103 protein-coding genes, 4 tRNA genes and 1 riboswitch (1 of these 108 running past the window's edge) are annotated in these 115,343 nt (G+C 55.1%); of the genes, 28 read left to right on the top strand and 79 right to left on the bottom strand.

Features of this window, described 5'->3' with window-relative positions; translation table 11 throughout:
• Nucleotides 1-444 precede the first annotated feature (444 nt).
• From OCV58_RS02030 to OCV58_RS02040, 3 genes are read left to right on the top strand one after another with little or no spacing between them, the layout of a single operon-like run.
• The gene (locus OCV58_RS02030) at nt 445-1,230 is read left to right on the top strand and encodes a basic amino acid ABC transporter substrate-binding protein (protein ID WP_095629874.1); all 786 of its coding nucleotides are present in this window, start codon (nt 445-447) and stop codon (nt 1,228-1,230) included.
• A gap of 5 nt (nt 1,231-1,235) precedes the next feature.
• Nucleotides 1,236-1,871 carry an HAD family hydrolase gene (locus OCV58_RS02035; RefSeq protein ID WP_087478247.1) on the top strand — a complete coding sequence of 212 codons (636 nt, stop codon included), beginning with the start codon at nt 1,236-1,238 and terminating at the stop codon, nt 1,869-1,871.
• 25 nt (nt 1,872-1,896) lie between these two features.
• Nucleotides 1,897-2,676 carry a basic amino acid ABC transporter substrate-binding protein gene (locus tag OCV58_RS02040; RefSeq protein WP_087478246.1) on the top strand — a complete coding sequence of 260 codons (780 nt, stop codon included), beginning with the start codon at nt 1,897-1,899 and terminating at the stop codon, nt 2,674-2,676.
• A 67-nt stretch (nt 2,677-2,743) separates the two neighbouring features.
• Here the strand turns inward: OCV58_RS02040 and OCV58_RS02045 are convergent, their stop codons facing one another.
• The 28 genes from OCV58_RS02045 to OCV58_RS02180 all read right to left on the bottom strand — a co-directional run bounded on the left by OCV58_RS02045 (nt 2,744) and on the right by OCV58_RS02180 (nt 29,331).
• On the bottom strand, nt 2,744-3,877 hold the full coding sequence (locus tag OCV58_RS02045; protein WP_095629875.1) for a hypothetical protein: 1,134 nt from the start codon (nt 3,875-3,877) through the stop codon (nt 2,744-2,746).
• Nucleotides 3,878-3,885: 8 nt separating this feature from the next.
• Nucleotides 3,886-4,803, bottom strand: a complete 918-nt coding sequence (gene whiA, locus OCV58_RS02050; protein ID WP_087478244.1) for a DNA-binding protein WhiA — start codon at nt 4,801-4,803, stop codon at nt 3,886-3,888.
• A gap of 14 nt (nt 4,804-4,817) precedes the next feature.
• Entirely contained in the window at nt 4,818-6,176 is a 1,359-nt protein-coding gene (locus tag OCV58_RS02055; protein WP_154876774.1) for a gluconeogenesis morphogenetic factor MgfK, read from the bottom strand.
• A gap of 15 nt (nt 6,177-6,191) precedes the next feature.
• A complete protein-coding gene (rapZ, locus tag OCV58_RS02060) occupies nt 6,192-7,094 on the bottom strand; it encodes an RNase adapter RapZ (RefSeq protein WP_087478242.1) in 903 nt (300 codons plus the stop codon).
• A 14-nt stretch (nt 7,095-7,108) separates the two neighbouring features.
• Nucleotides 7,109-7,921, bottom strand: a complete 813-nt coding sequence (locus tag OCV58_RS02065; protein WP_154876776.1) for a Cof-type HAD-IIB family hydrolase — start codon at nt 7,919-7,921, stop codon at nt 7,109-7,111.
• Nucleotides 7,918-8,310, bottom strand: coding sequence for a hypothetical protein (locus tag OCV58_RS02070; protein ID WP_087478240.1), 393 nt, complete (start codon nt 8,308-8,310; stop codon nt 7,918-7,920). Before OCV58_RS02070 ends, OCV58_RS02065 begins: the two co-directional genes overlap by 4 nt.
• An 84-nt stretch (nt 8,311-8,394) precedes the next feature.
• Complete coding sequence (locus tag OCV58_RS02075; RefSeq protein ID WP_198947432.1) at nt 8,395-8,913, bottom strand: DivIVA domain-containing protein; 519 nt, start codon at nt 8,911-8,913, stop codon at nt 8,395-8,397.
• A 45-nt stretch (nt 8,914-8,958) separates the two neighbouring features.
• On the bottom strand, nt 8,959-9,744 hold the full coding sequence (locus tag OCV58_RS02080) for a YlmH family RNA-binding protein (RefSeq protein WP_154876778.1): 786 nt from the start codon (nt 9,742-9,744) through the stop codon (nt 8,959-8,961).
• A 19-nt stretch (nt 9,745-9,763) separates the two neighbouring features.
• The gene (locus OCV58_RS02085) at nt 9,764-10,249 is read right to left on the bottom strand and encodes a cell division protein SepF (protein ID WP_095629879.1); all 486 of its coding nucleotides are present in this window, start codon (nt 10,247-10,249) and stop codon (nt 9,764-9,766) included.
• Nucleotides 10,250-10,261: 12 nt separating this feature from the next.
• A complete protein-coding gene (locus OCV58_RS02090) occupies nt 10,262-10,945 on the bottom strand; it encodes a YggS family pyridoxal phosphate-dependent enzyme (RefSeq protein ID WP_154876780.1) in 684 nt (227 codons plus the stop codon).
• Between the two features lie 163 nt (nt 10,946-11,108).
• A complete protein-coding gene (locus OCV58_RS02095; protein ID WP_154876782.1) occupies nt 11,109-11,912 on the bottom strand; it encodes a purine nucleoside phosphorylase YfiH/LACC1 family protein in 804 nt (267 codons plus the stop codon).
• Nucleotides 11,893-13,641: a radical SAM protein gene (locus OCV58_RS02100; RefSeq protein ID WP_154876784.1), complete on the bottom strand. Its 1,749-nt coding sequence runs from the start codon at nt 13,639-13,641 to the stop codon at nt 11,893-11,895. Before OCV58_RS02100 ends, OCV58_RS02095 begins: the two co-directional genes overlap by 20 nt.
• Nucleotides 13,642-13,666: 25 nt before the next feature.
• Nucleotides 13,667-15,277, bottom strand: a complete 1,611-nt coding sequence (locus OCV58_RS02105) for an FAD-binding protein (protein WP_095629882.1) — start codon at nt 15,275-15,277, stop codon at nt 13,667-13,669.
• Nucleotides 15,278-15,285: 8 nt separating this feature from the next.
• On the bottom strand, nt 15,286-15,969 hold the full coding sequence (locus OCV58_RS02110; protein ID WP_239477981.1) for a 4Fe-4S dicluster domain-containing protein: 684 nt from the start codon (nt 15,967-15,969) through the stop codon (nt 15,286-15,288).
• 221 nt (nt 15,970-16,190) lie between these two features.
• Entirely contained in the window at nt 16,191-19,625 is a 3,435-nt protein-coding gene (locus OCV58_RS02115; RefSeq protein ID WP_087478232.1) for a pyruvate carboxylase, read from the bottom strand.
• A 237-nt stretch (nt 19,626-19,862) separates the two neighbouring features.
• A complete protein-coding gene (gene phnX / locus OCV58_RS02120) occupies nt 19,863-20,645 on the bottom strand; it encodes a phosphonoacetaldehyde hydrolase (protein ID WP_087478231.1) in 783 nt (260 codons plus the stop codon).
• Between the two features lie 4 nt (nt 20,646-20,649).
• On the bottom strand, nt 20,650-21,750 hold the full coding sequence (gene phnW / locus OCV58_RS02125) for a 2-aminoethylphosphonate--pyruvate transaminase (protein WP_087478230.1): 1,101 nt from the start codon (nt 21,748-21,750) through the stop codon (nt 20,650-20,652).
• Between the two features lie 25 nt (nt 21,751-21,775).
• Nucleotides 21,776-22,771, bottom strand: a complete 996-nt coding sequence (locus OCV58_RS02130; RefSeq protein WP_267312752.1) for an extracellular solute-binding protein — start codon at nt 22,769-22,771, stop codon at nt 21,776-21,778.
• Nucleotides 22,772-22,813: 42 nt separating this feature from the next.
• Nucleotides 22,814-24,526 (bottom strand): ABC transporter permease subunit, encoded by a 1,713-nt coding sequence (locus OCV58_RS02135; protein ID WP_267312753.1) that lies wholly within the window; start codon nt 24,524-24,526, stop codon nt 22,814-22,816.
• An 11-nt stretch (nt 24,527-24,537) separates the two neighbouring features.
• Complete coding sequence (locus tag OCV58_RS02140) at nt 24,538-25,311, bottom strand: ABC transporter ATP-binding protein (RefSeq protein WP_154876786.1); 774 nt, start codon at nt 25,309-25,311, stop codon at nt 24,538-24,540.
• 243 nt (nt 25,312-25,554) lie between these two features.
• On the bottom strand, nt 25,555-26,346 hold the full coding sequence (tatC, locus tag OCV58_RS02145) for a twin-arginine translocase subunit TatC (protein WP_095629887.1): 792 nt from the start codon (nt 26,344-26,346) through the stop codon (nt 25,555-25,557).
• Nucleotides 26,327-26,572: a twin-arginine translocase TatA/TatE family subunit gene (gene tatA / locus OCV58_RS02150; RefSeq protein ID WP_154876788.1), complete on the bottom strand. Its 246-nt coding sequence runs from the start codon at nt 26,570-26,572 to the stop codon at nt 26,327-26,329. Before tatA ends, tatC begins: the two co-directional genes overlap by 20 nt.
• 74 nt (nt 26,573-26,646) lie before the next feature.
• On the bottom strand, nt 26,647-27,150 hold the full coding sequence (locus OCV58_RS02155; RefSeq protein ID WP_087478224.1) for a nitroreductase family protein: 504 nt from the start codon (nt 27,148-27,150) through the stop codon (nt 26,647-26,649).
• 511 nt (nt 27,151-27,661) lie between these two features.
• Nucleotides 27,662-28,576, bottom strand: a complete 915-nt coding sequence (locus tag OCV58_RS02160) for a DNA/RNA non-specific endonuclease (protein ID WP_154876790.1) — start codon at nt 28,574-28,576, stop codon at nt 27,662-27,664.
• On the bottom strand, nt 28,573-28,983 hold the full coding sequence (locus OCV58_RS02165) for a dihydrofolate reductase family protein (RefSeq protein ID WP_154876791.1): 411 nt from the start codon (nt 28,981-28,983) through the stop codon (nt 28,573-28,575). Before OCV58_RS02165 ends, OCV58_RS02160 begins: the two co-directional genes overlap by 4 nt.
• A gap of 89 nt (nt 28,984-29,072) precedes the next feature.
• Nucleotides 29,073-29,158 (bottom strand) — tRNA-Leu (locus OCV58_RS02170).
• A 12-nt stretch (nt 29,159-29,170) separates the two neighbouring features.
• A tRNA-Phe gene (locus OCV58_RS02175) sits at nt 29,171-29,246 on the bottom strand.
• An 8-nt stretch (nt 29,247-29,254) separates the two neighbouring features.
• Nucleotides 29,255-29,331, bottom strand: a tRNA-Asp gene (locus tag OCV58_RS02180).
• A gap of 354 nt (nt 29,332-29,685) precedes the next feature.
• Here OCV58_RS02180 and OCV58_RS02185 point away from each other — a divergent pair.
• Nucleotides 29,686-31,545: a phosphoethanolamine transferase gene (locus OCV58_RS02185; RefSeq protein WP_154876793.1), complete on the top strand. Its 1,860-nt coding sequence runs from the start codon at nt 29,686-29,688 to the stop codon at nt 31,543-31,545.
• A gap of 73 nt (nt 31,546-31,618) precedes the next feature.
• Here the strand turns inward: OCV58_RS02185 and OCV58_RS02190 are convergent, their stop codons facing one another.
• The 5 genes from OCV58_RS02190 to OCV58_RS02210 form a co-directional block, all read right to left on the bottom strand.
• Entirely contained in the window at nt 31,619-32,317 is a 699-nt protein-coding gene (locus tag OCV58_RS02190; RefSeq protein WP_154876795.1) for a response regulator transcription factor, read from the bottom strand.
• Between the two features lie 36 nt (nt 32,318-32,353).
• Nucleotides 32,354-33,202, bottom strand: coding sequence for a D-alanyl-D-alanine carboxypeptidase family protein (locus OCV58_RS02195; RefSeq protein ID WP_154876797.1), 849 nt, complete (start codon nt 33,200-33,202; stop codon nt 32,354-32,356).
• Between the two features lie 177 nt (nt 33,203-33,379).
• Complete coding sequence (locus OCV58_RS02200) at nt 33,380-34,192, bottom strand: CpXC domain-containing protein (protein WP_087478219.1); 813 nt, start codon at nt 34,190-34,192, stop codon at nt 33,380-33,382.
• A gap of 39 nt (nt 34,193-34,231) precedes the next feature.
• Nucleotides 34,232-35,020, bottom strand: a complete 789-nt coding sequence (locus OCV58_RS02205) for a macro domain-containing protein (protein WP_107196485.1) — start codon at nt 35,018-35,020, stop codon at nt 34,232-34,234.
• 82 nt (nt 35,021-35,102) lie between these two features.
• A complete protein-coding gene (locus OCV58_RS02210; RefSeq protein ID WP_154876799.1) occupies nt 35,103-36,017 on the bottom strand; it encodes a metal-sensing transcriptional repressor in 915 nt (304 codons plus the stop codon).
• Nucleotides 36,018-36,183: 166 nt separating this feature from the next.
• On the opposite strand from OCV58_RS02210, the gene OCV58_RS02215 reads away from it, so the two are divergent.
• The 3 genes from OCV58_RS02215 (at nt 36,184) to OCV58_RS02225 (ending at nt 39,484) form a co-directional block, all read left to right on the top strand.
• Complete coding sequence (locus tag OCV58_RS02215; RefSeq protein ID WP_154876801.1) at nt 36,184-37,521, top strand: MFS transporter; 1,338 nt, start codon at nt 36,184-36,186, stop codon at nt 37,519-37,521.
• A 75-nt stretch (nt 37,522-37,596) separates the two neighbouring features.
• The gene (locus tag OCV58_RS02220) at nt 37,597-38,025 is read left to right on the top strand and encodes a hypothetical protein (RefSeq protein WP_154876803.1); all 429 of its coding nucleotides are present in this window, start codon (nt 37,597-37,599) and stop codon (nt 38,023-38,025) included.
• Between the two features lie 58 nt (nt 38,026-38,083).
• Complete coding sequence (locus OCV58_RS02225; RefSeq protein WP_154876805.1) at nt 38,084-39,484, top strand: FAD-binding oxidoreductase; 1,401 nt, start codon at nt 38,084-38,086, stop codon at nt 39,482-39,484.
• 117 nt (nt 39,485-39,601) lie between these two features.
• On the opposite strand, the gene OCV58_RS02230 is transcribed toward OCV58_RS02225, so the two are convergent.
• Nucleotides 39,602-40,555, bottom strand: a complete 954-nt coding sequence (locus OCV58_RS02230; protein ID WP_154876807.1) for a lactate/malate family dehydrogenase — start codon at nt 40,553-40,555, stop codon at nt 39,602-39,604.
• A gap of 124 nt (nt 40,556-40,679) precedes the next feature.
• Entirely contained in the window at nt 40,680-41,279 is a 600-nt protein-coding gene (locus OCV58_RS02235) for a 5-formyltetrahydrofolate cyclo-ligase (protein ID WP_154876809.1), read from the bottom strand.
• A 206-nt stretch (nt 41,280-41,485) separates the two neighbouring features.
• On the opposite strand from OCV58_RS02235, the gene OCV58_RS02240 reads away from it, so the two are divergent.
• Nucleotides 41,486-41,812 carry a cupin domain-containing protein gene (locus OCV58_RS02240; RefSeq protein WP_087478211.1) on the top strand — a complete coding sequence of 109 codons (327 nt, stop codon included), beginning with the start codon at nt 41,486-41,488 and terminating at the stop codon, nt 41,810-41,812.
• A 284-nt stretch (nt 41,813-42,096) separates the two neighbouring features.
• Here OCV58_RS02240 and trpA read toward each other — a convergent pair whose 3' ends face one another.
• The 8 genes from trpA to OCV58_RS02280 form a co-directional block, all read right to left on the bottom strand.
• Nucleotides 42,097-42,876: a tryptophan synthase subunit alpha gene (gene trpA / locus OCV58_RS02245; protein WP_154876811.1), complete on the bottom strand. Its 780-nt coding sequence runs from the start codon at nt 42,874-42,876 to the stop codon at nt 42,097-42,099.
• Entirely contained in the window at nt 42,869-44,053 is a 1,185-nt protein-coding gene (gene trpB, locus OCV58_RS02250; RefSeq protein ID WP_154876812.1) for a tryptophan synthase subunit beta, read from the bottom strand. Before trpB ends, trpA begins: the two co-directional genes overlap by 8 nt.
• 10 nt (nt 44,054-44,063) lie before the next feature.
• On the bottom strand, nt 44,064-44,663 hold the full coding sequence (locus OCV58_RS02255; RefSeq protein WP_154876813.1) for a phosphoribosylanthranilate isomerase: 600 nt from the start codon (nt 44,661-44,663) through the stop codon (nt 44,064-44,066).
• Nucleotides 44,656-45,444, bottom strand: coding sequence for an indole-3-glycerol phosphate synthase TrpC (gene trpC, locus OCV58_RS02260; protein ID WP_154876814.1), 789 nt, complete (start codon nt 45,442-45,444; stop codon nt 44,656-44,658). The genes OCV58_RS02255 and trpC overlap by 8 nt, the downstream gene beginning before the upstream one ends.
• A gap of 9 nt (nt 45,445-45,453) precedes the next feature.
• Nucleotides 45,454-46,464: an anthranilate phosphoribosyltransferase gene (trpD, locus tag OCV58_RS02265; RefSeq protein WP_154876815.1), complete on the bottom strand. Its 1,011-nt coding sequence runs from the start codon at nt 46,462-46,464 to the stop codon at nt 45,454-45,456.
• A gap of 27 nt (nt 46,465-46,491) precedes the next feature.
• Nucleotides 46,492-47,064, bottom strand: a complete 573-nt coding sequence (locus OCV58_RS02270) for an anthranilate synthase component II (protein WP_154876816.1) — start codon at nt 47,062-47,064, stop codon at nt 46,492-46,494.
• Nucleotides 47,048-48,523 carry an anthranilate synthase component I gene (gene trpE, locus OCV58_RS02275; protein ID WP_154876817.1) on the bottom strand — a complete coding sequence of 492 codons (1,476 nt, stop codon included), beginning with the start codon at nt 48,521-48,523 and terminating at the stop codon, nt 47,048-47,050. The genes OCV58_RS02270 and trpE overlap by 17 nt, the downstream gene beginning before the upstream one ends.
• A gap of 488 nt (nt 48,524-49,011) precedes the next feature.
• Entirely contained in the window at nt 49,012-50,307 is a 1,296-nt protein-coding gene (locus OCV58_RS02280) for an SLC5/6 family protein (protein ID WP_233127935.1), read from the bottom strand.
• 731 nt (nt 50,308-51,038) lie between these two features.
• On the opposite strand from OCV58_RS02280, the gene OCV58_RS02285 reads away from it, so the two are divergent.
• Complete coding sequence (locus tag OCV58_RS02285) at nt 51,039-51,962, top strand: LysR family transcriptional regulator (RefSeq protein WP_154876818.1); 924 nt, start codon at nt 51,039-51,041, stop codon at nt 51,960-51,962.
• Between the two features lie 81 nt (nt 51,963-52,043).
• Here OCV58_RS02285 and OCV58_RS02290 read toward each other — a convergent pair whose 3' ends face one another.
• The gene (locus tag OCV58_RS02290; RefSeq protein ID WP_154876893.1) at nt 52,044-53,411 is read right to left on the bottom strand and encodes a DUF389 domain-containing protein; all 1,368 of its coding nucleotides are present in this window, start codon (nt 53,409-53,411) and stop codon (nt 52,044-52,046) included.
• Nucleotides 53,412-53,643: 232 nt separating this feature from the next.
• Between OCV58_RS02290 and OCV58_RS02295 the strand changes: the two genes are divergently transcribed.
• The 4 genes from OCV58_RS02295 (at nt 53,644) to OCV58_RS02310 (ending at nt 57,622) form a co-directional block, all read left to right on the top strand.
• Nucleotides 53,644-55,230, top strand: coding sequence for a BCCT family transporter (locus tag OCV58_RS02295; protein WP_154876819.1), 1,587 nt, complete (start codon nt 53,644-53,646; stop codon nt 55,228-55,230).
• Between the two features lie 139 nt (nt 55,231-55,369).
• Nucleotides 55,370-55,876, top strand: a complete 507-nt coding sequence (locus OCV58_RS02300; protein ID WP_267312754.1) for a TetR/AcrR family transcriptional regulator — start codon at nt 55,370-55,372, stop codon at nt 55,874-55,876.
• A 73-nt stretch (nt 55,877-55,949) separates the two neighbouring features.
• Entirely contained in the window at nt 55,950-56,918 is a 969-nt protein-coding gene (locus OCV58_RS02305) for an epoxyqueuosine reductase (protein WP_154876821.1), read from the top strand.
• The gene (locus OCV58_RS02310; RefSeq protein WP_154876822.1) at nt 56,915-57,622 is read left to right on the top strand and encodes a flavodoxin family protein; all 708 of its coding nucleotides are present in this window, start codon (nt 56,915-56,917) and stop codon (nt 57,620-57,622) included. The genes OCV58_RS02305 and OCV58_RS02310 overlap by 4 nt, the downstream gene beginning before the upstream one ends.
• Before the next feature lie 75 nt (nt 57,623-57,697).
• Here the strand turns inward: OCV58_RS02310 and OCV58_RS02315 are convergent, their stop codons facing one another.
• The 5 genes from OCV58_RS02315 to OCV58_RS02335 all read right to left on the bottom strand — a co-directional run bounded on the left by OCV58_RS02315 (nt 57,698) and on the right by OCV58_RS02335 (nt 62,491).
• Nucleotides 57,698-58,879: a UxaA family hydrolase gene (locus OCV58_RS02315; RefSeq protein WP_087478197.1), complete on the bottom strand. Its 1,182-nt coding sequence runs from the start codon at nt 58,877-58,879 to the stop codon at nt 57,698-57,700.
• Between the two features lie 5 nt (nt 58,880-58,884).
• Entirely contained in the window at nt 58,885-59,190 is a 306-nt protein-coding gene (locus OCV58_RS02320) for a UxaA family hydrolase (RefSeq protein ID WP_107196465.1), read from the bottom strand.
• An 876-nt stretch (nt 59,191-60,066) separates the two neighbouring features.
• Entirely contained in the window at nt 60,067-60,189 is a 123-nt protein-coding gene (locus tag OCV58_RS02325; protein WP_267312755.1) for a hypothetical protein, read from the bottom strand.
• A gap of 512 nt (nt 60,190-60,701) precedes the next feature.
• Nucleotides 60,702-60,777: transfer RNA gene (locus OCV58_RS02330), tRNA-Ala, on the bottom strand.
• 148 nt (nt 60,778-60,925) lie between these two features.
• Entirely contained in the window at nt 60,926-62,491 is a 1,566-nt protein-coding gene (locus OCV58_RS02335; RefSeq protein WP_267312756.1) for an autotransporter outer membrane beta-barrel domain-containing protein, read from the bottom strand.
• Nucleotides 62,492-62,760: 269 nt separating this feature from the next.
• Here OCV58_RS02335 and OCV58_RS02340 point away from each other — a divergent pair, with 269 nt between their 5' ends.
• The 3 genes from OCV58_RS02340 (at nt 62,761) to OCV58_RS12205 (ending at nt 64,664) form a co-directional block, all read left to right on the top strand.
• Entirely contained in the window at nt 62,761-63,837 is a 1,077-nt protein-coding gene (locus OCV58_RS02340) for an IS30 family transposase (RefSeq protein ID WP_154876824.1), read from the top strand.
• Between the two features lie 40 nt (nt 63,838-63,877).
• Nucleotides 63,878-64,537, top strand: coding sequence for a helix-turn-helix domain-containing protein (locus OCV58_RS02345; RefSeq protein ID WP_267312757.1), 660 nt, complete (start codon nt 63,878-63,880; stop codon nt 64,535-64,537).
• Nucleotides 64,428-64,664 (top strand): hypothetical protein, encoded by a 237-nt coding sequence (locus OCV58_RS12205; RefSeq protein ID WP_353866907.1) that lies wholly within the window; start codon nt 64,428-64,430, stop codon nt 64,662-64,664. Before OCV58_RS02345 ends, OCV58_RS12205 begins: the two co-directional genes overlap by 110 nt.
• 432 nt (nt 64,665-65,096) lie before the next feature.
• Here the strand turns inward: OCV58_RS12205 and OCV58_RS02350 are convergent, their stop codons facing one another.
• Nucleotides 65,097-68,840, bottom strand: a complete 3,744-nt coding sequence (locus tag OCV58_RS02350; RefSeq protein WP_154876825.1) for a phosphoribosylformylglycinamidine synthase — start codon at nt 68,838-68,840, stop codon at nt 65,097-65,099.
• 183 nt (nt 68,841-69,023) lie between these two features.
• Here OCV58_RS02350 and OCV58_RS02355 point away from each other — a divergent pair, with 183 nt between their 5' ends.
• The 3 genes from OCV58_RS02355 to OCV58_RS02365 are packed head-to-tail and all read left to right on the top strand — an operon-like array spanning nt 69,024 to nt 71,515.
• Nucleotides 69,024-69,599, top strand: coding sequence for a xanthine phosphoribosyltransferase (locus OCV58_RS02355; RefSeq protein WP_087478642.1), 576 nt, complete (start codon nt 69,024-69,026; stop codon nt 69,597-69,599).
• 50 nt (nt 69,600-69,649) lie between these two features.
• On the top strand, nt 69,650-70,261 hold the full coding sequence (locus OCV58_RS02360; RefSeq protein ID WP_095629562.1) for a hypothetical protein: 612 nt from the start codon (nt 69,650-69,652) through the stop codon (nt 70,259-70,261).
• A gap of 45 nt (nt 70,262-70,306) precedes the next feature.
• A complete protein-coding gene (locus tag OCV58_RS02365) occupies nt 70,307-71,515 on the top strand; it encodes an MFS transporter (protein WP_154876826.1) in 1,209 nt (402 codons plus the stop codon).
• Nucleotides 71,516-71,632: 117 nt separating this feature from the next.
• On the opposite strand, the gene OCV58_RS02370 is transcribed toward OCV58_RS02365, so the two are convergent.
• Nucleotides 71,633-72,820, bottom strand: coding sequence for a PdaC/RsiV family protein (locus tag OCV58_RS02370; protein ID WP_204967131.1), 1,188 nt, complete (start codon nt 72,818-72,820; stop codon nt 71,633-71,635).
• A 162-nt stretch (nt 72,821-72,982) separates the two neighbouring features.
• A complete protein-coding gene (gene pepD / locus OCV58_RS02375; RefSeq protein ID WP_154876828.1) occupies nt 72,983-74,434 on the bottom strand; it encodes a beta-Ala-His dipeptidase in 1,452 nt (483 codons plus the stop codon).
• A gap of 264 nt (nt 74,435-74,698) precedes the next feature.
• Here pepD and OCV58_RS02380 point away from each other — a divergent pair, with 264 nt between their 5' ends.
• The gene (locus tag OCV58_RS02380) at nt 74,699-76,786 is read left to right on the top strand and encodes an OPT family oligopeptide transporter (protein WP_154876829.1); all 2,088 of its coding nucleotides are present in this window, start codon (nt 74,699-74,701) and stop codon (nt 76,784-76,786) included.
• 147 nt (nt 76,787-76,933) lie between these two features.
• Here OCV58_RS02380 and OCV58_RS02385 read toward each other — a convergent pair whose 3' ends face one another.
• Nucleotides 76,934-77,524 carry a phosphatase PAP2 family protein gene (locus tag OCV58_RS02385; RefSeq protein ID WP_154876830.1) on the bottom strand — a complete coding sequence of 197 codons (591 nt, stop codon included), beginning with the start codon at nt 77,522-77,524 and terminating at the stop codon, nt 76,934-76,936.
• A gap of 162 nt (nt 77,525-77,686) precedes the next feature.
• On the opposite strand from OCV58_RS02385, the gene OCV58_RS02390 reads away from it, so the two are divergent.
• Nucleotides 77,687-78,973 (top strand): Na+/H+ antiporter NhaC family protein, encoded by a 1,287-nt coding sequence (locus OCV58_RS02390; protein WP_154876831.1) that lies wholly within the window; start codon nt 77,687-77,689, stop codon nt 78,971-78,973.
• Nucleotides 78,974-79,077: 104 nt separating this feature from the next.
• Complete coding sequence (locus tag OCV58_RS02395; protein ID WP_154876832.1) at nt 79,078-79,476, top strand: YbaN family protein; 399 nt, start codon at nt 79,078-79,080, stop codon at nt 79,474-79,476.
• Nucleotides 79,477-79,478: 2 nt separating this feature from the next.
• Here OCV58_RS02395 and OCV58_RS02400 read toward each other — a convergent pair whose 3' ends face one another.
• The 6 genes from OCV58_RS02400 to OCV58_RS02425 all read right to left on the bottom strand — a co-directional run bounded on the left by OCV58_RS02400 (nt 79,479) and on the right by OCV58_RS02425 (nt 86,026).
• Nucleotides 79,479-80,252: an SDR family NAD(P)-dependent oxidoreductase gene (locus OCV58_RS02400; RefSeq protein ID WP_154876833.1), complete on the bottom strand. Its 774-nt coding sequence runs from the start codon at nt 80,250-80,252 to the stop codon at nt 79,479-79,481.
• 123 nt (nt 80,253-80,375) lie between these two features.
• On the bottom strand, nt 80,376-81,212 hold the full coding sequence (locus OCV58_RS02405; RefSeq protein ID WP_154876834.1) for a Cof-type HAD-IIB family hydrolase: 837 nt from the start codon (nt 81,210-81,212) through the stop codon (nt 80,376-80,378).
• Nucleotide 81,213: 1 nt separating this feature from the next.
• Entirely contained in the window at nt 81,214-82,533 is a 1,320-nt protein-coding gene (locus OCV58_RS02410; RefSeq protein ID WP_087478654.1) for a D-serine ammonia-lyase, read from the bottom strand.
• Between the two features lie 5 nt (nt 82,534-82,538).
• Nucleotides 82,539-83,900: an alanine/glycine:cation symporter family protein gene (locus OCV58_RS02415; protein WP_154876835.1), complete on the bottom strand. Its 1,362-nt coding sequence runs from the start codon at nt 83,898-83,900 to the stop codon at nt 82,539-82,541.
• An 11-nt stretch (nt 83,901-83,911) separates the two neighbouring features.
• Nucleotides 83,912-85,234: an alkaline phosphatase family protein gene (locus OCV58_RS02420; RefSeq protein ID WP_154876894.1), complete on the bottom strand. Its 1,323-nt coding sequence runs from the start codon at nt 85,232-85,234 to the stop codon at nt 83,912-83,914.
• A gap of 3 nt (nt 85,235-85,237) precedes the next feature.
• The gene (locus OCV58_RS02425) at nt 85,238-86,026 is read right to left on the bottom strand and encodes a DeoR/GlpR family DNA-binding transcription regulator (RefSeq protein WP_095629572.1); all 789 of its coding nucleotides are present in this window, start codon (nt 86,024-86,026) and stop codon (nt 85,238-85,240) included.
• A 226-nt stretch (nt 86,027-86,252) separates the two neighbouring features.
• On the opposite strand from OCV58_RS02425, the gene OCV58_RS02430 reads away from it, so the two are divergent.
• Complete coding sequence (locus tag OCV58_RS02430; RefSeq protein WP_267312758.1) at nt 86,253-87,536, top strand: MFS transporter; 1,284 nt, start codon at nt 86,253-86,255, stop codon at nt 87,534-87,536.
• 77 nt (nt 87,537-87,613) lie between these two features.
• On the opposite strand, the gene rpoN is transcribed toward OCV58_RS02430, so the two are convergent.
• The 14 genes from rpoN to OCV58_RS02500 form a co-directional block, all read right to left on the bottom strand.
• Nucleotides 87,614-88,897 carry an RNA polymerase factor sigma-54 gene (gene rpoN, locus OCV58_RS02435; protein ID WP_154876836.1) on the bottom strand — a complete coding sequence of 428 codons (1,284 nt, stop codon included), beginning with the start codon at nt 88,895-88,897 and terminating at the stop codon, nt 87,614-87,616.
• 50 nt (nt 88,898-88,947) lie between these two features.
• Nucleotides 88,948-90,537: a bifunctional metallophosphatase/5'-nucleotidase gene (locus OCV58_RS02440; RefSeq protein WP_154876837.1), complete on the bottom strand. Its 1,590-nt coding sequence runs from the start codon at nt 90,535-90,537 to the stop codon at nt 88,948-88,950.
• Between the two features lie 134 nt (nt 90,538-90,671).
• The gene (gene hydF, locus OCV58_RS02445; protein WP_154876838.1) at nt 90,672-91,871 is read right to left on the bottom strand and encodes a [FeFe] hydrogenase H-cluster maturation GTPase HydF; all 1,200 of its coding nucleotides are present in this window, start codon (nt 91,869-91,871) and stop codon (nt 90,672-90,674) included.
• A 14-nt stretch (nt 91,872-91,885) separates the two neighbouring features.
• Nucleotides 91,886-93,139 (bottom strand): nitrogenase component 1, encoded by a 1,254-nt coding sequence (locus OCV58_RS02450; RefSeq protein WP_154876839.1) that lies wholly within the window; start codon nt 93,137-93,139, stop codon nt 91,886-91,888.
• Nucleotides 93,130-94,461 (bottom strand): nitrogenase component 1, encoded by a 1,332-nt coding sequence (locus OCV58_RS02455; RefSeq protein ID WP_154876840.1) that lies wholly within the window; start codon nt 94,459-94,461, stop codon nt 93,130-93,132. Before OCV58_RS02455 ends, OCV58_RS02450 begins: the two co-directional genes overlap by 10 nt.
• Nucleotides 94,462-94,465: 4 nt before the next feature.
• Nucleotides 94,466-95,221 (bottom strand): nucleotide-binding protein, encoded by a 756-nt coding sequence (locus OCV58_RS02460; protein WP_154876841.1) that lies wholly within the window; start codon nt 95,219-95,221, stop codon nt 94,466-94,468.
• 20 nt (nt 95,222-95,241) lie between these two features.
• The gene (gene hypE / locus OCV58_RS02465; RefSeq protein ID WP_154876842.1) at nt 95,242-96,246 is read right to left on the bottom strand and encodes a hydrogenase expression/formation protein HypE; all 1,005 of its coding nucleotides are present in this window, start codon (nt 96,244-96,246) and stop codon (nt 95,242-95,244) included.
• The gene (gene hypD, locus OCV58_RS02470; RefSeq protein WP_154876843.1) at nt 96,239-97,297 is read right to left on the bottom strand and encodes a hydrogenase formation protein HypD; all 1,059 of its coding nucleotides are present in this window, start codon (nt 97,295-97,297) and stop codon (nt 96,239-96,241) included. Before hypD ends, hypE begins: the two co-directional genes overlap by 8 nt.
• Entirely contained in the window at nt 97,297-97,503 is a 207-nt protein-coding gene (locus tag OCV58_RS02475; protein WP_087478799.1) for a HypC/HybG/HupF family hydrogenase formation chaperone, read from the bottom strand. Before OCV58_RS02475 ends, hypD begins: the two co-directional genes overlap by 1 nt.
• Nucleotides 97,504-97,521: 18 nt before the next feature.
• Nucleotides 97,522-99,813 carry a carbamoyltransferase HypF gene (gene hypF / locus OCV58_RS02480; protein ID WP_154876844.1) on the bottom strand — a complete coding sequence of 764 codons (2,292 nt, stop codon included), beginning with the start codon at nt 99,811-99,813 and terminating at the stop codon, nt 97,522-97,524.
• A gap of 3 nt (nt 99,814-99,816) precedes the next feature.
• The gene (locus OCV58_RS02485; RefSeq protein WP_154876845.1) at nt 99,817-100,848 is read right to left on the bottom strand and encodes a nitrogenase component 1; all 1,032 of its coding nucleotides are present in this window, start codon (nt 100,846-100,848) and stop codon (nt 99,817-99,819) included.
• Nucleotides 100,845-102,149, bottom strand: a complete 1,305-nt coding sequence (locus OCV58_RS02490) for a nitrogenase component 1 (RefSeq protein WP_154876846.1) — start codon at nt 102,147-102,149, stop codon at nt 100,845-100,847. Before OCV58_RS02490 ends, OCV58_RS02485 begins: the two co-directional genes overlap by 4 nt.
• Nucleotides 102,146-102,910 carry a nucleotide-binding protein gene (locus OCV58_RS02495; RefSeq protein ID WP_154876847.1) on the bottom strand — a complete coding sequence of 255 codons (765 nt, stop codon included), beginning with the start codon at nt 102,908-102,910 and terminating at the stop codon, nt 102,146-102,148. The genes OCV58_RS02490 and OCV58_RS02495 overlap by 4 nt, the downstream gene beginning before the upstream one ends.
• Nucleotides 102,911-102,920: 10 nt before the next feature.
• Nucleotides 102,921-103,172 carry a TM1266 family iron-only hydrogenase system putative regulator gene (locus OCV58_RS02500; protein WP_087478794.1) on the bottom strand — a complete coding sequence of 84 codons (252 nt, stop codon included), beginning with the start codon at nt 103,170-103,172 and terminating at the stop codon, nt 102,921-102,923.
• 302 nt (nt 103,173-103,474) lie between these two features.
• Here OCV58_RS02500 and OCV58_RS02505 point away from each other — a divergent pair, with 302 nt between their 5' ends.
• Nucleotides 103,475-103,678: a zinc-ribbon domain-containing protein gene (locus tag OCV58_RS02505; RefSeq protein ID WP_087478793.1), complete on the top strand. Its 204-nt coding sequence runs from the start codon at nt 103,475-103,477 to the stop codon at nt 103,676-103,678.
• A gap of 140 nt (nt 103,679-103,818) precedes the next feature.
• Here the strand turns inward: OCV58_RS02505 and OCV58_RS02510 are convergent, their stop codons facing one another.
• Both OCV58_RS02510 and OCV58_RS02515 read right to left on the bottom strand, forming a co-directional pair.
• A complete protein-coding gene (locus tag OCV58_RS02510; protein ID WP_095629585.1) occupies nt 103,819-104,964 on the bottom strand; it encodes an acyl-CoA dehydrogenase in 1,146 nt (381 codons plus the stop codon).
• A 110-nt stretch (nt 104,965-105,074) separates the two neighbouring features.
• Nucleotides 105,075-105,857: a short-chain-enoyl-CoA hydratase gene (locus OCV58_RS02515; RefSeq protein WP_087478730.1), complete on the bottom strand. Its 783-nt coding sequence runs from the start codon at nt 105,855-105,857 to the stop codon at nt 105,075-105,077.
• 301 nt (nt 105,858-106,158) lie between these two features.
• Here OCV58_RS02515 and OCV58_RS02520 point away from each other — a divergent pair, with 301 nt between their 5' ends.
• Nucleotides 106,159-107,622 (top strand): hypothetical protein, encoded by a 1,464-nt coding sequence (locus OCV58_RS02520; protein WP_154876848.1) that lies wholly within the window; start codon nt 106,159-106,161, stop codon nt 107,620-107,622.
• A gap of 69 nt (nt 107,623-107,691) precedes the next feature.
• Here OCV58_RS02520 and OCV58_RS02525 read toward each other — a convergent pair whose 3' ends face one another.
• Nucleotides 107,692-108,702 carry a sirohydrochlorin cobaltochelatase gene (locus tag OCV58_RS02525; protein WP_154876849.1) on the bottom strand — a complete coding sequence of 337 codons (1,011 nt, stop codon included), beginning with the start codon at nt 108,700-108,702 and terminating at the stop codon, nt 107,692-107,694.
• Between the two features lie 146 nt (nt 108,703-108,848).
• A riboswitch (cobalamin riboswitch) is annotated at nt 108,849-109,028 on the bottom strand.
• A 43-nt stretch (nt 109,029-109,071) separates the two neighbouring features.
• Nucleotides 109,072-109,971, bottom strand: coding sequence for a PPK2 family polyphosphate kinase (locus OCV58_RS02530; RefSeq protein WP_087478727.1), 900 nt, complete (start codon nt 109,969-109,971; stop codon nt 109,072-109,074).
• A gap of 287 nt (nt 109,972-110,258) precedes the next feature.
• Here OCV58_RS02530 and OCV58_RS02535 point away from each other — a divergent pair, with 287 nt between their 5' ends.
• From OCV58_RS02535 to OCV58_RS02545, 3 genes are all read left to right on the top strand, one after another.
• A complete protein-coding gene (locus OCV58_RS02535; RefSeq protein WP_154876850.1) occupies nt 110,259-110,966 on the top strand; it encodes a GntR family transcriptional regulator in 708 nt (235 codons plus the stop codon).
• Between the two features lie 285 nt (nt 110,967-111,251).
• Nucleotides 111,252-112,184, top strand: coding sequence for a bile acid:sodium symporter family protein (locus OCV58_RS02540; protein ID WP_154876851.1), 933 nt, complete (start codon nt 111,252-111,254; stop codon nt 112,182-112,184).
• 58 nt (nt 112,185-112,242) lie between these two features.
• Entirely contained in the window at nt 112,243-113,655 is a 1,413-nt protein-coding gene (locus OCV58_RS02545) for an FAD-binding oxidoreductase (RefSeq protein WP_095629590.1), read from the top strand.
• 105 nt (nt 113,656-113,760) lie between these two features.
• Here the strand turns inward: OCV58_RS02545 and OCV58_RS02550 are convergent, their stop codons facing one another.
• Together OCV58_RS02550 and OCV58_RS02555 are read right to left on the bottom strand one after the other, a co-directional pair.
• Nucleotides 113,761-114,693, bottom strand: coding sequence for an AEC family transporter (locus tag OCV58_RS02550; RefSeq protein ID WP_154876852.1), 933 nt, complete (start codon nt 114,691-114,693; stop codon nt 113,761-113,763).
• Between the two features lie 344 nt (nt 114,694-115,037).
• Nucleotides 115,038-115,343: the final stretch of an amidohydrolase gene (locus OCV58_RS02555; protein ID WP_154876853.1), read on the bottom strand. 1,002 nt of this gene lie beyond the right edge of the window; only the last 306 of its 1,308 coding nucleotides appear in the window; the start codon falls outside the window, past its right edge; its stop codon occupies nt 115,038-115,040.

Here is a 115,343-nt window from a genome sequence, read left to right on the forward strand (position 1 = left end):
CCTGTTTTGAAATCTTATTGCTAAGACCTCGCACTCTGGCGTATTGTTTCGTATCACACTGTTCAGTTTTCAAAGGCCATGCCGTCTCGCGACGACTTGTATATCTTACCAGACTCATCCGGGCTTGTCAAGCACTTTTTTGAAGTTCTTTTGACAAATCCCAACCGATTACTTTCCGTAATTCCTGGCTTGCCTCAACGGCTTTTATATTATAAGCTTTATCTCTTTACTTTGTCAAGAGAATTTTACAAAGAGATACGCATCTCTTGCCTCATTTCCATGGAGCCGTGTATTAACTTTCGTCCATATAAAGAATATTATGCAGCGCGCTATTTAATTTTACAACTTCTCTTCTTCATTCTGGTAAATTCATGCATTATATAGTATAATTTATAAAAGCAACAGATGAATAGACATACAGTCGCATCAATAGGAGATGGTAACATGATGAAGAAACAACTTATGTTGGCTGCCGCGGCTTTGACGGCGACGGCATGTATCGCCGGCTGCGGTTCGTCGGATAACGCCGGCGCCGCAAAGGAAAACGCCACGTTTATTGTCGGCATGGAACCGACGTTCCCGCCTTTTGAATTTACGGAAAACGACAAATACGTCGGCTTCGATTTGGATTTAGCCCAGGCCCTCTGCGATAAGATGGGCGTAAAGATGGAAGTCAAGAGCATGGGCTTCGACGCCTTGATCCCGGCCCTGAAGAGCGGCCAAATCGACATGATCGCTTCCGGCATGGATGCGACGCCTGAACGGGCCAAGCAGGTCGCCTTCACTACGCCTTATTTCTTTGACGGCTATTCCGTCGTCGTCCGCAAAGACAACACGACGATCAACGGCTTCGACGACTTGAAAGGCAAGGTCGTCGGTGCTCAGGTCGGCACGAAGCCCGTCGATATTGCCCAGGAACACGGCGCGGCAACGGTTAAGCAGTACGACGCCAACAGCCAGGGCTGGATGGAATTGAACAGCGGCACCTGCGACGCCGTCGTCATCAATACCTCCGTCGCGTTGTTCTACCTAAAACAAGGCGGCGACAAGGACTTGAAAGTCGTCGGCGAATCGGAAGTTCTCAACGACGGCCTGGCGATGGCCATCAGCAAAGAAAAGCCGGAACAGCTTGAAAAGGTCAACAAGGCCCTTGCCGATATCAAGGCCGACGGCACCTATGCTCAAATTTATAAAAAATGGTTTGGCGTAGAACCGCCTGCAGATAAATAATTTCTATGTACACGACGTATATTTTTGATTTTGATTATACGCTGGCAAATTCGGAGCAGGGCATCGTCATGTGCTTTGAGATGCTGTTTGCCGACGAGGGGTACGGCCCCGTTCCGCGCGAAGACATTTGCCGGACTATCGGCATGACGATGTACGACGCCATGGCCCGGCTGACGGGCGAAACGAATCCGGAGCGAATCGAAGAGCTCATCTACCTGTATAAAGTCCGCTATTCCGACTATTACATGGTAGATAATACGCATTTGTACCCGCAGACAGTGCCTATGCTGCGCCGCTTGAAGGCCAAGGGGGCGCGCTGCTGCATCGTGTCGTCCAAGACCCGGTCGCGCATCAATCAGACCATTGAAAAGGAACATCTGGAATCGCTCGTCGACTGCGTCATCGGCATGGAAGATGTCAGCGAGGCCAAGCCGTCTCCCGAAGGAATTCAGCAGATTCAGCGGCGCTTCAATCTCGCGCCGTCCGACATCTTATACGTTGGTGACAGCCTTATCGACGCCGAAACGGCCCTTCGCGCCGGCGTCGATTTCGCCGCCGTGACGACGGGCACGACCGGCGCTTCCGCCTTTGCCAGTCTGCCTCACGTTCAAATCATGCAGGATTTAAGCGAACTTGCGTAATTTTACTTTGTAAGGGGTGTTCAACATGAACAAAAAATATCTTTCCATACTCGCCGCCTCTGTCGCCGCGGTGTCTCTCTTCACCGGCTGCGGCAGCGATTCTGCGGACAATAAAGGCGCCGCCAGCCAAGAAAAAGTGCTCATCGTCGGCACGGAACCGACCTTCCCGCCTTTTGAATTTACCGAAGACGGCAAGGACGTAGGCTTCGACATCGACCTCCTCCAGGCTATCAGCGATAAAATCGGCTACAAGATGGAAGTCAAAAATCTCGGCTTCGACGCCTTGATCCCGGCCTTGAAGAGCGGCCAGATCGACCTCATCGCCGCCGGCATGGATGCGACGGAAGAACGGAAGAAGCAAGTCGATTTTACCGACGTATACTTCAGCGGCGGCTATACCGTCGTCGTCCGCAAGGACAACACGGATATTACGGGCTACGAAAGCTTGGCCGGCAAGACCGTCGGCGCCCAGGTCGGCTCTCGGGCGGCCTTCTACGCCAAGGAACACGGCGCAACGGTCAAAGAATTCGACACGAACAGCCAGGGCTGGATGGAACTGGAAGCCGGCACGTGCGACGCCGTATCGATCGACAGCGCTGTCGCCATGTATTACTTAAAACAGGGCGGCGACAAGAGCCTGAAGCTCGTCGGCGATTTGATCAAGGACCGCAACGTCGCCATGGCCGTCAGCAAAGAAAAACCCGAATTGCGTGAAAAGGTAAACAACGCATTGAAGGAATTGAAAGCCGACGGCACGTACGCCAAATTATACAAAAAATGGTTCGGCACAGAACCTGCGCTTTAATAGAAACGGCCGCAAGGCAACAAAAAAACTCCCTTTCGGGAGTTTTTTTGTTATCTGCACCGCATTGCTATGCATCTGTTTTTGCTTCTCCGGCAATAGACCGCAAATCCTCATCAGGAACTATGATGAAGCGCACCGGCAAGTTTGCCGCCCCCGGCGGCATAAACCGAATGTTCATATCCGTTCCGGCCTTAAAGGTATCGACGTACTGCATGCTGTACACGTCCTCCTTGCCAATGCTGAGGGCATGGGGAGGAAGCTCGACGATTTTCCGTACCTCGTCCTTTTTTCCCTGATTATACGTGACTTCCATTACGCCGGCATATTCACCGCCCTGGGGATTAAAGTACAAATGCAGGTCTCCCTTCCCCTTCGTGCGCAGTCCGATACGATATTCAACGCCGTAATTTCCCACGTTGACAGACAGGCGGTTGTCCATGACGTCCCGCCCCACTAAATACCGGTCGTCTTCGCCGCCGACCTTGATATAGGCCGGACCGTCTTTCGGGGCGTAGGAAAACAAGGCATCCCACTCCCGATCCTTGCCAGTAAACGTACCGCGCAGCTTAACGGAATCGCTGGGCAGGTATATCTGCTTCTGCACGAACGCAATGGGGTCTTCTTCCGACGGCACCATGATTGTCGACACATACATGGGCGACGGAAGCTCTACGTCGACAATGCCGGAAAAGAGCTGACCCCGCCAAATGACGACGTGGTCCAGCCGTTCGCCCAGCAGCGCATACCCATGGGCCGGGACGCTCACCGTATGGATCGTCTCGTCGCCTTCATAATACATCATCGACAATGTCTTCCCGACGCTGTAAATAGACGAGCTGGGCCGGGCGTACTGGCATCCTTTGACGACGGCGTCGACAGGCTCGTCCGCCGGATTATAGGCCATGACGACGACATTGCACGTCTCCCAGCTCTGGTTCATGTGATAAAAATAGACCCGGCAATCGCCGCTTACCTTGTCGCCGTATAAAATCCCCGGCCGCTCCGGATATTCCGGGCTGTCGGAAAAAATCAGCGTCCCCGTGTCGACGGGGTCTTTCATTGCAATATGCTTCATGGGAAAGCGCACGACTTTCCCCATCACCGCCGGATCGGCCGGGTCGGCCGCGCCTGCAGAACCCCACAAGGCACCGGCCATCAGCAGTCCCGCCGCAACGGCTCGATATAGTTTCTTTACGTTCATCCTATCTCTCATTCCTCAATTTGCTTTGCCATATCGGAAATCTTTCGAAACCGATGGGCAAGGCCTGATTTCGTCAATCCCGACAACGTCGCCAGCTCACTCATGGACGCTTCGGGATGACTCATGCGCAGCTCCGCCGCTTCCTGCAGCTTAGGCGTCAGGCGCAGGTACAAGCCCGAAGCCTGAAGCTTTTCGATATCTCTGCGCTGGCGTATGGCCGCATCGACGGTTTTCTGCAAATTTGCCGTTTCGCAGTTGACGACGCGGTTGACGTTGTTGCGCATTTCCTTGACGATACGGACGCTTTCAAATTTCATATAGGCCTGGTCAGCCCCAATGAGCTGCAAAAAGGCTGACACGCCGTTTCCCTCTTTTATATACACGAGATAATCGCCCTTGCGGTCCGTCATCTTGGCCGGCAGGTGAAACCGGCACATAATTTTAAGCAGCTTCTGGGCAAAGGATTCGTTTCCTGTCAAAAGCTCCAGATGGTAATCTCCCTTAGGCTGGTTGACGGAGCCTCCTCCCATGAAAGCTCCCCGCAGAAAGGCCCGCTGACAGGCTGGATTTTTCAAATCAATAGCCGAAAATTCCTTGTCTTTCGGGAACAGCGACAGCTGCTGCAGCGTTTTCGTGCTGGCAAAGGACGGCGGAACGCGCAGTATATAATAATTTTTCTTGCGCAGCCGCAGGCCCTGGCGCACGCGCACTTCCGGACGAACGGCAAAGGATTCCATCCACATCTTCAGGGCTTTGCGGGCTACGGCGTTGTTCGATGTGCTGAATTCGATGCCCACGTGCCCGCGGGAGCCAAGCATCAGGGACCCGCCCATGCACAGCAGGGCCGCCAATTCGGCATAGCGGCAGGCGGCGTTTTCCGGCTTGCAGTGGGCAATCTCATTTTTAACCTGTTCAGCAAAGGACATAGGGTATGCCTCCTCTAGCGGCGTCTTAAATTGCGCTTCAACTCATACCGCTTCAAATAATAGTGGAGCAGCTCCGGCGACAGGTCGGTCCGCAGGGCGTTGATCAAATCGAAGAGAACGTTCGCCAGTTTTTTCGGATCGTGGGTCCCGCCTTTTTCAGCGTTTACCAAATCGGCAGACAACAGGGTCGCCCCCAATTCACCGACGCGCCGCTTGTCGATGACGACGGGCTGGGAACCAGCGTCGGCATACCGCTGCAGCACGGCCGTGTCGATATCGCCGCTGTTAGCGATGACGAAATCGACGATTCCCTGGCCGGCATGCTGGTTGATGGCCTTGACGTGGTCTGACACGGTGTAGCCGTCCGTTTCCCCAGGCTGGGTCATGACGTTGCAGATATAAATCTTCTTGGCCTTGCTGGCCCGCACGGCCGCCGCTATATCGGGGACGCACAAATTCGGCATGATGCTGGTGTACAAGCTTCCCGGTCCCAGCACGATGACGTCGGCGTCCTGAATCGCTTCGACAGCCGACTGAATCGCTTTAGGCTGTTCAGGCGTCGTAAACACCCGCTTGATTTTGCCGTGGGCGTGGGGAATCTGCGATTCGCCGCAAATGATCCGGCCGTCAGTCATTTCCGCGTTCAGCTGTATCTTTTCCGCCGACGCCGGAATGACCTTGCCGCGGACCTTCAAGACCTTGCTCGTCGCATCCATGGCTTCTTCTACGTCGCCGAGGACTTCGATCAAGGCGGCGATAAATAAGTTGCCGAAGCTGTGGCCCGTCAAATTGCCGGAACCGCCGAAGCGATGGGCAAAGAGCTTTTCCATCAGCCCTTCCTTATCGGCCAGGGCGACCAGGCAGTTCCGCAAATCGCCGGGAGCGATGATATCCAGATCCTGCCGTATGCGGCCCGTCGAGCCGCCGTCGTCAGCTACAGTAACGACGGCCGTCAGATTATACGTTTTGGTCTTCAACCCACGCAGCATGACCGACAGCCCCGTGCCGCCGCCGATGACGACGACCTTCGGCCCTTTAGCCAGCTGCAGATTGGACAAGATCAAATCGCTGATGTTTTCCGACTCGTTGGGCATGACGACGCCCAGCATCGTCCGGATGAGCCGGCGCGTCGCCCATCCCATGAGGAACAGGCCCGACGCGATGACGAGGATGCCGATCGTCGCCAGCACCGTATAGTTATAATGGCCGGTCATTTCATACAGCAGGCGGAACATCCACTCTTCAACCTGCCCCAGCCATTGGTAGTTAAAGGTCAGGACCAGGCCGAAGCTGGTCGCCATCATTCCCAAGCCGAAAAGAAACAGCCATCGCTTGATATGCAGTCCCGGATGCAGCCATTTAAAAAAGCGCATACTCCGACACCTCCATTACATTCCTTCGTAGCCCGGCGCGTCTTCTTCTACGTCGTTTTTATACAGATCCCGATGCTCGATGGATACGTCTACGCCCGTTTCTTTCAAGTGCTTGTACAAGGCCTCGGCCATGCAGACGCTGCGGTGCATGCCGCCGGTGCAGCCGACGGCGATGACCAGCTGGCTCTTTCCTTCCCGTTCGTAGTTGGGCAGCAGGAAATCGATCATGTCAAACCATTTTTCCTTGAAGGTCGCCGATATGGGAAAGCTTTCTACGTACTCGCGGACGGCGGGGACGCGGCCCGACTTATTCCGATATTCTTCGATGTAAAAGGGATTAGGCAAAAAACGGACGTCTTCGACAATGTCGGCGTCGATGGGCATGCCGTGTTTAAACCCGAAGGACACGACCGTAACATTCATGCCCTTCCGCCCTTCGCTGATGGCGTATTTTTTCACCAGCAGCTCTTTCAGCTGCTTCGGCTTCAAATTCGTCGTATCGATGATGAAATCAGCGTGCTTCCGCAGCGATTCCAGACGCTTCCGTTCTTCTGCAATCCCCTGGCTCAGCCGGCTGTGCGGCGCCAGCGGGTGCAGGCGGCGCGTTTCCTTGTAGCGGCGTACGAGGGTCTGGTCCGATGCTTCGATAAATACGATTTCATACGAAACGCCCTGAGCTTTCAATTCTTTCAGCGACTGGCTCATGGCGTCGAAAAACTCTCCGCCCCGTATATCGGCGATGAGGGCCACGTGACGGACTCGTTCGCCGCCCTTCATGCATAGTTCGGCAAACTTGGGAATGAGGACGGGAGGAATATTATCAATGCAGAAATAGCCCATATCTTCCAATGCCTGTACGGCCTGGCTTTTTCCGGCGCCAGACATGCCGGTTACGATGATCAGATGGAATTGGTCCATAAGAGCCTCCTTGTCTATAAAACGAACTTCTCAATCACCTTGGCGACGCCGTCATCGTCGTTGCCGGCCGTGACGTAGTCCACGACGTCCTTTACGGCCGGCGAGGCGTTGTCCATGGCGACGGCAAAGCCCGCCTCTTTCAGCATATCGACGTCGTTCGGCGAATCGCCGACGGCCATAATCTGTTCGACAGGCACCTGGAACAGCTCGCCCAGGCGATGCAGGCCGATGCCCTTATTCACGCCCTTCGGCATGATTTCCAAAAACGTCGGGTCGGAAAACAAGATAGTAAACCGCCCCGGCATGGCCTCTTCGATGATATCCCTGCGCCGTACCAGCTCATCGTGCTCGCCGCGGCTCAGCAGCTTATTGGGCGCTCCCTGGGGCGTATAAAAATCGTCGCCGCAGACGACGGCCCGGCAATGGGTAATGCGTTCGTAGTCCTGAATCCATTCGTCGTATTCGGCCACACGCAGCACGTCGTCGATGTAGGTCTGCATCTGCCAGCCCATTCGTTTCGTCAGGGCCAGCAATTCCGCCGCGTCCTGCACGTCAATGGCCTGTTCAAACAGCTTCCGTTTCGATTCGACCGTCTGGATCAGCCCGCCGGCATAGAGCACCATCGGAATATCTCCCAGGCCCAGCAGCTTGCCGTAGGGACTGGCCGTCGCATACATGCGGCCCGTGGCGATAGCCACGACGACGCCGCGCGAGCAGGCTTCCTGAATCGCGCCGAGAGTCCGCGGCGATACGGCAGAGTCGCTGCGCAGCAGCGTGCCGTCCAAATCGAGGGCAATCATTCGTATCTCTGATTTCGGCGTATTCATTGTACGTCTCCTTTCTTCCACTCGAAGGGCTGACCGCCCGTTGACGGCGCCAGCTGGGACGGATATACGCCGGCCAGAGCCAAATCGTCGGCAAAGGCCTCGGCCAGCCGGTCTATTTTCTTCTGCTGTTCTTCCGTCGCCTGATTCCGATTGCGCAGGGCCGCTTCTACCATGGGCACCATTTCAAACCGGGTCAGGGGATAGGACGGCGAAAATTTCGACAGGTCGGCGTCGGTCAGGCCGTCCTTCGTCAACTCGTATACGTACTGATATTCCCAAGAGTTTCGTTCCATCGCGTCAAAGGGATTGGGCGCGTAGGGATTATAGGCTCCCGCGCCGCCGGTCAGCAGCACGGCCGCGGCTATGAACAGCAAGGCAATTCGCTTCATTCTTCCATACCTCCATAAAATAAATATACTCCCTGCCGGGTCTAACTGCGTCGTCATACCTGAAAGAGAGCATATTCGTTCCTATTATTCTTCTGCTTTTGCGTCTTCCGCAGGCGGTTCTTCCACCGGCTTAACCGCTGCGTCGTCATCTTTTTTGCTGTCTAAGGCCATATCGTCCAGCAGCCGCAGCTGGCTGGTCAAAATAGCCCGGCACTTTTCACGGAACGCCCGGGTCTGGGCGACAACCTTGTCTAATTCCTGCTGCGAGGACTGCAGGCTCATCGTCGTTTCGTTCAGCATCTGCTTTTTCTTATTCGACGCTTCCTGCAGGATGAGTTCTGCTTCCTTGCGGGCCGTAACTTTGACGTTTTCCGCCGTCTGCTGGGCGAGCATCAGGGTGCTGTTCATCGTCGATTCCATCTTTTCATACTGCGTCAGCTTATCCTGCAGCTTGTCACACCGTTCTTTCAGCTCGCAATATTCGCGATAGACCTTTTCATAGTCGGCGGCAATGCTTTCCATAAAAGCGTCTACGTCTTCTTCACTATATCCGCGGAATCCCCGTTTGAATTCTTTATTATGAATATCCATTGGTGTCAGCATGACGAAATTCCTCCTTGAACCAGATCTACTACAACCCAATACGCCTTACATATAGCGCTTCAGCAGCACGCCGATGCGCCCCTTGCGGGACGTCCCCGTAATCTGCGCCAGTTCCATACGGCCCTTGCCGCGCAGGGAGATGACGTCGCCTTCCTGCACGTCCTGAGACGGCCCCTTTGCCGGCTGCCAATTTACCTGCACGCGGTCGCCCTTAATCGCTTCAGCCGCCTTCGTACGGGAAATGCCGAATCCCGACGACGCGACGGCATCCAGCCGCAGGGACGCTACAGTCGTCTTGATTTCCTTTACCTTTTCCTGCCGCGGCGCAATATCGCTCAGCGGCATTTCTTCGACCGTTACGGACACCATGGCCACCTTGGTGAAGTTCTGCTTCAGATACTGCAGCAGCGCCGTATCGGCCAGAATGACCGCGCCGTCGTCCTGCATGATGATATCGCCGAAGCGTTCGCGGCCAATGCCCAGTCCCATGAGGGAGCCCAGCACGTCGCGATGGCTGAGAAGGCGGTAGCGGGAATCCCATTTGACGCGGCAGGCCGTCAGGTTAAAATCCACCGGGCCGTCGTAATCGGCGCTGACAAAGGCCAGCTTTACCCGTTCCGCCCCTTGATAGCCGCCGAAGGTACGCAGTACCAGCGCCGGCGTATGAGCCTGAATCGTTTCGCCGATCTGCACCGCGCCGGGCGAAACGAATTCGCTGACGGCATAGGGACGGCCCTTGGCGGCGCTGTCGGCCAAATCGATCAGCCGGGCCGCCAGTTCCCCGTTATCCGTGCCTTGGTAATACCGAATAATTCTATCTCTGTTTTTCACAAAAATCCCTCGTTATGTCTTACTTCTGCGGCGTGTCATCGCCGTTATTCCAGGCCAGCTGCGCCGCGCTGAAATCGCCGTAGTCGTGCTTGCTTCTGTCGACGGTCACATTGCTCGGGACGCACAGGAAAATATCCTTGCCGACCTTCTGGATGTTGCCGTCGAGAGCGTACGTCGCGCCGCTGATGAAGTCTACGACGCGCTTCGACACGTCGGGAGCCGTCGATTCGAAGTTGATGACCACGGGCTTGCGTTCCCGCAGGAAATCGGCGATGCTCTGCGAATCGTCAAAGGTTTCCGGTTCGACGATCATCATTTTCAGGGGCTGCGCCGGCTGTGCGCCGTATCCTAAGGCAGGACGATGGGGCGCAGCGACAGAGCGGCGGTTCTGCCGTTCTTCCACAACGTCTTCTTCGTCTTCGAATTCATCCGTTTCGAAATCGTCTTCGTCGTTTACTCCGCTAATAGAATTCGTAACCTTATTCCAAACATCTTTCAATCCCATGTCATATCCTCCTTAGTAATTACGCGCGCCGAAGATAGCCGTGCCTACGCGGACTACGTTCGCGCCTTCTTCAATTGCTATTTCAAAATCATGGGTCATGCCCATAGACAGATACTGAACCTGGCCTTCAGGGAATTTGAGCTTCATGTCGTCGTACAGCGCGCGAGCAATGCGGAAGATGGGACGAACGTCCTCTACCTGCTCAAAATTCGGCGCGATGCACATCAGCCCCCGCACGCGGACGTTAGGGAGCTCGCCGGCCAATCGGCACAGGGCGGGAAACTCTTCCACTTCCATGCCGAACTTCGTTTCTTCTCGGGCCACGTTGACCTGCAGCAAAATATCCTGAACCTTGCCGATCTTTCCGGCTTCCTTGTCGACGGCCCGCAGCAAATGCTCCGAGTCGACGGAATGAATCAAATCAAAGTGTTCGACGGCGTGCTTGGCCTTATTGGTCTGCAAGTGACCGATCAGATGCCACGTCAATCCATTATCGGGAAATTCCTTCTGTTTCTGCAGAGCTTCCTGCACACGGTTTTCACCTACGTCGGTAATACCGGCTACGGCCGCTTCTTTCATGAATTCGACCGGGTGGTTCTTCGTCACGGCAACCAGCGTAATCGCATCGGTTCTCCCGACGCGGGCGGCTGCTGCGGAAATCCGCTGCCGTACGGCCTCAATATTATCCTTAATCAAGCGTAATCCCTCCGTAGCGCCCATAGTTTCAGTAGGGTACATGACTTACTTCATAAAACATTACACTGTTTCTATTATATATATTTAACGCTGCAAATGCTAGTAATTTTTATAAAAAATTCTCACTCCGTCCCTTCGCCTTCGTCAACCGCCTCCGAGTCCCTTAAAGAACGGCAAAAGCCGCCATGCGGCCCGTGCGGCCGAAGTCCCGCCGGTAGGAAAAAAATCGGTCGTCCTCCTCGTATACGCACGAAGGAGAGACGTCTATGTGATCGGTCAGAAGTCCCGCGTCTGTCAGCAGCTGCCGCGCGGCCTGCTTCAAATCGATCGTCCGCCGGGCTCCGCGGCCGATGCAGCAGGCATAGGCAGGCCCCATGCGTTCTACGGCCTGGGCGAAGCCTTCGCTGATTTCGACATGGTCCGCGCCGGCGCAGGGGCCGACGTAGGCGTACAGGTCGGCGGAAATAGAACCGTATACCAGTTCCATGGCCAGGACCATTTTCGCAGGCAGCCTCGTCGTCGTTTCCCGCAGGCCGGCCCGTCCGACAGCGCAGGCATGATGGGCCGGATCGAACAGGATGACAGGAGCGCTGTCTGCAGTAAAAACGGCCAGGGGCAGGCCGGCGCAGTTTGTCATCAAGGCGTCTGTATGAGCCAGCTCCGTATGGACGCTGCCGGCGCCGCAGCCGGCTTCGGCAGGGCCGACAGCGACGATGTGGCCTTCGCCGGTCTGGCGGCACGTCGTCAGCTTCGTCAAATCCATGCCGACGGCCTGACACAAGCGGCGGCGGTTTTCCAGCACATGCAGCGCGGCGTCCCCAGTCTGAAACGACAGGTTCAGCGATTCATAGGCCCCCTGGCTCACGCCGCCGCAGCGGCCCGTCGCGCCGTGACGCAGGCCGGCCTGCCGCAGCAGACGGCTCTGTTCCCAACCGAGGCCATCGCGGCTAATCCATTCCGTCGCCATCGCCGCCTCCGCATACGTGACACCGCCGGCAGCCGTCGAAACACGGTATGGTAAACGCGCCCTTGCGAGCCAGCTCCAGCTCTCTCACCAGGTAGTTCGCATCTAAACCCATATCCAGCACGCTCCACGGCAATACGGCGTCTACAGGCCGCTCCGTATACAGGAAATCCTGTACATCGAAGCGGAGCTCTTTCACGGCCCGCTTCCAGCCCTTTACGCCGCCGTATTGGTGGGCCAGGGCCAGCAATTGGCCGACTCTCCGGTCGCCGCGGGCCAGCACGCCCTGAATATAGCATTGCCGCAGCGGCTCGGCCAATATTTCGATTTGCTTATCCTTGTCCAAGGCCTTCTTTATATAAGCCAGCCGTTTTTCGACGGTCTTCTGGTCAGTCATGGCCATCCACTGGAAGGGCGTACATGGCTTAGGAATAAAGGGATTGATGCTCAGAGTAATCTTTCCCTTATTGCCGATAGAAGCCATATGAGCCTGCACGCGCCTGGTCATCGTCACGATGCCTTCGATATCCTCGTCTGTTTCCATTGGAAGGCCGATCATGATGTACATGCGGACGTGGCGGATGCCGGCAGCCGTCGCCAAGTCGATGGAATGGAGCAGGTGCTCTTCCGTAATCCCTTTATTGATGATGTCGCGCATGTGGGTGCTGCCCGCTTCCGGCGCCAGGGTAATCGTCTTTTGGCCGCTTTCGGCCAGCCCCTTAACGATGGCCGGCGTAATCGAATCGGCCCGCAGGGAGGCGCAGGAAAACGCCAGCCCCTGGCTGCGGATAAATTCGACGAGCTCGTCGATATAGGGATAGTCCGATATGGCTGCGCCCATGAGGCCGATTTTCTTGCCCAGGCGTTTGCCCCTCAGCACGGCTTCCTTCACGTATTCCAACGGCCGCACGCGGGGCCGCCGGTAGCAGTAGCCGGCCATGCAGAACCGGCAGTGCCGGCCGCAGCCGCGGGCGATTTCAATGAGGTACATCGCTCCGAATTCCGTATGGGGCGTCGCCACGACCGTTTCTCCCGGCCCGGTAAGCTCCCGCCACTGCCGCCGTACCGACGCCGGCGCGCCGTCTTCCGGGACGATGGCCCGCAAACGGCCGTCCCCGTCGTATTCGTGACGATACAGGGACGGCACGTATACGCCGGGCACCTTCGCCAGCCGCCGCAGCAGCGCCTGCCGGCTTTCCCCAGCCTCGCGGCCCGCCGTGTAGGCGTCTAAAAAAGAATGGATCAGCCCTTCGCCTTCTCCGATCAGACAGACGTCGACAAAAGGAGACAAGGGTTCGGGATTAAAAAACGCTACGGGGCCGCCCATGACGACGAGAGGGTCCATTTCCTCCCGATCCGCAGCCAGCACGGGCACGCGGCCCTGCTCCAGCATAGCTGGAATATTAAAATAATCCATTTCAAAGCTAACGGATAAGCCGATGATTTCAAAATCACAGAGAGGCCGGCCGTTTTCCAGGGTCAGCAAAGGAGAGCGCTCTTTAGCGTACAAGGCAGCCAATTCTTTATCGGGAAGGAAGGCCCGTTCGCACAGCCAGTCGGCCCGTTCGTTCACTTCGCGATAAATGATCTGCATTCCCAGGTTGCTCATGGCGACTTCATACGTGTTGGGGTAGCAAAGGGCCATAGCCCGCCGCGTGCCGAAGGGATACTTGTAATATCCCGTCTCGTCAGCCAGGCGCTCGGCTAATTTCCGTTCAATCTGCCAGCTCATGACATGCTCCTTTCTCTCATCGCCGTCATCCTCTCGTACCGCGGTTATGGGTATAGTTCGGCAGCAGCTTCGGCGACGGCGTCCCGTTTTTCACGTGGGCCGCCTCCCGCTCTTCTTCAAAGCGCTGCACGTGCGCTACCGTCAGCGCCCCCAGAGACGCCGTCCGGCTGTAGGCCGCCGCTTCCCTGCCGGCAATGCGCCCGAAGACGATGATGTCGAGGAGGCTGTTGCCCATCAGCCGGTTCGTCCCGTGAATGCCGCCGACGTCTTCCCCTGCCGCATACAGGCCGGGAATCTTCGTCGCGCTGCGCTCGTCGATGCAGATGCCGCCGTTTTGATAATGAAGGGTAGGATATACTAAAATAGGCTGCTTGCGGATATCGATACCGAACCGCTCGTACATATGAATCATCGCCGGCAGCCGCCGCTCCATCGTCCCTTCGCCGTGAATCATATCTACCATTGGCGTATCGAGCCACAGCGCAGGCCCGTGAAGGGCATGGACGCCTTTATGGCGGGCCAGGCATTCGCGGATAATCGACGCCGCTACGACGTCGCGCGTCTCCAGCGGATGCAGGAAGGCTTCGCCGTCCTTGTTGACCAGCATCGCGCCGAGGGAACGGACCTTTTCCGTCACCAGGGCGCCGTAAATCTGCGGCGGATAAGCGGCTCCCGTCGGATGATACTGTATCGCGTCGGCGTATACCAGAGGCACGCCGGCCCGATAGGCCAGCACCAGCCCGTCTGCCGTCGAGCCGTAGTGATTGGACGTAGGAAATCCCTGATAGTGCAGCCGCCCGGCGCCGCCCGTGGCGATGATGACGCTTTTCGCCCGGACGACATGGTATTCCTGCGTATCGAAATCATACAATACGGCTCCGGCCGCTTTGCCTTCTTCATCTAAGATGAGCTCTACAGCCGGCGAATATTCCAGAACTTCTACGCCTTCGTCGCGCACCTCGTCGCGGAGGACCCGCATGATTTCGGCTCCCGTATAGTCGCCGCAGGCATGCATCCGCTTGCGCGACGTGCCGCCGCCGTGAGTCGTGACCATCGTGCCGTCGTCGTATTTATCAAACATGACGCCCAGGCCGCCTAGCCATTGGATCGCCGCAGGCCCCTGCATGACGAGGCATTTCAGCAGTTCCGGCACATTTTTGAAATGCCCGCCGCCCAGAGCGTCTAAATAGTGGATAGCCGGCGAATCGTTTTCCTTATCGGCCGCCTGAATGCCGCCTTCAGCCATGCCCGTGTTGGCGTCGCCGAGACGCAGCTTCGTCGCCAGCAGGACGGACGCGCCGTGCTGGCGCGCTTCAATAGCCGCCGCGGCCCCGGCGCCCCCGCCTCCGATGATGAGGACGTCCGTATCGTGCTCGATATGGCTCAAGTCAAAGTCCGCGCCGAGAAGGCGGCTCTTTCCCTCCAGAACCGCCGCCAGCTCGCTGGGCACCTTATCGCCTGTATTGGGGCCGACCATCAAAATAGAAAAATCCTTATGGCTGTAATCGGGATGATAATTCCGCAGCAGCTCCTGCTTTTCCTGAGCCGTATACCGGCGCAGCTCCGCATACAGGCGCTCGTTCCGCGTAGCGTCTACGCAGGCCTGCGACGCCAGCATTTCTTCTGTATATTTCATGGTGCCGCCTACCTTTCCATGTCCCGCGCTTCATACAGCCGGTGAATTTCTTTATCGGACAAATGCATAAAACGTTCCAGTTCCTCATCGTACAGCCCAGCCTCAATATCCTGAACCCGCTTATCCAGGTGGGCGCTTTTTTTCGCGATATACCGGCCCGTCAGGCGGCGAACCATGAGGCTGACTGCGCTGTGGCTGATCTTTACCGGGCAGCGGGAGGCGCAGATATCGCAGGCGACGCAGCGGAAGGATTCTTCGGCGCAGCCTTCGTAATCGCCGCGCTGGGCCAGGGCGATGTACTTCATGACGTTGATGCCCTGGGGGCAGCTCTTCGTACAGGCGTTGCAATGAATGCAGTTGTAGATTTCCGGGTAAAACTGCCCTACGACGTTGCCAGCCAGGGGCAGATTGTTGATATCGTAATCCTTTTTATTGATGGGAAAGGATTCCAGGCGTCCAACGCACATCCCCTCTTCTACCTTCGTCTGACAGGCCAGGGCGGAATACAGCTTCGTCTCGCCCTGAATGCGGTACACGACGGCGCAGGCTCCGCAGAACCCGCTGCGGCATCCGCAGCCCCGCACGAGGCGGAAGCCGGCGTACTCCATGGCCCGCATGATCGTTAAATCATCAGGCACAGTGCATCGTTTTCCCAATATATACAGGGTAACCATATGATGTTTCGTAGTCATATATGCTCCTTTTCTTTTAATGCAACCAGCTCTGCCGCTTCCTGCGGCATGAGGTGTGTTTCATTATACCATACTTCGGCCGCCTGCAACAAAATCGATTTTCCCCTGCCTGCCGCAGCTTTCACGCCGCAACCATAGAGGCACTCCGTCTAAAGGAAACGCCAAGCACGGAATGCATGCTTGGCGTTTTTTTCCTGCCTGTTCAGCAGGTACATATTCTATTAGGCTAATACTTCCAGGAGGCAGTCGCCGCTGATGATGGCCTGGCCCTTGGTGACGTAGATTTCGCCGATAGTGCCGTCGATAGGAGACGTAATGGTCGTTTCCATCTTCATGGCTTCCGTTACGACGAGGTCGTCGCCTTTCTTGACCTTCTGGCCCGGCGATACGAGGACGTTGACGACGGAGCCGGACAAGGTCGCGCCGATATCGCCTACCTTAGACGGGTCGGCTTTGCGTCTCGTCACGGTCTTCATGTCGACGCTCTTATCCTGTACCTGGATTTCACGTTCGACGCCGTTGAACATGAACGTAATGGTACGCATGCCGCTTTCGTCGGGGTCGCTGATGTTGATCATCGTGATGACCAAATCCTTGCCCTTTTCGATTTCAACGTGGATTTCTTCGTTTTTCTTCATGCCGAAGAAGAAGGTCGGCGTATCCAATACGCTTACGTCGCCGTACAGCTTGACGTTTTCATTGTAATCCTTGAATACTTTTTCGTATTGGCAGTATGCGTTGATATCTTCGTCTTCATGCTTGTAGCCTGCGCCAGCCAGCTTCTTGCGGACGGCTTCAAAGTCTACGGGAGCCAGGCTCTTGCCCGGACGTTCCGTCAACGGCTTGCGGCCCTTGAGGATAATCTTCTGCAATTTTTCCGGGAAGCCCTGATAGGGAATGCCCAAGCGGCCTTCAAAGAATTCTACAACGGACTGCGGGAAGTTGAGGATATCGCCCTTTTCGTAGACATCTTTTTCCGTCAGGCCGTTCTGCACCATGAACAGCGTCATGTCGCCGACGACCTTAGACGACGGCGTTACCTTGACGATATCGCCGAACATCATGTTGACGTCGTGGTACATCTTCTTGATGTCGTTCCATTTTTCGCCGAGGCCAACGGCTTTCGCCTGCTGACGGAGGTTGGAGAACTGTCCGCCAGGCATTTCATGCTGGTATACTTCCGTGTTGGGGAACGGTTCGGCCTTGTCTACGCCCTTGTAGTACGGACGAACTGTCGCCCAGTAGCGGGACATTTCTTCCATGGCGTCGATGTCCAGATCGGGCTGGCGGTCGGTGCCGCTCAACGCATAGTACAGCGTGTTCATGCTCGGCTGGCTCGTGCCGCCGGCAAAGGACGAGTAAGCTGCGTCTACGATATCGACGTTGGCAGCCACGGCGCGGCTCAATGTCGCGACGCCGTTGCCCGAGCCGTCGTGCGTATGGAGATGGATCGGCAGGTCGACCGTTTCTTTCAGAGCCGAAACGAGGCGGTATGCCGCTTCCGGCTTGAGCAGGCCGGCCATATCCTTGATGGCGATGATGTTTGCGCCGGCGTTCTGCAGTTCCTTCGCCATGTTGACGTAGTACGCCAAATCGTATTTCGTGCGGGAGCTGTCGAGGATATCGCCGGTGTAGCACAAGGCGACTTCGGCGATCTTGCCCGTTTCGCGGACGGCCTGAATCGTGCCGTACATGTTGTCCAGGCTGTTGAGGCTGTCGAAAATACGGAATACGTCGATGCCGTTTTTCGCCGACAGTTCGACGAAGTTCTTGACGACGTTGTCCGGATAGCTCGTGTAGCCTACGGCGTTTGCGCCGCGGATGAGCATCTGGAGCAAAATGTTCGGCGCTTTTTCGCGCATCTGGCGGAGACGTTCCCACGGATCTTCATAGAGGAAGCGGTAAGCGACGTCGAAGGTCGCGCCGCCCCAGCATTCATAGGAGAAGAACTGCGGCAGCTTCTTGGACGCCGTTTCGAGAACGCGGAGCATATCGATGGTGCGGACGCGGGTAGCCATCAGGGACTGATGGGCGTCACGCATCGTCGTATCCGTAACCAAAACTTTTTTCTGGTCGAGAATCCATTTAGAGAACTTTTCCGGCCCCATGGAATCGAAAATCTGCTTCGTGCCGGCCGGATACTCACCTGCTACAGCTGTCGGCATTTCCAATCGTTCGAATTCCGGTTTTTCCTGATGGCCAGTGCCAGCATAGCCGTTAATCGTCGTGTCGCCGATGTATTTCAGCAGCTTCGTGCCGCGGTCCTGTACGACGGGCAGGTTAAACAGTTCCGGATGGTTGTCAATGAAGTTGACATTGTACGAACCGTCTACGAATTCCGGCGATTTCAGCACGTTGATGAGGAAGCCGATGTTCGTCTTAACGCCGCGGATACGGAATTCTTTCAGCGTACGCAGCATTTTCTGCACAGCCCCTTCATGGGTCAGCGCATATGTCGTAGCCTTAACGAGAAGGGAATCATAATACGGCGTAATAATCGCGCCGGTATACGCATTGCCGCTGTCGAGACGGACGCCGAAGCCGCCGCCGCTGCGGTATACCATAATTTTGCCCGAATCCGGCATAAAGTTGTTCATCGGGTCTTCTGTCGTAATACGGCACTGGATGGCATTACCTTGGCAATGAATCGATTCCTGCGACGGAATGGCAATTTCCTTGCTGTCCAGCGCATAGCCTTCGGCCACTTTTATCTGGGTCTGCACAATATCGATACCCGTAATCATTTCCGTGACAGTATGTTCTACCTGTACGCGGGGGTTAACTTCGATAAAGTAGAATTTTTCATCAGGCGTAACGAGGAATTCGACTGTGCCGGCATTGACATAGTTGACGTTCTTCATGAGCTTGATCGCCGCGGCGCAGATGTCATGGCGAAGCTTTTCCGACAAGGAGAAGGCCGGAGCGATTTCGACTACCTTCTGGTGACGGCGCTGGATAGAGCAGTCCCGTTCGAACAAGTGGATGACGTTGCCGTGTTCGTCGCCCATGATCTGGACTTCGATGTGCTTCGGATTGACGATGCACTTTTCCAAATAAATTTCGTCGTTGCCGAATGCCAATTTAGCTTCTGACTTTGCCCGGTCATAGGCTTCGCGCAAATCAACCATGCGGTTGACCATGCGCATGCCGCGGCCGCCGCCGCCGTTGACGGCTTTGAGCATGATGGGGAAGCCTTCTTCGCGGGCGAATTTTTCGACTTCTTCATAATTCATAACCGGGCCGTCGCTGCCGGGAATATACTGGATGCCCGCTTTTTTAGCCTGAATACGGGCGTTGATTTTATCGCCGAACATGATGAGATGTTCGACCTTAGGCCCAATGAAAATAATGCCTTCTTCTTCGCAGCGCTTCGCCAAATCAGCGTTTTCGGACAAGAAGCCGTACCCCGGATGGATTGCGTCTACGTCGTGTTCATGGGCAATGCGGATAATATCTTCAATATCTAAATATGCATCTACCGGTTTCTTACCTTCCCCAACCAGATAGGATTCGTCCGCACGGAAACGGTGCAGAGACAGCGAATCTTCTTTGGAGTAAATAGCTACGGTGCGGATTCCCAGCTCGTTGCAGGCACGGAATACGCGGATAGCGATTTCCCCGCGGTTGGCCACTAAAACCGAACGAATTTTTCTCATGAAAATACCCTCCTGAGTAATGATTTACAGTACATAACAATGAATGATAGGTATATTACCTTTTCTTTTCACTGTAGTTTTAATTATAACAAAATAGGAAAACATTACAAGAGAAGGAATCGTTATATACGGAATAAATACTGTATACAAAATAAGAACTGCCGAGTTATCCCCGAATCCTTCCGAAAATGATAAAAAGCCCGCCGCACATTGCTGCACGGCAGGCAGGGAGAGGCGTTACCGATGCTGAATCGCTTCGACGACAGCTGGTAATTCTGTAATATTCTGGATCACGTAGTCTGCGCCGGCTCCTTCAAATACGGCCCGCACGTCCTGACGCTTCTGAGTTTTTTCTTCTTCGCTCAAGGCGTTGAACTGGTCTTCGTTCAGCCCCATGACGGAACTGCCGTCGATAATGCCGACGGACCAGACGCCGGCGGCCTTGCCCTCTCTAATATCCGACACGGTATCGCCGACCTTGACGACGCAGCGTACGTCCGACAGGCCCAGCTTCATCATGTTTTTAAAGATCATATAGGGATACGGGCGTCCCTTGCCGTCCGTCGAATCAGGGGAAAACCAGCAGTCCGGCTCATAGCCCTGGTCCGCCGCGGCTTTGACGACGATGTCCATCATGACGTCCGTATATCCCGTCGTCGAGCCGATGGCCAGCCCCATAGCCCGAAGCTTGGCTACCGTCTCGATGACGCCGGGCTTTACCTTCGAATAATTGGCGAGCGTCGACAACAGCTCCGGTTCAAAATGGCTGTAAACTTTTTCTACGTCTTCTTCCGCCCAAGCGCTGCCGTTTGCGTCTTTCCAGGCTTCGCCGATGCGGTCCATGGACAGCATCGTGCGGATGTGGTCGCGCTTGAGCATCCCCATGGGCTTTCTCGTTTCTTCTTCCGTAACGGTTACGCCGTTGGCGGCAAAGCTGTCCATAAAGGCCCGGACAGGAGCCATGCAGCCGAAGTCGACTGTCGTGCCTGCCCAGTCAAAGATAATTCCTTCTATTTTCATCGTCTTACTTCAATCCCTTCATATAATCTGTGAAAATCTGCAGAATTTTCTGTACGTCTTCGTCGTAAATTTCGCCGATATTGCCCAGGCGGAACGTATCCTGGGCCGTCAGCTTGCCCGGATAGATGACGTATCCCCGTTCTTTCAGGAAGGCGTACATATCCTGGAAGTCGAAGGACATGGTTTCCGGATACAGGAAGGTCGTAATGATCGGCCCCTGCACGTCCTTGTCGATATACGCCGTAAAGCCCAGGGCTTCCATCCCTTCGCGAAGGGCGGCGTTCGTGCGGGCGTACCGTTCGTGACGGGCCGCAATCCCTCCTTCGGCGCGCAGTTCTTCCAGCGCCTTGCGGAAAGCCGCGACGACGTGTGTCGGCGACGTGAAGCGCCATTTGCCGCCGTCCTTTTCCATCGTTTCCCACTGGGCGTATACGTCGAGGGACAGGCTGCGGGCCGTGCCCTTCGTTTCCTTCAAATCAGCTTCCTTGGCAATGATGAAGGAGAAGCCCGGCACGCCCTGGATGCACTTGTTGGCACTGCTGATGAGGTACATAATCCCCAGAGCCGGCACGTCGATATCGACACCGCCGAAGCTGCTCATAGCGTCGACGATGAATTTCTTCCCGTACTTCTTCGCCACTTCGCCGACGGCGGCAATATCGTTGAGAATGCCCGTCGTCGTCTCGCTGTGGACCATGGAAATATGGGTAATGGCCGGGTCGGCTTTTAAGGCTTCTTCAATAGCGTCCGCCTGGGGAATCGTATCGTACGCCGTTTCAACGACAGCGTAGGGAAGGCGGTGATAGCGGCAGATTTCCGCCATGCGCTTGCTGTACGCGCCGTTTACGGCGATGAGAAGCTTGTCCGTATCCTTGATGACGCTGGACAAGACGGCTTCTACGCCGAAGGTGCCGCTGCCCTGCATGAGCACCGTCGTGTATCCCGATTCCGCATGGGCCAGGCGGAGGAGCTCCGCCCGGATTTCCTGGGTCATGTTCTTATAGTCGTCGTCCCAGGTGCACAAGTCGACGAGCATTTCTTCTTTTACCGTTTCCGTCGTCGTAAGCGGCCCCGGAGTGAGCAATTTATATTTATTTTTATCCATAATTCGTTACCTGCTTTCTCTTCGATTATCCTTTAATGAGCTGCTGATGCTTTTTCAAGAGGTCTACAGTCAGCGCTTCCTTATACTGCTTCGGATAGGCCGGTTCGAAGGTCTTGTCTACGGTTTCGCCTTCATACAGGGCCATGGGGTAGAATTTGAGCAGTTCCTGGCGGCTGTTCTTGACGATGCATTCGGCCATCTTCATAGCCAGCTCTTTCTTCTTGCTGTCGGACTTATTGATAACGGCTACGCCTTCGGTGAGGAAGAAGTTGCCTTCCGTCGGGTCGACGACTTTAATGGGCAGGCCTTTCTGTTCTTCCATCAGGCCCTGATGACGGAGACCGAAGCCGACGGCCACTTCGCCGGCCTTAACTTTTTTGAGGGGGCCGGAACCGGATTTTTCCATGTGCGGGCCGGCATTGGCTTCGAGCTGTTTCAAGATAGCTGCGCCTTCCTGTTCGCCGTAAGCGTCAAATACGGCCTGGGCCAGCAGCCAGGATGTAGACGAGCCCATGATATCAGGCAGGGAAATCTTATCTTTATATACGGGGTTGGTCAAGTCTTTAATGGATTTCGGCATGGGGAGATTTTCCTTCTGCAATACTTCCGTATTGACGAAGATGGCGCCGAACTGGCCTGTCGTCGGCTTGTAATACGACGGCGTTTCCTGCAAGGTCTTGGCGTCGAAGGTCAAGTCTGCGAACATCTTGTTTTCCTTCTGGGCCGAATCGATATAATAGGTGCTCATGGTAATCAAGTCGGCTTCGATATTCGTGCCTTCGGCCATGAGCTTACCGCCTAATTCAGACGTGCCGAAGGCCTGCATGACATATTTTCCTTCAAAGCCGTTGCTGTCCAAGGCATGCTTGAAGGCGTCCTGCGCTTCCGGGTCGGCGTTGGTATAGATGACGACTTGTTCGTCTGCCGACGCGCTGTCTCCGCTGCTGCCGCAGCCGGCAAATCCGGCGGCCATAGTCACGGCCAAACATCCGGCGATTAAATACTTGTACCATTTTTTCATGATGCAAATCCTCCTCGTAGTAGCTTATACATATTGTGATTTTTATATGCGTTCCGGCAAATCTTCCAGGCCGGCGTTCTGCCGTTTGGCCTCTTTGCCGAAAATGCTTTGGAATTTCTGCTTGACATGGAGCACGATATCGTCATGGCTCGACAGATAATCGAAGATAACCTTGACGATAATATTCGTCAGGAAAATGAGCAGGGACAACACAAATACTTCGTCGTATTTTTCAAAATACTGGGCTTGGGTGATCTTCGTCGTCATGACCATCGTGCGGGCGCCGGTGACGAAGATAATGGCGCTGATCGTGACCATAGCCTGAATGAAGATATAGCTGAGCATCTGGAACACCGTCGACATCGTGTTGGGAATGATGACCCGGAAAATCGTCTTCAGCCACGAATCACCCATCAGGGCCCCCGTCGTTTCCCAGGACATGTTGATCTTAGACAGGGAAGCCTGAATCATGAGGTACGGCGTCGTAAATTCGCGGACCGAATTCAGCAGGATAATGATGATGAAGGTGTTCTGAATCGGCGAGCCCGTAAAGGCAAACAAGAATGCCACGCCGAGGACCATGCCGGGAACGGTATTCGTCACCATGGCGCAGGCGTCCATGAGCATCTTGCAGACGCCGGGAAGCTGGGAACGGGCGTTGACCAGGGCGGCCATGTAAGCCAGGACCGTGCCGATGACGGCCGTGGCGGCGGCTACCATGACGGAGTTCGTATACACCGTTTCAATGGACCGGTCGCTCAAGATGCGCTGCAGCGTTTCCGTCGTAAAGACGACCTGATAGGGCCAGCTCTTGATAAAGGGCACGATGAACATGATGGCGAAAATAGCGAAGATCGCAGCGATCACGACGACATACACGGCGGCGAAGAAGCCGTCGCGCACCTTGTCGTCGGCAAGTTCAAAGGTGCTGATCTTGTTGTAGCGGAAGTTGAAGCGTTCCGTAAACCGCAGGAGCCACACGGCGACGATAGACGGAATCAGCATGATGACGGCAATAGCCGAGCCGGACTGGAAATCAGGCACGGCGCCCATCATGACCATGTACAGCTGCGTCGCCACGACGGTGTACTGTCCTCCGATAGAAGCAGGAATACCGAAATCCGTAAAGGATAAGAAGAAGGAAAGAATAAAGGCTGCGGCAATCGTCCCAATCATAGGACGCACGCTCGTAATATAGAACGTGCGCAGCGGGCTGTCGCCCATGAGCTGCGATACGATGATGAAGTGCTTGTCTACGTACTTAAAGGCGTTGTACAGCAAAACAAAGGCTGGCGGCAGCGTGTAGATAACGTAGGAAATGAGCAATCCCCAAAATCCATAAATGGAAAAGAGCTGGTGCCCGATAATCTGAGTAATTAACCCCTGTTTGCCCAAGGAATAAATGACGGCAAACCCATAGGTTAAGGTCGGCAGAAACATGGGAAGGATGATGAGAATCTGTACGACAGATTTAAATTTCTCAGGAAGCTTCGTATAATGAAGGCCATAAGCCAATACAAAGGCCAGCACGACTGTGATGAAGGCTTCCAGTCCCGATACAGCAAAGCTGTTGCGCAGGGACAGTAAAAATTCCTCATTGTTCAGCACGGCCAGATAATTTTCCAATCCGACGCCGCCGGAAGCCTGCAAGAAGGACTTGCTGAGCAAGATAGCCAGGGGACAGCAAACGGCGCCTAAAAAGACGACGCATATAAGCCCGAATATAAACTTTAACTCTATTCGTTCTTTTTCCATGACCTTCTCCTTTACTGCGCCTGCCGCGCCGCAGGCATCGCGCCGGGTTCAAACAGCTTGTAAATGTTGTCGCGCTTGATTTGCAGCTGCGACAAGATAAACTTTTTGATGAAATCGTCCTTCGGAGCATGGATGATATTGTCCGGCGTATCGAACTGGGCGATTTTGCCGCCATTCAAAATGAGCACCCGATGAGACAAGGTAAGGGCCTCTTCCGGGTCGTGGGTTACGATAATCGTCGTCAGATGATACTGCTTGGCAATGGTGCGGATGCGTTCTTTAATGGATTCTTTAATGACGCCGTCCAGCGCGCTGAGCGGTTCGTCGAGCAGGAGAATCTTCGGCTTCATGACCAACGTCCTGGCTAACGCGACGCGCTGCTTCTGGCCGCCCGAAAGCTGGCCGATGCGCTTATTGACGTGGTCCTGCAAGTCGAGAAGGCGGATGAGGTCCGCCACTTCGTCCTTCGTAGCGATGCCCGGCTTGTTGCGCAGGCCGTATACGATATTCTGATAGGCCGTCAGGTTGGGGAACAACGCATAATCCTGAAATACGATGTTGAACCCCCGCTTCTGCATGGGAACGCGGCTTAAATCTTCGCCGTTATACATAAGCTGGCCGCCGCTGATCGGTGTAATTCCTAAAATGACGTTGAGCAGCGTCGTTTTGCCGCCGCCGGAAGGGCCTAAAATAGAAATAATTTCACCATCTTCAACGGTCAGGGAAATATCATCAAGAATTACTTTTTCATCATACTTTTTAACAATATGCCTTAACTCCAGCATAGGGATGTCCTCCTTTTTCAACACTCTTGTTGCAGTATACGTCCCCTTTGCAAAGATTATATTTATATATCGTAATTTTTAGGCAAAATATGGAAAATAAAAGCAAATAACATTAACTTATTGCTTCATAACGATAGCCTATAAAATGCAGAAAAAAGACCATCCAGTCTTTATAGCGCACTGAATGGTCTTCCTCAACATATTTCTATTCGCTTCATGTTGCAATATTCTGCAAATATTATATTATTTTCTCAAAATAAACCGCACCAGCAGGATGCTCGCTTCGTACAGTACGATCATCGGCACGGCGATCATGACCTGTGTGAATATGTCCGTCGTCGGCGACACGACGGCGGCGAAGATAAAGGCGACGACGATGAGGACGCGCCGCTTAGATTTCAAAAAGGCCGATGTAATCAGTCCCATCTTCGCCAGGAAAAACAAGACGAGGGGCAGCTCGAAGACGACGCCGAAGGGCAGCATAAAGGCAATAAAAAAGGACAGGTACGAGCTGAGCGAAAACATAGGCTGCAGCGACGCCGTAGCAAAGCCCATAAAAAACAATACGGCCGCCGGAAATACGGCGTAATACGAAAAGGCCAGGCCGGCGTAAAACAGCAGCACCGCCGTGGGAATAAGCCAGAACACGGCGGCCCGCTCGGAAGGCATCAGAGCCGGACGAACGAAGCCCCATAGTTCATAGCAAATAATCGGCAGCGTCACCAATATGCCCGTACACACGGCTACCTGAATATACGAAAAAAAGACTTCTGCCGGATTGAGAAAATACAGCTTGCCTGCCGGAGCCGATATAATGTCAATGATTTCCTCTACAAAATTATAGGAAACGCCGCTGGCAACGGCTACTGCCGCCAGGCAGATGATCAGGCGGCTGCGAAATTCCTGCAAATGTCCGCTCAGCGGCATTTCTCCATCCTGACACTCCTTCTTAACGGGAGAGCTATCGCCGTCAGCCGTCGCTGCGCTCCGCACTGCCGCGATTTCCTCTTCCGCCTTATCGGGCTTTGTCTCCATGGCTTCCTCCTATGTTCTTCACGTCGTTTATATCCTTTTGAATAGATTCTTTGACTTCCTGTATATCCCCGGTATGGATGTCGTCGGCGACATCATGCATAGCCTTTCGAAATTCCCGCAGGCCCTTCCCGAAGGCTCTCGCGACTTCCGGAAGTTTTCCCGGACCGAAGACGAACAGCGCGACGACGGCTACGACGATCATCTCGCCCATTCCGATATTAAACATAGCTCCAATCCTCTCTTTTTACGAAAACAGGCGCCTGATTTGCTCAAGCACCTGTCGAATCCGTACCTATATAATTAGAGATAATGAACCCGGGACGGGTCGTAGCGGTCTTCTTTCAGCCGTTCGTTGCCGCTGTCTTTCGGATAGCCGAAGGATACGATGGCGAAGGGCGTAAACCCTTCGGGAACGCCTACGGCGCGGCGAACAATGACTTCTCTCGATTTATACGGCGAGACACCGATCCATACAGCTCCCAATTCCAAATGAACTGCTTCCAACAGAATATTTTCTACGCAAGCACTCAAATCAAGGTTGACAAATGCCGGGAACCGCTGGTTTGTATCGCGGCTGCAAACGACGATAGCTGCAGGCGCGTTTGCCGCGCAGCCGGCGTAGGGGCTGCAGCGGGATAAATCCTGAATCACCCGTTTATCACGAACGACGTAAAATTCCCAAGGCTGTTGGTTTCCCATGGAAGGGGCGGCCATGCCGGCGCGCAGCAAGAGTTCTATCTTTTCATCTTCAACCATAGTCGGCAAAAATTTTCGAACGCTGCGTCTGGTAAAGATTTCATTCATACTAATCTACTCCCTCCTGAGTACTAAAATAAAAGTACTATATTGGTTTATTATACCATACATAGTAAAAAAGAAGAATAGAAAATAAGCTGTAAAAAATTCTTACGCGCCCCGTAAAAAGGACGTAAAATAGAAAGGACGCCGTCCGAAAGCTCAGCGGCGCGCCGTATATCCTTACGTATATCGTTAAACCTATATTCCATCATTACTAACAGCCAAGCACTCCTCCTTCTGGCTGGAAACACAAAAAAGCTGCCGCACGAAGAGGAATGCGAATCCATAACACCACGATTCCACAACATCAAATCGAGGCAATAGTCCACTGTCTTTTACCTAACATTCTGCCCTTCTGCGAGACCGAGGAAGGTCAGTGAGAATTTACAGCGCGGGGTGCCTTCGGCAGTTGACGAAAGAAACCGCAAAAGGCCAAGCAGTCAAAAGAGTATCAGCATCTACAAAAAAATGAAAGCCCACTGCCGACAGGGGCTTTCATTGCACAATATAAAAATATCTAAGGCTTGCAGCTGCCGCAGGGTGAATATCCCTGGGCCAATAAGTCGCCGCGCGAGCCGGTATAGGTTTCCTTATTCTGGCTCTTTATGGTCTTAGCGCCGGAACAAGAAGGCTTGTGAAATTTTTTAGAGTTCGTATTTAATATGTACGTATCGGTTTGGTCTGCGCCGACAGGAGCTGTTCCGTCATGAGCCGGCACGGTTCCGCCGCCTTCTGCATGGCTTTCGCCCGTTCCATAGTCGATGACGATGCCTGGCTGGACATTATAGCAATAGACGTTAAAGCAAATGCCGGCGCCCTTGTCCTCTACCGATTCCGCTTCGATCTGCACGCCCCGGGCGACGAGCTCCTTTCCCTGAAAGACCGGCGTAACCCGGTACAGCACGTGGTTTCCCGTTTCCTTCACATAGTCGGCTACCATGTTTTCAAAGGGAAGCATTCCCTGTACGTTCATATACCGTGTGCCCGTAATGAGGTTTTGCTTATTTGCATTTTCCGCCGACAGCTGATAGCCGATGAGATGGCAGCGGTTATACAAATATTTGCCGTCGACACTGTCGTATTTCGCCACTTGCCAGCCTGAAGGCTTCACCTGACCGATAGCGCCCCTCTTTTCCGTCGGCATAATGTCCCTGCCGATATTGGCGAAGGCAGCGCCGCAGCGTCCCAGCGAATCTAAAGGGCTATACCGCTCAAAGGACGACTCCGAAAAGTCGCTTTCCGAAAAATCCGGCTTATTGTCATGAAGAACGACGTAGGGCTGGCCGTAAAAGGCTGGGATGTCAGCCAACGACGCGGCAGCCGATACAGAGCTGGCCTGTGCCGGGCGCTCGGTCTCTGTACTACTGCATCCCGACAAAATCAGACACAACGCCGCAACCAAAGTCAATAGCAAAGATATACATTTTTTCATTTTTTATAAATCTCCTCCGTAATGCATGCATGGGAATTTCCCGAAAAATCCGTTTTTTCCGCAAGCTTCCATCCCTGCTCCAGGGAAATAGGAAAAAATACGTCTCCCGGATAGGCCCGATTCCAGCGATACAGCCATATTTCTTCAATCTCGTCCGCCCAGGACGCAAAGGCCGCCGTTTCTACGAAGCAAATATCGCCGCTGCCGGCCTGCTGCAGAAAATCCTCGGCAGCGCGTACGCTGCCCGCCTCCTGCGCTTCAAACAGCACGGCGCTGTCCGGATGTATCCACACGGTCCGGCCCGCCGCGCGCTGCAGCAGACGCCGTATCAGGAGCACATCCCGGCTTTGCCGGCGATGATTGAAGGCCATCCCCATAGCGTCGTCAACGCAAGCTGCAATAATCATTCTGCTGTCACCTGCCCTTTCGCATGAGTATTATGTATAATGAATATTACGAAAAAAAGAGCTGTCAATTTCTCGACAACTCTTTTTCCTGGTGCGGTTGATGGGACTTGAACCCATACGAGCTTTCGCTCACTACCCCCTCAAAGTAGCGCGTCTGCCATTCCGCCACAACCGCATGTGTAATTGTTGGTGCTCAGGGACGGAATTGAACCGCCGACACGGGGATTTTCAGTCCCCTGCTCTACCGACTGAGCTACCTGAGCAAAAAATATGGCGACCCCGATCGGATTTGAACCGACGATCTTCGCCGTGACAGGGCGACATGTTAAACCGCTACACCACGGGGCCGTTTCATACTTTTCAGAACGTCTCGCGTTCCGACAAAAAGTATTCTATCATGTTCCGGCTCTTTTGGCAAGTACTTTTTTTATAATTTTTGCAGAACACGCCTCTTTTTTTCAAATCCCCCTGCCGCCTCAGGACATTCGGCGTCTTACGCTGTTGGGAAGGCCTTGCCAAGAAGATAAAAGCGTGATCTCTTTTCTCAGTGAGACCCGTCGCGGCTTCACGTCGCCTTAAATCTGAAAAAAATCTCGATTTCCCTGGCTGTCGCTACTATGTAAACCCTGTATTTTGATGTATAATAAGGTCGATACATGCATTTACATAGTATTTACATTATTTACAGAAAGGTGACATTCCATGGTAAAACCCGCCAACAAACCGCAGCGGTTGTCCTTGTCTTCGTTGAAAGCGGATTTTTCTTCTGCCGTTTCAAGACGCAGGCTCGTTTACTTGCTATGTACGTTTTTCGTCATCTACGCCTTGTGCTATCAATGGCAGTTTCTCGTGTCCCTCGGCCTGGGGCCTGATAATATACATCATATGACGGTCGGGCTGATTCCAGCCGTAGGAGCCGTCGTCCTGTCCCTGGCCCTGTATTGGCGTCATCTATGCATCGCCTCCGTCGTGCCGACGGCCCTCATCGCCGTCAGCTGGATCGTGACGGGGCCTTATCTGAGCTACATCACGCTGATACAGCAAAATACAGTGTATTTAAATAATATGTACGATATTTACGTCGGCCTGTATCTCTTCGCCATTCTCTTTTGTCTGAACATGGCGGCCCGGCAGTTTTTAAACCGCAAAATCAGCGCGGCCATCATGACGGCCGTGCAGTTCGCGGCCTTCTTCATCATCGCCCTGCAGTGGGTGTACTTCGCCTTGTACCACTCGTGCATTACCACGTCGGGGGCGCTGCTCATCTTCCAAACGGGGCCGGCGGAAACGCTGGAATACTTCCATTCCCTCGGCGTCGGCCGCATCGTATTCATCGCATTGTTCGTAGCGCTTTTAATCGGCGGCCTTCTCTTCGCCAACTACACGCAGAAGACCTTGCCCCGCACGCCGGTGTACCGAAAGATCCTCCCCTTGCTGTCGCTGATGATTATTTTCCCATCTGTCGGCGCTCTGGGCGAGGAAATTTTCCCTCAGGCCTTCCCGATCCGCACCTTTATCGATACGCACGATTACATGGAACGCTCCGCCTTGTATGCGGAAAACCATGACGGCAAATTCGCCGCCCTGCAGGCGGTCCAGCTGAATCCGGCCGAGTACCCTAATACAGTCGTCGTCGTCATCGGCGAATCGGAAACGCGGACCCTCATGCACGCCTTCAACCCGAATCACGTGGAAAATACGCCGTGGCTGACAGCTATGAAGGAAGACTCGGACTTTACGCTGTTTTCCAACGCCTACAGTTGCGTCTGGTACACCGTCCCCGTTTTGGAACGGGCCTTGACGGAAGCCAATTTCTATAATAATAAGGAATTCAATTCTTCCATTTCCATTTTGGATATGGCGAAAAAGGCCGGCTACAAGACGTACTGGTTCAGCAACCAGGGCTCTATCGGCGTTGCCGACACGCCCATCACGCTCGTCGCCAAGACCGCCGATGTTTCCGAATGGGTAGACCAGGAATTGAAGCAGTCGACGATGGACGGCGCGCTCCTGCAGTTCCTGCAGCGCGTCGACCCGAACGAAAAGAACTTCGTCGTCCTCCACCTCATGGGCAGCCACATTGAATACCGCAACCGCTATCCCAAGGAATTCCAGGTATTTAACGACGGCACGGTAAATCAGCAGGCCGATTTCGACAACACCGTCTTGTATACAGACTGGGTATTGTCGCAGATTTTCGAATACGCCAAGGAAAATCTCAACTTGGACGCCATGATTTACTTCTCCGACCACGGCAGCGACCCCGACAAAGGCCGCCAGCCCGACGACATCTCCTTCAAGGTGCTGCGCATCCCCATGTTCTGCTACTTATCGGAAAGCTATCAGGCCCGCAACCCTGAAGTCGCCGAAGCCGTCAAGCAAAACAAGGACAAGTTCTTTACCAATGATTTAGCCTATGAATTTGTCTGCGGCATCCTCAACATGCAGTCGCCCAACTACGACCCGACGTACAGCATCGCGTCGCCGCAGTGGAAAATGGAACGAAAGGATCTCGTAACCCGCTTCGGCAAGGTCAGCTTGCTGGAGGATACGGAATTCTAACGTTTTTCAACTCTTCTATACGATACGAAAGACCCTGTCTGAAACGGCTCAGACAGGGTCTTTTTCGTATTGCTTATGCAGTTTGAAATCGGTAGCCGTTCCCCCATACGGTTTCAATGGCCGTAAAGGCCGGCGATACCTGATTCAGCTTGTCCCGCAGCCGGTTGATATGTACCGTCACAGTCGCCAAATCGCCGCTGGCGTCGAGATGCCAAACCTGTTTAAACAGCTCCTGCTTGGAAAACACCTGATTAGGATGGCCGGCTAAAAATACCAATAAATCGAATTCTTTAACGGTCAGCGGGATTTCCGTCCGGCTGCGGAAGGCCTGGCGGCGGCGAATAAAAATCGTTAAATCGCCGGCGCATATATCGGCGTCTTCGCCGACGGTCCGCCGTTCTTCCAGAAGCCGACGGCGCATAGACAAGCACGCTTCGATGCGCGCCGCCATGACGGCCGGCGAAACGGGAGCCGTAATATAGTCGTCCGCCCCGGCTTCCAAGGCCTTGATCTGTTCTTCGTCGCAGCCCCTTTCTGCGACGAGAAACACCGGAACGCTCTGGGCCGCGCGGATCTGACAGCACAGGCCGATGCTGTCCCCATCCGGCAAGGGCGAATGAATCAGGATTACGTCGGCCCCTCCTTGCTTTGCTGCTACCAGCCCGTCTTTTCCGCTGGCCGCGGCAACAACGTCGAATCCTTTCTTTTCAAAAAAGCCTTTTTCCCAGGCACTCGCCGTGCCCGTTCCCCCAATAATCAACATGTGCGCCATTGAAATTCCCCCTCTGCGCCAGATGAATATAAAGACTTATTTGCCTGTCTGAAGACGCCGGAACCCGTAATCGAGAATAGCCGGCGCATCTTCCCAGCGGTTGTCGTCGTTGAACAGGACGACGAGGAGCGTGCGGCCGTTCCGCGTCGCCGACGCGACCAGGCAGTCGCCGGCCGCATTGGTAAAGCCCGTCTTGATGCCGTCGGCGCCCTTATACCCACTGGTCAAAAAGCGGTTTGTCGTCGTGACGTGCTTTGGCGTCCGGCCGTCCAGATACTGCACGTCGTACGACGTAAGGCTTACGATGCGGCGAAATTCCGGGAATTTCTTCATGCCGTAGGCGGCCATCTTCGCCATGTCGACGGCCGTCGTGTAGTGCTTCGCCGCCGTCAGGCCGTGAGGATTGACGAAATGCGTGTGCTTTGCCCCCATTTTCGCAGCTTCCGCATTCATCATGTCGGCGTACCCGGCTACGGACCCGCCCAGCGTTTCCGCTACGGCAACGGCAGCGTCGTTCCCCGATACGACCATCATGCCGCGCAGCGCTTCCCGCACGCTCAGCTTATCGCCCGGCGCAATGCCCAGCGAAGAAGGCTCCGTATTCGCCGCGTAGCTGGAAATCTTCAGCGGCTGGTCCAGCTCGTCTTCTTTCTGGTCCAACGCCGTGATAAGCGTCACGATTTTCGTGGTGCTCGCCGGGTGCATCCACTTTGTCGGATTGACCTGATACAAAATCGTTCCCGTGTCGGCGTCGATCATGCAGGCCGCTTCCGCGCCTGTCGACGGTACCGCCGCCTGAGCCGCGCTCCCGCTTACGCCGGAGCAGACTGCTAAAATCAAGGCGCACAGGCTGACTGCCATGATGCGCCGCCATTTACAAAACATGCTGCATCCACTTCCTTATCTAAATACATATTCTGCTGCCTGCTGGCAGTTTCTAAATATAATGCTTATTATATTTTTTATTAAATCATCTGTCAATTTTCCAGGCCGAAAATAAAAAACACGCGCCTCCGGCAGGGCTTCCGCCGAAAACACGCGTTTCGTATGCCAATAGTATCCTTATTCAGCCGGCTGTATCTCCGCATGGAACAGCTCCTTGCCCAGGGTCTGCACCCAAAATCCGAGGAGCTGGCTATACGCCTCCTGTCCCGACGACGCGGCTTTTAAAACCTGGGCCATGAATTGCTGAGCCCAGGAATAGCTGAAGCGGTCGAACCGTCCCGTTTCGTTCATAGCGGGAATCCGCTCCAGCAGAGGCAGGAAGATATCCGCCGTCACTTCTTTCGCCTTCGGCGTAATATCGTATACGTATCCCATGCCCTTACGGTCCCGTTCCAGGAACACGAGGGACACGTCCTCGCTGCCGCCGCCTTCGGTCAAATCGATGTGATAGGCCTCCAGAGGCAGCTTTTCCCGATCTCCTTCCTTGACGAGCTGGTACGCGCCGTATTTGATGATTTCATACAGCCTGTCGTCATATCCGCTCTCTATTTCGATGATTTTTTCCCGCCATTCACCCCAGGTCAGCGCCGCCCGGCAGCGGTACTCTGCGAACGAATCGCCGCCTAAAAAGGAGCGCACCTCTTCCGACGTAACGGGCGTCTTGGGGTCCGGTATATGCCATACCATAAACTTCTTATGCTTGTCGACGTACAAACAGGGGCTTTCTACATGTATCTGGCTATGGCAATGGGGGCATTGATAAAAAAATAATCCTTCGTCGTGAAGCACGCGCCGGCGCATCTCAGCGTTTTCCCCGCCGTCGATGCAGTCCCATGTGGAAAATGCGCCGACGCCTCCGCAGGCCGGGCACGTGAGCTGCAGCTCGGTGCGGTGCGTCCTGTCTTTCTGCTGATTGTCTTCAACTGCCATGATGTATCCTCTCTTATCCTATAGTGTTTCGCGTGCCGCTCAATAATACGACTGCAGCAGCGATTCCAAGCCGGAACTGCTCTTGATTTCCGGCTGCTCTTGGTATGACTGCATTACCGTATCGGCGGCCTTTTCAATATCGACGATGCCGCGGGGCTGGCTCATATCCAGGAAGGGGCGCAGCACCCGCTTCATGGCCCGCACCTGCTCGGCGAAGGCGATGGGGTCGGGCTTATCCGTTTCCACCTGCAGCATGACCAGAGAAATCATCGCCTCTTCTATCATGTCGGCCAATTCGTCCTTATGAGCATCGTTGAGGTGACGCAGCCAAAAGAGGACGGCCGCTCGCGTATACACAGCCTGCATCTCCGCATCGGCGCAGACCAAATCGATGCGCTCCATTTTCCCGCCTTCTTCCATGAGCAGCGGCACGACGGCCGCGGCGGCCCGCTGTCGGGGATAGCGCTTATCTTCCGTGCTGACCGAGGTAAAAGCCAGATAACGCACTCCCTTGTCTTCAGCCAGGCTCAGGCTCTTTCGATAGCAGGACAGCAGCTCCTCTTCTTCGCCGCGCTTGCCGCCGACCCAGATGGGCCCTACGGCATGAATCACATATTTCGCAGGCAGCTTGTAGCCAAAGGTTATCTTGGCGTCGCCTGTACGGCAGCCTTTCAGAGACCGGCACGCCGCCGTCAGCGAAATGCCGCCTGCCTTATGGACGGCCCTGTCGACGGCGCCGCTCAGGCCCAGCAGGCTGGAGCTGGCCGAATTGACGATGGCGTCGGCCGGCCATTTCGTTATATCTCCCACTAACACGCGAAATTGCATGGTATCACATCCTTTACGATATACGCTCGTACATATAAATTCATTATACCATACGGGAAAAGGCGGCGCATAGCGAAGCGGCCTATTTCACAAAAATACTGATGGCCTTCTTGAGCTTTTCTACAGATTCCAAATCGTTTCCCCGCACGGCGTCGGCCAGGCAGTGGTCGATGTGATCCTTCAAGATGACCTTGCTGACGCTGACGACGGCCGAGTCGACGGCGGCCAGCTGGATCAGCACGTCGCTGCAGTCGCGCTCGTCTTCGACCATCCGCTTGATCGCCTCCAAATGGCCTCCGACGCGGGCCAGGCGGTTGACGACGGCCTTCTTCTGCGTATGGCTGCGGTGCGGGCTGCCTGCCGGAGCAGCAGCGCCGCCGCGGCCGTAGGGATCGTAAGAAAATTCGTCGGCCTTCGTCACGCTGACAAAATACAGGTCGTCCCAGTCGACGGCAGCCGAAAGGGTAAATCCTCTGCCGACAAGATCCGCCGCCAGCATGTCCGCAGGCGGCAGCAGCCGGCGGTCTGCCCGATCGTCGTGAATGCGGTTTACCTGCCGCCGTCCCATATCGTGCATGACGATCAGGGAGCCGCCGTCCTTTAAGGCCCGCCGTATCTTTTTGACAAAGTCCCGGCTGCGGCTGCTGATATGGGGATAGAAATTCAGGCAGACGACGGCGTCGTAGGCCTGCTCCGGCAGGTCGTACTTCAGCACGTCGCCCTCGATCAGCGAGAGGCCCGGCAAATCGGAAAATTTTTCCCGCGCCTTATCCAGCATCTGCCGGGAGTAGTCGAGGCCCGTCACCAAGCCTCCTTCGCCGACGGCCCGACTTATATAGGGCAGCAGCACGCCGGTGCCGCAGCCTGCGTCCAGCACCGACGCGCCGGCCCGTATCTTTGCCAGCTTCAGCAGAAACTGCAGCTTTGCCGGATTTTCCTTGCGGTCCCGGTCCCACGTATCGGCATAATTTTCAAAATATATATGTTCTTTATCCATCGCACCTGGTCGTTTCCTTTCATCCTTTTCTATCATTGTAACGGCTGGCCGCAAATTTTACAAACATGAAGTCCGCTCTATGGCGCCCTGAAACAAACGACTGCTCCCGTCGGGGCTTTTTTGCTATAATACAGATAAGGGAAACACATTCGCGAGGTGAGCCTCTATGACTATGGAAAAACATATCTTTTACTCCGTCTGCATCATCAGCTTTGCCGGCTCGTTTTTATCGACAGCCGTTAACATCGCTATTCCCGTCATGTCCCATGAATTCGGCCTGACGCCGGATAAGCTGAGCTGGGTCGTCACGGCCTTCCTGATCCCCACGGCGGCCTGCCTGCTGCCGATGGGAAAGGTATCCGATATCTATGGCCGCAGAAAAACATATGCCGCGGCGCTCTTGGCCTTCGCCTTTACGACGGCTGCCGCCGCGCTGGCGACGACGCTGCCGGTTCTCGTCGCAATACGGGCCTTGCAGGGCATCGCCTTGTCAGCCGTATACGTATCCTATATGCCCCTGCTGCTGGCAACTACAGACGAGGATTGCCAGGGCCGCATTCTCGGAATCTGCGTCGGCCTGACCTACCTGGGCCTGTCCCTGGGACCGGTCGCAGGCGGCCTGCTGACGGAATACGCAGGCTGGCGCTCTATATTTCTCCTGTCAGCCGCCATGGCTTCCGCAGCCTATCTGTTCATCCGCCCGGTGCGTCAGGAATGGTACGCCAGCGGCGCTCCCTTCGTCAACGCCGTGAGCTCGGCCTTATCCATTGCCGGCATCGTGCTCTTTCTCTGGGGAATATCGTCCTATGCCGAAACGAACCTCCCCTTATGGGCCGGCTTGTTCCTGCTGCTGGCCTTTATCCTTCACGAAAGCCGTTCTTATCATCCCCTGCTGCCGCTGTATATTTTCCGCAGCGTCTCCTTTTCCATGTCCAATCTGGCAGCCTTCATTCAATACAGCGCGACGTACGCCATGTCCTTTCTGCTGTCTCTCTACCTTCAGGTGCTGACCGGCTTATCGCCGGCCGTCTCGGGCCTGATACTCCTCGTCCAGCCCATCATCATGGCCCTGCTGTCGCCGAAAGCCGGCGCCTTGTCGGACGCCTACGGCCCCATGCCTATCGCGACGGCCGGCCTGGCCCTGACAACGCTGGGACTGGCCTGCTTCGCCGTATGTCCCGACGCGTCCGTCGCCGCAGTCGCAGCTTTTCTCGTCCTCATCGGGACGGGATCTGCCTTGTTCGGCGCGCCGAACAACAGCGCCATCATGAGCGCCGTCAAGCCAGCCTATCACGGCATCGCGTCCAGCATGCTGGCCCTGGCCAGAAATCTCGGACAGGCATCCAGCATGGCCGTCGTCACGCTGATTCTGTCGCAGTACACGGCGGCGACGGCCATATACGCCGACGCCGTGCGCGCCGCCCTGCGCCAGTCCTACACGCTGTTCGCCGTCCTCTGCCTGTTTTCAGTCTTCGCCTCCCTGGCCCGCGGAAAAAAGAAATAGCCGAACAGGCCGTCTTCGCGTATAATAGACATATTAAATCTATCATATAACATACCTGCAAGGAGGTTTTGCCTTATGAAAAAACAAGTAATCACCGCTATGCTTACCGTATCGCTGCTGGCCGCCGGCGGCACGGCCGTCACCCAGGCCTTCAGCCTCGGCTCGATTTTGAAGGTCGGCGGCGTGACGGTCCTCGTCGATAAATTCGGCGGCCAAATCAACGATTTCCTCAACAAGCTGCTCATGAAAAACGGCGTCGGCACCGACTACGCGACGAAGGTCGTCCCCGTCCTCAGCATCGGCACGGGCAAATACATCGGAGCCGTCCAGGTCGTCGGCCCGACGGCACAGGTCGATAAGGTCAAGGCCGTCGGCCAGCTTGAAGGCAGCTTCAACGATATTGCCCGGGCCAAGGCTCTCATCCCTCTCGAATCCGTCGATATTACCCACCTCAGCCGCGTTCAGGGCGTCGGCGTATCGGCCATCATCGACTTGAAATTCTAGTTTTCTAATCCCCCTCGTCGTGGTAGAATAATAACAGCGACATAAAGGGGGAATTTTTTTGAAAACATATCAACCGATAACATCTGAAATCATTGATAAACTCAAGGCCATTACGGGCCCGTCATACGTCAAGACCGACCGGGACATTCTCCTGCAGTATCAGACGGATTACGAAACGAATCCGGCCATGTTCCGCGTCCCTGAAGCGGCGGTCCTTCCGGCGAATGCCGAAGAAATCGCGCAGATTGTAAAGCTGGCCAACGAATACGACTTCCCGATTACCGTCCGCGGCGGCGGCACCAGCCTGGCTGCCGGAGCCATCCCGGTCTGCGGCGGCCTCGTTCTGTCGATGGAACGGCTTAACAAAATCATCGAGCTGAACGAAGAAGGCATGTACATGACCGTCGAAGCCGGCGTCCGCACGATCGACATGCAGAATGAAGCCAAAAAAGTCGGCCTCCTCTACGCCGGCGACCCGTCGAGCGCCGAAAGCTGCCTTATCGGCGGCAACCTGGCCACCAACGCCGGCGGCCTCCGCGCCGTCCGCTACGGCGTCACCCGCGACCAGGTCTACTCCCTGGAAATCGTCACACCGACAGGGGACATCGTCGAATGCGGCCGCATCCTGAAAAAATGCTCCACCGGCTATGACCTGGAACAGCTCATCATCGGCAGCGAAGGCACCCTGGGCATCATCACCAAGGTCACGGTCAAGCTCATTCCCTTGCCGCCGTACCGCATCGACGTCCTGGCCATCTACACAGACCCGAAAAAGGCCCTGTACATGGTGCCGAAGCTGCTGAAAGCCGGCGTCGACCCGACGAGCGTCGAATACATGGACAACTCCTACGTCCGCGATACGGCCGACTACTGCCAGTATTCCGACATGCCCCATTACGAAGACGGCATCTACGTCATCATTACCGTCGAAACGTTCCGTGAAGACGAATTAGACGCCAAGATGGATACGGTCTGCACGATTTGCGAAGAATCGGGAGCCGTAGAAGTACTGGAAGCCGACGACCGCATCTGGAACATGCGCCGCAACGTCCAGACGTCGTGCGAAATGATCAGCAAGGTCTTCCTCACCGACGACGTCGTCGTTCCCGTCCATAAGATCGCTTCGACCATCGAAAAGATCATGGAAATCGGCGAAAATTATCCCTTCCAGGTTAAGATCAACGCCCACATCGGCGACGGCAACCTGCACATCGTTCTCTGCAAGATGGACATGAGCGACGAAGAATGGAATAAAAACGTCGAAGAATTCCATCAGCAGGTCTACGCCTACGCCTACAGCGTCGGCGGCAGATTGGCCGGCGAGCATGGCATCGGCGCGAAAAAGCTGAAATATATGGAACAATTTACGCCCCAGGGCGAGCTGAAGATCATGAAGACTATCAAGCGGGCCATGGACCCCAACCTTATCCTCAATCCGGGCAAGGTAATCGACGCGTAAGAACTGAAAACGCTGCGCCTCACGCGATGCAGCAATGTAAAAACGGGATGATTCCGGTACCATACCGGTTTCATCCCGTTTTTTATATGCCGTGCATCATCGATGCACAGGAGATTCTTATTTCAGCAAAGCTGCGGCTTTGGCGATGTTGTTGCGGATCGTCTGGCAGCAGCTCTTGAATTCCTGCAGTTCGTCTTCCGGCAGGTTGTATTCCATGACCTGTTCGACGCCATGGATGCCGATGACGGCAGGCACGCCGCAGAAAATGCCCGTTTCGCCGTATTCGCCGTCCAAGGGGACGCTGGCAGCCATGATTTTCTTTTCATCGTGGAGAATCGCCTTGACGATGGACGCAGCCGTCGAGCAGATGCCGTATTCCGTGCAGTGCTTGCCCTTATAGGTTACCCAGCCGCCGCCGATAGCCCGTTTTTTCATGTCTTCCCGGTCAAAGGCAAAGCGGGGATCGTCGCCATAGTCGGCCAGCGGTTTGCCGCGGAAGTTGACGATAGACCAGGGGACCATCTGGGCGTTGCCGTGTTCGCCCATCATGTAGGCCGTGAAGGAGTGGTGTTCCAGGCCCGTCTGCTGTACGATGGCGCTGATGAGGCGGGACGAATCCAATCCCGTGCCGGTGCCCAATACGCGGCCCTTCGGCAAGCCGCTCTTCTTGGCGATTAAGTCGGTAATGACGTCGCAGGGATTCGTAATGTTGACGAAAATGCCGTCAAAGCCGCCGGCCATGACCTTGGGGACGTAGTCGGCTACCTGGGCCACGGTAAATTCCATTTCGTCGTCGCGGTTGCCCGTAGCGCACAAGTTGATGTCGCCGACAGCGTTGACGATAACGTCGCAGTCCTTCAAATCAGCGTAATCCGCTATCGTATACGTGACGCGGTGCGGCATGAACATGACGGCGTCCATTAAATCCTGCCGTTCGCTTTCAGCCTTCTGGGCGTTGCAGTCGCAGATTTTTACTTCATCGGCAATGCCCATCACGCCCAAAACAAAGGCGACATGAGCGCCTACGTGGCCTAAGCCGACGACGCCGACAACTCGTTTCTTTAACTCCATATGTATCCCTCTTTCTGCATAAGTGCTGTAAATAATAATGTAATGGTTTTATGATAAAATATTTTTACGGCAAATACAATAGATGTTTTTAAATTCAACGGATTTGGTCAAATACTAAAACGTTTTAACGGAAAACTTCTTCAAACTTTTTACGGCTGCGGCAATGCACGGCCCCGTCTTCGGAAACGACGATGTCCATCGCGGCGTCGTGGGGCTCCATGGGAATCGGCGCAGTCATCATAGCGTTGCGGCACAGCAGTACCCGCAGGAAGGGCGCCTTCGCCAAGTAAGCGTCGTAAAATCCGCCGCCATAGCCTAGGCGCTGCCCTGCTTCGTTGCCGCTGACGCAGGGAATCAAGCCCAGGTCGATCTCATCGGGCTGCAGCAGCGGCGCATTCGGAGACGGCTCCAGTATGCCCCAGGTTCCGGCCTGCAGCTCGTCCAGCCCGCCGATTTCCCGCATCTCCATGACGCCTTTGCCGACGCACAAGGGGACGCCGACCCGTTTTCCGTCGGCCAGCATGCGTTCAATCAGGGGCTTCGTATCGATTTCATGGGCCATGCCGACATAGGCGCATACCGTACGGGCCGCCTGATAGGCCGGCAAGGATACTACATGGCGGTATATGGCCTCATCGGCCTTCCGGCAGTATGCCGGCAGCAAGGTTTGCACCCGTTCCAGCAGCAGCCGTCTCAGCCGTTTCTTTTCTTCCCTCTTCGTCATCTGCTCCGCCTCCTGTATCAAAGTCTCATGGCTTCATTATAGCATACCCGCCGGCCCTTCCTGTACAGTCCCTATGAGCCGCCGTTAAGATATCTTATGTATTGATAAAAAAGTATAATAATTTTAACTTTTCCTCATGACAAATTAAAAATACCATGCTATAATATAGGTAAGAAATGCGGAAGCATTAGAAAGGGGTGAGTCCAGTGAACACAGAGATTATTGAACATGCGTCTGGAGGCAAAGGGCATCTTGTAAAAGAGCACCTATTGTCGGCGGAACAATTGCTGGGCAAGAATGACATGTTCGCGAGAGTCACTCTGGAACCTGGATGTTCCTTAGGCTATCATGTTCATCATGGCAACGCAGAGGCTTATTATATCCTTTCCGGTGAAGGCGAGTACGACGACAACGGCACAGTCCGAACCGTCAAAGCAGGAGATGTCACTTATACGTCGGACGGAATGGGTCACAGCATCGAAAACAAGGGCGGCGAAAACCTCGTTTTCATCGCGTTGATTATTAAAAACTAAATAATGTCCACTTATTTCGCTTGATGATTCGCCAATGTTCGTTAGTACTAACTTGTCGGATTTTAGTTCTTCGAGCTTTTCGAATACTTGCAGATTTGCAAATCAAGGTAGTCCACAGTTTGAGACGAATGTATGTATTTAGCGAGGTTAAAGATACCAGAACCAAAAACCATATGAATATGAATCCTATACCATAAGGCCCGGTACGCATATGTCGCGTGTATACCGGGTCTTTATCATGGGTAAAGCAATCCCCTCGGCCAACAGGCTGAGGGGATTGTCCTTTATATGCTTCGGCTCGCCGCGGCCTTCATGGCCTTGACGTATTCGTAAATATGGGGGCCCGCTTCGGCTCCGTACTTGCCGATGATCTTGACGATGGCGCTGCCGACGATGACGCCGTCGGCGACGGCGGCGATCTGTTCGGCCTGCTCGGTCGTATTGATGCCGAAGCCGACTGCGCAGGGCACGTCGGTCACGCTTTTCGCCACGTCGACGATTTCCTTCAAGTCCGTCGTAATCTCGCTGCGCGTCCCCGTAACGCCCAGGGACGACACGATGTACAAAAATCCCTGGCCGACGGCGGCGATTTCCTTAATCCGATCCTTCGATGTCGGCGCGATCATGGCGATGATGTCGACGCCGTGCCGCGCCGCTTCGTCGGCAAATTCTCCCCGTTCCTCAAAGGGCACATCGGGAACGATGACGCCGTCGACGCCCGTTTCGGCGCATTTTGCAAAGAAGGCGTCCTTTCCGTAATTAAAAATCGGATTGGCATAGGTCAAGAATACCAGCGGAACCTGGGACTGCTGCCGTACCATTTCGACGAGGCGGAACACGTCTTCCAGCCGCGTGTTGACTGACAGAGCCCGGATGTTGGCTTCCTGGATGACGACGCCTTCGGCGATAGGGTCGGAAAAAGGAATACCGATTTCCACCAAATCCGCGCCAGCCCGTTCCATCGTCAGGATATATTCGCAGCTCTTTTCTATCGACGGGTCGCCTGCCGTCAAAAATCCAATAAAAGCTTTTCCGTCTTTAAATGCGTTTTGAATCTTACTCATGGATGTCCCTCCCTTTATATCTGGCAATTGCCGCTACGTCCTTATCGCCGCGGCCCGATAAGCAGACGATCATCACGTCGTCCTTGTTCATCTTCGGCGCCAGCTGCATCGCATGGTACACGGCGTGGGCGCTTTCAATAGCGCAGATGATGCCTTCCGTTCGGGCCAAATATTCAAAGGCTTCGACAGCTTCGTCGTCCTTTACGGGAACGTACTGGGCCCGGCCGCTTTCGTACAGATGGGCGTGCTCCGGCCCGATGCCCGGATAGTCGAGGCCGGCGGAAATGGAATATACCTCGTCGATCTGCCCCTGGTCATTCTGGCAGAAAATCGATTTCATGCCGTGGAAGATACCGACGCTGCCTTTGGAAATCGTCGCGGCGTGGAATTTCGTGTCGATGCCCTTGCCGGCAGCTTCGCAGCCGATGAGCCGTACCGATTCGTCGCCGATGAAGTGGTAGAACATGCCCATGGCATTGCTGCCGCCGCCGACGCAGGCCAGCACGGCTGCCGGAAGCTTTCCTTCCCGTTCCAAAATCTGCGCCCGCGCTTCCTGGCTGATGACGGACTGGAAGTCGCGGACCATCATCGGGAAGGGATGGGGCCCCATGGTCGAACCGATGACGTAATGCGTGTCGTCTACGCGGCTGACCCATTCGCGCATCGCTTCGTTGACCGCATCCTTGAGGACCTTCGTTCCCGTGGTGACGGCGTGGACCTTCGCGCCCAGCAGCTCCATGCGGTATACGTTCAGGGCCTGCCGTATCGTGTCTTCTTCACCCATAAAGACTTCGCATTCCAAGCCCATAAAGGCCGCGGCCGTCGCCGTCGCCACGCCGTGCTGGCCGGCCCCCGTTTCGGCAATAACCCGCGTCTTGCCCATCTTTTTCGCCAGCAGGCACTGGCCCAGGGCGTTGTTGATCTTATGGGCTCCCGTATGATTCAGGTCTTCCCGTTTCAAATAAATTTTTGCGCCGCCCAAATCCTCAGTCATCTTGCCGGCGTAGTACAGCAGCGACGGCCTGTTGGCGTAATTATCCAGCAGGTCCTTTAATTCCCTCTGAAACTCCTCGTCCTGCTTATAAAAGGCGTAGGCCTTTTCCAACCGATGAATCTCGTTCATCAGCGTTTCCGGTATGTACTGTCCTCCAAAGAGTCCGAATCTTCCATTGCTCATGATGTACCTCCTAAAAAGTATGTCTTATTCGCCTTACGAATTCTATCATCTTCTGTCTGTCTTTTACGCCTTCCGTTTCTATGCCGCTGCTCACGTCTACGGCATAGGGGCGAAGCTCAGCCGCCGCCGCGGCGTTGCCCGGGTGCAGCCCGCCGGCCAGAAAATACGGCCGGTCCAGCGCCGCAGCCAGCGACCAGTCGAAGGCCTGTCCCGTGCCGCCGGCTCCATGGTCCAGCAGGATGAAATCTGCCGAACTCTTGCCTGCGTCCTGTATATCCTCAGGCGAGCGGACGGAAAAGGCCTGTATGACCGGCGCCGATACAGCCCGGCGCAGCTCCCGGATATAGCCTTCGTCCTCTGCGCCGTGGAGCTGCACCATCTGGATGACACCCTGCCGTACCAGCGCCGCAACGTGGTCTATAGGCTCGTCGACGAATACGCCTACGGCCGGGATGTCCTCCCGCAGGATTTTCCGCAGCTGCGCCGCCTGCCCGTCCGTCACGCGGCGGCGGCTGCCGGCAAAGACAAAGCCGACGTAATCCGGATGCAGTTCATTGGCCCACTCGATATCGCAGCGCCGCGTCAGGCCGCATAGCTTGATCTTAACCATGACGTTCTCCCGTCAGCTCTGCCAGGGCCGCTTTTTTGTCGGCGCTGCGCATGAGCGTTTCGCCGATGAGAACGGCGTCGGCTCCGGCCTCGCGCAGGCGGTCTATGTCGGCGCAGCAGCGTATGCCGCTCTCCGCTACGAAGAGGGTGTCCTTCGGAACGAGAGGCCGCAGGCGGCAGCTCGTATCCAAGGACACGGAAAAGTCCTTCAGGTTGCGGTTATTGACGCCGATGATGCGCGCGCCGACAGCGACGGCCCGCCGTACTTCATCTTCATCATGTGCTTCCACCAAAGCTGACAATCCCAGCGAGTCGGCCCGCCGAAACAGCCTGTCCAGCTGTTCGTCATCCAGCAGGGCGCAGATGAGAAGTATGGCCGAAGCGCCGCTGCGCCGCGCTTCATCCACCTGGTATTCGTCGATGATGAAATCCTTGCGCAGCAGCGGTGTCTTTACGGCTGAGGAAATCTCCTGCAAGTACCGGCAGCTGCCCTGAAAATAATCCCGCTCCGTCAGGACGGATATGGCCGCTGCGCCGGCTTGTTCGTATTCCCTGGCAATGTCCACGTAGGGAAACTGCTCTGCAATGACGCCTTTCGACGGAGACGCCCTCTTGACTTCGCAGATAGCCGATATACCCGGCCTTCTGAGGGCCTGTTCGAAGGGAAAGCCCTCTGCCGCCGGCGTGGCCAGGGCCATCTGCCGCATCTCGTCCCGCGAAATTTGCCGTATATCTTCCGTCAGCCGTCTGGCGACGGCGGCGGCAATCGTATCTAATATCATGACGTCCTCCTAAGCGATGTGGCTCTGGGCAATAAAGGCATCCAAGGTCTGAATCGCTTTGCCGCTGTCGATAAGCTCTTCGGCCAGCCGAACGCCGCCTTCAAAGGTCGACGCCTTTCCGGCAACGTACAAGCCGGCCCCGGCATTGAGGACGACGGCCGTCCGCCGCGTGCCTTTTTCCCCGCTCAGGACGCTGCGGGTAATCGCGGCGTTTTCCGCCGGCGTGCCGCCGACGATATCCGACTTCGCGCCGCGCTGCAGTCCGAACTGTTCCGGCTCGATGACGTAGGTCTTAAAGGTATCGCCGTCGAATTCGCAGATTTTCGTCGGCGCCGACGCCGATATTTCGTCCATCCGGTCCAGGCCGTACACTGCCATTCCCTTTTTAACGCCCAGGCCGTGCAGGGCGTGGGCCAGGGGCTCTACCAGGCTTTCGTCGTACACGCCGAGGATTTGGTGATCTGCATGGGCCGGATTCGTAAGGGGCCCCAGGATATTGAACACCGTCGGAACGCTCAGTTCTTTGCGGACCGGCCCGACGTACTTCATGGCCTTGTGATAATGCTGGGCAAAGAGGAAGCAGAACCCTACGTTGCGGAGCAGCTCGGCGCACCGTTTCGGTTCCATGCTGATATTCGCTCCCAGTGCTTCCAGCACGTCGGCGGCGCCGCTCTTGGACGTAGCCGCCCGGTTGCCGTGCTTCGCTACCTTGCAGCCGCCGGCGGCGCAGACAAAGCCCGATGTCGTGGAAATATTGAACGATCCCGACTTATCGCCGCCGGTTCCGACGATTTCCAATACGCCGTCACAGACATCTACGGGCAGGGCATGGGCCCGCATCGCCTTGGCGCAGGCCGTGATTTCATCGATCGTCGTCCCCTTAGCCTGCAGCGCCGTTAAGAAGGCCGCCGTCTGAACCGGCGTCGTTTCGCCGCTCATAATCTCGTTGATGACGGCCATCGTTTCTTCCATGGTCAAATCTATCTTCTGTATCAATTTTACCGTTGCTTCTCGTATCATGATGACATCCCCCTCCGCATAGATCGTCTACGCCGATAGCTGTAAAAAATTTCGAATCATTATCGGGCCTTCCGGTGTCAAGATGGACTCCGGATGAAACTGCAGCCCGTATATAGGATACTTTCGATGGCCGACGGCCATGATTTCCTTTTCGTCTGTCTCAGCCAATATTTCCAATTCGTCCGGCAGCGTTCCCCTCTTCGCCGCCAGCGAATGGTAGCGGCCGACGTCGATAGCCGGCGGCACGTCCCGGAACAATGGCGACGGGCTGCAAATATGCGCCACGGACTGCTTGCCGTGCATGAGCCGTTCGGCGTATGTAATTTCCCCGCCGAAGGCTTCGCAAATGGCCTGATGGCCTAGGCACACGCCTAAGATGGGAACCTTTCCGGCAAAATGCCGGATGGCTTCTTCGCAAATACCCGCCTCGGCCGGCCGCCCCGGCCCCGGTGAGATGACCAGGTGGTCGGGATGCATGGCTTCGATGACCTGGACCGTCGTCTCGTCGTTCCGCACGACGGTAATCCGGCGGTCGAACTGCCCCAGCAGCTGGTAGAGATTGTAGGAAAAGCTGTCGTAATTATCAATAAGCACAATCATCGTCTATCCCTCCGTCAGCCTGCCGGATCGCCATGACCACGGCCTGAATTTTATTGAGACATTCCTGATATTCCCGTTCGGGCACGCTGTCGGCGACGATGCCCGCTCCGGACCGGACGAACAAGCGCCGGCCTTTTTTGTAAGCCAGGCGAATGCCGATGCACATATCCATGTTGCCCGTAAAATCAATATACCCGACAGCACCGCCGTACACGCCCCGCTTTTTCCCTTCCAGCTCGTCGATAATCTGACAAGCCCGAATTTTCGGGGCTCCCGACAGCGTCCCCGCCGGCAGGACTGCTCCTACGGCGTCGACGGCCGTCTTGTCTTTGCAAATCGTCCCCTTTACCGTAGACCCTAAATGCATGACGTGGGAAAACCGCAGGACGTCTAAGTACGACTCGACGTGGACGGAGCCGAATTCGCTGACGCGCCCCAGGTCGTTTCGCCCCAAATCGACGAGCATGTTGTGCTCCGCCAACTCCTTTTCGTTATGCAGGAGCTCCTGCTCCAGCGCCGCGTCCTCTTCATCCGACGCGCCTCTGGGCCGCGTCCCCGCCAGGGGAAAGGTAAAGAGAGAGCCGTTATGGAGCTTTACCAGCGTTTCCGGAGAAGAGCCGGCAATTTCCAGATCCTTTCCCGACAAATAAAACATGTACGGCGACGGGTTCGTCGTCCGCAGGACGCGGTATACGTCGAAGAGGCTGCCGTCGGCTTCCGCCTCCATCCGATTGGATAAGACGACCTGGAAGATATCGCCTTCGCGTATATAGTGCTTTCCCGCCTCTACCATGCGGCAGTATTCCTCGCGGGAAAACATGGGCTGGAAAGGGCTTTGCAGCCGCAGGGGCGCGATGTCGGCCCCTTTGCCGCGGCGGATGAGCCGCTCCATCTGCTCCAGCTCCAGCAGCGCCTTCTGGTAATGCTCGTCCGCTCCGTCAAGCCGTACGTTGGCAATCAAGAAGATAGTCTGCTTCAAATGGTCGAAGACGATGACCTTATCGAACAGAAATAAGTCGAAATCCAGTATATCTTCATCGTCGTCAGCCTCCAGATGCAGCGACGGCTCGGCATACTGGATATAATCGTAGGCGACGTATCCGACAAGGCCGCCGGTAAAGGGCGGAAGGCCGTCGATGCGGGGCGCCGCGTTGTCTGCTAAGACCTGCCGCAGGAAGGACGCCGGGTTCTCCGTTTGAACCTCTATGTCCGTGCCGGCCCGGATGTGAACAGTCCCGTCCTTGCAGGCCAGCTCCATCTGGGGATCATATCCTAAAAACGTGTACCGGCCCCACCGCTTGGAGTCCTCCATGCTCTCCAGCAAGTAGCACTGGGAGCTCACGGTTTTCAAAATCCGCATTACCTCGACAGGCGTCCGGATATCGGCGTACATGCACCGGCTCACCGGCACGGTTTTATATTGGGGGCCGTAGGCCTTTACCTCTGCTAATGACAGCATCGCTGTTTCCTCCTATAAAAAAATCCGCCCATGACAAAGTCTACAACTTGTCAAGGACGGATATAGTTTCTCCGCGGTGCCACCTTGCTTTAGGATATGACTCCTACTCTCGACGGAATGCCATCACATTCCCGGCAACTGACGTATGCCTCCACGTCGCAGAATACTCGGCTAAAGCCTTTGACTGCGCCCTCAGCGGTCCATTTAACGAGCTGCGTTCGGCCGGCTTCTCAGCACCCCGGCTCTCTGTACGTGCACGACATCGTTTTTACTTCCGCCTCACTGGTTTTCATGGGCTATGTTCGTTTGTTGATTTGTATGATATATCAAAAAAACTAATCTGTCAAGAATTTATCTCTTTAGATTTTAAAGCAATCGTTTTACGTAATTAAGATAATACATTATAGCGCAAAAAAACGCATCTCTCTTCGTTGGAGGGAATGCAAAGAGAGATGCGCTGAAAGCTATGTATGGCTTAGGTAATCCGATTAGAAGAAGGCCAGGAAAGGCGATACGACTAAGAGCACGCCGGCGAAGATGATAAGGGCCAGCGTAATGCCCTTATATTTGTGCAGGGAATTGACCTTGTACACCAGGTAGGCCGGAATCAGGCAGCCGATCAAGCCGAAGATAGGCCCGAGAAGGGTTAACAGCTTGAGAACCGGCGCATTGAGAACGATAGCGCCCCAGGCAACGGCTACGGCAAAGACAAGGATACCCGTTTTTACCATCGACTTGTTAATCCGTTCTTCCGGCATCACGCGGCGCAGAATGTTCAGGGCAATGCCGCCGCAGGCTTCGCGGAAGCCAAGGAATACGCTGAAGAATGCCGTCATGACAGAGAAGATGTTCAAAATTAGGCTGAAAATCTTAACGGCGCTGCCGTCAAACCCTCTGGCTACGATAGCCAGGGCAGAGATGTTCTGCGAGTAGGCTTCTACAGCCTGTTCATGGCCCATGGCCAAGTTGAAGGACATAGCATAAGAGAAAATCGTAATGAACAAGACGCTGAAGGCAATCTTCATAGCCCGCATCGCTTTATACCGCGCTACGTAGATAGACTTGTGATGAGAACGGTAGGAAATAACCATCGGGCTGATGCTGGGCAGGAACAAAATCGACGTCAGCGTAACCGGCAGCATGGCGATGGTATTCTTAATCAGAAATCCCAAGTCGGGGAATACGCCGATGTTGGCGATATTCCAATGCTGAACCATGATGCCTCCGAGGCAGATGACGACGAGGAGCTTGGTCAAAACCATGAGCGTAGACATGCGGAACAGCAGCTGTTCGCCCCGCGACGCCAAGGCAACCATGACGCAGATGATAGCCAGGCCGTAGAAGGGGCTGTCCGACAGCAGCGTATCGGTCACGCCGAAGGAATACAGGAACGACGCGCTGTCATTCGTCAGAGCCGTCGAATACATAAACACGCAGATCAAAATGCTGAGGAAATAGAGAATACCGAGAAGGAAGCCCCAGTTTTTCCCCAAATATCCGCTGATGACGCTGGGGTAATCTTCGCACCGCGGCGAATCGGCCAACGTGTTGATAAATAAGCGCTGCAAGAGATAAATAGCCGGATATGCGATAATCGCCGAAAACAGATACACCCAGATACCGACAAGACCGACCTGTACGGGAAGGAATACGATACCGGCGCCGATTGCCATGCCGATACTCATAATAACCCAGCCCCAGTCCGTGCTGTCAAACTTAACGGCCGCTTTCCATTCTACGTCCGTCATCCCTGCCTGCCGCGCAAGCGCTGCCGATGAGTTCATTGTGCATAACCTCCTAAATGAATACAGAAACCGCAGTAAAATGATAGCCGCTCGCATTCTTTCGAGCTAAGCGAAACTTACTAGCCATCGTCCCCACACGATTAGCTGCTTCCCCCATCGTAACTCCTTACAGTACGTTGTTATGCGTGTTGCAAGCATTTTTTCAAGCAAGTGCCGCATATTGTATATTTAAATTTCCGGCTGTGTTTTATATACGAAATTCCTATAAGCCATTCCAGTCCGTATATTGCCTGCCGTAAAATTTAAAGCTATAATAGTGGTATAACCTTCTACTCAAACGTTTTATTTGTTGTCTAAAGTATAACATGGATTGCATAGGCTGTAAAATATATAGAACGCATTCCTTAGTCATAGTTTTATCTTATATCAAGCCGACAAATTTATCGGAAATAACCGATATTTTCCATAAAACATTAACCCCGGCCTTATATGTATGATATGCATTTACAATATGCTATTTTATTATTCTATTGCCGTTTTTATGAGATTTAACCAGTAATCATTATCAAATCAAGAAAACATTTAAAAAATAAATAAAAATTTATATATTTCTGATTTTTCTCCCAAATGTCAGCAAAAATTTTTTTATACCCTTAGCGTCACCCTCGCCTTTCTGCCTTTTAACAGCCCGAAAAACCGGCGTTTTGCCGGCCCATGTCTTCGTCGTTGCCAATTCCATAGTTTCTCTATATAAAGCACGGAGGTATCGTATGACATTACAGCAACTTAAATATGTAATCGAGTTATCTAAACACAATTCCATCTCGTCAGCCGCTCAATCCTTGTCTATTTCCCAGCCCAGCCTGAGCATGGCCGTCAAGGAACTAGAAGAAGAGTTCCATATTACCATCTTAAACCGCAATCACCGCGGCGTATCCTTCACTGCCCAGGGCCTCGATTTCCTGCGCTTCGCCCGCTCGATTATCGAGCAGACCAGCCGCCTGCAGACTTATTTCGACCGCAGCGCCGGCAGGCAGGACAAGGCCCATCTGACCATTGCCGCCCACTACGATATCTTCGCCGCCGACGCCTTTACCAGCTATCTCCAGACGTTAAGCGGCGACGCCTATTCCCTGTCGCTCCACGAAGGCCGCACGGGCGAAGTCATCCGCCAGGTCGCAGAGCAGCAAAGCCAAATCGGCGTCCTGCTCATGTCGCCGCGCACGACGGCATATAACCACGCCGTGTTTACGAAGCACAATTTAGACTTCACCGGCCTGAAAACGGTCTCGCCTTGCCTGTACGTCCGTTCCGCCCATCCCCTGGCGCAGTCTGCATCGGTCTCCCTGAAGGACCTCGTCTCGTACCCCCACGTAAAGATGAAGAGGGAAAATACGAGCAACTACTTGTCGGAAGAACTTCTCCCCGATATACGGTCTGAAAAGGAAATTCAAGTAACCGATAGGAACACGATGTTTTCGATCATCAAAAACACCGACGCCTACGCCTTAGGGGCCTGCCGTCTTCCCCAGGGAATCTGCTGCGACGGGATTTGCTCCACTCCGATTCACACGGCCAATACCCTGACCGTCGGCTGGATTCACCTGAAAGGCATTTCCATTGCGCCGGAATGCCGCCACTACCTCGAATGGCTCGAACACTGCCTGCAGGCGTCTCAGCCTGACCAGGACTGAGAACCAGTCCGATTCCGCTTCCATACGCGCAAAAGCCCTGCCGTACCATCCCGATACGGCAGGGCTTTTGCATCATTCCTGCTATGGATTCCAGTCGATGCCGTTGCCGTAAAATTGGCTCGGCGTATCCTGTAATTGAATAGTGACGACGACCGGCATGTCGGCCTGCGTCTGTATCCACTGCTGCAGCCGCCCGGCTTCGTCGGCCGTGAGCTGGCGGCTGACGACGATATAGGCCAGCCATTGACGGCCTTCCGCTTCCTCTGCTCCGTCGAAGGAGCTCAGCGTGCCGCCGCTGATTTGCTGTACTGCCGGGAATAAAACAGGAGCCTGACGGTTCAGGCTGCGCAGGAGATTCTGGTCCGCCGCGTCGCGCTTGTACGAGCCGTAATACTGATTCGCCAGCTCCTTATAGGATTTGCCGCTGTCGTTTTTCAGCTCGTTGGCCAGGCGGGCGTTGATGATTTCCTGCACCTGTTCCTGATTGAGCTGCGACGCCGGCCCCTGCACGACCTTCAGCGTCGTCTGCCGCAGCTGTCCATACTGATGCAGCGATGCTTGCAGCCGCTCTATCTCCCGGTCATCCAAAGGAGCGCCGATGACGTCGACGTTCAGCACGTCATGATCCAGCTCGTATGCGACGACGCTCGACGCCTCGAGATCCATGTCCTGCGAAATAAACGATTTCACCTGCGAATCGCGGATATTTTCATTCGCCGTGACATAGGCCATATACAGGCTGGGGACCGTCACGACCAAGCCGCAGACGATGAGAAACCACCGCTGATAGCGAAAATGCGCTTCCGACACGCCTCCGCACACAGGCACCCGCAGGATTTTAAAAATGAGGAAACTGGAAAAGGTAATGAAAAAGCAGTTAATAAAAAAGAGGTACAACGCGCCGCCGAAGAAATGGAAGGAATGGGCGGCAATCCCGTAGCCTGCCGTGCACAGCGGCGGCATGAGAGCCGTCGCAATCGCCACGCCGGGAATGACGTTGCTCTTTTCCTGCCGCGTATTGCCGACGGCCCCGGCAATCCCGCCGCACAGGGCGATGATGACGTCCCAGGCCGTCGGCGCCGTGCGGGCCAGCATTTCCGGCGACGGCGTCGTAATGGGCGTCAGGGAAAAATACACCGCCGCCGTGAGCAAGGCGAAGACGACTTGAAAGCTCAATTTTACCAGCGACTTTTTAATAAAACGCATGTCGTACGTCGCCATGCCGTATCCCGTCGCCACGATGCCGCCCATGAGCGGCGAAATGAGCATAGCCCCGATAATCACGGCCACGCTGTTCATGTTGAGGCCTACAGAGGCGATAAAAATCGCCATGATTAAAATAACCAGATTCGCACCCTTTACCGTAGAATCGGCGTCAATCCGCGCCGCAATCTCTTCCACCGGCGCGCTGTCCCGTTTAATATCAAACACATCCCGCCATTCACCCATGTCCATCATCCCTTCGTCTATACGCATTTCATATGAAACCAGCACGGTTTTATTACTAACTATTATACAAAAAATATCAAAATTAGGGTAGACATATGCTCGTTTTCAATGCGGATTACCCTGCATTTGCATATACGTAATACATAAATGAACGTCTTGCCTTTGTTTTATTATTACTTTTGTAGTATACTTTATATATAATACTTTTTTTATCCACAAAAGGAGGTTTTATATGAAAGAACTAAAACAAGCATATTCCAGCATACGCCGCCGCTATACCCCGACAGGCGTATTTTTATCAGCTGCCGGTTCGGTCATTCTGATGGCGCTGGTATCCGCCGCCTTGCCCGTGCCGCTGCAAGCTCTGACCAATCACCTGAGCTACTCGATCATCAGTCATTTCGGCTGGTACTATTTATTGTTAGTATCGGCCATCGTGGCGCTCTGTCTATTTTTTATACTTACGCCTATGGGCCGCATCCGTTTAGGAAATCCCGGCTCTAAACCGGAATATTCGCGCCTGTCCTGGTTGGCCATGCTCTTTTCTGCCGGCATGGGCATTGGACTCGTCTTTTTCGGCGCGGCGGAGCCCTTGTCTCATTTCGCTGTCGCCACGCCTCAGGCCGAACCGGGAAGCCAGGAAGCGCTGGCCGATGCCCTGCGCTACACCTTCTTTCACTGGGGCATTCACGCCTGGGCGATTTATGCCGTCGTCGCCTTAGCGCTGGCGTATTTTAAATTCCGCAAAAAGGAACCGAGCCTCCTGTCGATGACCTTAAAGCCGTTATTTGGCCGGACAATGGAACGGTTTCCCGGAAAATTGGTAGACTACGTCTGTATTATCACGACAGCCTTAGGCGTCGCCACGACCTTAGGATTTGGAGCGGCGCAGATCGGCAGCGGCCTGCAGTATCTCGTCCAGGTCCCCAACACACTGCAGCTGCAGCTCGGTATCATCGCGGCTGCTACGATACTGTTTCTCCTTTCTGCCGTCTCCGGCGTAGATAAGGGTGTACGCATATTGTCAAACATCAATATCGCCCTGGCCGTCTTTTTAGTCGCCGCGGCCTTATTCTTAGGTCCGACAGTACATATTTTAAACACCTTAGTAGACACGTTGGGCTCGTATCTGCAAAATGTTGTCCGCATGAGCTTCCGCACCGGCGCCTTCAATGCCGTCCGGCAAGAATGGATTGAACAGTGGACGATTTTCTACTGGGCCTGGTGGCTTTCGTGGTCGCCCTTTGTCGGCATGTTCATCGCCCGCATTTCGAAGGGCCGGACAATCCGCGAATTCCTGACCTGCGTACTGCTTATCCCGACGCTTTTCAGCTTTCTCTGGTTTTCCGTATTCGGAATCCTTGCCAGCGAAACCTATGCGGTTTATCCGCAGATCGCCCAGATGCCGTCAGAGCAGGTATTATTCGGCATACTCCAGGCCTACCCGGCCAGTACGGCCCTCTCGGTGATAACCGTATTGCTGCTGTTTATCTTTTTCATCACGTCAGCTGATTCCGCCACCTTTGTGTTGTCCATGCTGTCTGAAAAAGGCAGCCTCGTGCCGCACGACAGCGTAAAAATCGTCTGGGGCCTCTTGGTGTCCCTCATCGCCGGGCTGCTCCTGACCATCGGCGGGCTGGCGGCACTGCAAAACGCCATGATCATCGCGGCCTTTCCCTTTTCCTTTATCGTCATTTTGATGATGATCGCCTTATATATCGAATTGTCCCACGAGCAGCGGGAAATGGGGCTGTATATCAAGCCGGAAACATATCCGCCGAAAAACGCGCCCTTCCGTTCCTATGAAGAGAATTCGTAAAAACAATATACAGCTGCTAAACACAAGGGGCTGCATAATCCAAAAGAAAGATTATGCAGCCCCTTTGTATGTCAGCATTGACAAAATAAACCAATCGGTCTATTCCGGTGTCAGATACATTACGAAGGAAGGTGAAGGAATGAAAAAAGGCGACCAGTCTAAACACCATTTAATCGAATGCGCGGCCCGCCTCTTTTGGCACGACGGCTACAACGCGACGGGAATCAATAAAATTCTTCAAGAGTCAAAAATGACGAAGGGTTCCTTTTATTTCTATTTCAAGACGAAAAAAGAGCTTGCCGCCGCAGTGATTTCCTATTACCAGCAAGTCATTTTCGAGTGGCTTCAGGAACTGTCCCAGGATACGCAGTGGGAGGAATTTGTCCGCCAGTTTTCCTCCCGCATGCTGAAGGACGCCGCCGACGGAAGGCATTACGGCTGTCCCTTCGCCGTCGTAGGCATGGAAATCGCCTTTGCCGAGCCCGACATCTCGCCATGCTACGCCGCCGCCTTAGAAAATGTCGCCGCGTGCTGGAGCAGTCGGGAATCCCTTCGTCCCATTCATCCACTCTGGCCGACCGCCTGTTTTCTATCTACGAAGGCGAACTGCTGCGATACCGCATCAGCAAAGATCCTATATACATAAAAAATTTGGAAGCCCAGCTCATCGGCACGTACCGGGAATACCGCAAAATTCATTCTATATAAGAGGTGATATTATGAGTCGTTCTTCTCTTGCCCAAGCCATCTACGAAACAGCCCTGTCCTGCGGATTTGATAACTGCGGAATCATTCCCATATCGGCCCTGGACGGCTATAAGCAGCGTTTGCAGGAGAGGGAAGAAGCTGTTCCCCAAAGCCGGCCCGTTTACCAGGATATAGAACATCTGGCGGCAGTCCGAGAGCTATATCCCTGGGCAAAATCGGTCGTCGTCTGCATCACATGGTTAGGAGCGTACCGCTATCCCCTCTCGCTGCAGGGACTGTACGGCAAGGCCTTCCTCCTGTCTCCCGACACGGTGCCGGACTGCGAAGCCCACCGGCAGAAGCTGCGCTTTGAAGCTTGGCTGGCCGAGCAGGGCCTTCGCTTCGAAGGCGGAGAAACGAACGCGCCGGCCCGCATCATACCGCTACGCTACGCAGCCGTCGCCGCAGGCCTGGGAATTTTCAGAAAAAACAATTTCTTCTACGGGGAAAAGGGCTCCTATTACGAGCTGGAAGGCTATCTCATCGACCAGCTCTGCGAGTACACGCATGAATGCCGGCTGCGCCCCTGCGCCGACAGCTGTACGCTCTGCCAAAAGGCTTGCCGGACAAAGGCCTTGTCCGCGCCGTATACGATGAATCCCCTGTCCTGCACGTCCTTTTGGACGACCTTCGGGCAAGGCGCCGTTCCGCCGCACCGCACAGCCGACCAGTTTACGACCTGGCTGTGCGGCTGCGACGCCTGTCAGGACGCCTGCCCTTATAACCGCCACGACTGGAGCCAGGGCAAAGAATTTCCCGGCTTGCAGGAACTCGAACCGCTGCTGCAGCCGGAAAACATCGTCGCTGCGTCAGATACGGTTCTGCGCCGATATGTAATTCCCAAAACAGATCTTCACGTTTCCCCAGACCAGGTACAGACCCTCAAAACGTCGGCATCGCGCGTACTGGAGTATTTAGCGAAAGGAGTAATGCAGCAATGAACATCCTCGTGTTAAACGGAAGCCCTAAGGCGCACAGCACGACCTTGGATATGACGAAGGCCTTTCTCAGCGGCCTGTGCCAGACAGAACCGGGACATATCCAATACATTTCATCGTACGACAAGCACGTCAAATACTGCCAGGGCGACCTGTCGTGCTGGTTTCGCCAAGACGGCCAGTGCATCATCCAGGATGACGACATGAACGATATATTGGCCGCCATGAAGGAAAGCGACGTCATCGTCTGGAGCTTCCCTCTCCACTGCCACGGCCTCCCCGCCTCCTTAAAGGCCATATGGGACAGAACCATCGCCTTTTTAAAAATCAACATGACCCAAGGCAAGACGTATGTAGAACACGAACGCACCTTCGACCTGACGGCGAAGAAGCACGTCGTCATCGTCGGCGGCGGATACCCTTATTATCCCGATAATTTTGCCGCCGTAAAAACGCTGATGCAGATATACTTAAAGCATCCGGCCATGGCCTGCATCTGTGAAACGGCCCTGCTGGACGCATCAGCTCCGGAAATCGAGCCGCTGAAAGAAGCCTTATTCGCCCGACTGCACGAAGCCGGCATAGAATACGGCAAAACGGGACAGCTTTCAGCAGAGACCGTTCGGCAGCTTGAATCTCCGTTGGTGCCGAATGAAACGTACATCGCCATGATCAACAGCCTCGCGCCGGAAACCAAGGCGCAGTAAAAAAAATCCCTGCCCCATCTGCATTCAGCAGAGAGGTCAGGGATTTGTATTTCCATGCCATACAATATAGCCGTATTAAATAACCGGCCCGACGCAGAAAATATCCATAGAGCCAAAGTACCCTAAGGCTTCGTTTTTCGTCATCCGGCCCGACAGCACTTCCAGCAGCAGCTTGAAGGCTTCTTCGCCGATTTCTTCAATGTGGCTCTGCCCCAGCAGGATGCGTCCGGCATTTAAGTCCATGTCATGCTGCATCCGTTCGTACGTATTGGGATTGCCGCAGATCTTGATGACCGGCATGGACGGGAAGCCCTGCGGCGCGCCCCGGCCCGTAGAAAACATCATGACCTGCGCGCCCGTACAGGCCATGCCGGTCAGAATTTCCGGCTCCCGGCCCGGCGCGTCTTTAATCCACAGGCCCTTCAGGCCATCGGCGCGGTCGCAGTACTCCAGCACGCCCTGAATGGGACGGTGCCCCGATTTTACGATAGCCCCCAGGCTCTTTTCTTCTATGCTGGACAGGCCGCCGGCAATATTTCCCGGCGTCGGCTGGCCGCCCCGCATGTCTTCGCCTACCGATTTAGCCCGTTCTTCCATGCGGTTTACGATGTCGAAAATCTTTTGCCCTACGGGACCGTCGGGCCCGCCGACGGCGCGGTTTGCCAGGATATGTTCGCCGCCGATGAATTCCGTCGTTTCGCCGAAGATGACCGTCCCGCCGAGGTCGACCAGCTTATCAGCCACATAGCCGATGACGGCATTGGAAGCCAGGCCCGACGTCGCGTCGGAAGCGCCGCACTTGATGGACATCATGATTTCCGAGGCATCGACTTCTTCCCGCTGGCAGCTGGAAATCTCCATGACCATCCGCTGGGCCGCATCGATACCGGCCTGAATGGCCCGCGACGTGCCGCCCAGTTCCTGAATCCGGATGATGTCTACGGGCTTTCCGCAGGCCCGGATTTCCTCTACCATCCGCTCGTGATCCGTCCCTTCGCAGCCGAGGCTGACGATTAAGGCCGCGCCGACGTTCGGGCTTTGTCCCAAGTTGGACAACACGTCGGTTACGCGCTTTAAGTCTATGGGCAGCTGACAACAGCCCTGATGATGAAAATACCCGATCGTTCCCTGAACCTGCCGGCAAATCGCTTGTCCTACGTCGTTGGCGCAGATGACGCTGGGAATGACGGCGACCAGATTGCGTGCCCCTACTTTGCCGTCGGCGCGGCGATAGCCCTGAAATGTATACTTGCTCATACTCATTACCTCCCTGCAATATCTCCTCTGCCGCGGCGCGCTTCTAAATTGTGGACGTGCACGTAATCGCCCTTTGCAATATCGCAGCTGGCCGTCCCGATGCATTCGCCGTACTTCATGATGAAATCGCCCTGATGCAGATCCCTCAAGGCAATTTTATGGCCATAGGGGATATCGTCGTTTACCCGTATAATCTCCGCGTGTCCCTTTTTATCGCGCACTTCGACGTCCATCCCCTTCTGAATACCTTCAGCAAAAATAGTCGCCACGTTATCCAAATCGTCAATCTTTAAAGCCAATTTCAAATCCATAAGCGTCCCTCCTGTCTCGTCTATCAGAACAAACCCTACGTACGCAAAATTCCGCATCACGCTCCTATCTCCAGCCGCAGTCCCTGTAAGCTGCCCTAGCTGCAGCAATAGCCTTTTCCAACCTGCCGCAGCGACGATTGAATTATTCTTAAACCCAGTATATCACTTAAATAATTTATTGTGAACATTATGAACTCATCATATTTTAAATTACTTTTCTGAATTACTATTTATATATGCCGTACAACTATCCTACAGCATTTTATGCCCGACATCGCGTATACATCCTGCCGCAAATAAATCTATACAAAACATACCGCAAAAAAATAGGACTCACCGTCGTCATTCCAGTGAATCCTATGCATCAGAAATATATGATACCGCGCTGCATAGCCGCCATATCAGCGTCGTTCCTGCAAAAAAAGGGCAGAAAGGGAGCAACCCTCTTTCGCTGCAAGGGCTCGCCCGTCATCTTGACAGGTATGTTTTATGCACCGGTCATGGTATAATAGTGGCGTTGCTTACCCCATACCGGCAACGGAAAGGGGGAGTGTTTCAATGCCTTTACGATTTTTGGAAGCCGTCGCGGCTAGTGTAGTGGCCTACTACCTATGCAAATGGTTAGACGTGCTTCTGCGTGAGATAAGCAACTAGCCTAGGTGCAGCGTTCACCGTAAAGAACGCCAGAACCCCACAAGGTGGCCTAGACCTTGTGGGGTTCGTTATGTTTCCATGCCTTTACGGTTCACCTTTAGTATATCAGCACCAATGCCGGGCGTCAATACATCGCCGCGAATATTTCTATTCGTTCGCATTCGCAATACCAGGCGGTGCCCTGCTGTTGCTTTGGTATCCGAATTTCCGACCGCCAACACGTTACATGGCCTTAGGCCCAAACATCATTACGGCCAGCGTTTCGATAATCTTCGGCAGCCGACGGCGGCAATAGCCTTCACTCACGGCGTTGTCGCTTGCGATAAAATCACATAACCGCGCCATATTTCGCCTTATTTCCTGCAAAAAGGGCAGAAAAGGAGCTCCCCTCTTTCGCTGCAAGGGCTCGCCCGTCATCTTGACGGATATGTTTTATGCGCCGGTCATGGTATAATATTGGCGTTACTCTCCCTATACCGGTAACGGAAAGGGGGTAAGCAGCATGTTCGATTTACTCATATCGTTTTTTGTATCTGTCGGAGCAAATGTAGTTGCCGCCTGCATTTGTAAGTGGCTGGATAGATACCGTTAACAGAGTAACCAGCACATAGCAAGACACCCTGGGAAGTTGCCGCTTCCCAGGGTGTTTTTTACAGCACATTTTACTCATATCGTTGCCTATTTGTAGTATATCAGCACCAATGCAGGGAGTCAATACGTTGCCGTGAATCTTCTGTTTCATATTGATCGCTCCATACATCGAACTTCACAAAATGCCGCACATAAAATCATCCTATTCTTTCCCATATCGCAAAAGAGGCTTTACCGTTTTCAAAAACAGTAAAGCCTCTTTTTTCTGGTGGAGATAAGCGGGATCGAACCGCTGACCTCTTGAATGCCATTCAAGCGCTCTCCCAGCTGAGCTATACCCCCATGTGTGTTTGACAAGGAGTATTATAGCATAGGGAAACGCATTTTGCAAGGGATTTTTTCCTAATATGTTGAGTCCTTGCATACGATCAACCTGATAGCTCAGCTAGAAGTCAAAGAGGTGGTTTAGCAGCCTCAGAAGTTTTTCAAATCAGACAAAGGCCCACCGCATGCCGACATTCCACTGCCACGGCGTTTCTACATCTCCGCCGAAGGTTTTCACTACGTCGGCATATAGATAGCTGCTGTCGTTCACTTTATAATTAAACCCAAGGCCAGCTTCCCACCACGTATCGCCAATGTCCTGACTGTAGCTGTTGCTCAATCCCTTCAGACTTAAATACGTGTCGGCGCTGCCGGCGAAGTCATGCAGCAAGCTGGCTTTAGCATATATGCTGCCTTTTTTGTCAAAGGCTTTGCCCACTTCAACCCCTACGCGACCTACAGCGCTTTCCAGGCTGTCCTGACGGACGTGAATCCCGTTATTCGTCGTAAAATCTTCTCCGCCGATGCGCATAAGGGTCATCTGAGCCTGCGGCGTGACGTACCAGCCGTCTTTGAGATCAATTTTCCGGCCATATTCGCCGCTGAGGCTCGTTCCCCACATGTCGTAGTCGCCGTGCGTGTGGCCTGCATCAGTGTAAATGTCAAACTCATTGCTCAGACGCCCTTGCTTCAGCACGATGTCGGCATAGTGTCCCTTACGGCCCAGCCATGTGCCGTACAGGCTCAGGGAGGTGCTGCGGTTTTCGCCTGTGCCCTGGGCATACGTCGTTTCGCCGTCGTTATGACTTACTGCCGCGCCGTAATGCCAGTTTCCACGAGCCCAGTCATATCCAAGCTGGAAAAAATTATACTGGTTTTCATACTGGCTGTCGTAGTTAAATTCGCCGCGGCTCATGCGGACCCAGATCCCCTGTCCGCCGTCGCTCTCGCGCAGATCGCCGAGACGCTGGCTCAAGGTGCTGTCTTCCTGCCGCCATGCGACGATAGCCGTTTCGGCAATGTGCTTCATGGCGTCCATGGTCTTCGTTACTCGATTGCCGCCGGTAATGTTCGCAACGTAGCCTTGGCTATTGGCGTCAAACCGCAAGTCCCCACTGGCTTCCGGAGTGATAAGCCCTTCTTTTACCGTGACTTTGCCGTCCAAGTTACCGTCATTCGCATCGTAAAAGATTTTATTGGCAATAGCATTTAAGTTTTCTTCCGTTTTTTCAATATCCAATGTATTAACAGTGTTATTAATTATGCCTAAATTAACCGAAGAACCTTTTCCGGCATCGCCAATTATTACATCACCTGTGTTAGCTAAATTTAAAATACCGTCTGTATCAGTATCTGCGGCAGAAAAATTAATATCGCCGTTGCCGGAATAGTTACGAATGGCTATAGTACCTGCATTGGTTTGCTCAACCACACCTTCATTCATTGATAAATTCGTTAAAAGAGAACCACCGGCTAACCCAGTAGGTTTCCACACCGCTCCATTGTGAAGTGCCAAATCTGCAACCGCATCATTATTAGCAATCTTTATATCGCTTTCAATTAAACTATCATCACCGGTAAAATTTAAATTAACAAGGCCTTTGTCCCCGTCAATTCCCGTTCCGGCTTGGATAGCTCCTTTAATTACGCCATGTACTGCATTTTCAGCGGTATTCGAAAGTTCTGCTTTTGAAATATCTACAATACTATCATCTTGAGCTAAAATAGCCACAGAATCTATCCCAGCACCATTCGTGTCAATATATACATTATCTCTGAAATTAACGATTGCATCGACATTATTGTCAAAGGGATTACCTGCTCCTGAACAAAAAACGCCTATAGCCATTCCAGATGGATTATTAATCGTTATTGTAGTTTCATCATTAAAAGGTTAATTGTAAAATGAATTTGAACAGGTAATCAAAAAAACAAAAATCCATAGTGAAGCTTCATGTTAAAATGGTTTTGCGAGAAATCATCAACAAAGGAGCAATCACTATGGATCACATCCATTCTAACACAATTGAGGACGTACGTACACCCGGCCGCCATCTTTCTTTGGAGGAACGTGGCATGATTCAGGCCCTGCATCGCCAGGGGCTTTCCCTTCGCAACATCGCTGCTGCAGTAGGATGTGCTCATACGACTGTTTTCTATGAACTTCGGCGTGGAACGCCGGATCGGAAAAGCAAGCACGGTCGTGCCCCTCAGTATATGGCAAAGCGCGGTCAGAAGGCTTATGCAGAGAATCGCAAGAACTCCAGGAAGCCTTGTAAAATCGATCATGACGACTGCGAGCTGTTTATCCAATGGATGGTGGAACGAGTCCGCCAGGAACGCTGGTCACTGGATGCCTGCGTTGGCTATGCTAGGCGAAATAAGCTATTTACTCCGGAACAGATTCCCTGTACCAAGACGCTCTACAACATGCTTTGGGCTAACAAACTTCCACTGTCACTCTTCGAGGTACCGCAGGTCTTGAAGCACAAACGCCGCCGCAAATGGGTGCGTAAGAACAAACGTATGAAGGGTCGCTCCATTGAGGAACGTCCTGCCGTCGTCGATGATGGTACCGAGATGGGCCACTGGGAAGTGGATACGGTCGTTGGTCGGCGCGCAGGTCGTGAAGCAGTAGTCTTCACCGCTGTTGAAAAGGTTACGCGCAACTACATCGCTATCCGAATTCCTGGACGTACCTGCGCCGGCGTTGAAGCTGCTCTTGCACAGTTGCAGGAGCGATATGGCGCAGAGTACTTCAGCCAGATCTTTAAGACGATGACGGCCGATAACGGTCCAGAGTTTGAGAACTTATCGCAGTTCGAGAACCTCGGTACCAAGATATACTTTACACATCCGTACAGCTCATGGGAGCGGGCTCAGAACGAACGCCACAATGGCCTGCTGAGGGATTTCATCCCAAAGGGCATGTCCATGGAGCGGTTCTCTGATGAGGATATCCTGAACATGGCAGATACGCTGAACCAGCGCCCACGGCGTGTTTTGGGCTACCATACGCCGTCAGAGCTATTTGATGCATTCCTCGATGAAGTTTATGCTAGTGAGTGTGTTTCCTGATTATGGTTGTTCAAATTCAACTTGCAATTTACCANTCACTATGGATCACATCCATTCTAACACAATTGAGGACGTACGTACACCCGGCCGCCATCTTTCTTTGGAGGAACGTGGCATGATTCAGGCCCTGCATCGCCAGGGGCTTTCCCTTCGCAACATCGCTGCTGCAGTAGGATGTGCTCATACGACTGTTTTCTATGAACTTCGGCGTGGAACGCCGGATCGGAAAAGCAAGCACGGTCGTGCCCCTCAGTATATGGCAAAGCGCGGTCAGAAGGCTTATGCAGAGAATCGCAAGAACTCCAGGAAGCCTTGTAAAATCGATCATGACGACTGCGAGCTGTTTATCCAATGGATGGTGGAACGAGTCCGCCAGGAACGCTGGTCACTAGATGCCTGCGTTGGCTATGCTAGGCGAAATAAGCTATTTACTCCGGAACAGATTCCCTGTACCAAGACGCTCTACAACATGCTTTGGGCTAACAAACTTCCACTGTCACTCTTCGAGGTACCGCAGGTCTTGAAGCACAAACGCCGCCGCAAATGGGTGCGTAAGAACAAACGTATGAAGGGCCGCTCCAGGTACCAAGATATACTTTACACATCCGTACAGCTCATGGGAGCGGGCTCAGAACGAACGCCACAATGGCCTGCTGAGGGATTTCATCCCAAAGGGCATGTCCATGGAGCGGTTCTCTGATGAGGATATCCTGAACATGGCAGATACGCTGAACCAGCGCCCACGGCGTGTTTTGGGCTACCATACGCCGTCAGAGCTATTTGATGCATTCCTCGATGAAGTTTATGCTAGTGAGTGTGTTTCCTGATTATGGTTGTTCAAATTCAACTTGCAATTTACCTATACAAATAGTTGAATTATATACACAAATCCTCGACACATTTTGACATGGATGTCATGATATTTTGTCATTTTATTTGGCAAGTTTCTATTTTCACAATAACAGCCAAAGTATATCTGTCTATCCAATGTATAATTGCATTGTCTAATATGCAGCAAAAAAGCCATGATATACCCTGTGCATCATCCTATCGGCATATCATGGCCTTTTGCAACGTTTGTCCTAACCACGCTTAGAAATAGACTTTATTGTTTATTTTTTCACAAATAATATCCTGCGCGACGGTTTTTACCCCCATAATAATAGTCTAATCTGCAATAAAAATATGAACTATGATACAAAACGCCCTGCTTCCGCGTCAGAAGCAGGGCGTTTTTCTATATTATGTTATATTCTGTTTTATTTAAAATATGCTACGCCGGCAGCGAAGATGGGCTGGAGTTTGTTGCCGCTGATGTTTTCGAAGATGTCGTCGGCGCTGAACCGTTCTGTATGGGCCATCTTGCCGAGGACGCGGCCGTCGGGGCTGGTAATGCCTTCGACAGCGAGGACCGACTGGTTCGGGTTGTATTCGCTGTCATAGGTCGCCTTGCCGGACAGGTCGACGTACTGCGTGGCAATCTGGCCTTTGGCGGCTAATTCGCGGATTTGTTCCGGCGAGGCGACGAAGCGGCCTTCGCCGTGGGAAATGGCCACGGTGTGGACGTCGCCGGCCTTGACGTTGCTGAACCAGGGGCTCATGACCGATACGACCTTGGTGTCGACCATGCGGGACAGGTGACGGCCAATGGTATTGTACGTCAGCGTCGGGCTGTCGGCCTTCAAGGGCTGTACGTGGCCGTAGGGCAGGAGGCCCAGCTTAATGAGGGCCTGGAAACCGTTGCAGATGCCGAGGGCTAAGCCGTCGCGCTGATACAGGAGCGATTCGAGGGCTTCCGTAAGGGCAGGGTTGCGGAACAATGTCGCAATGAACTTGCCCGAGCCTTCCGGTTCGTCGCCGGCGCTGAAGCCGCCGGGGAACATGATGATCTGGGCCTGGGCGATGCGCTTGGCCATTTCGTCGATCGATTCGGCCAAGTCCTGCGCCGTGTTGTTGCGCAGGACCATGACGTCCGCTACTGCGCCGGCCCGTTCAAAGGCTTCGGCCGAGTCATATTCGCAGTTCGTGCCCGGGCATACAGGGATGAAGACACGGGGCTTGCCGAAGGATTCGCTGCGGCGCGGGCCGTAGGTCGTGAACAAGGGCAGCTCGGCGTCGCCTTCACCGCTTTCGCTCTTGATGGGGAATACGCCGTTCAGCGGTTCTTCCCAAGCCTTCTGCAGGTCGGCTAAGGCAATCTTCACATCGCCGATTTCCATGAGGCCGTTGCCGCGGGTCAGGCCGACGCGGCACACGTTGTCGCGGCGAACCCATTCGACGGCGTCGTCCGTATTGGCTTCGACGACAATCGCACCGTAGCGGAGGTTGAAGAGTTCCTGAGCGCTGAAGGAGCTGTCGATTTCTACGCCGAGACCGTTGCCGAAGGCCATCTGGGCGATAGCCGCGGCAACGCCGCCTTGTCCGACGGCGTGCATCGCCTTAACCTTGCCGGCTACTACGGCTTCGTGGAGGAAATCGCAATTCGCCTTGAAAGCGTCGAAATCGGGCACGCCTTCGCCGTCGCGGGGCAGGTCGAAGAGGAGCACGGCATTGCCGGGCTGTTTAAATTCAGGAGAAACGATATTCTTCGTATGTTCGGGAACGATGGCAAAGGATACGAGGGTCGGCGGAACCGTCAGGTTTTCGAAGGTGCCGCTCATGCTGTCCTTGCCGCCGATGGCCGCAACGCCCATTTCTTTCTGGGCGATATAGGCGCCGAGAAGGGCGCTGACAGGCTGGCCCCAGGCCTTTTCGTTCGTGCCGAGGCTCTGGAAGAATTCCTGCATGGTCAAATAGACCTTCTTGCGGTCACCGCCGAGAGCCACGAGCTTGGCGATGGACTGGACGACGGCGTAGAGCGCGCCGTGGAAGGGGCTCCAAATCGCCAGATCGGGGTCGTAGCCGTGGGTGAAGATGCTGGCCGTCGTCGTCTTGCCGTTCATGACGGGGATCTTGGCGACCATGCCTTCAACGGGCGTCTTCTGGTATTTGCCGCCGAAGGGCATGAGGACCGTACGGGCGCCGATAGTGCTGTCGAACCGTTCGGCAAGGCCCTGTTCGGAGGCGATGTTGAGCGTCCCCATCGTGTCGAGCCACGTTTTGGCGACGTCCGTCACTTCGGGAGCCGTAAAGAAATCTTTGTCTTCCGGAGCCGTGACGAAGGCCTTGCGGCGCTGGGTTACGCCGTTTGTATCGAGGAAGGCTCTCGTGATGTTGACGATGTTCTGGCCGCGCCAGTGCATGACGAGGCGTTTTGTGTCCGTCGCAACGGCGACGATGGTCGCTTCGAGGTTTTCTTCTGCAGCGTATTTCATGAATTCGTCGACGTGTTCCGGCGCGACGACGACGGCCATGCGTTCCTGCGACTCGGAAATAGCCAATTCCGTGCCGTCGAGGCCTTCGTATTTCTTCGGAACCTTGTCGAGTTTGATGTCGAGGCCGTCGGTCAATTCGCCGATAGCGACGGAGACGCCGCCGGCGCCGAAGTCATTGCAGCGCTTGATGAGGACCGTCACTTCGTGGCGGCGGAAGAGGCGCTGGATTTTCCGTTCTGTCAGGGCATTGCCCTTCTGGACTTCAGCTCCGCACGTTTCCAGGGATTCGACAGTGTGCTTCTTCGACGAGCCCGTCGCGCCGCCGCAGCCGTCGCGGCCGGTCTTGCCGCCGAGAAGGATGATGATATCGCCGGGGACGGGCGCTTCGCGGACGACGTTGCAGCGCGGCGCTGCGCCGAGGACCGCGCCGATTTCCATGCGCTTGGCTACGAAGCCCTGGTTATAATATTCCTTAACTTCGCCCGTCGCCAAGCCGATCTGGTTGCCGTAGGAGCTATAGCCCTTGGCCGCGCCGGTCGTCAGCGTGCGCTGAGGCAGCTTGCCCTTGAGCGTGTCCTTTACGGCCTGACGGGGATCGCCGGCGCCGGTGACGCGCATAGCCTGGTATACGTAGGAACGGCCGCTCAAGGGGTCGCGGATGCAGCCCCCCAGGCAGGTTGCCGCGCCGCCGAAGGGTTCGATTTCCGTCGGGTGGTTGTGCGTTTCGTTCTTAAACAGGAGAAGCCATTCTTCTTCCACGCCGTCGACGTCGACGGGGATGATGATGGTGCAGGCGTTGATTTCGTCCGATTCGTCGAGGTTCTGGAGCTTGCCGGCAGCCTTCAGCTCTTTGACGGCGATAGTCGCCATGTCCATGAGGGTCTGGGGTTTCTTGCGGTTCAGGTTTTCCCGCGTCGTTTTATACGCTTCGTAGGCCCGCTGGATAGGCGCGGTGAACTTGCCGTCTTCAAAGGCGACGTCTGTCAGTTCCGTCATAAACGTCGTATGGCGGCAGTGGTCGGACCAGTACGTATCGATGACGCGGATTTCCGTTACCGTCGGATTCCGCTTTTCTTCTTCGCCGAAATAGGTCTGGCAGAACTTCAAGTCGTCGAAGCTCATGGCAAGGCCCATGTGGGCCGACAATTCCTTCAGCGCGGCGTCGTCCATCGTCGTAAAGCCTTCGATGACGGCGACGTCTGCCGGCTGTTCCCAGGCCATTTCCAGGGTGTCTACCGGGTCGAGGGACGCTTCGCGGGCTTCGACGGGGTTGATGCAGTAATGCTTGATGGCGGCGACGTCTTCGTCGGACAAGTCTCCCGACAATACGACGACCCGGGCGGTGCGGACGAGGCTGTCGTTCTGCATCGTCAGCATCTGCAGGCACTGCATGGCCGAGTCGGCGCGCTGGTCGTACTGGCCGGGCAGGTATTCGATAGCCAGCACCGTGTCGCCTTCTTTGACAGGCAGTTCATCGTATACGGCGTCTACCGGGGGCTCGGAGAAAATCATGGTTTTCGCCGCTTCGAAGGCGGCGTCGTCCAAGCCGGCCACGTCGTAGCGGTGGAATATGTTAATATCGGTCAACCCCTTGATAAGCAGGTTTTCCTGTAAATCAGCAAGCATGCGTTTTGCTTCATCGGCAAACACGCCTTTTTTGGCAACATACAAACGTCGAATAGACTGCATGTCATGACCTCCCTAAAAAGATATACATAATCGAATGCTACCCCTAGTATACCTGTTTTATTTCCATAAGTAAATTAGAAATTCAGCTCTATTATTGACTTGACTGGGGTTTCGTATTAGACTGTTACTATTCTAAACGTGTACGTTTACATTTGACTTTCATAATTACTAGGAGGGTTCGTAATGGACGAATTGAAACAGCGCATCCTGCAGGACGGCATCATCATCGACAACCGTATTTTAAAGATAGACAACTTTTTAAATCAGCAAATCGACACGACGCTCATCAACCACGTCGGCCAGGAATTTGCCCGTCTATTTCAGGATGTCCCTGTAGACCGCATTGTCACCATCGAATCGTCCGGCATCGCCGTAGCCTACGCCGTATCGCTGGCCATGAACAACCGGCCCGTCGTCTTCGCCCGCAAAAAGAAATCGCTCCTGACGAGCGGCGAGCAGTACACGGCGTCGATTTATTCCTATACGAAGGAAGAATCGTATACGGCGTCTATCGGTAAATCCTATCTCCACGCCGGCGAATCCATCCTCATCATCGACGATTTCCTGGCCAGCGGCGCCGCTGCCGTAGGCCTGACCGAGATCGCCGCCCAGGCGGGCTGTTCCGTCGCCGGCATCGGCATCGTCGTCGAAAAGACTTTCCAGGGCGGCCGGCAGACCTTGGAATCTAAAGGCCTGCGCGTCGAATCGCTGGCCCGCATCGCCCGCTTTGAAAACAACGCCCCGGTATTTGCCGATTAAACTCGCGCCCCCCGAATGGAGCCGGCGCATCATAGACAGGAGGTACTGCCATGCGCGCTCAGTTTTTTGACGGCTTCGACTTCGCCGATTTCAAGCTCAGCATCGTCGCCGTCGAACACGTAGAAGATTTTTTCAATATCGAAGAGTTCGGCCTGCATCCCATCATGTACAACGAAGCGTGCCTGCGGGGCTACACGGCTATCTTCGGCTTTAACGACGAGAAAATGCTGACCCTTCACAAGCTGCTGACCAACAACAACGGCATGGAGCCGCCGGCCATTGACGGCGTAAAGCCCGTCCCCTTCAACTCGCCGGCAGGAGACCTGAAGTACGACCTGAATCACGTCATGGACTACTCCGGCTCTATCCTCATCGCAAATGGCTTTATCGACAAGTATTTCGTCCCCTTCGGATTTCAGCTGCCCCACGCCTTCCGCAAGGTCTACGAGCTGACCTTCCGCCACGGCCTCTTCGTCCGCGTCGAAGACAAATCGGAAGCGGCCCGTATGCTGCGCATCGAGTACGAAGAGCCGGTGACGGCCAAAAAGAAGATGCAGATGCGCGTCGGTTCGTGGATGCGCAAATCGGAAGAATACGGCTTCGACGACGAAACGATCGCCCAGTATATGGATCTGAGCTACGATACGAAGTATCTCTTTTAAAAGCTTCCGTCGGCCCCTGGGGCGTCTTGCAAAGGAGGTCTTGTCGTGCGCGACAGGCTATGGACTAAAGATTTTACCATTGATGTATGCATCAACTTTCTCCTCTACGTCATCATGTACCAGCTCATGCTGTGGTCGACCCAGTTTGCCATCCACACCTGGGATGCGACGGTCAGCGAGGCCGGGCTGGCGTCGGGTATCTTCATCATCGGCGCCTTATCGTCCCGCATCGTCACGGGCCATGTCATCGACGCCTTAGGGCGCAAGAAAGCCCTCCTCGTCGGCACGGGCATTTACATGGCGGGGCTCTTATTATATTTCCCCGTTCATTCGCTGACGGCCTTTCTGGTCATCCGCTGCCTCCACGGCGCGGCCTACGGCATATCCGCCACGGCGGCCAGCACCATCGTCGGAGCCATCGTCCCGCCGAAGCGGCGCGGCGAAGGCATCGGCTACTATGCCCTGGGCAACACGCTGGCTTCGGCGGCGGGTCCCTTCTTAGGCATGACCCTGTGCAGCGGCGGAAACTACTACTTGAACGTGTACGTGTGCATCGGCCTGGCCGTGCTGACCTTTGCCTTGGCTGCCGCCATCCATTCGCCGGAGCACGTCTGTACGGCAGCCGACAGGGCAGCCCTCAAATCCCTGCGCTGGGACAGTTTCATTTCCGTACAGGCCCTGCCCATTTCCATCATTTCCTTCTTCTGCGGCATCGGCTATTCTACGGTGCTCAGCTTCATCGGGGCCTATACGAATTCCCTGAATCTGGCCATTGCCGGCAGTATTTTCTTCTGCACCTATTCGGTCACGTCGTTTTTCAGCCGGCCCATTATCGGCCGCTTTCTGGACCACCACGGCGGCGACGCCGTCATGTATCCGACGCTGGCCATCTTAGCCCTGTGCATGGCTGCCGTCGGGCTTGCTGAAAGCAATGCCCTCTTTGCCATCGGCGGCGTCCTCCTCGGCCTCAGCTACAGCACTGTCACCTCGTCCGGACAGGCCCTGGCAATCCACGGCGTGCCGGAAGACCATATCGGCCTGGCTACGTCGACCTTTTTCATCTTCGTCGACCTGGGCGTCGGCGTCGGGCCTTACATGCTGGGAAGCCTCGTGCCGGCCTATGGGTTTTCCAGCGTCTACTTCGGAGCCGCCGTCATCGCCTTGGCGGCCATTCCCCTGTACTACGCCCTCATCGGCCGGACCGGCGTGTTCTCGTACAGGCAGATGGAGCAGATTCGTTCCAAAGAAAGATAAATTATATTTTAATATACAGAAACGCTGCTGCGTCAGGAAAGGCTCTTGGCGCGGCAGCGTTTTTTCACGTCTGACATATAGCAGTTATGCAACAATCTTTCTCCTCAGGAGTCAGCGTCAATGCAGCTCTCCGACAGCCGGCTGGATGGAAATCGTAAGGATATCCGGCATCTGGTGCATGACGGCAATGAGTTTCTTCGCATTCCAGCGGCGATTGCGGCTTCCGCCTTCGGAAATGTCAGGGTCCAGCGTCGGCTCCGTCCCCATCATGGTCGTGACATAGGCAGCCCATGCCGCAGCGTCCCTTTCCGTCACAGGCCGTTCTCCGCCTATGACCCACAAGGACACGGCCTCTACAATCTTATCCCTGCTGCAGATCGTAAACAGGCGGCAAGGCTGTCCATGCAGCATGATTTCATAGGTCCGGCCGACGAAAAACGTGCGGTCTGCCGACCAATTTTCCCGGCCGCCGCCAAAGAGCCGCGACGTGTCCTCATCGTTCATCCCCAGCAGCCCTGTCAATTCGGACAGGCTGTCGACGGCATAGGGCCTGATGATTTCAAATTCCGGCCGTCCCTCGCTGCCTGGAGCGATTTCATAAGCGGAAAAGACGACGACGGGGTTGCCCTTTTCATTGATGTAAAAGGGCGTGTCCTCATCTATGCCCGTAAAGGTCCCGTACGAAGCCCCGCCGTTCCAGCGGTGATCCATCTGCCGCCGGATGCTGACGTCGGCAATGGTCTGATATTCGTCTCCCAAAATATCTTTCAGCGCGACGGTCTGTCCCGTTTGGCAGTCGAAGGTATAGTATTTCGCCCGATAGTGGGCACGGCTCCAGTTGTCTGTTCCCATAATTCTCAGGGATAAGTAGTTGTCTGTCTGCGCCAGGATTTCGTACCTGACGGAAACCGCTATGCCGTGGTCTTTCCATTCCTCTTCGCTGCCGCCTGTTTCCAAAAAGGCCTTACGGTACTGCCGGGCCCAGTCTTCTGCTTCTTCAGCATACTGCTCGCACAAGCGGCGTATGCCGGCGTTTACCTGCTTCTGCCGGGCAGCGGAGACAGAAGGCCCCCAGTGTATTTCAGGAATTTTCACGGAAACAGCGATGTCCCTGTCCTCCTTCTCATAGGCCAAGGCCGTGACTACCTTCGGCGCAGGCAGAAGATCCCCTTCGGCTGCACTGACCGGCAGGACAGCCATACCCGCCGTCAGGGCAGCTGCCGCAGCGGCTTTCATAAGGCAGCCCTGCAGCAAAAAGATGGAACGTCGTCCAAAGCCTCCGTCTTTATTTCGCATAACTTTCATCTCCGTCGCCCCCTTAAAAAGTAGTGTCGTTACCTTAAGCATACCCTATGCCATTGATTTCGTAAACGATAAAAAGCTGCTATAAAAAAGTTTCATGGAGGAGGCTGAGTTTTTTACAAAAAAACTGCCGCACCAGACGATGCGACAGTGTAATGAGTTCGTTTATTTCAATTTCGGCAGCGTACCGGCGATGATGCGGACCAATAAGGCTACCGTATCGAGCTCGAGCGATTCGTCGGCGCTGTGGATGGCATGCGTCGTCGGGCCGACCGATACGATATCGAGATTGGGATTCATGGCGTAGAAATAGCCCGTTTCCAAGCCGCCGTGCATCGCTTCCACCCGGGGAGCATGGCCTGCTTCAGCCGTATATACTTCCGAAATGATGGGCAGAAGCTGGCTGTGGGGATTTTCCGTCCATGCCGGTTCAGGCGAGGCGATGTCGACGGTGCAGCCCGTCAGCTCGCCGTATACGGGCAGCACCTGCATGAACTCGCGCAGGCGGGCGTCGGAGGACGAACGGGGGAAATACTGAATGGCAACGCGTTCTTCTTCCGTCCGAATCGTGCCGACGTTGGCCGATAAGTCCGGCAGCTTGGGCAAGGTCTGGTTCATGGCAAACACGCCGCAGTGAAGGATGAGGAGCAGCTGTACGACGGCCTTGGCGTCGTCGGCAGCCAATACCGTTTCCGGCATGGGACGGTCTTCCATGACGATGGCCGCCGTCTTTTCTACTTCGCCGTACACCAAATCCAGTTCCGCCTTCGCTTCGTCCAGCACTGCCTGGACGGCCGCCGTATCGGCATCCGGAAGGACGAGAAGGGCTTCTGCCGACGACGGGATAGCGTTTGCCGCTACGCCGCCGTCGATGGATGCCAATTCATAGGCGATGCCGGCATCGGTCAAACGGCGCAGCGTATGAGCCAGGGCCTTGATGGCGTTGCTCTTGCCGGCGTTGATCGTTTCGCCCGAATGGCCGCCGACAAAGTCCTTGGTCATAACGGCGACAGCTTTCACTCCCTGAGGCTGACGCCGCGTCAAGGTGCGGTAAAAATGCGTATGGACGCTGCCGGCAGAGCCGACGCACAAGACGTCGATGTATTCAGAGTCGCAGTTGAGGACGTATTTGGCGTCCTGCACATATTTCGGGTCTAAGTGCGTCGCGCCGGTCATGCCCGTTTCTTCGTCGACTGTAAAGATGAGGCGCAGCGGGCCGTGCTGCACGTCAGGCTGCTGAATCAGGTACAGCGCGACGGCTACGGCAATGCCGTCGTCGGCGCCTAAGCTCGTGCCGTCGGCACGCAGGATATTGCCTTCGCGGACCAGCTTGATTTCACTGGTCAAGGGGTCGTAATCCACGCCGGGTTTGGACACGCAGACCATATCCATGTGTCCTTGTACAATGGTCAATGCCAGATCTTCACAGCCCGGCGTAGCCGGCACGTCGGCGATGACATTGTACACTTCGTCCTGTACGACTTGGGTAATGCCTAACTCTCCCAGGCGCTTTACGATGTAGTCGCTGACTATTTTTTCATGGCGCGACGGCCGGGGGCACTTGGCAAGGCCGGCAAACTCCTTCAGCACGCCTTCGATAATTTCGTTATCTTTCATCACGTAGTTCCTCCTTTAATCGTCTCATAGAGCACGCAAATTCATTACTTTTTATTATACCACGCATGCGCAAGATTTTCGCCTGCTTTATCGTTTTACGTTGCATAAAAATCATCGAAAATCGTCTATTTATTCCCACATATAATGAATCATTCCCCTGCCGGGCCGATGTGACGAATCTATAAAAATCTAGTATACTGTATGTGAAGAATTGTCATAATATATGGTCAAATCTATCTATACTCTTCGAAGGAGGTTTCCATCATGGATTCAAAACCAAACATGACGGTAAACTACCCCAACCTGCCTGAATTGACCGTCCGCGGCATGCTCCTCGGCGCGCTGATTACGGTTATCTTCACGGCGTCCAACGTCTATCTGGGGTTAAAGGTCGGCCTGACGTTCTCGTCGTCCATTCCGGCCGCCGTTATTTCCATGGCAATCCTGCGCATGTTCCAGCATTCCAACATCCTGGAAAACAACATGGTCCAGACGCAGGCTTCCGCTGCCGGCACCTTGTCGGCCATCATCTTCATCCTGCCAGGCCTGCTCATGCTCGGCTACTGGCAGGGCTTCCCCTTCTGGGAAACGCTGCTCCTGTGCGCCTGCGGCGGTTCCTTAGGCGTACTGTTTACCATTCCGTTGCGGCGGGCGATGGTCGTCAACAGCGACCTGCCCTATCCGGAAGGCCGGGCCGCCGCTGAAATCCTGAAGGTCGGCAGCGACATCCGCCAGGCCGAAGCAGCTCACGAAGATACGAGCAAGAAGGAAACGGGCATGAAGGATATCGTGTCCGGCACGGCGCTGGCCGGCTTGTTCAGCCTCTGCGCCAACGGCTTCCACATCCTGTCGTCCGAATTCAGCTATTGGATCGCCCTCGGCAAGACGGCGACGACACAGCTGCCCCTGGGCTTTTCCATGGCCCTTCTCGGCGCGGGCTACCTCATCGGCATTGCCAGCGGCATCGCCATCTTAGTCGGCACGCTCCTGGCATGGGTCGTCTTCGTCCCCTATCTGACCAGCGTCATCACGCCGGCTGAAGGCCAGGCTGCAGCCGACTTCGCCAGCCAGATCTGGGCTCAGAAGGTCCGCTTCATCGGCGCCGGCTGCATCGGCATTGCCGCCGTATGGACCCTGATCCGCCTGGCAAAACCGGTTATCGACGGCATTAAGATGTCCATCAGCGCGATTCGCGACAACGACACGGCGGAAAAGAAGGCCCTTCATCACACGGATATCGACATGACGCCGAAATCCATCGCCATCGTCTTCATCGCCATCCTCGTCGGCTTGTTCATCACGTTCTACTCCTTCGTAGGCGCCGCAGGCCTTCCCATGTCCGTCACGATTACCTACATCGTCGTCGGCATTATCGTCGCCGTCCTCATGGGCTTCTTCGTCGCCGCTGCCTGCGGCTACATGGCCGGCTTAATCGGCACCTCAGCCAGCCCGATTTCCGGCATCGGCATTTTGGGCATCATCGTATCGTCCCTCGTCGTCTTCGCCCTGAGCACGTCCTTCGGCGTCTTTGAAACAGCAGAAGGCACGAAATTCGCTACAGCCCTGGCGATCTTCATCACCAGCGTCATCGTCAGCATCGCCGCCATTTCCAACGACAACCTGCAGGACCTCAAGACAGGCTATATCGTAGGCGCTACGCCGTGGAAACAGCAGGTAGCCCTCATCCTGGGCTCGGTCATCGGCGCCATCGCCATCGCTCCCGTACTGAACCTGCTCTATCAGGCCTACGGCTTCACCGGCGCCCTGCCCCGCGAAAGCATGGACCCGTCCCAGGCCTTGTCGGCTCCGCAGGCAACCCTCATGACGACCATCGCCCAGGGGATTTTCAGTTCCAGCCTCGACTGGGATTACATCCTCTTAGGTATCGGCGTCGGCATCGTCGTCATCATCATCGACCTCTTGCTGACGAAAAACACGAAAGCCCTGGCCCTGCCGCCGCTGGCCGTAGGCATGGGCATCTACCTGCCGCCGACCTTGGAAATCCCCTTGGTCATCGGCTCGGTTATCGGCTACTTCGTACATAAGCACCTCAAGGCCAGAGCGGCGCTCCGCAGCCCGGGCCATGAAGAAGAAGACGTAGAAGCCTGCAGCCACCGCGGCGTACTCTTCGCGTCGGGCCTCATCGTCGGCGAAAGCCTTATGGGCGTCATCATCGCCCTGCTCATCGTCGTTTCCGTCACCTCCGGCGGCAGCGAAAACCCCTTGGCCCTCGTCGGCAAAGACTTCAAGAGCACGGCTGATATCCTCGGCCTCGTATGCTTCATCGGCGCCATCGCCTTGTTCGTCGGTCATATCCTTTCTACGAAGTTCACACCGGAAAAGAAAGATTAAAATTAGATTAGGCGAAAATTAAAATTAGATTAAAAAAGAAATCCCGTTCCAGCCATGCCTTGTCATGGGGGAACGGGATTTTTGCATAAAAATTTTCTTTTCTGACTGTCCGGCAGCGCAGCCATATCGCTGAAATTCGGCCGTCCGTTACCATCTTCTGCGCCAGGCGGCCATCGCCCCGGCGAGGCCGTCGTACAGCCAGAGAACGTACGTCGCCGCCTCCTTAGCGGCGGCGCTGCGCCGAATAGCCCAGGCGCTGACCGCACCAATGGCAAAACCGCCTACCACGTCGCTGACATAATGAAGGCGGCAGACGACGCGCGAAGTGCCTAATACGACGCTGCCGGCTAAAAAGGGAAAGCCCATCCAGTTCTTTCGGCTCAATAACATGAGGGCTACGGCCATGGAATTCATAGCGTGATTGCTCGGAAAGGACGCGTTTTCCTTATGAGGAATGAGGGAAGATATCCCTCTATGGCGGACAAAGGGACGGGGACGGCTCCAAATGCGCCCGATGACAAACGATGCGGCCGAGCCCAGCCCTACGGAAAACAGGCAGTACAACAAAGTCCGGCGGCGGTACAGGGTGCCGGCCATGCGGCCGGGCCGGAACCACTCGACAAGGCCGTACAAAACGTAGGCCAAGTAGCCGAAGCGGGCAATCCAGGCAAAGGCCATCAGCACAGCCCGGCGATATACGAGCAGCCCGCCAAGGCAGAGAAATATAAAGCGAATCATGGCGCGTCCCCCTTATCGAATCGTCGTTACAGCCTCAGTATATCAAAAATACAAATGTATGCCTAGATTCATCATAAAAGATACGGCGCGGCGAAACGTTGCCATACACTACAAAGAAGATTACACTATAACCAAGACTTACGACAAAGGAGGTTCCCATCGATGGAACTATGGATATTAGCCGCCTTTTCCGCCGCTCTCATCGCCTGCCTGGCGTCAGGGAAATCGTTGATTCTCGCCTTGCTGGCCGGCTTCCTCTTGTTTTTCAGCTACGGCGTAAAAACGGGACATCCCTTTTCAGAAATGGCCCGTCTGGCTGTCTCAGGCGTCAAAACGGCCAAAAACGTCATCGTCACCTTGATTCTCGTCGGCATGCTGACGGCGGCCTGGCGCGTCAGCGGCACTATCCCATATATCGTGTACCATGCGTCCCAATGGTGCGACGGCAGTGCCGTTCTCCTGGCATCGTTTCTGCTGTGCGCCCTCGTATCGGCCTTGACCGGCACGTCCTTCGGCACGGCGGCCACCATCGGCGTCATCTGCATGACCATCGCCAACAACATGAATATCCCGCCGATGTATTCCGGTGGAGCCATCATGGCCGGCGCATATTTCGGCGACCGCTGTTCTCCCATGTCGACGAGCGCCCTTCTCGTCGCCGCCATTACGAAGACCGATATCTTTACCAACTGCCGTCTCATGGTCAAGACCTCCATCGTCCCGTGCCTTCTGACCTGCGCCGTATATACAGCTATGGGAATGCTGTTTCAAGACGGCGGCGCCCATCACGACGCAGCCGGGCTCTTTCGTCAGGCCTTTACCCTGTCGTGGATTACCCTCATACCGGCTGCCCTGGTCATCATCTTATCAGCCCGGCGCATCGACGTGAAGATTATCATGGTCATCAGTACAGCGGCGGCTGCGGTCATTGCCGTAAGCACGCAGCAACTAACTCCCCTCGAAGTCCTGACAGTCTGCCTTTTAGGGTTTCATCCTGCCGATCCGGCTCTGGCCCGCTTGGCGTCTGGCGGCGGAGCTGTTTCCATGACCGATGTCGTCGCCATTATATGCATTTCATCCAGTTACGCCGGCATGTTTTCCGGCACGGGATTTCTCCGCGGCATCCAAGGGCATATGGCCGCCCTGAGCCGACGCGCGACGCCTTTCGGAGCCGTCATTGCGACATCCGTCGCAACCTCTATGGTCTCCTGCAACCAGACCTTAGCTACCATGCTGACACACCAGCTTTGCCAGTCTGTCGAGCCCGACCCGCAGCGCTTAGCTATTCACCTGGAAAACACAGTCATCGTCATTTCCGCCCTCATCCCTTGGTCTATTGCCTGTTCGGCCTTTTTAGCGATTATCGACGCACCCCTTTCTTCGGTTCCGCTGGCTTGTTACTTATATTTTCTTCCCCTTTGGAACTTCATAACCTGCCGCCCGAAATAATAACGCCTCTTGTACAATCAATTACGGTTCTCTCTTGACGGCATACGCATCTTTCGATATGATAAAATTGATTTTTATTATCTGTTGAATGGGGTGATTTTCTCATGCCGTCATTTCGTGCCGCTCCTTGGCACCGCATCTTTCAAGCCTGCTGGCTGGCCTTAGGCTTCGCGTCTCTGGCGTTAGGAACTATTGGGATATTCCTTCCTATTCTGCCGACGGTTCCCTTTTATATGCTGACGCTCTTTTGTTTTGCCAAAGGGTCAGCTCGTCTGCATCGCTGGTTTCAGCAATCGGACTTGTACAAAAAGCATCTGGCAGATTTCCTAGAAAAGAAGTCCATGCCATTAAAAACAAAGGCTGTAATCATGAGTACTGTTACTATGATGATGGCTTTCGCCGTATGGCTCATGGACGCTTCATGGCCAGCCAGCCTTGTCGTCGCCATGGTTTGGTGCATACATGTATTGTATTTTCTCTTTGCCATAAAGACAGAAAGCTAAGATCATCCAAATAAGATACGGCTCATCTTCATGACGAGGGCCGACGGCAGCACCTTCGCGCTGATGCGGATCAGACTGGCAGCCCAGCCCGGCGTCGATACGGCCTTTCCCCGCTGAATATCGTCCCAGGCAGCCTTCGCCACGAAGGCCGTCGACGACGCCAAGGGAAATCGTTTGAAATAAGGCTGATCTTCCGATTGTCTGGCGACGGCGATGAATTCCGTATCCTTAATCCAGTAAGGGCATATGACCGTAACGCCGACGCGCCGCGGCGCAAGCTCAACGGCCAGGGCCCGGCCATAGCGGTACAAAAAAGCCTTCGTCCCGGCGTATACGTTCAGATAGGGAATCGGCAGAAAGGCCGCGACGGAGCAGACGAAAGCCACGCGGCTTCCTGCGGCCATATACGGCAAGCAGACTTCAGTCAGCGTCACGGCCGCCGTATCGTTGACTCCTATCATCTGCCGCAATTCAGATAAGGGAATGCTGCCGGCCGCACCGATCTTTCCAAACCCGGCGGCATATATGTAATAGGCGACGACGGGGTTCTCTTTTTCCAGAGCCGACCGAAAGGCCCCTATCGTCATCTCGTCGCTGATGTCTCCGGCAATGATCCGCATCGGCGTTTTTATCCCTTGGCGAAGGGTTTCCAAGCGTTCGGCACGCCGGCTGTTTACCCATATTTCATCGACGCCGCTCCGATCAAGATATGCCGCCAGTTCCCGTCCTAATCCGCTGGACGCGCCCGTTATAATGGCAATGTGCTTCTGTCTCATGTCTTCTGCCTCCCGCTGCTGTGATACGTATATTGTAGCGTGCAGGCGCTGTCTCTTCAATCGATTTCTCCCAATAAAAATCCCCCTCCCAACTGCGTTTTCGATCTGGGAAGGGGGATTTTATTATGCCGGCAATACGGAGGGGAAAAACTGGCGGACGACTTCTACAATGCCGCGCTCGTCGTTGGAACGGCAGGTGACGTAATCGGCAAATTCCTTGACGGCCTGCGGCGCGTTGGCCATGGCCACGCCGACTCCGGCATACCGCAGCATACCGATGTCGTTGTAGCTGTCCCCGCAGCACACGACCTGAGACGGCGAGATATCCAAATGACAGAACAGCTTTTTAAGGCCCAGCGATTTGTCGACGCGGCACGGTGTCACTTCCAGACAGGACGGTTCCGAATGGAATACTTCCGCCTTGCCGAGGTACAATTTCGACAGCAGCGGGTTAAGGGCCTGGAGCTGTTCCGGCTTTCCTGTAAGCAGGCACTGGTAAATCGTCTTAGGAGCGTGCTTTAGAAAATCCTCGTGAAGGACGATAGGCATATGGCTCCACGACGACTCAGCCCGGACATAGGGGTCCGGCTCAGACGCCGTAATGATTTTCCCCTTGCCGTACGTCATGATGCCCAAGCCGTAGCAGCGGGCGTCATACCACAAGGAGCGCAGCGTTTCCTTCGACAGATATTGCTCGTACAAACAGCGCTTCGTCTTGTACTCTATGACCTTCGAACCATTAAAAGCCACGATATATCCGCCGAACTGCTGCAGACGCAGTTGTCTGGCAATGGGATATACGCCTTCAGGCGGCCGGCCCGACGCCAGGACAAGGCGGATGCCCTGCTTCTGTAATTGAAGCAGGGCATCTTTCGTATCTGGGTCTACGCATTTTTGCGATGTCACCGTCGTCCCGTCTATATCCAGAACGAGGACGTTCGGTACTCCCGTTGCAGCCATGTTATATCCCCGTGTTGATATAGGCCTGGCGGACGTCTTCCGGCACCATGCTGCCGCCCGTCGCCCAAGCGATGTGCGTCGCCTGTCCCATAACGGCTTCGAGGCCGGCCTGACGGACATATTCCTGCAGCGAATCCGACTGAAGGAAGGCAGCAAAGGCAGCGCATGAGCTCGGCTCGATAAATACGCCTTCCGTATCGAGAAGTCCCCGCATCAAATCGTACAGCGTCCCATCCTGAATCGTCGCAATGCCCGACAGCAGCGGTTCTACGACGCGGCCTACGAAGGCCGACGGTCTGCCGACAGCCAGTCCGTCAGCATCGGTTTTGCCGTCGATGCCGATATCTTCTACGGAAATGCCGTCGTGAAGCCCCGTCGCCATTCCCAGCATCATGCAGCAGGCATGAGTCGGTTCCGTAAAGAAGCAGTGAACGTTATCGCCGTATACTTCTTTCAGGCCGTAGGTGACGCCGCCGGGAGCGCCGCCGATGCCGCAGGGAATATAGACGAACAAGGGATGCTCGGCATCTACAGGAATCTGCATCGCTTCCAGCTGCTTTTGGAGACGGCGGCCCGCCACGCTGTAGCCTAAGAACAAGTTCTTCGAGTTTTCATCGTCGACGAAGTAGCTCATGGGATCGGCATCGGAATTCTTCCGCCCTTGTTCTACGGCGGCGCAGTAGTTGTCTTCATATTCGATGACCGTAACGCCGCGGCTGCGGAGCAAATCTTTCTTCCACTGCTTAGCGTCGACGGACATGTGAACGATAACGCGGAAGCCCAGCTGGGCGCTCATGATGCCGATGCTCATACCTAAATTTCCTGTACTGCCGACCTGCACCGTATACTGACTGAAAAATTGACGAAATTCCGGTTCCGCCAATACGGCGTAGTTATCCGTTTCTTTCAGCTTGCCCGCTTCTATTGCCAGTTCTTCGGCGTGTTTCAGAACCTCGTAAATGCCGCCCCGGGCCTTGACTGATCCGGAAATAGGCAAATCACTGTCCATCTTGAGAAGCAGGTTTCCCTGAATGCCGGCTTCGTAGGAGCGATTCAAAAAGTCTTTCATCTTCGGAATATCCCGAAGTTCCGATTCAATGATGCCGCCGCTGGCCTTGAGCTCGGGAAATACCGTTTCCAAATAAGGAGCAAACCGTTGGAGGCGGGCTGCCGCATCCTGTATGTCTTCAGGCGACACAGCCGTAATATGCCAGTTTTTCTGTTCTTCCTTCTTCGGATTGATCCAGAAAACTTCTTCCAATTTGGCGGCTTTCGCTACAGCCGGCACCGTTTCTATATATTTCTTGACATCTGTGTTCATGTTGTTTATTCTCCTCTTTTTGCAATATACCCATTAGCCGGGTCTAAGAATTCCTTCGTAAGACGCCGAACTTCCGGCGACAAAAACAGCATCGCGACGATATTGGGAATGATGAGCAATCCCAGCGCAATATCCTGAATGGACCAGACCAACTGTATCGTTCCCAAGCTGCCGATGACGATGAGGACAGGAAAGGCATACCGATACAGGGAATCCCATGATTCTTTCTTCAAAAACGTAAGACTGACATGGCCGAAATACCACTGGTTCATGATAGATGTGCCGGCGAATAATATCAAGCTGAAATACATGATATACCGCATGCCGGGCACGACGGAATCAAAGGCTACAGCCGTCAGCGTCGCGGCGTTGTCGTGAAACTGTGCCGCGCCGGTCAGCAATACGACGATGCCCGTCGCGCTGCAGATTAAAAAGGTGTCGACAAATACTTCGATGATGCCATAGAAGCCCTGCCGAACCGGATGGTCTACCTGAGCCGCCGAGTGAAGAACGGGAGCCGTGCCCTCACCAGCTTCGTTGGAATACAGGCCCCGGGCTACACCGTAGCGCATGGCTTCTTTCATCGTATAGCCCAGCACGCCGCCGGCTCCGGCCTCCCAGGCAAAGGCGTGGGACACGATAGCTTGAAACATAGCCGGCACGGCATCCAGATGCACAACGAACACGACCAGGCCGCTCGCCAAATACAATCCGGCCATAAACGGCACGATGCGCTGCGCAATGTATATGAGCCGCTTAAATCCGCCGCTGATGATAAAGAACATCAGCGCAGCCACAAACAGGGCCGTCACACCGACAGGCAAATAAAAGGCCTCTTTCATGACCTGCGCAATCGTATTGGACTGGATCAGCGTTGCGCCGCAGTTTTGGATGAATAAGAACACGGCGACGGCTGCGCCGGCTTTGCGCCACCGCAAACCTTGGGAAATATAGTACATAGAGCCGCCCGTAATATTTCCCTGCCGGTCTTCGCCGTGATAGCGGACGCCCATGACGATTTCGCCGAACTTCGTAGCCATCCCCAGAAAAGCCGCCGCCCACATCCAAAACAACGCGCCGGGGCCGCCGTACAAGATGGCCGTCGAAACGCCTACGATGTTGCCGCTGCCGACGCAGCTGGCAAGGGAGGCGCACAGCGACTGGACGGACGTGCAGCCCTTCTTCGCCGCGCTGTCCTTCTGGGAGGCGCGCAGAAACAGTCCCCGCCGGATATAGCAGAGAAACCGCAGCTGAATACAGCCCGTCATGATCGTATAGACCAGGCCCAGGCCCAGCAAAGCGCACAGGAGCCAGTCTCCCCACAGCAAATCAGCAGCTTGCTTCACAAAGATTTCTATATCTGCCACGTTTATTCTCCTTATGCCAAGACGTTTCGGCCTTCCGCATCAGGAAGCTCGGCCCCCATCAGGGCCGCCAGCGTCGGCGCCACATCGATGAGGCGCATATCGTCGACGACGCCTCCTTCGACACCCTCGCCGGCCAGCAGGAAAGAAGCCCTCATTTCAGGAAATTCCTCATTATATCCATGCTGCGCCTTCTGTGTCAGTTCGGTACGGATAAACGCACCGTCTGCATCGTCCCGTATTTCGTATCCTTTATGAGAAATCAGCACGTAATCGGCGTCAGGGAACCCGCCGCGGGCCCGCGCTTCTTCACCGGTCAGGACAGTCATAATGGCATTCTGCCCGTCCCGCGCCAGCTCGCTCATCACGTCGTCCAATATTTTGCGCGACACATCGTCGTCCTCATGGGCCAGACGGATTTCACAAATGCCGCCGGCTCGCTGGCTGTACGCCTTCCAATCGGTAATGCAGCCCGTGTCGTCGCATTCGAGCAGCCCGGCCTGGCGCAGCAATACGTTGGGATAGACAGTGTGAGTGTTGTCCAGCGTGCCGTGGTCAGATACGACGCAGACGACGAGGCGGCCGCCCGTAACGGCTTCGGCCTCGTGGACCAGCATGCCGACCATGGCGTCGATCTTTTCCAGGCTGCGGGCCGCTTCCGCGCTGTATACGCCGAACTGATGGGCGCTTTCGTCGAAGCTGGCGAAATACGCCGTCAGGAAGAAGGGCTTTTCGGCCTGGCAGGGCCCCAGCTTGTTCCGCAGCAGCCACGCGGCAGCCTTATACCGCTGGGCGTCGCCGTCGTCGGACAAATCCAACCCGCCGGCGTAGCGGCCGATATCTGCTTCCATTTCGGCAATCAGGCCCTGCGGCTTCGACACGGCGTCGATAAAGGCGCTGTCCATTTCCGTGCCGTCCCACCAGAATTCCGGCGCGACGTAATCGCCCTTGGCGCCGACGGAGGTCGGAAAGGCCGCGCTGCCTACGACGTAGCCAGCCTGGTGGGCCGCTTCCCAAAGGGTCGTCACCCGCTTGTTGGCAAACCAGTGCCACGCGCCCTTATGGCGCGACGACGGGTCGAATACGGCGTTGTTGACGATGCCGTGGGTCACGGGGTTCGTTCCCGTAATCATGCTTTGGTGACACGGATAGGTAAAAGGCGGGAAGACGCTTTTCATGCCCTTCGGCGCGACGCGCCCGCCCTTCAGAAAATACGACGTAAGAAACGGAAGGGAAATGCCTAATCGTTCCTGTTCAAAGAGAAATTCCGGCTTTAAGGCGTCGACGGACACCAATAAAACGCTGGGCTTTCTAGTATGTTCTACATGTTCCTTCATCACTTATTCGCTCCTTTCCGGCGCTACGACGACGTGTACGCCGGCTTTTTCAAAACGCCGCCTCTGCTCGGCAGAAATACCGACGTCGGTAACCAGGGCGGCGATGCTTTCGATGCCGCACATGCGCACCAGGGAATTGACGCCCAGCTTCGAGCTGTCGACGATGGCGATCGTGCAGTCCGCCGCCTTCATCATCTTGGTCTGGACCGGGATTTCGTCCATTCGCTGATACGTAACGCCTGCTTCTACTGAAATGCCGCAGGTAGTCAAAAAGAAAATATCGACGTGGATTTTTGAAAATATCAGGCTGGCAAAATCAGATAAAAAAGCCTCTTCATCTTCTTTATATACGCCGCCCGTCACGATGAGCTCTATGCCCGACGCGCCGGCCAGCTCGTTCGTAATGGCCAGGGAATTCGTCACGACGGTCAAAGACCGGAACCGGCCTTTCAGCTCCCTTGCCAGCAGCAGGGCCGTCGTCCCCGAATCCAGGGCCACGACCTGGCCGTCCTGAATCAGCTTCACCGCTTCCTTGGCGATATGTTCTTTATATACCACCTGGCTCTGTTTGCGCTCGTGAAACGATTCGTACGCCGACGGCGCGGCCCCTTTGGAAATCTTCATGGCGCCGCCGCGGATGCGCTTGAGCAGCCCCTTTTCTTCCAAGGTCATCAAGTCCCGCCGGACCGTTTCCCTCGTCGTCGACATCAGCTTGCACAAGGCGTTGTTTTTGACAATCGGCTCTTGTTCCAACAAATCCATTATGATCTTATATCGTTGTTCAGACAGCATATATATCTCTCCTTCTGTCCGCGTTCACCAAATCTGTTCTGATAGTATCTTAACACGTTTTGCCACAATTTGCAACAGTTTGTCTTTTTATTTTGCCAAATATTTGCATATTTTGACTTGACATTGCACATTTTTACACATATACTAAAGGTGTCAAATCTGTTCGACACGACAACGACCTTTTTAAGATTATCTATACTTACTTGATACGGAGAGTGATTCAGAAATGGCTGAACAAGCGGCAATGCGCCCGAAGAAAGCAGGCTTAGACAAAAAATGGATATCCTTCGGCACTCTGGTGCTGGGGGCCGGCACGATTTACAAGCTCGGTTTCTTAAAAGACGCCTTTTACGTACCGATGCAGGACTTCATGGGATTATCCCACACGCAGATCGGCGCGGCGATGAGCGTCGCCGGCTTGATTTCCACCTTCGGCTTCCTGGCCTCTATCTACCTGACCGACCGGGTGTCGAAAAAGATAATGATTCCCTTGGCATTACTTGGCATTTGCCTTTGCGGCGTGTGGCTTTCCACCTTCCCGTCGTACACGTCCTTCCTGCTCATTTACTGTCTGCTGGCAGTCTGCGCCGACATGCTCTACTGGCCGACGATGCTTAAAACGGTCCGCCTGCTGGGAACCCGCGAAGAGCAGGGCCGCATGTTCGGCATCATGGAAGCCGGCCGCGGCCTCGTAGACACGCTGATCGCCTTCTGCGCCTTAGGGATTTTCTCCGCCCTGGGAAGCACGGCCGAAGGGCTGCGCGCGGCAATCCTGTTTTATGCCGCCGTCCCCGGCGTCATCGGCGTCGTCATGTACTTCTTATTAGAGCCCGACGCCAAACAAGACACGACGGCGCAAAGCGAATCAGTCAGCAAAAACCAGCAGGCATGGAAAGGCGCCGTACAGGCGTTAAAAAACAAAAATATCTGGCTCGTATCGTGCAATATCTTCCTGGTCTACAGCGTATATTGCGGTATTACGTACTTTATCCCCTTCCTGAATGAAGCCTATGCCCTTCCGGCAGCTCTCGTCGGCGTATACGGCATCATCAACCAATACGGCCTGAAAATGGTCGGTGGCCCCATCGGCGGCTTGATTTCCGACAAGGTCCTTCATTCCCCGACGAAATACCTGCGGGTCGGCTTCCTCGTTACAGGCGTCATCCTCGCCGCCTTCGCCTATCTCCCCCACGAAGCTCTCGGCATCTGGGCCGGCATCGTCATTTCCCTGGTCATCAGCGCCTGCGTCTACAGCATGCGCGCCGTCTTCTTCGCCCCGATGGACGAAGTCAACGTCCCCCGCGAAATTACCGGCTCGGCCATGTCCATGGCCTCCTTCGTCGGGTACCTCCCCGGCGCATTCATGTATGCCGTATACGGCTCCGTCTTAGACTCCCATGCAGGCATCGCCGGCTACCAAATTGTCTTTACGGTCATGGCAGTCTTCGCATTGCTGGGCATTCTCCTGAGCACGTATATTGTCAAACGTATCCATCCCATTACAAAATAATCGATATATGACAAAACAGCCGCCGCATATCAAATACGATGATATGCGGCGGCTGTTTTTTACATGCATGGCGAAGATTATGCCTTCATTCTCCTTCGCATGCGGCTGTTGGGGATATTCATTTTAAATCGAAATTTCGTAATCGTCCGCCGTGCCACGTGCACGGACTGCTGGCTGAAGTAATCGGCTAAATCCTGATCAGACCAGGGACGCCGGCAGTCTTCTTCCGCAATGAGCCGCGCCATCTTCTCCATGATAGCCTTGTCGGAAATACTGCCGTCCCGCTCCCTATCGCAGCGGTAATGGTGGGCCAAAAAAGACTGAATTGGATAGATGCGGCCGCGAAACAAGGCGTAGCGGTCGCGGCAGACGCGGCTCACCGTCGCCGCGCTGAGCCCTGTCGCCGCAGCGATGTCTTTTTGAGTCAAAGGACGCAGGCTGCCGCCATGGAGGAAATGTTCGCCCTGTTCCTTTACTATATGCTCCACGACTGTAAAAATTGACTGGCGGCGGTACGCCAGGGCTGTCTGTAAATCCAAAAACTGCCGCTTGGCCTTGCGGATAAAATCCTGCGTCGCCTTATCGCCGTCCTTACCATAAGCCGTATACAAATCGTCGCGGAAAAATACATCCGGCAGGTCTTCCAGAGACCGCACCGTCAGATGTCCCTCTTCATCGCAGAGGATTTCTATATCAGCCCGCACGAATTCCGTCCGCTCGTCGGCCGGCGCGGCCGGCTGCAGGGCCAGCTTCTTCAAAAAACGGCGGATTCGTCCCAGCCCTTCCGGCGACAAGCCCATGCGTTCTTCCAGCCGCTTCCAATGGCCGCGGATGAAGTCGTCGTAGTGATTCATCAGCAATTCCTCTGCCCCTGCCGGCGCGTCCTTCCGGCGGCGCGTCTGAATCAGCAGCGCTTCCTGTATTGTCCGTGCGCCGACGCCCGGCGGATCGAAGGTCTGGACCAGCCGCAGCCCCGCTTCCATATCGGCGACAGACAAGCCGTAATCGACGCCGATATCTTCCAAAGCGGCGGCGAAAAAGCCTTTCTCGTCGAGGGACTGAATGACCAGCCCGGCAGCCAGCATCACCTTTTTGGAAACGGACTGGACGCGGAGCTCTTTCATGAGCTTTTCCTCCAGCGAGTCGCCGCCGCTGCGGATATTGTCGATAGGCTTTTCCATACCTCCGCCAGATCTAGGCCGCACGTCAGGATAGCGAATATCCAGCAGGGGATTTTCCGTCACCTTTTCGTAAAGAAATTCCACCAAATCCTGTCCCCGCAGGGTCATCATCTGAATGGTCAGGCGCTGCATCTGGGATAATTTAATTTTCTGCTCTAAGGTTAACGCGATTTTTGCCATACTCATCCTCTCGCATCGATACGTTCTCTATAAGCGCGCTGCAAATCTGGTTAAGGCCGCAGCTGCATCCGCCCCTGCGGCGCGGCGTATTCCGTCCCGATCCGCCCCTGCAGCTCGTCCTGAATGTAGTGGACGATGGCTTCGGCGTCGGTATAGCCGACATACTTCGTCTCAGCCTTTCCCGGCTCAGCCAGGACGCCGTAGGCGTCGCCGCCGCGACTGACGAATTCATACGTGGCTATCGTATATACCGCGTCGGGAGAAAAGGCCTTACCGCCGACGCGGTGAATCGTCACGCGCTGCCCGGGCTTTACCGGCTTGTAGTATTTTCCATTTCCGTAGACCCGCCCCTTCGCGAAGGGAATATCCGTACGGACCGTCATTTCGATGCCCGAAACCTGGGGGAAGGCTCCGGCCGGATAGGGAGCCGCCGCCGTCGCCGCTTCCATGATTTCCAGCAAGGTTTGGCCGGTCATAGTCACGACGCACACCTGATTTCGGTATGGCAGCACGCTTTGGATACCTCCCTGCGTGACTACTCCAGCCGGAATAGAAGCGCGCAGGCCGCCGCCATTTACGACAGCGCCGTCGATACTCGTTCCTTCTGCGGCCGTCGCCATGCGGGCTTGCCACAAGACGGCGTCGGCGATAAAGTCGCCTAAGTTCGTTTCTTCCATCCGCACCTTAGGCCGGCTGCCGTCCAGCATAACCTCCGATGTGCCGATAGGTCTGGATAGTTCAGCCTGAACGTCCTCTGCCGCTGCGTCGACTAACGCTTTGACAGCCTCATTTTCTTTCTCAAAGACACCATAGGGAAGATTTTGTTCATGCCACTGCCCGCCTTCATAGGAAACGACGCCGATGTTGGCTAAATGGCTGCCTGCCGACGCCAGCAGCACCCCGTCGACACGGTAGTTTTTCACACGATGGTCATGACCGTCGATAAAGAGGTCGATTCCCTGCACGCGGCGCAGGATGTCATCGGACCGATGGCCCTCGCTGATCGGCTCGCTGCCCAGATGGCCCAGGGCCACGACGAGGTCGCAGCCGGCGCCGCGCAGATAGTCTACGCTGGACTGCACGGCGTCGTATAAGTCCTGTCCGTCCAAAAAGGTCAGGCCGTATACGTTCTTCGGATTCGTCGCCCCTGCCGTTTCGGGCGTCGTGATGCCGACGATGCCGATGGTCACGCCGCCTTTTTCAACGATCGTATAAGGTTGAACGAAGGTCTTTCCCATCGCGTCGACGAGGATATTGCAGGAAAGAAAGGGAAAGTCCGCTTCCGCAGCCCGTTCGAGGGTCACGTCCTGGCCGTAGTCGAATTCGTGATTTCCCAAGGTCATGGCGTCGTAGCCTGCGGCGTTCATAAAGGCGATGGCCGTCGCGCCTTGACTGAGATTGACTAAATTATGGTCTTGAATAGCGTCGCCGGCGTCGACGAGAAGCACGTCCTTGCCCTTCGCTTCGTACTCCTGCTTCAGCGCCGCTACGGCCGCCATGCCGTATACGCCGTCGGCCTTCTGGTCGTAGCCGTGGGTATCGTTGGTATGGATGACGACGAGATGGGAAAAATCCGCCGCCCCGACAAGCTGGAAGGCCGCTATCGTCAGGATCAGGACTAACCAAAAAATTTTTCTCATATATGCGCTCCATTTCTCAAAATTTGTCTTTATTATAGCATATACGCCGCCGTTCCCCTATAGCAGCAAGGCCAGCTAAGAGAACGCACAAAAAATCCCGGAAGCTCGCAATGAACTCTCGGGATTTTTATGCTTTATTTCACCAAGGCTGCCAAATCGTGGAAGGGCCCCAGGGCTCGTTTTAAGATGCCTTTCATGTAGGCGATGGCAATGCCGTAGTTAGTCATCGGCACGCCTTGCCGGCCGGCGAACTTCATGCGCCACTGCACTTCCCGCTCGTTGAGCATGCAGGCGCCGCAGTGAATGACTAAGGCATATGGAGACAGGTCTTCGGGAAATTCCCGGCCGCTGCAGGTCTGAATGGAAATATCCTTTCCTGTATGAGCCCTGAGCCAGCGGGGAATTTTCACCGTGCCGATGTCATCGCACTGGCGGTGGTGTGTGCAGCCTTCGGCAACGAGAACTGTATCGCCGTCTTTCAATCCTTCGATGGCCGTCACGCCCCGCACGGCGTCCCGGAGAAAGCCCTTATGGCGGGCCATGAGGATGGAAAAGGACGTCAACGTCATTTCGTCCGGCACGACGGCGGCGACTTCGCCGAAGACCTGGCTGTCCGTCACGACCATGCGTGGAGCCTTGCCCAGTTCTTCCAGCGTCTTCGCCAGGGCGTTTTCCTTAACGACGACGGCCGTACAGTTAGCGTCGAGGATTTCCCGGATGGTCTGCTGCTGCGGCAGGATGAGCCGCCCCTTCGGAGCTGCCGTGTCGATCGGCACGACGAGGACGACGAAGTCCCCAGCCGTCAGCAAGTCGCCGATTATCGGCGTGTCCTCGCCGACGGGCTTCAGGCGGGCCATCTGTTCTTTTAATTCAAAGATGCCGTCCTTGGTGACGGCGCTGACGTATATATCATGGTCTCCGGCCGGCGGGCATGCTTCCAGCAGATCTTTTTTATTGTACACCGTAATATAGGGTATGTTCTTTTCCTTAAATAAGGCCAGCAGCTCTTCGTCGCAGCCCTTCAGGCCTTCTGTCCCGTCGACGACGAGGACGGCAATGTCCGTCTTGTTAAGGACCTGCTTCGTCCGCTGAACGCGCATTTCCCCCAGGGCGCCTTCATCGTCGAAGCCCGGCGTGTCGATGATCATGACCGGCCCCAGGGGCAGCAGCTCCATGGCCTTGTAGACCGGGTCCGTCGTCGTGCCCTTCGTATCAGACACGATGGCCAGATTCTGGCCTGTCACGGCGTTGACTACGCTGGACTTGCCAGCATTGCGGCGGCCGAAAAAACCGATATGAACCCGTTCGCCTGACGGCGTATCATTCATAGACATGGCGATTCCCCCTCTTATACCGTATGAACCAAGGCGGCGAAATCATTGACCTTTTTGACAAAGGATTCGAAATCATCGATCAGATTCGGGATGACCTTTTGGTACAGCCGCCCGGAAAAGGCCGTATGGCCTAAGCCGACGAAATGAGCTTTCTCCGGAACGACAGGCCCGTACAAGGGATCGGCGATGACTGTCCCCGTCCAGCCCGCTAAGCGGCAGCGCAGATCGCCTTCTGAAGAAACAAAGATGTCTTCTTTTCCCAAGACGCCTGGCCACTCGTTCAGCAGGCAGTACACCTTCGCCGCCTGGCCTTCCCGGCCCAGAGCGGCCGCCAGAGACGCCGAATAGACGCTTTCGCCGATGATAATCGTATCGGCTTCGCTGCAATCGGCCCGGCTGTCGGCGCAGACGTAGATATCTTCCTTCGTGTCCGCGGCGCGGCGCAGTCCCCGGGCGATTTCTTCCTGCATATAAGGGCCGATGGGAACGCCGACGACATAGGGCATGCCGAAGCGCTTCTTCATGACCTTGGCCCCTTCGACAGCACCTGCCGACACGACGAGGTTGACGTCAGCCAGGCCGGCCATTTCGATTTCTTCCAGCGGGCTGCCCATGGCCCAGACGCTGCACGGGGAAAAGCCGCTGCGGCGCAGGAACCGCTTCATCGACTTTTCGCTGCCGTTATAGGAAAAATCGAGAGGCGTCGCGCCGATGACGTTGACCCGCAGCGGCTTAGCCGATGCTCCCGCGCCGCAGGCTGCAAATTCAGGCTGCCACGAGCAGCACATGGGCCCGGCCGGTACTGGCGCAGGCACGTCTTTGACGATTCGTTCGGCCAGCATCCCCATAGCCCAGGCGATGCCCTTGTCGTACAGATTCATGTTGTTCGTCGTCGAGGCCATCGTCAGGATGCCCGTCTGTTCTTCAATCATCGCCGCCAGGGCGTCCATATCGGCTCCCGTCATGAGCGGCACAGGCGTGCACAGGATGACGATGAATTTCGGCGAAAAATCGCGGGCCGCCGACACGACGTCGTGGACGAACTTGTCATCGTTGCCCATGATGGCGTCCATTTCGGTGACGCCGGAGATGAAGATGAGGCTGTCCTGGTCGTACCAGCGCGGCTCGTCGTGGGTCGCATACGTCGAGTTGCAGCCCGACGGGTCGTGAATGACCACCATGCCTCCGAGCTCATACAGGGACGAGCAGACGCCGAAGGTGTCGGCAGAGTACGTCGATATACGGCTTACGGCTTCTTTCATACACATGACCGGCACCCCCATCCTTTCAGGTTAATCGATTCGCGGGCTTCCTTTTCCGTCTGGAAAGCCTCGGTCATCCAGTCCAGCAGCGTCCGAATGCCGCGGAAATCGCGGAGGCCGCCGTTTTCCGCCATATCGACGAAATGGGCCGTCCCCGTAAAATAGGCCGCTTTTTGTCCTATAGCCAGCATAGGCACGTCTGTATGGCGGTCTATGCGGCGCATCTTGGCGTGGCGCATGGAATACAGCTCCAGATCAGGATAGTGCTCCTGTACCCAGAAGAAATCGTCGCCGTCTTCGCCGCTTACGCCGTCCGTATAGACGCGCCGGACGGCAAAGCCGTGCTGCAACAAGGTCTTCGCCAAGCTAAAGGGCCGGAACACAGCGGCGCTGTCAATGGCGACGGGCATAGAGCCGATGATGTCCCTGGCCGCTGCAAAGGCCTGCTCGCACTGCTCCACTTCTCTGTCATAAGACTGCCGCGGCAGCTGAAGGGCGTCGGCGACGGCGTGGAGATTGGCGATGATTTCGTCGTAGCCGAAGCTGTTGGAAAGATACAGCCCTTTTTGTCCTAATTCCCGTTCCATATCTTCCAAGGGGCCGCGGGCGTAGGGCTCCTGACCGATATTCAATATGCTTTCGGCCATTTTTTCATAATCTTCATAGGTCTTGCAGACCGGCAGTTCCCGCAGGATAAAACCGTTCTGCTTCAGCAGCAGCGCCAGCTCGCAGTCCTGGGGCACGGCGAGATTGCTGCCGACGATGTTGACCGATTTAGGATTGATGGGGCCCTTTTCCAGCAGGCTGTACAACTGCCGACGCGTCCGCATTTCCGCCGTCAAATCGGAATGACGGCGGATAGGGTCCATCCAACAGGCAACGAAGCGCGTCTGCGGATAGGCCTCCTCTAAGCGGCGGTATATGTCGTCCATATCGCAGCCCATGAAATGATGAATACATGCCGGATAGATGAAGCAGGCCGTCGGCACATAGGGCAGCAGCCCCTGCAGGATTTCGCCGACGCCGTCGACGATGCAGTCTTCCATAGTGCCGTCGTATAAATGATGCTCTTCGACGACGATAGAGGAAAACCGTTCCATCGCCCCCATTTCGGCTGCCGTCAGGACGACGCCGCGCAGGCAGCCGAGAGCGCATATATAGATTTGATGTGAACCGGGGACGAGCATATTTGTGTGAACGATGTTCCATGTCCCCCGGGCCGGCGGCGTATACTGAAGGCCGTCGTAAAAAATACCGGGAAATACAGCGTCTTTTATAGCGACGCAGGCTCCTGACGTGTCTTCCCGTCCGTTAATTCGTTTCAGCATCGTATCACCTCTTTGCCGCCGCCAAGACGGCGTCAGCCAGGGCCCGGTACTGGCCGGCCATGGGGCTGTCCGGAAAGGCTTCGACGACGGTCTTTCCCAATTCTTCCGCCTGAGCCACGGTCTCGCTTCGGTCGAGCGTCCCGACGACAGCCGAGTGGATGTCGCCGGCCAGTTCCCGTACCTTTTCCTCTTCGTTCGTTACGTTGCGGCGGTTCAGGATGAGGCCGCCCAAGCGGGCGTAACCCCGGCCCTTAAAGGATTCGACGGCCATGGCGATGTTGGCCGCCGCATGGATGGCCATGTTTTCTCCCGACGTGACGATGAACACGGCGTCGGCATAGCCCTTATGCATGGGCATGGCAAAACCGCCGCAGACGACATCACCCAGGACGTCGTAGAAAATGACGTCGGGCTGATATACCTCGTAGGCCCCCTTGGCCTTGAGCAGATCCAGGGCGGCAATGATGCCCCGGCCGGCGCAGCCCCGGCCCGGCGCAGGGCCGCCGGCTTCTACGCAGACGACGCCGCCGTAGCCGGCGACGGTCATCTCGTCTAAGGAAACATCCCGGCCCTTGTCCCTCATGAGGTCGAGAACCGTAGGAATCGCCGCGCCGCCGTGAAGGCCCGCCGTCGAGTCGGCCTTCGGGTCGCAGCCGATCTGCATGACCTTCAGTCCCCGTTCCGCCAGGGCCGCCGCCATGTTGGAGACCGTCGTCGACTTGCCGATGCCGCCCTTTCCATATACAGCAATTTTTATCATAGGTTACATCCTCCGTCTTCTCAGCAAATGCGGGGCAGCAATTCGCCGCCCGGCGGCGGCAGCAGCGTTTCCGCACCGATTTCCGTGCGGACGACGACCCGTCCCGGCCGCTCTGCCGTCACTTCGCCGATAATCGCCGCTTCGCCGGAGTATTTCCCCTGCCGCAGCGTTTCCACGATGGCCGTAGCCTTATCCTTCGGCGCGAAGATGACCAGACGGCCTTCGCAGGCCAGATACAGGGGCTCCAGGCCCAGCATGCCGCAGACGCCGCGGACCGACGGGGCGACGGGGATCGCCGCGCCGTCCAGCCGGATGCCGACGCCGCTCTGGGCGGCAATTTCGTGGAGGACCGTACCGACGCCGCCGCGGGTCGCATCGCGGATAACGTGAATGTCCTTCGTCGTTTCCAGCATGGACTGCACGGTTCCCCACAAAGGAGCGCAGTCGCTGGTTACGTCGGCGTCGATGCCGAACTGGCTGCGGGCCAGTAAGATCGTACAGCCGTGACGGCCAATATCGCCGCTGACGATGACAGCGTCGCCGGGCCGGGCCTGGGCGCCCGACAAATGGACGCCTTCCGTCGCCAGGCCGATGCCCGTCGTCGTAATGAACAGGCCGTCGACCTGTCCCTTGCCGGCTACCTTCGTATCGCCGGCGACGATGCGCACGCCCGCCTCAGCCGCCGTCTTGGCCATGGCCGCGGCGTATGCTTCCACCTTCGCTAGGGGAAAGCCTTCTTCCAGGACGAAAGCGCAGGTCATGTACAGGGGCTTTGCGCCCATGCAGGCCAGGTCGTTGACGGTGCCGCAGATGCTGAGCTTGCCGATGTTGCCGCCGGGAAACTCAGGAGGCGACACGATGAACCCGTCCGTCGTAAAGGCCAGATTTGCGCCGCCGACGGACAAGAGGGCCGCGTCGTCGGCCGTAAATTCAGGATTAGAAAAATGAGCTTTAAATACCGTATCGATTAATTCCGCCGTCTGTTTGCCGCCGCTTCCATGGGCCAGCGTCACTACGTCATTCATGATTTCCGCCTCCATATTGATAATAGGCCGAGCAGGCCCCTTCGTGCGATACCATACAGGCCCCTACGGGATGCTCCGGCGTGCAGCCCTTGCCGAATACGGGGCACTGCGGCGGCGTGCAGATTCCTTGCAGGACGTCGCCGCAGCGGCAGGCCGGATTGGCCCGCCCGGTCATAGGCGGCACGTCGTATTTCTGCCGCGCGTCATAAGCCGCGTACCGCTTCTGCAGCCGCTGGCCCGACATCGGAATCATGCCGAGGCCGCGCCATTCCGAATCGCAGGGCTCCATGACCTCCGCCATGAGCCGCTGGCCCGGCAAGCTGCCTTCTGCCGTGACGACGCGGGGATAGCAGTTTTTGAAAAAGGGCTTTCCCTGAGGAAATTTCGCCAAGATGACGGCAAAGGCCGTCAAGAGCTCTTTCGCCGTAAATCCGGCGACGACGCCGGAAATCCCCCGCTCTGCCAGTCCTTCGCAGTGCTTCGTCCCCATGACGGCTTCGACATGGCCCGGATAGAGGAACACGTCGGCGCTGTCCTTGAGGGCCTCGTAGGCCTGGGGCATCGTCTTGTTCGCTGTTAATATCGAAAAATTAGTCAATTCTTGTTCCGCTGCCGCTTTGACAGCCAGACAGGCTGCCGGCGTCGTCGTTTCAAAGCCGACGGACAGGAATACGACCTGTTCATCCCGATGAGCCGCCGCATAGCTGCAGGCATCGACAGGCGAATAGACGATTTCTACCCTCGCCCCCTGACTGCGGGCTGTGGCCAGGCTGCCTTCCGAGCCGGGCACGCGGACCAGGTCGCCGAAGGTGCAAATCGTAACGCCTCGTTCCAGCGCCAGCCAGATAGCTTCGTCAATGAAGCTGACCGGCGTCACGCAGACTGGGCAGCCCGGCCCGGAAATGAGCGTGACCTCCTTGGGCAGAATTTGCCGCAGGCCTAAGCGGAATATTTCGTGCGTATGGGTCCCGCAGACTTCCATAATGCGCACCGGCGGCCCGTCGTAGCTTCGGATGATGTCCATCGCCGATTTCTTCTTTCCTTCTGCCATCACAAGTCCTCCAGGATATCGTCCATTTCATGATCGTCCGTATCGGTAATCTTGGCGATAGCCATACCGGCATGGACCATGACGTAATCGCCTGGGTCCAGCTCGTCAATGAGCTCGGCCGACACGGCGCGCCGCGCGCCGGACGCGTCGACTAAGGCCATGCCGTCCTTTATCGTAACTACTCGCGCTGGTAATCCTACACACATCGTAATTCCTCCTTCAATCTATTGCAGATGGTACATGCCGTACAGAGCCTGCCCTAAGGCCAGGCCGCCGTCGTTCGGCGGCACGAGGCGATGACGCAGTACCGTAAATCCATCTCGTTCCAAGGCCCGGCAGCACAGGCGCAGGAGCAGCGTATTCTGAAAGACGCCGCCGCTCAAGGCTGCGGCGTTCCGTCCCGTCTCTTCCCGAGCCTGCCGGGCCGCTGCCAGCACCATGCCGGCTAAGGCCTTATGGAAGGCATAGGCCTCCCTGCCGGCGTCGCCGTGCTTTACATACGACTGGACGCATTCGTCGAAAACGCGCTGCGTCGCCAGGGCGTATCGATCGGAAAGCCGTTCCAGCGGGACGGGGACGACAGCCTCTTCTCCGTGAGTTTGCTCCCACGCTTCAGCGGCAAACTGGAGGGCCATAGCCCCCTGTCCTTCAAAGGTCGACTGCCGGCACAGGCCCAGGGCGGCGCTGAGGCCGTCAAAGAGGCGTCCGGCGCTGGTCGACATGACCGTGTTGACACCGTTGTCAGCCAGGAAAAACTGGGCCTGCAATTCTTCCCGGCTGCAGAGACGGAGCTTTTCAGCCAGAGCCGCCGTTTGTTCCTTATTCCGTCCCGTATTGTCGTACAGCAGGCTTACGGCAATGCGCCAGCCCTCGCGGGACGCTGCGTCGCCGCCGACATGATGGAAGGGCGCGACGGAAGCAAAGCGGCTGTAACCGTGCACGTCGGCCAAAAGCACTTCGCCGCCCCAAATCGTGCCGTCGCCGCCGTAGCCCGTGCCGTCAAAGGAAACGCCGATGACCGGCTCGAGGTAATTGTTCTCGGCCATGCACGACAAGACGTGGGCGTAATGATGCTGTACCTTCAGGACCGGCAATCCCAATTCCTCAGCAACGGCGACGGAATTGTACTGCCGATGCGTATCGCAGACGACGGCCGACGGCGTCGCTTCTAGGAGCGATTCCATGCGCTCCACCGATTCGCGCAGGGCGTCGACGGTCCGCGCGTCGCTCAGATCGCCGATGTACGGCGACAGGTAATATAAATTGCCTTTGGCAAGGCAGAATGTATTTTTCAGTTCGCCGCCGACAGCCAGCACCTGCTTTCCCTCGTCGGGGCCGACGAAAAAGGGCAGGGGCGCGTAGCCGCGGGAACGGCGTATCATATACGGTTCGCCATCGAAAAAGTCCATGACCGAATCGTCGGCCCGCAGGCGTATGCGGCGGTTATGTGACAACACGGCGTCGCACAGGGACGACAATTCCTTGTTCGCGTCGTCGTCGGTCCGGCAAATCGGCGCACCCGACTCGTTGGCGCTGGTCATGACCAGGCAATCGGGCATGGCGACGCCGTCGTCGTACGTAAACAGCAGGAGCTGCAGGGGCGCATAGGGAATCATGACGCCGACCTTGGGATTGCCCGGTGCAATAGACGGGCACAGCCGTCCGCCCTCCTTTTTGCGCAACAGCAGAATCGGCTTCTGGCATCCGTCCAGTATCTCCGTTTCGCCGGCTTCGACGACGCATTCGCGCCGGACAACGTCCATATCGCGCATCATGACGGCCAGGGGCTTGACGGGGCGGTGCTTCGACTGGCGCAGGCGGCGCACAGCGTCTTCGTTCCCGGCATCGCAGCACAGATGAAAGCCGCCGATGCCCTTGACGGCGACGATGCCGCCGCCTGCGATGATGCGCCGGGCCTCCGTAATGGCCTCCCTGCGCCGTTCCGTCCGGCCCAGCAGATACACTTCGGGGCCGCAGTCGTTGCAGCACACCGGCTGGGCGTCGTAGCGCCGCGTTTCGGCGTGGGTGTATTCGTATTCGCAGGCCGGGCACATGGGAAAGGCGCCCATGCTGGTCCGTTCCCGGTCATAGGGCATGGCGTCGAGAATCGTCAGGCGCGGCCCGCAGGCCGTGCAGTTGATGAAGGGATGGAGATAGCGCCGGTCCGACGGGTCGAAGAGCTCGGCCTTGCAGGCGTCGCAGACAGCGATATCGGGAGAGACGAAGATATGACCTTCTTCCCTGGCGCTTTCTACGATGTCAAAGGACGAATAGGACTTCGGCTCTGCCGCCGACCGGTCGATGTTCAAGATAGCCGACCGCTCCGGAGCCAATTCCGGCAAGTCGCGGCAGAAGGCCTCTACGGCGTCGTCCGCTCCCTGAGCGACGATTTCTACATACGAGCCCTTATTGCAGACCGTGCCGCCCAAGCCGTGCTTCGCCGCCAGACGGCTCACGAAGGGCCGGAAGCCTACGCCCTGGACGATGCCGAACACGCAGATCCGTTCCGTCTTCATGGCTTATTCCCTCCCCGATACGGCAAAATGGGGAAAATCTATATAGACGCCCCGGAAATGGGGCAGGGCTTTCTTAAAATACAGGTCGCCCATGACGATATCAAAGGCGTCGTTATCGGCCAGGCTGCGGAAATCGTCTTCTTCTTTCAGCAGGACGTCTCCTTCGCGGCGCCATTCCTGGGGCTCCATAAACCACGACGCGACGGTGACGGCCTTCGCACCCCGCCGTTCCGCCAGCTCCCGCATAGCGTTGGCCGCCGTCTGCTGATGGACGATGAGGACCGACGTCCCGGAAAGGTCGAGCCCCTCCGGCAGCACCGATTCCAAGCCGAAATAGCGGAATTCGTAGGGCGTGCCGAAGGTTTCTTTCAAGTACTTCGCGCTCCGAAGGCCCGACGGCGACACGACGATATTGCGGCTGACCTTGCCGGCCTGGGCAATCTCGCCGAAGGTATCGTACAGCCATACCTGCCGCCAGCCCTCTTCCCGAAGGGCGCCGACGATGCCTTCCCTGTCGCGGGGATGCATGAGGTCCAGGGGGACGGCGCCGATGATGCCGACGACGCCGTCTTCAGCCTGCATAGACGAGTCGGCAAAGGCCCTGAACAGCGTATCGTACGCTTTTTCGATGCCTGCGTCGTACAGCTCCATGCCCGTCGTATCCAGCGTGACGACTGGGATGGACAGCTCCTTCTCGGCCATGCGCTTCAAAGCCCGGTAATCCGTGCCGATGACCGACGGCACAGGCGTGCCGACGATGGCGGCGAAGGAGGCGTCGATTTGCCGGGCCGCGTCGGCCAATTTCGCCACCAGCCGGTCGTCCCGGCCCAGGATGGCGTCCATATCGCGCAGGCCGGCGCTGAATACGGCGCTCTTGCCGCCGCTGAACCAGCGCGGCTCGTCAAAGCCGCAGATATTGCCGGCGCAGCCGCCGGCGTCGCAGATGACGACGATGCCGTTTAATCCGTACATCACCGCTGCCGCTCCGGACTGGTCCGGCGCAAAGGGCGATATATATTTCCAAAGACCTTTCATCGGGCCGTCCTCCCTTCCAATGCCGCCGAAATCTGGCGCAGCAGCTCCCGCAGCCCGTCGTATCCGAAGGGCTGAATCTCTTCGTCCCAAAAGACATGGGCCGCATCGTCGTGATAATAAGCCGCGTCCTTGCCGATCGTCAGCTCGATGGGATGGTCCCCGCCTTCGTAATACAGCATCGACGGCGACAAATTAGAGTATACCTCCGTGTCGGGGCTTAGCGCTTCCAAGCGGCGGATATAGGCGAAATCATAGGGCGACACGCTGGCGTAAATCTCCTTAACCACAAAGCCGTACTGCGTCAGGGCCAGGGCCATTTCAAAGGCGTTGCCGTTCTGCATTTCCCCAACAGCAATGGTCGTGCCGCCGTACCGCTTCGCCGCTTCCGCCGCGTCGGCCGCCGCTTCGTCATACCATACCGTATCGTCTGCGGCCCCGCCTAAGGCGCCGGCAAAAGCCTGGTACTGGCTGCGAATCTTGTCGATCTGGTACAGCCGCGTCAGCTCGATGCTGGGAATGCCCAGCCGCTTTTCCATATCCTGGGCGGCCAGCCGCGCCTCGGGATGGAGGATGACGTTGAAATTGGCCTTGGACATGGCCTTATATTCGGCGAAATCGCGGCAGCGGGAAATCTCGTTTATCCGGCGAATGCCCAGCTGGCGCAGGACGCCGTAGAGCTCGCACGTATCGCGGAGCGGCGCAAAATGCCCCAATATATTGACGGTGCGGCTGTCGCGGTCGTCCCTTTCGAGAAGGGAGTAAATGGCCCGGCGCACGTCGACCATAGGAGGCTTGCGGCCTTCGCGGGTCAGGGCGTACATATAGCAGGGCACGACGGGCAGGCCCACCTTAGCCTCGGCCTTGCGGCACACCCGTTCCATGTCGGTGCCCAGCAGGGCGTCGACGCAGGTCATGCAGATCATGACGACAGTCGGCTCCTGCGGCAGGGCTTCGACGACTTCGGCCACGGCCTGGGGAATTTTCCGCAGATGGCGTCCCGTCACGATATCCGTTTCATCCATGATGTAGTAGAAAAACCTGTCGCTGTAGCCGCCCATTTCGCTCAATATCGTCGTATTGCGGCCGCAGCATCCCGGGCCGACGAGAAGCATGACCGAGCCGGGAATGGCCAGGCCGGCCCGCTTGACGCCGAAGCCCTGGGCTCCGGGCGAATTAAAGGCCAGGGCCGCCGGCGAATTGTAAATGAGGTGAGCCGACGACACGAGGTCCGACGGAATATCGCCGCGGCCTCGCCTAGCGAGCTCCCTGACAGTAATCGCATAGGGTTTTCGTTGTATCATATCGCAGTATCCTTGTCTTTCCATAATGTCTGCGCCAGCTGGATAAACACCTGGCTGATGGGCAGTTCCGGATTGCCCTCGACGACGGTCTTGCCTTCTTCCTCAAAGCGGTTGATGTCGTCGCTGCGGGGAATATCGCCGACGATAGCCAGCCCCCGTTCCGCCGCGAAAGCCCGGACCTTTTCTTCTTCTCCCGGCACGTTGCGGCGGTTCAAGATAACGCCCTTGACCTTCGCATAGCTGCGGTCGGAGAAATTCTTGACGGCCGTGTTGATGTTGTTCGCCGCATAGAGAGCCATCTTTTCGCCCGACGTGACGATGAGGACCTGATCGGCGTAGCCCTCGCGGATCGGCGCGGCGAAGCCGCCGCAGACGACGTCGCCCAGCACGTCGTACAATACGACGTCAGGCTCGTACTGTTCAAACAATCCCATGTCTTCCAACAAGTCAAAGGTGGCGATGATGCCCCGGCCGGCGCAGCCTAAGCCCGGCGTCGGGCCGCCCGTCTCGATACACAGGACGCCGCCGTAGCCGACGCGGGAAATCTCTTCGATGGTCTGCGGGTCGTCGTCGTGCTCGCGCAGGTAATTCATGACCGGCTCGAGCAGCTTGCCGCCCAGCAGGTTCAGCGTCGAATCGGCCTTGGGGTCGCAGCCGATTTGTATGACTTTCTTTCCCAAATAAGCGAAGGCCGCCGCCAGGTTGCTGGTCATGGTCGACTTGCCGATGCCGCCTTTGCCGTAAATCGCAAGTTTCAGCATGGTCTCACCTCTACTGCGGCAGCGGCGGATAGATGGTCTTCGTGCTCACGTTGGGAAGCATGCCGAGCTTTCCCGACAGGGCGCTGATCGTATCCTGCGGCGCGTCGATAATAATGCTGATGACGTTGATATCCTTATCCTTGTACGGAACGCCCATGCGGCCGACGATATACTCGCCGTATTCGTGAAGGAGCTCGTTGAGCTTCGTCGTCTCGTCCCGCTTGCCTACGATGATTCCGATAAGGGCTAATCTTGTTTCCATAGTCTTCCTCCTTTTGTATGAACAAAAAGACTCTGTGCGAAAACACAGAGCCTCGTAGCTTCCAAGTATACGTGCTTTCGCCTCGCCTGCGCAGAATTTCTTCTTTGCAGATAAGTACGGCTGCATGCCTATGACGTTTTCCATCAGAAGTCCTTCTGGAGCACGTGTTTTATTTATTATAGCAAAAAACGAGGGAAATGTATATCAATTTAGGGGAGAATACATTCCGCCGGCCCGCCTCTTGACAGCCCCCGCCTATCCCCCTATAGTAATAGTGATATATAGAAATAGGAGATGATACCGTGATTTGTCCTACCTGCGGCACAGAGCTGCGCGACGGCGTCCTCATGTGCCCCATCTGCGGCACGAAGCAAATCGTCCCGCCGCCGGCGCCGCCGAAAAACATGCAGAACAATCCGAAAATTTTCTCCAAGACCCGGGTCGTCAGCTTTATCATCGTCATGATATTCTTGATCATCGGCCTTTGGAGAGTCTTTCTGCAATAGCCTATCCGCCACAATTCCCCGTATATGATAAAAGGAGCCGCAGCAAGCGAAACTGCGGCTCCTTTTTTACAAGCGATTTTTCTATAAGCGTTTTCGTACTCTACTATGTGAATGCGTATTTCTAAAGAGGTCCTGCCGAATTATTTCAGGATAGCGCCGGAAATAATCATCTGCTGTACCTGGTTCGTGCCTTCGTAGATCTGAGTGATCTTAGCGTCGCGCATGTACCGTTCTACCGGGTATTCGCGGGTGAAACCGTAGCCGCCGAAGACCTGTACGGCGTCCGTCGTAACCTGCATCGCGATGTCGGAAGCGTATTTCTTAGCAATAGCCGCGTCCATGGAGTAGGACTTCACGTCGGGCTGGCCCATCTTCCAGGCTGCTTTGTATACGGCGAGGCGAGCCGTTTCGATCTTGAGCTTCATGTCAGCGAGCATGAAGGCGATAGCCTGCTTCGTAGCGATGGGTTTGCCGAACTGAACGCGTTCTTTCGCGTATTTAACAGCTTCGTTGTATGCGCCTTCGGCGATGCCGAGAGCCTGTGCGCCGACGCCTACGCGGCCGCCGTCGAGGGTCATCATCGCAATCTTGAAGCCTTCGCCTTCTTTGCCGAGGAGGTTGGCTGCCGGAACTTTAACGTTCTGGAATACGAGTTCGCGCTGTACGGAAGCGCGGATACCCATTTTGACTTCCTGTTTGCCGTAGGTGAAGCCTTCCATGCCTTTTTCAACGATGAACGCGCTCATGCCCTTCGCGCCCTTGGATTTATCCGTAGCTGCAAATACGATGGTTACGTCGGCTTCGCCGCCGTTGGTGTTGAAGACCTTGGATCCGTTGAGGATGTAGTAGTCGCCTTCCTTAACAGCCGTGGAGGAACCGTTGAGGGCGTCCGTGCCGGCGTTGGGTTCCGTCAAGCCGAAAGCGCCGAGCTTCGTGCCTTCTGCCAGGGGTTTCAAATATTTTTCCTTCTGTTCTGCCGTGCCGAACTTCCAGATAGGCCAGGAGCAGAGCATGGTGTGAACTTCGAAGCTCAGGGCGATGGAGGGGTCAACTTTGGCAACTTCTTCGCAGGCAACGGCCAGGCTGAGGAAGTCGGCGCCAACGCCGCCATTTTCTTCTTCCCAGGGAATGCCGAGGAGGCCGAGGGTGCCCATTTCATCGAGGATAGCGCGGTCGAAGATTTCCTTTTCGTCGCGTTCTTTTACGGTCGGAGCCAAGCGTTTTGTAGCAAAATCTTTGGCGAGATTGGCAATGTCTTGCTGCATTTCTGTGAGTTTAAAATCCATGAGTAATATTCCTCCTAAAAATATTTCCTAATACATACTATAGGTTATTAAGAAAGGCGTCACGATACATGACGCCTTTTTTAACCGATGCAGGTCAGGCAGACAGTCTATTATTTGTCTGTGAAGTTTGCTTTGCGTTTTTCAACGAAAGCAGCCATGCCTTCCTTCTGGTCTTCCGTAGCAAAGCAGAGGCCGAATACTTCGTCTTCATAGGCGATACCGGTAATAACGTCGCAGTTGATGCCGCGGTTGATAGCTGCTTTAGCAAGCTGTACGGCGATTTTAGCGTTGGAAGCGATCTTCTTAGCCGTCTTTTTAGCTTCGTCCATGAGCTGTTCCTGAGGAACGACTTTGTTTACGAGGCCGATGCGGTATGCTTCCTGAGCGTCGATCATCTGAGCCGTGAAGATCAGTTCTTTGCCGTAGCCGCGGCCAACGACACGGGGAAGGCGCTGCGTGCCGCCGAAACCGGGAGTAATGCCGAGGCCGACTTCGGGCTGGCCGAATTTAGCGTTGTCGGAAGCATAGCGGAAATCGCAAGCGCAGGCGAGTTCGCAGCCGCCGCCGAGAGCGTAGCCGTTTACAGCGGCGATAACCGGCTGGGGAAGATTTTCAATACGAGTAAACGTATCCTGAGCGATCTTTCCGAAGTGACGGCCTTCTACGGCGTTCTTCGTGGACATTTCGACGATATCTGCGCCGGCTACGAAGGATTTAGCGCCGCCGCCGGTAACGATGAGGACTTTAACTTCCGCGTCGTTTTCGATTTTGCCGACGCAGTCATTCAGTTCCATAACCGTTTCTGTATTCAAGGCGTTGAGAGCCTTCGGACGATTAATCGTCAAGATACCGATGCCGTCTTCTTTTGTAAATTCAATGTTCTGATAAGCCATTTTGAATAAACCTCCTTGGGAGAAATAATAAATTGGCCGAGCAGCGTTTTGCTTCCGCTTGACTTTGTGCTTTAAGTATACAAACTTTCCCGACGAAATGAAACAGGACGGTTTGGCATAAATTCGCACGCATTTCCAGTCTATAACATTCCTTTGCCTTCTTTTTGACTTTTTTTCTTCCTTCGTGAAATCCTTTTGCCACCCCATATATGCTGTGCTATAATGATGATACATTATTCAGACGGGCATTGGCCATTTTTTGCATTTTTAGGCAAACGAACGAAAAAGGAGGGATTCCACGATGATTTCAGACGGCTACGCATCGACGTTAAAGAGGCTGATTACGTTTACGCAGGCGAAATTTATTTCCCTCGCCGATATCGTAGGCTACGACGTATCGTACGTCAACAAGTGGAGCAACGGCACAAAGTTGCCTTCGTCCCGGTATGTAGAACGCATCAACGAAGAAATGGGCAATTATTTTGCCGAATTAATCGTAAAACAGAAAAAAGAAGAAAAATTTTATAAAACCTTCCCCATTTCCTGTGAAGTCAAGGATTTGGGCTTTGAAATCAGTCAATATCTCTGCGCCGCCTACCGATCGACGCTGCACCAGAACCACGCGACAAAGGTAAAGGAAAACCGCCCGTCCATTCAGGTCATTACGGGCCACCACGACACGGCGGCCTTCCTGGCCGACCTGCTGCAGAAGGGCGTCCAGAACCTCGAAAACGACGGCGAGCTCCTCATCCTCGGCGAATTCTGCACCTTGTACCAGGCCGGTTTTTGGAAATACTTCGATTCGATTCAGCTGGACTCGGTGAAGCTAACCATCCGCGTGGGACTGGACATGGACAAGCTGGAGCAGAACCCTGAATACGTGCAGCAGCTGTATAAGATGATCAACCGCTTTTTGGACTTCGATTTCGTCTTCTACGACTTCTGCGACATTCAAAACGCCAACCTCATCATCCTGCGCGGCGCCTTCGCCGTCCAGTACGCCATGTCCAACAATCCGCCCCGGTTCACCATGTGCACGTACATCTTCGACGAATCGACGGTTTGGGACATTTATGAAAAATTCAGCTTTACAGGCACGGAAAAGGAACCCCTCATTTCCGTCAGCAGCTCCCTCGGCATGGACGAAATGGGATACCGCACGGCCTTCTACGCGGCAAACAGCTTTTTCTTCTTCCTGACGAACGGCTTTGAATTCCTCCTGCCTCATGAAGTCTTCGAAAGCATTATCCGCGAAGTATCACCGGAGCAGGCCTTCTCAGTCCAGCGCCTCTGCGTCACGTGGGAAGAAATCGTAAACGCCGCGGAAATCGAGTTCATCACGACGACGTCGTCCCTCATGCGGTACTTAGAAACGGGGTACATCTACCTGACCGACGTGGAATATTCCCTGACGGCGGAAGAACGGAAGGAACACATCCAGACCGTACTGGAAACGATGCAGATCAACCCGCACATCGTCATCGGCGTGCTGCCCTCCTTCGGCGGCGATTCGACGTACAAGGGGGAAAACGTGTCCTTCTACTCCAACTACAAGACGGGCTTCCTGAAAAAGAACAAGAAGTACATCCACAATCAGGCCAGCCCCTTCTACCTCATCGTCAACCGCCGGCTCCATTCCATCTTCCTCAAATATTTCCAGAGCTTAAAGGACCTGAACGTATACCATCAGTATACGCTGGAGCAGCTGAACCAAAAATACGACCAATACAAGCCCCTCATCGAGCGGACCTTATCCTTGAAATAACGATACATACATGCAAATACGGCATTGGGATGCATACCCAATGCCGTATTTGCATGTATAAATGAATCTTTATTTTGTATGTCTTTCCAGCGCATCCCAGGCCTCGTCAGCCCGCTCCACGAACAACTGCCGGACGGCTTCGTTTTCGCCCAGACCGTGAATATACGGCGTGACGGCAAAGCCGGCTCTTTCCAAGATGCTCTTGTGGGAATCTTCTTCGCTGCCGGCCATGTCGTTGTTGGCGTGGTCGCCGGCGACGACCATCATAGGCATGATAGTCACATGTTCGATTCCCTTAGCCTTCAGCATCGGAATGACCGTATCGAGGTGGGGCCAGCCTTCGACGGAATAGACGAAGACGTTCCCCAGGCCGGCCGCGTCAAAGCGGCTCTGCAGGACGGAATAATAGGCGTTGGCCGGATGGGGCGTGCCGTGGGCCATGACCAGGACGGCATCGGTCTCGCCTAACCTGGGAAACTGCGTCCCCATGGCCTGCACGAATTCGGCTACGTCGTCGCGCTGGTTTTCCTGGCCCATCCAATACAGGACAGGCGTGCCCAAGGTCATCTTTTTAAACTGGCCCTTGTACATCTCGAACAAGGCGGCGTTGTAATCGTATTCTATGCCGGGAATGACGTTGAGCGTCGTAACGGCGACGCGCGTATAGCCCTCGTTCTTCAGCTGTTCCAGAGCCTGCTCCGGCGTAGGAATACGCAGGCCTTCGTTCTGTTGAATGCGGTCGATAATGATGTGGGACGTAAAGGCCAAGACGACCTTCGTATCGGGATGGGCGGCCTGAATTTCCGCTACGGTCTTATCGATCGTCGCCGCCCTGTTTTCCGCGTACGTCGTGCCGAAGCTCAATACGAGGATAGCGTCTTTATTTTCCGCCTCCTTCATGGCCGGGTTGTCGTATGACCGGACGCCGATCTGCGCCGCCTGACGCAGGGCCGGCGTAGCGTTCTTTACCTCCCGATTCAGGGTATAGCCGGCCGAGCTGGCCGGAAGGGCGCCGACCGCGCCGATTGAAATGCCAAGTACTGCCATCGTCACAACCTTCTTCCATCGTTCCTTCTTCATACTATCACTCCTATGTCCGTTGATGATTACATACTGCCGTCACCACCCAACGCATAGGCATATATATAATGCCGCACGAATCCCGCGCGGCATAGTCATAGCGTCATATACGCATTCAATCTCCATCCCCATCGCTCGCAGGTCTGTCGGTGATTATCAGTCAGGCAGTTCTTCTGGCTCGGATTCATCGCTCCGCTGCGCCTTCCCATGCCTATGGGGCACAGTGACATCATGCAGCATAGCTCATCCTTACAGCGGCGGGACCGCGCCGGCATTGCACCGGTCTTCTCTATTAAGTCTGCGACACCTGACCTGCAATATGTAATTTCATTTACTATAGCATGACATATATCCCTATGTCAAAGACTTTTATTTCATGCTTTCCTTGATGGATTTCAAGTCTTCAATGTCGATGTTTTTCAAAATCTTGCGGAACTGCTCCAGCTGGCTTTCTACCTCCGCCGACAGCTTGGGGAAATCAGGATTGATTTCCCGCAGCGATTTCAGGACGATCTGAGCCACGACGTACCGCGTATACCACTTGTTGTCCGCCGGTACGACATACCACGGCGCGTAGTTCTTCGTCGTCGCCGAGATGACCTCGCTGTACACCTTCTGATAGCGGTTCCAGTACTGCCGTTCTTCGATATCGGACATGGAAAACTTCCAGTTCTTCTGCTTGGTCACGATGCGGTCGATGAGGCGCTTTTTCTGCTCGGCCTTCGACACGTGGAGAAAAATCTTGATGACCGGGAACCCATTTTCCGTCAGGTATTTTTCCCAGTCGCAAATCTGGCGGTACCGCTTCTTCCAGATGCCGTCGCTGATCAGCTCTTCCGGCAGGCCGTCGCTTTCAATCAAGTTGTGAATGCGTGCTATGACGACGTCCTCGTAGTGAGAGCGGTTGAATATGCCGATTTCGCCGCGGCTGGGCAGGGCCTTGTTGACGCGCCACATGTAGTCGTGTTCCTTTTCTTCCGTGCTGGGCTGCTTGAAGCTGTGAACGTGGACCGCCGCCGGGTTCAGGCGGGCGAACACGTGCTTGATCGTGCCGTCCTTGCCGGCCGCATCCATGGCCTGCAGCACGATCAAAATGCCGTACTGGCCTTCGGCAAACAGCTTTTCCTGCCACTGCTTCATTTCTTCAATGGCCTGGGGCATGAGCTCCGTCTTGACCTTTTCCTTATCTATGTCGACGTCGCAGACTGTAGAAAACTTGCTCAAATCAATTTTTTCGCCTTCCCTGGCTAAATATCTCTTGATGTCCATACTTAACCTGCCTTCCCCTCTCCCGAAGGAGCTATATCATTTATTTATATTGTACATCGTATCATGAATTTTATAAATAATAAAAAAACATATTTACCATTACAAATTCACATTAAAAATCTTCATCTATCCCGAAACTGCCGGCCATAAGCCGTCTGCCGCGCCGTATCTCCCCGTCCGGGCCGGCGCGGCGCTCCTTGCAGATTTTGAAAGTCCCCGTCCCTACACATTGCCGGAAGTCCTGCTATAATAAAGCTGTACAATGGCTCTGGACAGGAGGTACCCGGATGGACAAGATGTCGATAGAATTACTCCAGCAACAAAACCCGTTCATGTCGCTGAACGACATTACCTACACGATTTTGCTTCAGGAAATCGTATGCTTCCGCATCCCTCCCGGCAGCTGGATTAACGAAAACGCCGTCGCCAAGCAGCTGGGCATCAGCCGGTCGCCCATGAAATACGCCCTGAGCCGATTGGAAAAGGAAGGCTACGTCAAAAAATCCCATAAGTACAGCGTGACGGGCTTTTCCATCAAAGAGTACACCGACTTAAAGGAGCTGTGCTTTCTCTTGGAATCGTACGCCGCCGGCCGGGCCGCCGTCGCCGCGACGGATACTCAGCTAGAAGAGCTGCGCGAGTTGGCACACCAGATGAACGACATATGCTGCCGCGTAGACGAAACGCCCCGGGACGTCCTGTCGCGGACGATCATGGATTTGGAATACCAATTCCACTTAAAGCTCGTCATGCTCGCCGATTCGCCTTTATTATCCGACCTGTACGAGCAAATCAAGTTCAAGCTGTTCCGCTACCGCAGCTATATGATTTACAATCCGCCCGAAGGGTATTACGACATCATCGAAACGGATCACCTGGTCATCTGCGACGTCCTAGCCCTGCACGACCGCCAGCTGGCCGAATCCATCCTGCGCCGTCACCTGAGCTTCTTCAACACCCACTTCCTTAAATTATTTCATATAAACAGTTTATAAATATCATATTTCAAAAGTCAAAAGCATTGTCTGTAATTAAATTTACGGCAATGCTTTTATTTTTTGTTTCACATTCCAGTCATTTTACCGCCTTCTGCTGAATAATTCCGTCGTTTTTCCGGCCTTTTGTACAAATTTTGACACATACGGAAGGATAGGATATTCTACAATTAACTAAAACGCATTTATAATATGCATTTAAAACATGTTATAAATGGAACGTGTTCGTTTTATCAAAGCCAATTACACAAAGCAGATTCTTTTACAAGCGGAGGTGTTTAGGTCATGGCTGGTTTATTAAAATTTGTTTCCTTTTTTACCAAATACGTCACGTTGTGGGTCATCCTCTGCGCCGTATTTGCCTATTTCTTTCCCGAGCCGCTGAAGCCTTACGGCAGCTGGATTTCCTATTTTTTAGGCATTATCATGCTCAGCATGGGCCTGTCCATGTCACCCAACGACTTTAAGCTCATCTTCTCCCGACCGAAGGACGTCATCATCGGCGTCGTCACCTTGTACGTCTTTATGCCCCTCGTCGGGCTCGGCATCGGCACCTTCCTCAACCTCTCGCCGATGCTCCTCGTCGGCTTCGTCCTCCTCGGCTGCTGTCCTACGGGTACGTCATCCAACGTCATGACCTTCCTGGCAAAGGGCGATAAGGCCTTGTCCGTCACCATTTCCAGCATCAGCACCATCGTAGCGCCATTTATCATGCCCGTGCTGCTCCTGTTTTACGTAAAGCAGTACGTAGATATCGACGCCGTGGGGTTATTCATCAGCATCATTCAGATTATCATCATCCCTATCGTCTCAGGGCTTATTGTCAATAAGGTCTGCAAAAAACAGATGCCGGTCATTCAGAAGATCGTCCCCTTATTTACGGTACTGGCCCTGCTGGGCATCATCCTCGTCGTCGTAGCCCTGAACGTCGAACGGCTGCAGACCGTGGCCCTGATGGCCGCCGTCGCCATGATCCTCTACACCGTCATCGGCCTGATCGTCGGCTTTTCCGTATCCCGCCTCCTGCGCATGCCCCAGGCTAAGGGCAAGGCCATGACCTTCGTCATCGGCGTGCAGAACACGGCCTTAGCCGTAACGCTGGGCATTACGTACTTCGATCCCCTGGCCGCCATCCCCGGAGCCATCGGCGTCGTCTTTACGACGGTATTCTGTTCGTTTATCGCCTCTCTCTGGGGCAACCGGACCGTCGAAGAATAAGGCATTATCAGCATATCCTGTTTATTTTTAATCACTTGCAGAAGGAGCGTGTCATCGTATGTCAACATTCAACAAAGTAACGGACGAATTAGTACAGGAACTGAAAAGCGTATTAGGCGAAAAGGGCGTCACCGTCGACCCGGAAAAATTAGACGTCTACAAGACGGACGAAGAAGGTAACTCCTATTGGTTCCACACGCCGGAAGTCGTCGTCTTCCCCGAAACAACGGAACAAGTAGCGGAAGTCGTAAAGCTCGCCAATAAATACCTCGTGCCGATTACGCCCCGCGCAGCCGGCTCCGGCGTCGCCTGCGGCGCCATCCCCGTCCACGGCGGCATGGTCATGGAGCTGGACCGCATGGACAAAATCCTGAAAATTGATACGGACAACATGTACGCCGTCGTTCAGACCGGCGTCCGCACCAGCGTCATCCAAAAGACGGTCAACGAATACGGCCTGCTCTATGCCGGCGACCCCTGCAGCGCCGACAGCTGCCAGATCGGCGGCAACGTCGCGACCAACGCCGGCGGCAACAAGGCCGTCAAATACGGCACGACGCGCAACCAGATTTACGGCATGAAGGTCGTCACGCCTACAGGCGACATCGTCGACGTCGGCGCGCGCCTGCAGAAATGTTCTACAGGCTACTGCCTGGAACAGCTCATCTGCGGTTCCGAAGGCACCCTGGGCATCGTAACGGAAGTCACGCTGAAGCTCCGTCCCCTGCCGCCGTATAAATTCGACCTCGTCGCCATCTTCAAGGAAGACGAAAAGGGATTCGCCCTGCCCAACAAGATCCTCAAGGCCGGCCTCGAACCGACGAGCATCGAATACATGGACAACAAGGCCCTGTCCATGTGCAGCAAGTTCTGCAAGGTATCCCTGCCCCACGTCGACGAAGGCTGCTGCTACGTCATCATTACGGTAGAAACGTTCGACGAAGACGAACTGGACAAGAAGATGGAAAAACTGAGCGATTTGTGCGACGCCATGGGCGCTGTCGACGTCATCCAGGCCGACGACCGCATCTGGGGATGCCGCCGTCAATTCGCCGAAGCGGCCCGCGACATCGACATCATGTTCGTCGCCGAAGACTTCGTCGTTCCCCTCGAACACATCGCCGAAATCACCTCCAAGATTCCGGGATTGGAAGAAAAACACGGCATTTACAGCGTAACGTCGGCCCATATCGGCGACGGCAACATCCACGTCCTGCCGCTGAACGTCGACAAGCTGTCTCCTATCGAATGGATGGAAAAGATGGAAGGCTTCCATAAAGACCTGTTCGACGAAGTATACGCCTTAGGCGGCAAGATGTCCGGCGAACACGGCATCGGCTACAAAAAGCTCCACGACTTCAAGCGCTGCACGCCTCCCGGCGAATACAAGATAATCTGCGCCATCAAGAAGGCCCTCGATCCCAACAACATCCTCAACCCGTCGAAGATCATCAACGTCGACGACCAATAACTTCGCATTCTCTCCTATGATTCCCATATTCAACTAAATCACCTTAATGAACGAAAGGCCCCCCGTCTTCATGGACGGAGGGCCTTTCGCCGTGCTGGGAAGCCTTTATATCCATTTGTCAAATACGAATAAGAGGGCCGGCATCGTAAGGATAGACAATATCGTCGATAAGACGCACAGCTCGGCCGAATACACCGGGTCCTTGTCGTATAAGGCGGCCATAGACGTGACGATAGCTGCCGTCGGCGTAATAGACGCCAAAAATATGGTCATGAGAATGTTCTTTCCGTCATCAATAAAGGACGCCGCGCCCAACAGGGCCAGAACGCCGGCCAGGACGACAGGATATACGACGAGCCGCAGGCTTACGGGCAGATAGGCACGAAGCTTGCCGAAGATTTCCTTTAAATCGCAGTCGGCAATCGCCATGCCCGTAATGAGCATGCCGACGGGGCCGATCATGGAGCCGACGCTGCTCAGGGTCTGGTCGATCAGAGGCGGCAGGGAAATATGCAGCAGAAAGAGGGCTGCGCCGAAGCATATGGCCAGAATGTTGATGTTGCAGACGATGCTGCGGATATGGATTTCCCCTCGCCCGCAGAGCAGGCAGGAGCCGTGAGTCCATAGCAATATCAGCTGGACTACGGCGTAGGCGCAGGGATAAATGAGGTAATCCGGCCCCAGCAGGGCCGTGACCAGGGGAAAGACCAGTATGCCCGCATTGGTATAAATCAAGGCCATTTGCTCGACAGCCTTCAGGCTGAAGAGAGGGCGGAAGGCCGCCGTGAGGAGGATAAACAAGGCGTGAACGGCGACGGCGGCGCCAAAGGCAAAGAGCAGCCCTCTGCGCACGGCCTCGCTCGGCTCTACCTGAAAGGAATGGATGATGACGCAGGGCAAAATGAGATAGACCAGCAGGACGGACAAGGCCTTGCCGTCAGAGCTGCGCAGCTTGCCCGTCCGTATGAGGGCGAACCCCATGAGCATGATAAGAAACAGCTTTACCGTTTCCTTCAATAATATCAGACTAATTTCCACTGAAGTTTCCTTCTTTCTCCATAGACGACGAAGCCAAAGAAGACGATATCCCTATTTCATGGCGCCGTCGTTCGTCCTGTTCCATTATATGAACACTTTTATTTTTGTATAAGTTTATACTATTTTCATTTCTTGTCAATGGAGTCTGATAACTTTACCGTATCATTTTTATATGACCAGTATGCTCATGATTTATATATCATACAGGTACCAGCGGCGCTTTCCTGCATCAAAAAAACAGGCCGCCTTGCCGCGCGCATTTGTACCGCGGCCCTCGACGGCCTGTTTCGTCAGACAATTCCGTATATCGTTACGGCCCGATTACCATTTGTTTAAAAACGCCGTTACTTTATGGACGCCATGTACTCCAGATATTCTTTCTTCGTCATGAGGGGCTGGTAGCCGTCCAGCAGGTCTTCGATGCCCTGGGCGTCGCCGTAAAGCAAGTCGATGAGGACGCAGGCCAGCGCCTGGGGCGTCTTCGTGTACGCCGTCTTTTCTTCAAAGAGGGTGAAATCCACGCTGTGCAGCGCGCCGTGGACGCAGCCGACCCAGGGATGGATAATCGGCATGAGGTGCGACACGTCGCCCATATCGGTGCTGCCCGTATCCTGAGGCGTATAGCGGATATGCTCTGCGCCGAAGATGGA

Source organism: Megasphaera stantonii, assembly GCF_025567065.1.
Taxonomy (GTDB): domain Bacteria; phylum Bacillota; class Negativicutes; order Veillonellales; family Megasphaeraceae; genus Megasphaera; species Megasphaera stantonii.

What these genes read in the sequence shown, in the direction of transcription:
- OCV58_RS02030 (WP_095629874.1), top strand. Translation starts at nt 445, where the DNA reads ATGATGAAGAAACAACTTATGTTGGCTGCCGCGGCTTTGACGGCGACG.
- OCV58_RS02035 (WP_087478247.1), top strand. Translation starts at nt 1,236, where the DNA reads ATGTACACGACGTATATTTTTGATTTTGATTATACGCTGGCAAATTCG.
- OCV58_RS02040 (WP_087478246.1), top strand. Translation starts at nt 1,897, where the DNA reads ATGAACAAAAAATATCTTTCCATACTCGCCGCCTCTGTCGCCGCGGTG.
- OCV58_RS02045 (WP_095629875.1), bottom strand. Translation starts at nt 3,877, where the DNA reads ATGAACGTAAAGAAACTATATCGAGCCGTTGCGGCGGGACTGCTGATG.
- whiA (WP_087478244.1), bottom strand. Translation starts at nt 4,803, where the DNA reads ATGTCCTTTGCTGAACAGGTTAAAAATGAGATTGCCCACTGCAAGCCG.
- OCV58_RS02055 (WP_154876774.1), bottom strand. Translation starts at nt 6,176, where the DNA reads ATGCGCTTTTTTAAATGGCTGCATCCGGGACTGCATATCAAGCGATGG.
- rapZ (WP_087478242.1), bottom strand. Translation starts at nt 7,094, where the DNA reads ATGGACCAATTCCATCTGATCATCGTAACCGGCATGTCTGGCGCCGGA.
- OCV58_RS02065 (WP_154876776.1), bottom strand. Translation starts at nt 7,921, where the DNA reads ATGAATACGCCGAAATCAGAGATACGAATGATTGCCCTCGATTTGGAC.
- OCV58_RS02070 (WP_087478240.1), bottom strand. Translation starts at nt 8,310, where the DNA reads ATGAAGCGAATTGCCTTGCTGTTCATAGCCGCGGCCGTGCTGCTGACC.
- OCV58_RS02075 (WP_198947432.1), bottom strand. Translation starts at nt 8,913, where the DNA reads ATGCTGACACCAATGGATATTCATAATAAAGAATTCAAACGGGGATTC.
- OCV58_RS02085 (WP_095629879.1), bottom strand. Translation starts at nt 10,249, where the DNA reads ATGGGATTGAAAGATGTTTGGAATAAGGTTACGAATTCTATTAGCGGA.
- OCV58_RS02095 (WP_154876782.1), bottom strand. Translation starts at nt 11,912, where the DNA reads ATGGCGACGGAATGGATTAGCCGCGATGGCCTCGGTTGGGAACAGAGC.
- OCV58_RS02100 (WP_154876784.1), bottom strand. Translation starts at nt 13,641, where the DNA reads ATGAGCTGGCAGATTGAACGGAAATTAGCCGAGCGCCTGGCTGACGAG.
- OCV58_RS02105 (WP_095629882.1), bottom strand. Translation starts at nt 15,277, where the DNA reads ATGAAATATACAGAAGAAATGCTGGCGTCGCAGGCCTGCGTAGACGCT.
- OCV58_RS02110 (WP_239477981.1), bottom strand. Translation starts at nt 15,969, where the DNA reads ATGACTACGAAACATCATATGGTTACCCTGTATATATTGGGAAAACGA.
- OCV58_RS02115 (WP_087478232.1), bottom strand. Translation starts at nt 19,625, where the DNA reads ATGAGAAAAATTCGTTCGGTTTTAGTGGCCAACCGCGGGGAAATCGCT.
- phnX (WP_087478231.1), bottom strand. Translation starts at nt 20,645, where the DNA reads ATGAAAATAGAAGGAATTATCTTTGACTGGGCAGGCACGACAGTCGAC.
- phnW (WP_087478230.1), bottom strand. Translation starts at nt 21,750, where the DNA reads ATGGATAAAAATAAATATAAATTGCTCACTCCGGGGCCGCTTACGACG.
- OCV58_RS02130 (WP_267312752.1), bottom strand. Translation starts at nt 22,771, where the DNA reads ATGAAAAAATGGTACAAGTATTTAATCGCCGGATGTTTGGCCGTGACT.
- OCV58_RS02135 (WP_267312753.1), bottom strand. Translation starts at nt 24,526, where the DNA reads ATGGAAAAAGAACGAATAGAGTTAAAGTTTATATTCGGGCTTATATGC.
- OCV58_RS02140 (WP_154876786.1), bottom strand. Translation starts at nt 25,311, where the DNA reads ATGCTGGAGTTAAGGCATATTGTTAAAAAGTATGATGAAAAAGTAATT.
- tatC (WP_095629887.1), bottom strand. Translation starts at nt 26,346, where the DNA reads ATGGAGACAAAGCCCGATAAGGCGGAAGAGGAAATCGCGGCAGTGCGG.
- tatA (WP_154876788.1), bottom strand. Translation starts at nt 26,572, where the DNA reads ATGTTTAATATCGGAATGGGCGAGATGATCGTCGTAGCCGTCGTCGCG.
- OCV58_RS02155 (WP_087478224.1), bottom strand. Translation starts at nt 27,150, where the DNA reads ATGAATGAAATCTTTACCAGACGCAGCGTTCGAAAATTTTTGCCGACT.
- OCV58_RS02160 (WP_154876790.1), bottom strand. Translation starts at nt 28,576, where the DNA reads ATGAAAAAATGTATATCTTTGCTATTGACTTTGGTTGCGGCGTTGTGT.
- OCV58_RS02165 (WP_154876791.1), bottom strand. Translation starts at nt 28,983, where the DNA reads ATGATTATTGCAGCTTGCGTTGACGACGCTATGGGGATGGCCTTCAAT.
- OCV58_RS02185 (WP_154876793.1), top strand. Translation starts at nt 29,686, where the DNA reads ATGGTAAAACCCGCCAACAAACCGCAGCGGTTGTCCTTGTCTTCGTTG.
- OCV58_RS02190 (WP_154876795.1), bottom strand. Translation starts at nt 32,317, where the DNA reads ATGGCGCACATGTTGATTATTGGGGGAACGGGCACGGCGAGTGCCTGG.
- OCV58_RS02195 (WP_154876797.1), bottom strand. Translation starts at nt 33,202, where the DNA reads ATGTTTTGTAAATGGCGGCGCATCATGGCAGTCAGCCTGTGCGCCTTG.
- OCV58_RS02200 (WP_087478219.1), bottom strand. Translation starts at nt 34,192, where the DNA reads ATGGCAGTTGAAGACAATCAGCAGAAAGACAGGACGCACCGCACCGAG.
- OCV58_RS02205 (WP_107196485.1), bottom strand. Translation starts at nt 35,020, where the DNA reads ATGCAATTTCGCGTGTTAGTGGGAGATATAACGAAATGGCCGGCCGAC.
- OCV58_RS02210 (WP_154876799.1), bottom strand. Translation starts at nt 36,017, where the DNA reads ATGGATAAAGAACATATATATTTTGAAAATTATGCCGATACGTGGGAC.
- OCV58_RS02215 (WP_154876801.1), top strand. Translation starts at nt 36,184, where the DNA reads ATGACTATGGAAAAACATATCTTTTACTCCGTCTGCATCATCAGCTTT.
- OCV58_RS02220 (WP_154876803.1), top strand. Translation starts at nt 37,597, where the DNA reads ATGAAAAAACAAGTAATCACCGCTATGCTTACCGTATCGCTGCTGGCC.
- OCV58_RS02230 (WP_154876807.1), bottom strand. Translation starts at nt 40,555, where the DNA reads ATGGAGTTAAAGAAACGAGTTGTCGGCGTCGTCGGCTTAGGCCACGTA.
- OCV58_RS02235 (WP_154876809.1), bottom strand. Translation starts at nt 41,279, where the DNA reads ATGACGAAGAGGGAAGAAAAGAAACGGCTGAGACGGCTGCTGCTGGAA.
- trpA (WP_154876811.1), bottom strand. Translation starts at nt 42,876, where the DNA reads ATGAGTAAGATTCAAAACGCATTTAAAGACGGAAAAGCTTTTATTGGA.
- trpB (WP_154876812.1), bottom strand. Translation starts at nt 44,053, where the DNA reads ATGAGCAATGGAAGATTCGGACTCTTTGGAGGACAGTACATACCGGAA.
- OCV58_RS02255 (WP_154876813.1), bottom strand. Translation starts at nt 44,663, where the DNA reads ATGGTTAAGATCAAGCTATGCGGCCTGACGCGGCGCTGCGATATCGAG.
- trpC (WP_154876814.1), bottom strand. Translation starts at nt 45,444, where the DNA reads ATGATATTAGATACGATTGCCGCCGCCGTCGCCAGACGGCTGACGGAA.
- trpD (WP_154876815.1), bottom strand. Translation starts at nt 46,464, where the DNA reads ATGATACGAGAAGCAACGGTAAAATTGATACAGAAGATAGATTTGACC.
- OCV58_RS02270 (WP_154876816.1), bottom strand. Translation starts at nt 47,064, where the DNA reads ATGATTGTGCTTATTGATAATTACGACAGCTTTTCCTACAATCTCTAC.
- trpE (WP_154876817.1), bottom strand. Translation starts at nt 48,523, where the DNA reads ATGCTGTCATTAGCAGAGGTAAAGGCCTACGGCCCCCAATATAAAACC.
- OCV58_RS02280 (WP_233127935.1), bottom strand. Translation starts at nt 50,307, where the DNA reads ATGAACTCATCGGCAGCGCTTGCGCGGCAGGCAGGGATGACGGACGTA.
- OCV58_RS02285 (WP_154876818.1), top strand. Translation starts at nt 51,039, where the DNA reads ATGACATTACAGCAACTTAAATATGTAATCGAGTTATCTAAACACAAT.
- OCV58_RS02290 (WP_154876893.1), bottom strand. Translation starts at nt 53,411, where the DNA reads ATGGGTGAATGGCGGGATGTGTTTGATATTAAACGGGACAGCGCGCCG.
- OCV58_RS02295 (WP_154876819.1), top strand. Translation starts at nt 53,644, where the DNA reads ATGAAAGAACTAAAACAAGCATATTCCAGCATACGCCGCCGCTATACC.
- OCV58_RS02300 (WP_267312754.1), top strand. Translation starts at nt 55,370, where the DNA reads ATGAAAAAAGGCGACCAGTCTAAACACCATTTAATCGAATGCGCGGCC.
- OCV58_RS02305 (WP_154876821.1), top strand. Translation starts at nt 55,950, where the DNA reads ATGAGTCGTTCTTCTCTTGCCCAAGCCATCTACGAAACAGCCCTGTCC.
- OCV58_RS02310 (WP_154876822.1), top strand. Translation starts at nt 56,915, where the DNA reads ATGAACATCCTCGTGTTAAACGGAAGCCCTAAGGCGCACAGCACGACC.
- OCV58_RS02315 (WP_087478197.1), bottom strand. Translation starts at nt 58,879, where the DNA reads ATGAGCAAGTATACATTTCAGGGCTATCGCCGCGCCGACGGCAAAGTA.
- OCV58_RS02320 (WP_107196465.1), bottom strand. Translation starts at nt 59,190, where the DNA reads ATGGATTTGAAATTGGCTTTAAAGATTGACGATTTGGATAACGTGGCG.
- OCV58_RS02325 (WP_267312755.1), bottom strand. Translation starts at nt 60,189, where the DNA reads ATGGCGCGGTTATGTGATTTTATCGCAAGCGACAACGCCGTGAGTGAA.
- OCV58_RS02340 (WP_154876824.1), top strand. Translation starts at nt 62,761, where the DNA reads ATGGATCACATCCATTCTAACACAATTGAGGACGTACGTACACCCGGC.
- OCV58_RS02345 (WP_267312757.1), top strand. Translation starts at nt 63,878, where the DNA reads ATGGATCACATCCATTCTAACACAATTGAGGACGTACGTACACCCGGC.
- OCV58_RS02350 (WP_154876825.1), bottom strand. Translation starts at nt 68,840, where the DNA reads ATGCAGTCTATTCGACGTTTGTATGTTGCCAAAAAAGGCGTGTTTGCC.
- OCV58_RS02355 (WP_087478642.1), top strand. Translation starts at nt 69,024, where the DNA reads ATGGACGAATTGAAACAGCGCATCCTGCAGGACGGCATCATCATCGAC.
- OCV58_RS02360 (WP_095629562.1), top strand. Translation starts at nt 69,650, where the DNA reads ATGCGCGCTCAGTTTTTTGACGGCTTCGACTTCGCCGATTTCAAGCTC.
- OCV58_RS02370 (WP_204967131.1), bottom strand. Translation starts at nt 72,820, where the DNA reads ATGAAAGTTATGCGAAATAAAGACGGAGGCTTTGGACGACGTTCCATC.
- pepD (WP_154876828.1), bottom strand. Translation starts at nt 74,434, where the DNA reads ATGAAAGATAACGAAATTATCGAAGGCGTGCTGAAGGAGTTTGCCGGC.
- OCV58_RS02380 (WP_154876829.1), top strand. Translation starts at nt 74,699, where the DNA reads ATGGATTCAAAACCAAACATGACGGTAAACTACCCCAACCTGCCTGAA.
- OCV58_RS02385 (WP_154876830.1), bottom strand. Translation starts at nt 77,524, where the DNA reads ATGATTCGCTTTATATTTCTCTGCCTTGGCGGGCTGCTCGTATATCGC.
- OCV58_RS02390 (WP_154876831.1), top strand. Translation starts at nt 77,687, where the DNA reads ATGGAACTATGGATATTAGCCGCCTTTTCCGCCGCTCTCATCGCCTGC.
- OCV58_RS02395 (WP_154876832.1), top strand. Translation starts at nt 79,078, where the DNA reads ATGCCGTCATTTCGTGCCGCTCCTTGGCACCGCATCTTTCAAGCCTGC.
- OCV58_RS02400 (WP_154876833.1), bottom strand. Translation starts at nt 80,252, where the DNA reads ATGAGACAGAAGCACATTGCCATTATAACGGGCGCGTCCAGCGGATTA.
- OCV58_RS02405 (WP_154876834.1), bottom strand. Translation starts at nt 81,212, where the DNA reads ATGGCTGCAACGGGAGTACCGAACGTCCTCGTTCTGGATATAGACGGG.
- OCV58_RS02410 (WP_087478654.1), bottom strand. Translation starts at nt 82,533, where the DNA reads ATGAACACAGATGTCAAGAAATATATAGAAACGGTGCCGGCTGTAGCG.
- OCV58_RS02420 (WP_154876894.1), bottom strand. Translation starts at nt 85,234, where the DNA reads ATGAAGGAACATGTAGAACATACTAGAAAGCCCAGCGTTTTATTGGTG.
- OCV58_RS02425 (WP_095629572.1), bottom strand. Translation starts at nt 86,026, where the DNA reads ATGCTGTCTGAACAACGATATAAGATCATAATGGATTTGTTGGAACAA.
- OCV58_RS02430 (WP_267312758.1), top strand. Translation starts at nt 86,253, where the DNA reads ATGGCTGAACAAGCGGCAATGCGCCCGAAGAAAGCAGGCTTAGACAAA.
- rpoN (WP_154876836.1), bottom strand. Translation starts at nt 88,897, where the DNA reads ATGGCAAAAATCGCGTTAACCTTAGAGCAGAAAATTAAATTATCCCAG.
- OCV58_RS02440 (WP_154876837.1), bottom strand. Translation starts at nt 90,537, where the DNA reads ATGAGAAAAATTTTTTGGTTAGTCCTGATCCTGACGATAGCGGCCTTC.
- hydF (WP_154876838.1), bottom strand. Translation starts at nt 91,871, where the DNA reads ATGTCTATGAATGATACGCCGTCAGGCGAACGGGTTCATATCGGTTTT.
- OCV58_RS02450 (WP_154876839.1), bottom strand. Translation starts at nt 93,139, where the DNA reads ATGTGTATGAAAGAAGCCGTAAGCCGTATATCGACGTACTCTGCCGAC.
- OCV58_RS02455 (WP_154876840.1), bottom strand. Translation starts at nt 94,461, where the DNA reads ATGCTGAAACGAATTAACGGACGGGAAGACACGTCAGGAGCCTGCGTC.
- OCV58_RS02460 (WP_154876841.1), bottom strand. Translation starts at nt 95,221, where the DNA reads ATGATAAAAATTGCTGTATATGGAAAGGGCGGCATCGGCAAGTCGACG.
- hypE (WP_154876842.1), bottom strand. Translation starts at nt 96,246, where the DNA reads ATGAATGACGTAGTGACGCTGGCCCATGGAAGCGGCGGCAAACAGACG.
- hypD (WP_154876843.1), bottom strand. Translation starts at nt 97,297, where the DNA reads ATGGCAGAAGGAAAGAAGAAATCGGCGATGGACATCATCCGAAGCTAC.
- OCV58_RS02475 (WP_087478799.1), bottom strand. Translation starts at nt 97,503, where the DNA reads ATGTGTGTAGGATTACCAGCGCGAGTAGTTACGATAAAGGACGGCATG.
- hypF (WP_154876844.1), bottom strand. Translation starts at nt 99,813, where the DNA reads ATGAAGACGGAACGGATCTGCGTGTTCGGCATCGTCCAGGGCGTAGGC.
- OCV58_RS02485 (WP_154876845.1), bottom strand. Translation starts at nt 100,848, where the DNA reads ATGAAAGGTCTTTGGAAATATATATCGCCCTTTGCGCCGGACCAGTCC.
- OCV58_RS02490 (WP_154876846.1), bottom strand. Translation starts at nt 102,149, where the DNA reads ATGATACAACGAAAACCCTATGCGATTACTGTCAGGGAGCTCGCTAGG.
- OCV58_RS02495 (WP_154876847.1), bottom strand. Translation starts at nt 102,910, where the DNA reads ATGCTGAAACTTGCGATTTACGGCAAAGGCGGCATCGGCAAGTCGACC.
- OCV58_RS02500 (WP_087478794.1), bottom strand. Translation starts at nt 103,172, where the DNA reads ATGGAAACAAGATTAGCCCTTATCGGAATCATCGTAGGCAAGCGGGAC.
- OCV58_RS02510 (WP_095629585.1), bottom strand. Translation starts at nt 104,964, where the DNA reads ATGGATTTTAAACTCACAGAAATGCAGCAAGACATTGCCAATCTCGCC.
- OCV58_RS02515 (WP_087478730.1), bottom strand. Translation starts at nt 105,857, where the DNA reads ATGGCTTATCAGAACATTGAATTTACAAAAGAAGACGGCATCGGTATC.
- OCV58_RS02520 (WP_154876848.1), top strand. Translation starts at nt 106,159, where the DNA reads ATGATTTCAGACGGCTACGCATCGACGTTAAAGAGGCTGATTACGTTT.
- OCV58_RS02525 (WP_154876849.1), bottom strand. Translation starts at nt 108,702, where the DNA reads ATGAAGAAGGAACGATGGAAGAAGGTTGTGACGATGGCAGTACTTGGC.
- OCV58_RS02530 (WP_087478727.1), bottom strand. Translation starts at nt 109,971, where the DNA reads ATGGACATCAAGAGATATTTAGCCAGGGAAGGCGAAAAAATTGATTTG.
- OCV58_RS02535 (WP_154876850.1), top strand. Translation starts at nt 110,259, where the DNA reads ATGGACAAGATGTCGATAGAATTACTCCAGCAACAAAACCCGTTCATG.
- OCV58_RS02540 (WP_154876851.1), top strand. Translation starts at nt 111,252, where the DNA reads ATGGCTGGTTTATTAAAATTTGTTTCCTTTTTTACCAAATACGTCACG.
- OCV58_RS02545 (WP_095629590.1), top strand. Translation starts at nt 112,243, where the DNA reads ATGTCAACATTCAACAAAGTAACGGACGAATTAGTACAGGAACTGAAA.